Here is a 115,343-nt window from a genome sequence, read left to right as displayed (position 1 = left end):
TAGGACTCTCTCACATCCTGCGGCAAGAAATTTTTGGCACAATCAATGAGAAACAGAAAGAGTATGTCACCTGCATTAATAACAGTGGCGAACATCTCCTATCGCTGATTAACGATATTCTTGACCTTTCTAAAGTCGAAGCAGGCAAAGAGAAACTCTGCCCGATGCCAATTATCGTGCCGAATTTGTGCGAATACGTCGTTACGATTATGCGGGAACAAGCCTACGAAGGAGGGCTACAACTCACCAGTCAAATTGACCCAGAAATTGATGTTTGTGTCGCCGATGAACGACGTCTAAAGCAGATGTTATTGAATCTGCTATCGAATGCAATTAAGTTCACACCATCGGGTCAAGTTTCCCTAATTGTGCAAAAGCAGGCTGGATGCATTGCGTTTACCGTAGCGGATACGGGCATTGGTATTGCCCCTGAGAAGCTGTCATTGTTATTTGAGCCATTTCGCCAATTGGACAGCGGACTGAACCGGCAGTTTGCTGGCACTGGTTTGGGGTTGTCACTGACTCGCAGTTTAGCCCGACTTCATGGTGGAGATGTGACGGTTTCCTCAACCCTAGGAAAAGGCAGTGAGTTTACTCTATATCTGCCCGATATGAGCAATGAATCAGTCTCCATCTATCAGTTTCCAAGCGAGGGGGGCGATTCTTCTTCATTGTCTTCTGGACTTAACAATGGCGAGTTAAAAGGCGAGTTAAAAGCCGCCGCCAACCCTTTTTCTATCCCTGGCAAAGGACGAATTCTAATTGTGGAAGACGATGAAAATAGTGGGTTGCTGTTGCAAGACTATCTCCAAGTCGTAGGTCATACCGTTGAACATTTGCTTGATGGGACGGATTTCCTCCAGCGAGTGCGAAACTTCCAGCCCGATCTGATTTTGTTGGATGTAAATTTACCCGGTGGATACAGCGGGTTAGATTTACTAAAAGACTTAAAACAGCAGCCGGAACTGGAAAGACTGCCAGTGGTAATGGTGACGGTAAATACAATGGCAGAAGATCGAGACCGTTTTCTAGAGGCTGGTGCTAATGATTATCTCAGCAAGCCGATAGGCATTCCTCAGTTGGAGTTAATTTTGATGAAACATCTCTGAAGAAGGCAAAAAGTAAAAGGCAAAAGAAAGAATTTTGTTTCTAATTCGGAATTTTTAATTCTTTCAGAATTTGCCAAGCTTTGACGAGATTGCCTTGCAGAAGCGTTGCTACGCCATTCAGGGCTTGAAGTTCGGATAAGTTCGGGTTGATGGCAAGAGCTGGTTTCAAAGCTTTCTGGGCGGCGGCGGGATGCCAATCGTACAGATGGACAAAGGCGAGATAGGCATAAGCGTAGGGATTTTGGGAGTCGATCTCAACGACTCGTTCTAAGGCAGCGATCGCACCTTTGACTTGTCGCTTTAGTGCCTTTGACAAAGCCAGCGTGTATGCCCAATCCCGGTTTTGCGGTTCCTGTTGCAGTCGGTATTCCAATGCCGTTAAGGTTTGATTCAGATAGTCTTGAATCGGGTCGTACTGGTTGATGCGCCCAGTTTCTTCAAATATCGACTCTAGAGCTTCTGTCCCTTGGGGTAAGGTAGCGGCTAGAGTCCGCAACTGAGTCAGCAAATCCAGCTCAGGTGCGGGTGTGGCGGCGGCAAGGGGTTCAATCTTCAGTGTCACGGGGGGCACCTGTATCGGGTAAGTTTCACCCGTTTGCCGGTTCAGGTAAGTCGCTTCTAGGCGGTAAATTCCAGCCGATATATTTGCTGGCGGCAGCATCGCCATCTGTTCGGTGACTCGAAAACCTTTCGCAGAACGCGCAGGGAGAAGAACTTTTGGATACAATTCTCCCATGCCAATCCCGTGATCGTGCAGCCATTCAGATTTGGGATTTTCAACTTTGGGATTCTCAACTTTGGAATTTTCAACAATGCGATCGCTTATTCGCCAAGTCAGCAGCACTAACCCAGATTGCAACTGTTCCCAAGAACCAGACCACTCGTAGGTAATCGGTACGGGAATCCCTGGTGGGGCTTGGTTCGGTACACTCACCCGTTCTAGGCTGACTTGGGTACGGGGTTCTGTGAGGGGTTGTACTTGAATGGGTGGCGTTTTGCGATGATAGAGTTTCAGAACACTGTCATCGGGTAAATCCCAACTCTTTTGCAATTGGAAATCCGAACCTTGTTCTACAGTTTGGACGATGATTGCTTGCGCGTCTGGAATCGATCCTTGCTTACCACTTTTCGTGAGGAACCAGGAAAGCGATCGCGCATCTTGAGGGACAAACTTCTTTCGGGTTCCTACCTGACGCCCATACACCTGAAAATTTTCTAACGCACCGTAATAATTGAAATTGTGCTGGTTAATTTTTGCGGTTGAGGGTAATACTCCTAGTGTGGAACGCAGATAAGGTTCGGTTTGAATAATTTGGGCGATCGCTTGTTGGTGAGGCCATTTTTCTCCCAGATAAACGGGATGCTGGGCGTAGGGACTGAGGACTTGCGTGAAATTGGCAAACATCCCTCCCACGGGGAACAGGTTCAGAAACATTAGCAGCACCGCCAAACCAACCGTTCCCCAACGGATGTAATGTTTCCAGCGTCCTGTCTGGCGCGTCAAACCATAAGCCAAAAACAGCGCCACTACTGGCAAGTAAGGCAAGACATAGCGAGAATCCTTATTGATATTCAGCGAACCCAGTAAATAAGCTCCCAGCCAAAATACTGCAAGCCAAGCAATTGAATCAAAATGTAAAAATGAAAGATTAAAAGTTGAAGAATTCTCTTGTTGAGTTTTTATTTTTTTAATTGAATAAATCAGCAATCCTACAATTGGAATGAGTAACAAAGGCCAAGACAGATGGTAAGGAAGAATTTTCCAGTAGTAAGTCCAAGCGTCTAGAGTATTGAGGGCGGGATCTCCCTCTGCGATCGCTGAATCCACGGTTGCCCGTTTTCCCGCTGTCAGCATCAGCAGCCAATTGGTGCGATACCAAGGACCAAAGACCAAAACCGAAAGCAGCAACCCAGAAACCAGTTGCGCGAGGCGTCCCCATGCCCGGTGCCGAAGAATCGTCCCAAACCCCACCCACAAAATCGGCGTCAACAGAAAGAACAGCGCTGTCTGCTTTACCATCAGCGCCAGCCCCAAAGAAAGCCCAAACGCCGCCGCCCAAACCCATTCTCTTGTTCTTTGCGTCCTCTGTTCCTCTGCGGTTCGACAATTTCGCCAAACCGTCAAGCAAAAGAAACTCAACGTCACAACCGCTGTCAGCGGATAATCCAGCAGAAAATCCAGGCGATATTGATAAATCCCCGGTAACAATTGGCACAGCCCAGCCGCCCATAAACCGACTTCAATGCTAAATAGCTGGACACCCAAACCATAAACCGAACCCAAAAGCATCGCACTGAATAGCAACAGAACCAGCGTGGCTTGATCCGCCCCCGTCCCAAAGAGATGCTGGACGATAGCAGTCGCAATGTAGGTAAAAGGCGGCACTTTGGAGGTCAACAGCCAAAAACTCGTCCACCACTCCCCTGAAAACCACTGGGGTTGTTGCAAAGCCCTCCAGTAGTTCAACGATCCCGTCAAGTAATCTGCCTGATCCCAAGCTGGCACTGAGTGATCAAGCGCAAACCAAATGCGATCGCTAACTGCCCCCACCAGCCAAATGATTCCTAGAATTAGCAGACTTCTATTTTTAAACTTAGTGCTTTTATCTTTATCGGTCACAGAATCCAGATAGGTTCTTTTAACTTCTTTCTCATTTTGTATTGCATCAAATTGAGAACCGCTCTATTATTTTCTCCCAATTACCTTACCCCAATAAAAAGACAAAAGTAAAAGAAACAATTCTTTCTGTTTACTTTTGCCTTCTTACTTTTGCCTTTCTAATCTACTCCTTCAATCGGAGCAAATCCTTGGCGTTGGATATTTTCTGTCACTACGCGGGGTTCGAGGAATTGTAGCAAGTAATCTGGGCCACCTGCTTTAGAACCGACGCCAGAAAGTTTGAAACCGCCGAAGGGCTGTCTTGCTACAATTGCGCCAGTGATGCCGCGATTGATGTAGAGGTTGCCGACTTCAAATTCGGTTTCAGCTTGTTGAATGTGGGAAGGTGTACGGGAATATAGACCGCCAGTAAGGGCGAAGTTGGTATTATTACCAACTGCGATCGCTTCCTCAAAATTCTTCACCCGCATGACGGCTAGAACCGGACCAAAAATTTCTTCTTGGACAATCGTCGCCTCTGGCGGGACTTCTGAGAAAATCGTCGGCCCGATAAAATAGCCATTGTTGGGTGCGGGCATTTCCAGCGCCACTTTGGCTTCCTGACGCCCTTTCTCGATATATTCCAAAATGCGAGCGCGTGCGTTTGCATCAATCACGGGGCCAACTTGGGTGCTGGGTGCCTCCGCAGGGCCAACATTGAGCGATCGCGTTGCTTCCACCAAACGCTCTACAAAGGCATCATAGATGGGTTCTAGAACAATTACCCGAGAACACGCCGAACACTTCTGTCCGCTGTAACCAAAGGCGGACTGCACCACACCTTGCACTGCTTGGTCGAGATCGGCACTTTCATCGACGATAATCGCATTCTTGCCACCCATTTCGGCAATCACCCGCTTCAGGTGTTTTTGTCCTGGTTGTAAAATCGCCGCATCGGCGTAAATTCGACAGCCGACTTCCTGAGAACCTGTGAAAGTAATCATGTGGACATCGGGATGCTTCACCATATAAGCACCCACCGTTGAACCTTTTCCGGGTACGTATTGAAACACCCCCCGAGGAATGCCTGCTTCTACCAAAATTTCACTGAGTTTCGCAGTAATCACCGATGAAACTTCAGCGGGTTTGAGAAGCGTACAATTTCCAGCCACCAGTGACGCCACTGTCATTCCGGTGGGAATCGCCAAGGGGAAATTCCAAGGGGAAATAATCAGAGAAATTCCTCTTGGTTGGTAGTTATAGCGGTTGGTTTCCCCGGCGATGTCATAATGGTGCCCAGCATCCAACCGTTCCATTTCGTCGGCATAGTAACGGCAGAAGTCTATCGCTTCGGAAACTTCACCATCGCATTCCCGCACTGGCTTCCCAACTTCTAATACCATGCACGCGGATAATTCAGCGCGGCGTTTTTCCATCAAATCTGCGGCTTTCCGCAACACGCCAGCCCTTTCTGGCACCGGAGTCCTCCGCCAATTGGCAAATGCTGCTTTTGCGGCTTGGATCGCCTGTTCTGCCTGTTCTACGCTAATCAGCCCGATTTTGCCAACCACCTCACTGGGGTTGGAAGGGTTCACTGAATCGACGAGATCCGATGTATTTACATATTCACCGTTAATCAGAGGTAAATAGGTTTTACCCAACTGTTCGCGCATCGTTTGCAAAGCTTGTTGCGATCGCTTCCTTTCCTCAGCTTCTGCATAATCCGTATCCGCCGCATTGTGAAAAGGCAAGTTTAGAGTTGGGAGTTTTGAGTTTTGAGTTTTGAATGAATCCGAACTTTCTACAACGGGGGGCGCTAACAATTCCTCAATCGGGCGCTCTTCCAGATTTTGCCTCAAGAATGAACTATTGGCAGTATTTTCCAGCAACCGGCGAATCAAATAAGCCATTCCCGGTAGCAAATCCCCATAAGGACAATACACCCGCACTCGATAACCTTTATCGACGAGAGCTTTTGCCAGCTTATCTCCCATGCCGTACAAAACTTGCATCTCAAAGCGACGGCGGGGAATTTTCAAACTTTCCGCGATCGCCATCGCCCGTGCTTGCGATCGCACGTTATGACTGCCAATTGCCGCGTACAAATACTCGTGATTTTCCAGCAACAGCTGGGTCATCTTCTCAAAATTGGCATCGGTTGCAGTTTTATCGCTGTAAACTGGCACCGGCCAATCTTTCTGCATCGCCTTGATGGTTTCTTGATCCCAGTACGCCCCTTTTACCAAGCGCACTGTCAGGGGATAGCCACGCTGTTTCGCCCAGTCAATCAAGCCGCGCAAATCTTGTTCGCTGTCGCGCAGATAAGCTTGCAGCGTTATCCCGAGATCCGTGCGACTCCGAAACTCCTCTTCCATCAACAACTGTTTGAGGATGGAGAGCGTCAAATCTTTGTAGGCATACTGTTCCATGTCAAAGTGAACGGCAGCCCCCAACGCTTGGGCGCGACGTAATAGAAGCCGGATGCGATCGCTCACTCGCTCCTTGCTTCCCTTTGCATCCAACGGATCGAACTGCGAATAAAACGCTGTCAGCTTGACAGATACTTGAATTTGGGGGATTTCTTCTCCATCTGCTTGGTCAATTGCCGGAACCCGCGTCCACGTCTTCGCCGCCTCCGTCAGCTGCTGCATCAATTCCAAATATCTATCTAAATACGACTGCGCCTCAGTTTCCGTAATCACCGCTTCCCCCAACAGGTCGATGGTGAAAGCCATTTTCTCCTTACGCAATCGCTCAACCGTCTTAATAACCTGTTTAATACTTTCCCCAGCGATATATTTATGCGCTAAGGTTTCAACTGCTGTATTCACCGTTGTCGCTGCTACCTGACCGGGCATTGAGTCTGGAGAAGCAAAGTTGAGCATCCCTTTCAGGCTCGTCGGTAGTTCAACCGACTCATCCGCCAAGTATTCTTGCAAGTGGCGAGCAACTTCCGGTTTACTGTGCAGCGCAGGCAGACAGTCAATGAAGCGAAATAGCTGCACTCGCAAACCAGGGTTAGCCATTGCCCAAGCAAGTAATTTATCATCCCAGCGCATTTGGTCGCGCATTTGGGCAAAAAAGGAGCGATTTTCTCTCGTTGCTGCCAACAGTTGTTTGGCAATTTCTTGGGTCTTGACTTCGTAGGTGCTATCAGATATTTGTACAACCACGGCTGGCAGACTCCTAATTCAGGATAAAGGCATCAATGCTGGGAACCCTCTATCTTCTATTTTCTCGATTTCCCAAGCGATCGGCATCAACTTTACTTCCCAACAGCCGCTGTTGACTGTAGCGGATTCAACACACGACCCAGGAACAAAATGCTACCCGACTGCTTGTCCCGAATCAGGAACACAAATGGGCGATCGGCTCGAAACTCTTTGTTTGCCCCCCTAGTCATCCCAACCCCTGTAGACGCAGCTGCCTCAGTGCCCTCCTCATTTACCTCCACGAAGGCTTTGTGAATCACCTTGGAGATGAACAACCCTTTCTTGCCGGTCATCGCCGAGAAGTCAGCTTGAACGCTGAAAGCTTCGGGCATCCCCATATTTGCCAGTACCTTGCTTAGGTCAAACTCTGAAGTGAGGTTGAACTTAGGCACCCAAACTTCAACCATCTGCTCGTATTTGAGGGACGATAGCCACCGTTCCAAGTTTTTTGGCGTCAGCTGCTGCTCCATCTTCGCCAACCCATCCACTTGCTTGGGTAAGAGAATGACCATCGATAATTCCTTGGATATCTCCTCGCCTTGACCGTAGGGCAGCTCTAGCACTTTCAAGCTGCCAATATCTGCCCAGCCGTATTGCTCTGTCTTGCACATCATCGGCACGCTAACCTGCTGCGTTGGAGTGACATAAAACGGCTCATCTTTGGTTTTTTGCCGATCGAACGGGCTGAACCAGGCACCTTTAAAGTAAATGGCATTTGTCAGCACCAGCTTGGTCTTAGAAGAGATCGTCCCTGGCGCAATCAGATCTTGAATTTTGTCTTCAGTTTTTTTTGCGACCCAGTTGTTGATCGTGCGGCGAGTCTGTTCAGTCGCACCGGCAAAGTCCACCTCTTGGAGTCCCCCGCCGTAGTCGTTTTGGGTAGTTTTCAAAAAGCGATCGCTAAAGCCATAGCCCTTTTGACCCCAAAGCCGATTCGCAACTGCAATTTGATATCCCTGCTGTTCGCTGGCGTTTAGCTCAGCCATGAGCGCGGCAAAAGTCGGATGTAGGCGTTCTTGCTCTAAGGTGAAGTGGAGAACTTTCGCCATCTCGGTCGCCGTTTGTCCGCCAGCTCCAGCGTAGGTCATGGCGAGTGCCGTTGAAATGCTGTAAGGGGAGAAGAATAGGTTTCCTTCTTGTTTCCGCAGACGGTTATAGAGATCGAGGGCAAACGAGCTGTTGCCCTCCACCACCGTATCTAAAAGTGCGGAAAGTTCCTCTGTTGGTTGTTTTGGAGTGGTGGACGCGGTTTGGCTGGTTAAAATCGGCTTTGGAGTCCCATTCCCATCTGCCTTGTCTGACAACGCACGGGAATTCCTAAAATAGATACCAGGTTCACGAGCCATCGCGGAACCAACCGAAGCGATCGCCAAACCTACTAAAGCGGCGGTAAAACCCGCGATGAATTGTCTCATGCTGCTTTCATGCAAAATCACATAGCCGTGGTTTCTGAATGTAGCAGATGCCTCTGGTAAGCCCAGCCTAACCTATCTTTTATTCCAAAGAAAAGATAGCTTCAGGAGTATTAAACTCCTGAAGCAGACTGGTATCATATCGCGATCGCAATTTTGAGTGATGATATAAAACTCAAAATTTGTTTATAGCTGCTTCACTTCAGCAACCAGCTTCGCCACGACATCCCGCGCACTGCCAAATAGCATCATCGTTTTGTCTTTGTAGAAAAGCTCGTTATCCACACCGGCAAAACCCGCACTCATCCCGCGTTTAATTACAATCGTGTGTTTTGCCTTATCTACTTCCAGAATCGGCATCCCGTAAATCGGGCTAGCAGAATCGTGACGAGCCGCTGGATTCACAACATCATTCGCCCCAATCACCAGCGCCACATCCGTCTGCTCTAACTGCGGATTGATATCATCCATATCGTATAGCTGCGGATAAGGCACATTCGCTTCCGCTAGCAATACGTTCATGTGTCCTGGCATCCGTCCCGCAACTGGGTGAATGGCGTATTTCACTTCAACGCCTAGTTTTTCTAAGCCGTCAGCCAATTCGCGGACAGCGTGTTGTGCTTGAGCCACTGCCATGCCATAGCCGGGAACAATCACGACGGAACGCGCATAGCCCAACATCATCGCGCCTTCTTCGGTATCGATGCTGTGGACATTTTTATCGCCCCCTTCTGCACTACCAGTACCACCAGATGCCCCAGCTTTCCCGAAGGCACCAAACAGCACGCTGGCAAGGGAACGGTTCATCGCCTTACACATGATTTCGGTCAGGATTAAGCCTGAAGCGCCTACCAAGGCTCCGGAGATGATCAGCATATTGTTCATCACCACGAAACCAGCAGCCGCCGCAGCGACCCCAGAAAGCGAGTTCAGCAGTGAAATTACGACGGGCATATCGCCGCCGCCAATCGGAATCACGAACAGCACGCCCAGCAGTAAGGAAATCCCTACCATTGCTAGAAATACAGGTAAGTTGTCTGGGGTAATTAGCAGGAAGGCACTCGCTGCTACAAAACTTACTAATAGGAGGGCGTTGATGGGTTGTTGTAAGGGAAAAGTAATGGGAGAACCACTAATGAGTCCCTGCAATTTGGCAAAGGCCATCATACTGCCAGTGAAGGTGACGCCGCCGATAAATACGCTACTGATAATCGAGAGGTTGGCGTCGAAGGGAATTGCTTGCTGCGTGCCCAAGAGCCGCCAAAATTCTCCTACAGCGACCAGGGCAGAAGCTAAGCCTCCCAAACCGTTGAGTAGACCCACCATTTGGGGCATATCGGTCATTTCTACTTTATAGGCTGCGATCGCTCCCAACACTGAACCAATCAGCAAACCCAACAAAATCATTTCGTAGTTCAACACCTGCCTATCTAGCAGTGTTGCCACGATAGCCAGTAGCATCCCGACAGCTGCCCACTGATTGCCTGTGCGAGCTGTCGCCGGTGAACCCAGCTTCTTCAATCCCAGAATAAACAAACACGCTGCTACTAAGTAAGTCAGCTGTATCCCAGTTGGCAGAAATTCCGTCATATCACTTGTTCGTCGGTAATGGGTAATTGGTGATTGGTAATCAGAAAAGTTTTGAGTGTTCGGGTTTGCATTTTGAGTGAGAAATTTCTTCTTTTCAAAATTCAAAGCTTATCCATTACCCGCTTACCTTTTTCTTAAACATTTGCAACATCCGATCCGTCACTAAGAAACCACCTACTACGTTGATGGTTGCTAGCACTACGGCAATTAAGCCCAAAATGACGCTGAGATTTGACTCGCGCGGTCCACAGACAATCAGCGCCCCGATCACGGCAATTCCAGAAATTGCATTTGCCCCAGACATGAGGGGAGTATGGAGTGTCGGCGGCACTTTGTTAATTACTTCAAATCCGATAAAAGACGCTAATACAAATACAAACAAAGCGCCAATTAAGGTTTCTGTCATTCAGCTCAATACTCCTTCTTGATTCAGCGGTCAAGGTGGACACTGCCCACCGACAATCTTAAAATTGGATACCTAATTTGATAGCTAAGAAACCCGTTTTCTAGAGAGAAAATGGGTTTCATCCACCATTTTTCTAGGCGTTAATCTTCACCTGAGTCAAACCATCCCGGACTCGTTGATTGAGAATCTCACCGTTATTAGAGACGCAGGTACTACTAATGATGTCATCCTCAAAATTCAGCTGCAATGCACTCTCTTTAATCAGGTATTGCACCAAAGTCAAAACATTCTTGGCATACATTTGACTGGCGTGAACCGGCATAGACGCAGGTAAATTTATCGGGCCAATAATCGTGACTCCGTTGCGCTGTACATCCTTGCCAGGTTCCGTGCAGGCGCAGTTGCCGCCTTGCTCAGCTGCCAAATCGACGATGACCGCACCCGGTTTCATCTGGGCTACCATTTCCTCAGTCACCAGGATGGGCGCTTTCCTGCCCGGAACCTGAGCCGTGGTAATGACGACATCGGCTTGCTTGACGTGCTCGGTGAGGACTTCCTGGGTGCGTTGCTTCGAGGCTTCAGAAACTTCTTTCGCGTAGCCACCCGCCGCTACAGTTTCTTCATTCAGCTGCACTTCGATAAATTTCGCCCCTAGGCTTTGCACCTCTTCTTTCACGGCAGGACGAATATCAAAGGCTTCTACGATGGCACCTAGGCGTCTAGCAGTAGCGATCGCTTGCAGTCCCGCTACGCCTGCACCCATGATAAATACTTTTGCCGGTGCAATTGTCCCAGCTGCTGTCGTCAACATCGGGAAGAACTTCGGCACAGCTGCCGCCGCAATCAGTACCGCCTTGTATCCAGCCACTCCCGCCTGAGAAGACAAAGCATCCATGCTCTGCGCCCGACTGGTGCGGGGGATCAATTCCATACTGAAGGCGGTGACTCGGCGCTCGGCTAAACGCTGGATTAGGTTTGGATTTCCCAAAGGATTTAGAAACCCAATCAACACGCCCCCTTCCTTGAGCTGATGAATTTCATGCTCTTTCGGCGGATTAACTTTTAATAGAACATCCGCTTCGCGCCACAAAGCACCTGTATCCGAGACAATCGTTGCACCAGCTGCTTTATAGGCGTCATCAGAGAAAAATGCTTGCTCACCAGCACCCGCCTCTACCCACACTTCTAGACCCTGTTTTACTAACCTGCCTACAGTGTCAGGCACCAGTGCCACACGACGTTCGCCAACTTCAACTTCCTTTGCAACCGCAATTCTCATGAACTCTCCCAATCAATTCTACGAAACCCTTCTGCATCCTATCCTTTTGCATCCTAGGCGGATTTCTAAATTCCGATCCGTATCTTTAACTTTGTTTTATGAATTTAGAGTTCCACACTCACGCACGTCCTAAGACGATATCACCTAGAACCCGTTTTCAAAGCTTTAACCAATGATAAAAAGCTTTCTCTTAAACCCTCTGGTGCCTATAATCTCTGGCGTCAATTCAGATTAATTGAAGGGTTTGTTTCCGGCTGATTTTTTCAAATTTATTCAATAAATAACCAAAAAAATACATAATGATATACATTAGTACATAAAAAAATGCCGAGCAGCGCGATCGTGCCGAGCGGCAACTAGTTTAAAATCAACTGTCTTTATGAGCCGGTCTGGTTCCATTGCCCTAACCTGAGCGATCGCTCGACTCAAAAGCTCACCAAGCTTGCATCTGGGGGCACTTTCTTCTCGCTTCCCGCGTCACGGGGGAGGATTCATTGGGGCGGCTACATCCCCGCTTGAGTCAAAAATAGTAAAGTTTAGTAACGAAGCCCACTCTCTAGCCCATTCTCTACAGTTGAGATACAAGAGCCTATGTTGTCAACAAAATCCTCTAAGCGACGCCTAATTTCTGCCCTAGCGGCGACGGGTTGCGTGCTAACGGGCTTTGCCAGCCTCACCCAAGCACAGAGTCTACCGGGGTTAACCATTTTTAGCGGTGTTGAACGGCAAAATCAGCTGAGCTATCGGTTAGATTTTGGCGGTCAATCGGATGCTTGGGATCGCTACCGGCTCAAGATTCCCGCCAAAAAAATGGAATTAGGGGCAGCTCAGTTTGTCATCACTTATCCCGATTACTATAAGGGCAAGTTTGACACGAAAAACGTTGAAGTCCGTGTCAAAGGGAAAAAGCTGCCCCTCAAAGAGGTTGTCTGGGACAAAGAAAATTACAAGCTTCTGATTTATATGCAGGAGCCAGTGGCTGCTGGTAACAGCGTAGACTTAATCTTGTCTAACGTGAAAAACCCGCCTTTTGGTGGAACTTATTATTTCACGGGTGCGATTCTTACTCCCGGCGATGTACCGTTGCCCCGTTATCTCGGTACCTGGATTCTGAGTATTAATTAAGGTACAGTCCACGTCCGCTTCTGTGCAGCCAAGGGGCGCTTGTAAAAGGAGCGCAGTGTGATGCTATGCTGGAGAATCGTGACTTTTTCTATAGCGGCGATTCTAAATCTGGAGTAAAAACCGATGACTCAGCGCACTCTGGGCGGCACTAATCGTAAGCAAAAAAGAACATCTGGTTTTCGAGCACGGATGCGTACCAAAAATGGTCAGGCTGTCATCAAAGCTCGCCGAAAAAAGGGACGTTATCGCCTTTCCGTTTAGAAACACAAGAAGGATGAAGGATGAATTTATTTCGCCTTCATCTTTCTTTTAAGCCACCCAGGAGGGCGGAGTTTCTAGTGGCATTATCCAGAGCAAATCGACTCAGGCACCGGCAAGATTTTACCGCTGTGTACCAGAGCGGTCTGCGTCGCAATGCCCCTCACTTTGCTTTAAGAGCGTTGAGGCAGTCAAGCGGCGCGAAAGGCATGAAAACTGCTGAAGTGATGCCAACCCGCATCGGCATCTCCATCAGCCAAAAAGTCAGCAAGCGAGCAGTCATCCGGAACCGAATCAAGCGACGGATTCGGGCAGCGATTCGTCAGATGTTACCTCGCATTGCACCTGGCTGGCGGTTGGTCATCGTTGTGCGACCCATAGCAGTGGAGTGCGATTATGGTCAAATTTTGCGAGAATTAGAGCAGTTGTTGGCAGAAGCAGAGGTACTCAATGGGCATCAAAGAGGAAACCTTCTATGAAGGCGGTCCCCACATAGGTGATTTGATTATTAATATCCTGCTGGGATTTACAGTCATCTGTATACCTCTGACGGTAGGGGCAATTGTGAGAGCGCTTTGGTTGCGCTACCGGATTACCACTCGTCGTATCTCGGTAACCGGTGGTTGGATGGGACGCGATCGCACCGACATTATCTACTCAGAAATTGTTAATGTCGTGAAGGTTCCCCGTGGAATTGGTCTCTGGGGCGATATGGTAGTCACTCTTCGAGATGGCAGTCGCCTGGAACTCAGAGCCTTACCTCGATTCCGGGAAATTTATGACTACATCAACGAGAAAATGGCAGCCAGAACCGGCAAACCAGCGGATGGTTCCGCGAGTCGATAGAATTGCCTCAAAAGTCAAGAAATTTTAGATGCTCGAATTGAATTGTCAATTGCTTATCTAAAATTCCCCAGCGACTCTACCCTGGCTTTTGTGTGTTTTATAACCCAAAAATCACAAACATTAGATAACTTAGATTAAGATTCTCCACAAGCTACTAGCGCCCCCTCTAACTCAGAACGAATGGACTTTGGTATCGGGTTTCTCTCCAATAATGTCATGCTGCCAATCCTGGATTTCTTCTACGGGATTGTGCCTAGCTATGGTCTCGCCATCGTGGCGCTGACACTTGTAATTCGCTTTGCTCTCTATCCCCTGAGTGCTGGCTCCATTCGCAATATGCGGCGGATGAAAGTTTCCCAACCGCTGATGAAAAAGCGACAAGAAGAAATTCAGAAGCTTTACAAGGACGATCCTGCAAAACAGCAGGAGGAAATGAGCAAGCTGTTCAAAGAATTTGGCAATCCCTTAGCTGGGTGCTTCCCTGTGTTGCTGCAAATGCCGATTCTCTTTGCACTATTTGCCACCTTGCGGGGATCGCCATTCTCGGATGTGAACTACACGGTCAATTTGCAAATCTTTCCTCAAGAACAAATTGAACGGATTCAGCCGCAAGCTTTCGTGACAGCGCCACAAAACATTTACTTTTCAGATGGCGTTCATGCCCCGATTGCGGCGCTGCTGCCGGGAGGGAACCGCCTGACGGTTGGGGAAAAGGCTAAAATTGAATTTCAAACCGTGGAGGGCAAACCCCTTCGGGAACTCCTCGCCGACTATCCTGAAACTAAGCTGATTCCCCGCTGGAAGGTCACTAAAGGCGAAGAACGGGTACAGGTGAATGAAGATGGCAGCGTGGAAGCTCTTCAGCCTGGGGAAGTCACCGTTCAGGGAACAGTTCCAGGACTAGCGGCAGATAAAGGATTTCTCTTTATTGATGCGTTAGGTCGTGTGGGCGCTTTTGATGAAGACGGAACCATTCACTGGGATATTATCGGCATGGTGCTATTCTTTGGCATCAGTTTGTATCTCAACCAGGTTCTCTCCGGACAGAACGATTCCAGCGATGCAAACGCCCAGCAGGCTACGGTCAACAAAATTACCCCAATCCTCTTTTCTGGGATGTTTTTGTTCTTCCCCCTGCCAGCAGGAGTGTTGATGTACATGGTCATTGCTAACATTTTCCAAACTGCTCAGACGTTTATTTTGTCGCGCGAACCCCTACCAGAAAACCTTCAGAAAATGGTAGAAGTTCAAGAAAAAGAAACGAAAGCAAAGGAAAGAGAAGCACTTCCCTTTGAACCAGGTCGTTCTAAGAAAAAGGCTTCGAGTTAGCTATGAGCGATCGCAGAATGCAGCGGGGTCAGCAGTGGCTAGAGCAACTCCTGCAACTAGCCAAATTTCCTACCGGCGTTAAAGAAACCGCAATCCAAACGATTCCACAAAGCAGCGACTCCTCCCAAGCAGAATTAGAAACTTACTGGTTGACAATCGACGAAACCAAACTAACATCCGCACAAATTCAAGCCTTAGTAGGTTCTGAAGGTGCGACTCTCGATGCCATCCAGTACCTTGCCAATGCCATTTTGAACTTGGGTCAAGAGCGGGAGGAGCAGACGGCTTACACCATTGAACTTGATGGCTATCGCGCTCGGCGTCAAGCGGAACTCCAAGAACTTGCTGAGGATGCCGCTCAGCAAGTTCGTTCTTCTGGTCAAGAATTTGAAATAAAATCCTTGTCTTCAGCAGAGCGGCGTCAAGTTCATACTTTTTTCCAAGAGTGCGAGGATTTAGAAACCTATAGTCGGGGTCAAGAACCAGACCGGCGTCTGGTTGTACGATTAAAAAATTAAGAGTTAAAAAAGGAAAATAAGAAATAATTTTTTGTTTTTTGTTTTCCTTTTTTAATCGGGTTGGAAGGATGGCTGAAGCATTATGAAGGCGATTTATATTCCTGGGCTTCTGAAAGCGCCAGAGCGCTCAGAAGTCATTCAAATTGATGAGTTTTTACCAGAACTGGAAACTTTGACGCCCGTGCGCGGACAGATAAAAGTTTCCCATCAAGGAAATTACCTGGATGTTTCTGTGAAAGCAGAAGCAATTGTCACTCTCACTTGTCATCGTTGCTTGCAACAGTATAATCACCGTCTAGCTATCAACACATCAGAAATGATTTGGTTAGATGAAGCGGCTGAGCAACCAGACACAGGGCCTGTAGAACGAGAAACACCACTCGAAGATTTGTTGGAAATGCTGCCGCCACAGGGTCATTTTCAGCCTGATGTTTGGCTATACGAACAAATGTGTTTGGCAATTCCCCCAAGGCAGCTTTGTGACAAAGATTGTTCGGGGATTCAACCAGCAAATACTAATGGCTCGGACAGTTTATCTGACCGCCGATGGGAAGCTTTAAAAGCACTCAAAAAACAATTTCCCAAATAGTCAGCGGTCAGTGGTTAGCGTCAGCGGCAAGAAACAAACAAGTTAAGGGAACAAGCATTACCCTTCCGTATACTACCTGAACCCTAAGGTTAAGATGCTTTTTCTTGGTTTTTACAGGTAGTTGGCAACTAATCAAGCAACAATGATTGTACGGGCGGGTTAAATGGAGAGAGTTTTGGGTTGCCAAGATTTTTGTTCGCGCCCTACCAACTGACCACTGACCTGGAGACGCGACAACCGCAAGTCTTCTACCAACTGACATCCTATTAACAGCTATGAGCTTCAGTGAAGAGTTTGAACTGCTGCTACGCGCCCGATATCCATTAATTTATATTCCAACTCCCGAAGAGGAGAGAGTAGAAGTAGCGATCGCGCAGGTAGCTCAACGGTTAGGCGATCGCCCAGTCTATATCTGGGATTTTGTCGATGGCTATCAGGGCAACCCCAACGATGCCGGTTTTGGACGACGCAATCCGGTTCAAGCATTAGAATTTGTAGAAAAAGTGGCAGCATCTGCCCCAGGAATCTTTATTTTGCGGGATTTTTCCCGTTTTTTAGAAGATATATCAGTTTATCGCAAGCTGAGGAATCTGTCACGGCGTCTGAAATCCCAGCCGAAAAATATTGTCATCGTCGCGCCGCAAATTGCCATTCCAACGGACTTGAGTGAAGTCTTAACCATCCTGGAGTTTCCGTTGCCAGCGCCAGCTGAGATCAAGACAGAAGTGGAACGCTTACTCGGTGCCACAGGTAAATCCCTCACCAGCAAAATTTTGGATGAACTGGTGCGTTCCTGCCAAGGGCTATCGATGGAACGGATTCGTCGTGTCTTGGCACGGGCGATCGCGACTCACGGAGAATTGCGCCCTGAGGACGTGGAACTGGTGCTGGAAGAAAAGCGTCAAACCATTCGCCAGACGCAAATATTAGAGTTTTATTCGAGTAGCGAGAAAATTTCTGATATTGGCGGCTTAGATAACCTAAAAGACTGGCTGCTACGGCGTGGTGGTTCCTTTTCAGAACGCGCAAGGCAATATGGTCTACCTTATCCCAGAGGGTTACTTCTAGTAGGAATTCAGGGAACCGGAAAATCGCTGACGGCAAAAGCGATCGCCCATCACTGGCACTTACCTTTATTACGCTTAGATGTAGGGCGTCTTTTTGGAGGATTGGTGGGAGAATCGGAATCTCGCACCCGGCAAATGATTCAACTAGCGGAAGCTTTAGCTCCTTGCGTACTGTGGATCGATGAAATTGACAAAGCTTTCTCTGGCATTGATGGCAAAAGCGATGCCGGAACAACCAGCCGCGTCTTTGGTACCTTTATTACTTGGCTGGCAGAAAAAACTTCACCTGTATTCGTCGTGGCGACTGCTAACAATATTCAAGCTTTACCTCCGGAAATGCTTCGCAAAGGCAGATTTGATGAAATCTTTTTTGTGGGTTTGCCCGAACAAGAGGAACGTCGCGCCATTTTTGCGGTACACTTATCCAGGCTGCGGCCTCACAACTTGAGTAGTTACGATCTCGATCGGGTAGCATACGAAACCCCCGATTTTTCTGGGGCAGAAATTGAGCAAACCTTGATAGAAGCGATGCACATTGGCTTTAGCCAGAATCGAGACTTCACTACCGATGATATTTTAGAAGCCGCCAGTCAGATTGTGCCCCTAGCTCGGACTGCCCAAGAGCAAATCCAGTTTTTGCAAGATTGGGCAGCCGCCGGTAAAGCCCGTATGGCATCGAGACACAGCCCTTTGAGTAGTCGCTTTCATCAGCTGCAACAACCGGAATCACAAGCATGAGTTGGTCGGGTTTAGCAAAATTTATAATTGGTTTCTTCCTAGCGATCGTCCTCCTCGCTGTGGGTGGTGGTGCTACCGCCTATTACTTCTTAACTAAACTGTCGGCTCCTCCGCCCAAGCCGGTTTATGCAAATGATAAACCAGAGGTAAAAGCCAAAGCTTCTCCTGGCGCTGTCAAGACAACATCGGCGTCCTCCGCTCAACCCAACCCAACGCCGACGCCCAGCACTGCTCCTGCTAAAGTGCTAGAACCTGGAGCGTATACCGCTCGCGTTACCTGGCGCGAAGGTTTAAGCTTACGAGAGGCACCAACTTTGGAAGCCAACCGCGTCGGTGGGGTCGGATACAATCAGCGGATTGTAGTCATCAAAGAAAGCGATGATAAAAGATGGCAACAGATCCGTCTGGAAGAGGGCGAACAACAAGGTTGGATCAAAGCCGGTAACATTGAGCGAGTTGAGACAGAACAACAGCAATAGGCGAAATCCGACAGAAGTTTCAGTGCGGGGGATTGCAGTACAAGCATAGAGATCCCCTGTTTTTGTAACCTTGGGACGTGTTAAGAAAATTAGCTTAATTTAAATCTTAATTGCAATATTCCAGCAACTTTTCAACCTACTAAAGTCTGGTGGTAGGTTGTAAAACTGTAAGTCACAGCTATTTTTAACTTGGCTGCTGGAGCGCAACAATGTTCAATAAAAACTCTCATCAAGATTTATTAGGATCTGCCGTTATCGCGGCATTGGGTGCTGGTATCGTTACTTCTTTTGCTGTAAGTCAAGGTCAACACCCGCTCGTAGCTTTAGGCATTACTGGTGTAGCGGTGATAGTTGCCTTAATTTTTGATGCTAAGGTTTAGTTTAATCGCTGAAAACGTCTAGAGTTTCTCAAAAACAAGACCTAGAAACCATCTAGCTTAAAGTATTCTCTCTGTAGTTAGTAAACAAAAAACGTGAAAATAACGTAAAATAAGCCAAAAATAGCAGTTAAACCTTCGCTGAAAACTTCAGTGAGTGGATTAGCTGCTAAGAGTTTTGCAGGACAAGAATGGAGACGCTTGCCTATCTTTATGTAGCAGTAGCTTACGAGGAAACGACAGAGCCTCTGGCTTTTCCAGTTCTAGAAAAGTTAGAACTTTTTAAGGATCTCAATCGGCAAAAGCTTTCTAGCACCGCGACAAGCTATCTACTATCGCTGGCTCTAAATCTAGCTTTCCTCAGTTTGCTCCACAGTGCTAGCGCAATACAGATAGAGGATAGGGGTGCTGAAGTGACGGCTTTGCAAACAAACTTGATGGCAGCCAACTACTATAAGGGACCTGTCACTGGATACTACGGCAAGTTGACCGAGGCAGCGGTGAGGCGTTTCCAAGCGATCAGTGACTTAGATGCTGACGGCATCGCGGGTTCAGAGACCCTAGAAGCATTAAAGCGATATCTGGAGAGCAAAAGCAAGAAAAGTAAAAAGTCGCACAACACTCCGCAGACGAGTGCAATGAACATTGGTAAGCGCGGGTTGCGACTGGGCGATCGCGGTCGGGAAGTCACCGAAGCTCAGCAAAGGCTGAAAGCGGCTGGTTTTGATCCGGGTTCTATTGATGGAAAATTTGGCTGGAAAACAGAGCAAGCTGTGAAGCGCTTTCAAGTGGCGAGGGGTTTAAAGATTGACGGCATTATGGGTCGGGAAACCTGGTTTGCTGCCGGGTATCTTGCGACTTCAAATTCTCCTTACTCGGTGATTGTAATGGCTGAGACTACCGAAACGCTGCGCCAAGTGCGCCAGTATGTGCCGAATGCTTATCTGGATACTTCCAGTAGCGATTCTAATATTCAGGCAGGAGCATTTGCCAATGCGTCTGGGGCAGAACGCCAGTCGGAGATGTTGCGATCGCAAGGACTGAATGCACGAGTGGTATATCGTCGATAGAGAGTGCGATTTGATGCAATCAATCGGCTAGACTGGCGTTAAAATCTATGCTGTAAAAAGTAATGGAAACCCTTGCCTATCTTCATCTAGCCTTAGTCTACGAAACACCCGTACAAGAAGCCGGTGTTTCTCCGGTTGGGGAAAACCAGGAATTTCTGACCGGATTGAATTGGAAAAAACTTTCTAGCCACGCAACGATTCATTTTCTATCGATTGCCGTTGCCTTAGCGATGCTAGGAATCTCTTCTCAGGCGTTAGCACAGAGAACGCTGAAACAAGGCGATCGCGGTTCTGAGGTACGCGCATTACAACAGCAGTTACAGGCGCGAGGCTTTAGTGTGCCCGCCACTGGCAATTTTGGCTCGCAAACTAAAAATGCGGTGATTCGATTCCAGCAAGCCAATCGGCTCACACCAGATGGGATTGTGGGTCGAGGAACCAGGGCAGAATTATTTAATCAAGTTAGACCGACTATAAGCCAAAGCTTCAACAATGACCCGTTTACGCTGCCACCTCCGGACAGAACTCTTGACTCGCTTCCGGAAAACCCTACACTGTCTCCTCCCAACATCCCTACACTGAGAGCAGAAAATATCTATCCAGAAGATATCTATTCAGAAAATACCTATTCAGAAAATACCTATTCAGACATTAGGCTTGTCCAAGAACAGTTAGCACAGGCAGGATTCAACCCCGGTCGTATTGATGGAGTATTTGGTCGAAATACGGCGCAAGCTCTCAGGGAGTTCCAGGCAAGTGTAGGTTTATCCCCCAGCGGGACGATTACTTCAGAAACGCTGCGGGCACTAGACGACTATGTTGCCGGTCGTCCAAGTCAACAACTAAGCGACTACAGCAACCGGAACGACAGGAGTCGGAGAAGTCTCCAACCTGGCGATCGCGGTTCCGAGGTCGAGGATCTCCAACGGCGATTGAGCGATCAAGGCTTCAACCCTGGTCGCATTGATGGGGTTTATGGTTTTAATACCCAGCAAGCTGTCAGGCGGTTCCAGCAAGCTCGGCGTTTATACCCTGACGGCATTGCAGATGCACGAACCCTACAGGAATTAGGAATTAATTTTGCTGAGAATCGCTACGTGGTAGTCGTACCAGGGAATTACACAACATTGAATAAAGTCCTCCGCTATGTACCGAATGCGGATCTGGGGCCGAAATCGAAACGAGGTTCCTATGTAAATGCAGGGGCATTTTCCAATCGGCAGCTTGCCGAAAGCCGCTCCGAGCTACTGCGATCGCGCGGACTAGATGCACGGGTGGTATATCGCCCCTAGGCACTGGTATGGTATAGCTAGTTGATGAAATTGACCTTCTTAAACTGTCTATCAAGAGTTTGCCAGTAAAATTATGGAAACCCTTGCCTACCTGCATCTTGCCCTGGTCTACGAAGCATCTACGAACAGCGAGTTTCCTATAGTCTGGAATAGCCAAAAAATTTTTGAAGGACTGAACCGTCAAAAGCTGTCTAGTAGAGCGACTTTGTCTCTGCTATCGCTTTTTGTCTCACTAAGCCTTTTAGGAATGTCTCAAGCTTTAGCAATACTTGAGCCAGGAAACACTGGCGCGGAGGTAGCCACTCTCCAGCAGCGCTTGCAGCAGCTAGGCTATTTCAAAGCAGGTATCACAGGCAATTTTGGCCCGATTACAACGGAAGCTGTGATCCAATTCCAGAAAGCTAATGGGCTGGAACCGGATGGCATTGTGGGGCCGCGAACCGAAGCCGCCTTACAGAAGAAGCGAGGCAAGCCAATCCAGGCGCAGGCCAGCCAATCTCGGCAGGTCAGACAGGTCAGCCGCCCACGTTTCCAGTCTGTCAGGCAACGTCCTCAGCCGGTCAGCAAGGCTTCTCAGGTCAGCCAACGTCCGAGGAGTGGAGTCCTACAGGAAGGAGACAGCGGTCCGGAGGTAGTAGCCCTCCAGCAACGGTTGCAAAAACAGGGCTATTTTCAAGCAAATATCACTGGCTATTATGGCCCGATCACAAAAGCAGCCGTTAACCGATTTCAGCAAGCGGCGGGAATGCCAGTAGATGGCATTGTCGGTTCGGATACCCAGGCAGCTTTGATAGGTGTGGGAGGCGGAGAGGATCGGACTCCGCCTAAAAATATCGCTTCTAGTGGGCAGATCCTACAATTAGGCAGTAACAACCGGGAGGTGGTAGAACTCCAGCGACGGTTGCGGAAACTGGGAATTTTGCAAGGGGCCATGACTGGCTACTTTGATCAAGACACCAAAGATGCCGTAATTCAGTTTCAGAAATCGCAAGGTTTAACAGCTGATGGAATCGCTAGACCCAATACTATATTGGCTCTGAAAAATACAAGCGATCGCTTTAATACAGCTTCTAGCGGACAGATCCTACAGTTAGGCAGTAACAACCGGGAGGTGGTAGAACTCCAGCGACGGTTGCGGCAGATGGGAATTTTTCAAGGTGCCATGACTGGCTACTTCGATCAAGACACCAAAGACGCCGTGATTCAGTTTCAGAAATTGCAAGGTTTAACAGCTGATGGAATCGCTAGACCCGATACTATATTGGCTCTGGAAAATACAAGCGATCGCTTTAATGTATTGTCTTTACAAAAGCGTCTGAAAGAAAACGGCTTTTATCGCGGACCATTAAATGGGGTTTTCGAGGCGCAAACCAAAGCAGCAGTTGAAGCTGCCCAACGTGCTTATGGTCTCAGCGCTGATGACATCGTCAAGGGACGTTTTTAAACAAACATAGCAATTAGCGATTAGCTATACTACTAGCTAATCGCTATGGTGGAAGTGGTGCATCCCGCCCTAACCCTACTCGATCGCTTTTTAAATAGGTAGTAAGGCTCGCTGACAAGTCGGACAGATAGCGTGAATTGTCATCTGACAGTCAAGCAGGTGATACCCTTCTTTTCTGGCTGTTCGGGTGCCGGTTTTCAAAATCGAGTCATTTTTGAATTCAATCGTCTTGTTACACCGAACACATATCAAATGGTGATGGTGATGCGGGTAAGGTTGATTGAGTTCGTAATGCTTATGTCCTTCTGCCAGTTCAAGTTCGCGCAAAATGCCCAGCCGAGCCATCAACTTTAAGGTTCGGTAAATGGTGGATAAGCTTATGTCCTCACCTTCACTGTGCAACAACTCGTGGAGGTCTTCAGCACTAAGATGCTGACCTCTAGGAAGATGTTGAAAGACATTCAGGATCGTTTCCCGTTGGGGAGTTAAACGCCAGCCCCGTTCGTTCAGTTCAGCCTTGAGTGAGGTTGCTGTGTAGAAAGACATGTTGACCTTCTCAAGAAAGTAGCCCTATTGAGAAGAATAGCGAATTCCTAGAATATTTGCAACAATCGAAGCTTATTGAGAATAATGTCTAATAAGAAACAAGGCTAAGAGATAGGGAAAGCAATAGGAAAAAGGAAACAAGATAAGTAAAGAATTATATCTTTTACTTTTTTCTTATTTCCTTTTGACCGCTGCTGTGCGTGTCAGTTGTTAGTTGTAGGATCTAGTTTGATGCGTTGTCCCTGCTGGGTGCAGTATTTACCTCTTTTTACGACTGCTCGCCGCTCCCTAACTTTTATTCGCATTTGTCAAAAAAATCGGACTTTTATTTTTGACTTGTTTATATCCATTCACTTTACTGGCGCTACACTGGCGATGTTCTCTTTGCCGCCCTTGTTACCGGGTTCCGCACTTCCATCGCGGCGGTCTGTCGGCTCTGTTGCAGGCAAATTCGTGAAATGGTATTAGAACATTTCTCTGTTGCAAGACTATATTTGAAATCACAAAACCCCCCTTAAAAAGGGGGGTTTTGAGAAATTAGTATTGGGCAGTTGTGAAAATGAAATTACTATTTCTTAGCCCAAGGACTCCAGATAGTCGCGTACACGGTTGCGGCGCTTGGGTTGCCGCAACTTTTGTAAAGCTTTGGCTTCAATTTGACGAACTCGTTCTCTAGATAAATCCAGAGCGCGACCAATTTCTGCCAAGGAGTAAGGATGACCATCTCCTAAGCCAAACCGCATCCGAATCACATCTCGCTCGCGGCTGGTGAGATCGGCAAGCAGCTGCTGCAAATCTCGGTGTAAAGCTTCTCGCATCAACACTTCTTCGGGAGATATGCTGTCTGTTTCCAGCAAGTCGCCTAATTCTGTGTCTTTCTCCTTTCCTACTTTAATTTCTAAAGAGACAGAACGAGGCACCCGAAGTAAAACTTCCCGTACCTGCTCCGGTGTCATTTCTAACTCAACGCCGATATCCTCAATGCTTGCCGTGCGACCTTTTTCTTGAGAAATTTTGCGCTGAGCTTTCTTAATTTTGTTGAGCTTTTCGGTGATGTGAACCGGCAGGCGGATAGTACGACTTTGAGTTGCGATCGCTCTGGTAATTCCTTGACGAATCCACCAGTAAGCATAGGTGCTAAACCGATAACCCTTGGTCGGATCGAACTTCTCAACCGCCCTTTCTAGCCCAAGGGTTCCTTCCTGGACTAAATCCAACAATTCCAGTCCGCGATTTTGATACTTCTTCGCCACAGAAACCACTAGCCGCAGGTTGGCCTTGATCATGTGTTCTTTGGCGCGAATGCCAGTGGCCTGAATCCGCTCTAGCTCTTCAACTGCCAGACCCGCTACTTCTGCCCAGCGACGCTTCCCAGCAGCTAATGTGGGCTTCAGGTTGCTCAGCTCAATACCCGCTTCCGTCGCCCACCGTTCCAAAGAAGGACGGTGCCCCAACTGAGATGCTAGACGATCGTGTACTTCAATCAGATGTACATACGGCTGAATCACTGGATCTGCCTGGTTGGCAGTATCATTTCTCAGCTCCAGCAACCGCATATGACGCTGGACTTTTTGAGCTTCCGAGACTTCCTCATCTCGCCCTAGTAACCGAACCCGACCAATTTCCTGAAGATATAACCGAACCAGATCGGTAGTACGACGGCTGGCAGTTGCCCGTAGAGATGCCTCGCCGAGTCGCCCGTACTCTGCATCTAGACCTTCCATCTCAGGGCTATCGAGATCATCCACCGGGGGTCGAGCATCGTCGTTCAACACGGCAGACCCAAAGTTGTAATTTGGCAACTCGGAGTCAAATTCTGTATCTGTCTCTGCATAAAAAGGAGTGGCTGGCATAGGGATCTCTCAATTGCGTCCGGAATAGTCTTTCAATTAATCACTTCACTACTTATTGCTAGAATTCCCACCCTCCAGGACGAAACAGCTAATGCTTACCTTTCTGTTACTTTCTGTTACATCTAGCTGCATGACACTTACTGAATTCATCGATATCGATGGTTATGCAGGTAGGGACGACGTGACATTCAGAAAAACCTGTCTCTAGTAGGATTCAGATTTCTATCTTTGGGTAGTATAGGCAGCGCTCAATCTTAGAGTAGTGATTTGGGTCAAAGGCCAAGTTAATCTACATCACCAATTGAAGGATTTCCTGAAAAATCCCTAGGGTTAAGAAAGAATATTGGCTCAAAGAGTTCCCTATAGATGGTTTTAAGGGCTAAAACCTAGCTATACTCAGGTTTGCTGTCTCTTAGCATGAGTGCTTCAACTGCTGAGAGTGGGGTAACTTCCCCTTTGAGCAAGCGATAGACTTGGTAAGAAATCGGAACTGAAATTTCTTCTCGATCCGCTCGTTGAATCAGCACGGAAGCGGTGTTGACCCCTTCAGCGGTTCCTTCCAGCTCGGTTAAAACTTCGGAGAGTGTCTTACCTTGAGCCAACCTGTAACCAACCTGATAATTGCGACTGAGACTGCTGTTGCAGGTGGCGAGTAAGTCACCAAGTCCTGACAATCCATAAAACGTTTCAGGTTGTGCCCCCCAGCAGTTGCCGATGCGGATGATTTCAGTGAGACCACGGGTTAACAAAGCGGCTTTGGCATTCGTTCCCAGTTGCAAACCATCACAAGTACCGGCAGCGATCGCCATCACGTTTTTTAGCGTTCCGCCGAGTTCCACTCCCAAAGGATCAGCATTGGTATAAACCCGAAAACTGGGGGACGAAAACACCGCTTGCACCGACGAGGCAGCGGCAGCATCCCGGCTGGCTACCACCGTAGCAGCTGGCAATCCTTGTTGAATTTCTTTAGCAAGATTTGGCCCCGATAGAACGACCACTGGGCGAGTCGGAAATGCCGCCTGCCATATTTGTGAAGGGGTGCAGGTAGTGACAGGATCTAATCCTTTGGTAGCGGTGACGAAAATTGGCTTAGAAGAGACAGCCTTTTGTACATTCGCCGCAACCTCGCCGACACCTTTCATCGAGATGGCGGATAAAACAATTTCAGCATTCTCTAGAACTGCCTCTAAGCATAGGGAAGACTGACGTGACCACACACGGACGTGATGACCGTTCTGAGATGCGAGAGAGGCAAGGGTCGTACCCCAAGCGCCCGATCCAAGAATCGCTATGGTGAGTTTTGAGTTTTGACCTTTCGCTTCCCTCAAGGGAATCGTTTTGATTGAGTTAGAGGAGTTCTGGTCACTCATAACTCTTGAATCGAGGATAGCGTTCCATCAATTCCCGCACCTGTTCGGCATGATAAGAACTCCGAGTCAGGGGAGAGGAGACGATTTGCAGGAAACCCAGCGACTCGCCAAACTGTCTCCAAGCATCAAACTGAGCAGGTGTGACAAAGCCATCGACTTTCAAATGTTTTTGGGAGGGTTGGAGATATTGCCCAATCGTCAAAATATCGCAATCGACATCTCGTAAATCTTGCATTACCTGCCGGATTTCGGCGTCAGTTTCTCCCAGCCCTACCATCAAACCAGATTTTGTGTAAACCCAAGGGGCTAACTCGCGGGTTCGATGTAGTAGTTCGAGCGATCGCTGATAATTTCCTTGAGGACGCACCCGCCGGTAAAGACTGGGAACCGTTTCTGTATTGTGGTTTAGCACTTCTGGAGCTGCCTGGAGGATCGTTTCGAGTGCCTTCCAGTTGCCGCACAAGTCAGGAATCAATACCTCAATTGTCGTCTTCGGTGAGATGGCGCGAACCGCTTGAATGCAGCGCACAAACTGAGACGCACCGCCATCCGGCAAATCATCCCGGTTCACTGAGGTAATTACGACATGATTCAGTCGGAGCCGTCTAACTGCCTCCGCCAAGTTTTCTGGTTCCGTGGGATCAAGCGCTTTGGGCTTCTTCTCAAAGTCGATATCGCAATAGGGACAAGCCCGCGTGCAGGCTGGCCCCATAATTAAAAATGTCGCTGTACCGGCTTGGAAACACTCGCCAATGTTGGGGCAAGAGGCTTCCTCACAAACAGTATTCAGCCCCAAATCCCGCAGAATTTCTTTAACACTACCGACCCGCTCCCCCTGAGGCGCTTTGACGCGCAACCAATCTGGTTTAACAGCCACAACCCGCTTTTTCCACTTTCAGTCATACAGAGTTTATCGTAGCAAGCAACGGACTCAGTGAATTAATTTCTGGTGGAGTGGGTTGGTGATTTGGGATTTGGCGTGATATTGTGGATCTAGTTTGTCACTTATGACAACGGGATGTAGCGCAGCTTGGTAGCGCACCTCGTTCGGGACGAGGGGGTCGCAGGTTCAAATCCTGTCATCCCGATTTTGATTTTTTGAATGACACTTGCGATGTCATCCTGAAGTGCGTCCAATAATTCTCATTTGACGATCGACAACGTTACCCCTAGACTCCTCAACAGAGGTATCGGGAACAAGTTCATCAACGTTGTCATAATCATGAGTTGCGTCATTTAGATCCGATTCCTCAGAATAATCGGCACGTGCGGTATCGGGGCCAGCATCAGGGGTGAGAAACCCGCTGCCAGTGTTGTCAGCGCCGACAGCATCAACGTGCTTTGGTCGATTTGAAAACATTGTTTTTCCTCGGGCTATAAGGCACAAATGAGATTTCATAACTACAGATTTTTTCTGTCAGTTATGTCTCAAGTGTTGAAATTTTATTGCCGCTATACATCAGCCTGAAGGCTTAGACTCAGTTGAGAGCGATCGCACTTTGCCGATGGAGTGCGATGGGGTGCGATCGCATCTTTGCCCCGTTGTCTGTCAGCAATTTTGCTATGGCTAGATGTGATTTTTTAGGCGTAGGCAGGGACACTAAATGAGGGAAGCGATCTTACACCATCTTTAAAATAAAACTATGCAATCGCGTGTCTGATTACCTAACCTAGAAGCCTTGAAGATGTTAGCTTTGCAATTGGTTAAACCTCTGCTATAACTAAAAAAAGGAAATGCATCATGATGCAATCTCTTAAGTTTATAGATGAAAAGCTTTTTTATTCTGTTATACTACTAGCCTCGGGTTTAGGCAGTTTGCAGGAGAGACTTGCTTCTGCCTATATCGATCAATTAAGGCTAATTCAACCCAATAAGCTTTTAACAGTAATTTCAGAGGAATTGAAAAAAGAGCTTGAAGAAAAGCTCAGCAAGATCACAGAAGAGTTGATAGATGATGGTCAAATAGAAACAACTCTTAAGGTGATGAGTGATGAAAAAGCAAGAGAAATAGCTGAAGAAATTGTTTAGATGTATAAAAGTCTCGTCTTAGAGTCTGCTGCTCGTAGAGTTTGGGACACTTAATAGCCTCTCAATAGTTGTTATGGCGATTTTACCAACGCTATGGCTCCGAACTTTCTAGACTCGGTATACGAGGTACACCACCGTAGTCCTAACCTAAATGATCAGAGGCAAGTTATCGAGGCAACTTCAAGATTTAGCGTAGCGATAGATTTAGCGTAGCGATCGCTCCCCCAAGACGAAATTGCCAACCGTGCTTTATATCAGCGGTTGGCAAGGAAAGTGCTATGTGTGATGTCAATGCAAATCGCGACATTTAACAAGCAACTAAACTTTTCAAGTAGCTGCCAAATTTTGTACTTGAAACCTTATGACACTTCGCTAATAGCTACTTGTACTTTATCTTCCACCACTCTTACAGGAAAAGTAGGAACGCTTACGGTTTCGTCGTCTAAGCATTCTCCGGTCAGCAAGTTAAAATTTTGCTTGTAGATGGGGGATGCAACTTTGGGAATACCATTGCGATCGCCTAAAATTCCCCGCGATAGGACAAAGGCTTTACTAAAGGGATCGTAATTGCCTAGCGCAAATACATCAGTTTCTTGTCCCACACGGAAAATCGCCACCTGTTTATCTTCAACTAAAGCACAAACTCCAGTGTTGGGCGCGATCGCTGACAGCGGACAAATATCAACCCATGTAGAAATTGTCTGACGAATCGGTAATGCTTGAACCATTTTCTTTTCCTATTGATTAACGGATTGGTGTAGCCTAGCTTGAAAAATTCAACACATTGCAGCAAGTCAAACTAACTCAAAAACTCGCTCTTTGGTTATTTGAACCGTACTGCATAGTTCGCTTAACACAGGTTCCAAATACAGCACGGCTGCAATGTTATTTCTGCCTGATTCCTGCTGCTTACGCCTAATTTCTTCTAGGTCAACGGAATGTTTCTTGACACGAAACATTCCTATATACTTCCACCTAGCTCGATGTAGCTTGAGGAACACTGGAATAGCACCTCCTTGTTGGCAGAGTATCTCAGCTTTCTGTTTTACTTTTGGTGAATCTTCTACCAAAACTTCATCAGGAGCTTTTGAGTCCAGGGTAGGCTTAAAACATCCACACACAATCTTTCCAGCACGCTGAGGAAGATAAGTTTGGAGTTCTCCACCCAATGCAGAATGAATTTGATAGCGTGTGTATGTTTTTCCTACTTGAAATAACATCAGTTTTTTTAAACTGTAGGTAATGCACCAGAGCAACAGTCAGCTTATTCGGAAATACCAACTAAAACCTTCTCGTGGTCATAAGCTGGACGTTTTTGCCCCCGTTCCTCTACATGAACTAAACCAGGATCGGGTTGGTCAGAATTGACAAAGTGACGGAATCGCTTCACTTTTTCTGGATCTTCAATTGTGGCTTTCCACTCACACTGATAGGTATTGACAAGATGCTGCATTTCTGATTCTAATTCAGCACAAATGCCCAGAGAATCTTCAATAACTACCTGCTTCAGGTACTCGATGCCTCCTTCCAGCTTATTGAACCAAGTTGCAGTGCGTTCTAGTCGATTCGCGGTGCGAATATAGAACATCAAGAACCGATCCAAATATTTAATCAGCGTTTCCTTGTCAATATCTGTTGCTAACAAAACTGCGTGTTGTGGCTTCATTCCTCCGTTGCCACATACATATAAATTCCAGCCATTTTCAGTTGCGATAATGCCAAAGTCCTTGCTTTGAGCCTCGGCACATTCGCGGGTACAACCCGATACAGCTGATTTTAATTTGTGGGGCGATCGCAAGCCTCGATATCGCAGTTCGATCTCAATCGCCAAAGTGGTTGAATCCTGAACCCCAAAGCGGCACCAGGTGCTACCTACACAAGATTTGACCGTGCGGAGTGCCTTCCCATAAGCGTGTCCCGATTCAAATCCAGCATCTATCAGTCGCTGCCAAATTTGGGGTAATTGATCTACCCGCGCACCTAATAAATCGATCCGTTGTCCACCTGTAATTTTGGTATAAAGACCAAAATCTTTAGCAACTTCTCCCAACACAATCAGCTGATCTGGTGTTAGTTCACCACCGGGAACTCTGGGGATTACTGAATAAGTTCCATCCTTCTGAATGTTTGCCAGGTAATAATCATTGGTATCCTGCAACCCCACATGCGGCATTTCTAAAATATACTCGTTCCACGTTGAAGCGAGAATAGAAGCTACAGCAGGCTTACAAATTTCACACCCCTTCCCTTTTCCATGTTTTTGAATTAAATCTTCAAAAGTCAGGATTTTTTGAGAACGCACCAAGTGATAAAGTTCCTGACGGGAATAGGCGAAGTGTTCGCAGAGATGATTTTTTACCTCTATCCCCGCTTTCTTCATCTCAGCTTTGAGGATATCAGTTACCAGTGGCACGCAACCGCCGCAACCTGTGCCGGCTTGGGTGCATTTCTTTACACTGGCAATATCAGTGAGTTGCCCTTCTTGGATGGCACTACAAATTTGCTCTTTGCTAACATTATTGCAAGAGCAAATTTGGGCAGTATCTGGTAAACTCTCCACACCCATACCGACTGTGGCAGACTTGCCTTCGCGGGGTGGCATCAGCAAATCTTCTGGATGAGGCGGGAGGGCGATCGCATTCTGCACAAATTGCAGCAGCGTACCGTAAGCTGAAGCATCTCCTACCAGAATTCCACCTAAAAGATGGCTACCATCTTCATTTAAAACCAGTTTTTTGTAAACACCCTGGATGGTATCAGTAACGGAAATTTCTTTAGCGCCGGGAGATTTGGCAAAGGCATCCCCGAAACTGGCAACATCCACTCCCAACAGTTTGAGTTTGGTGGACATATCCGCGCCGGTAAAGCTGCTCGTCCCTGTTTTGCTCAGGATATCTGCCGCTACGCTTGCCATTGTATAGCCAGGAGCGACTAAGCCGTAGATACGATTTTGATAGAGGGCGCATTCTCCAATGGCATAAATATTTGGATCTGAAGTTTGGCAAGAATCGTTGATAACGATCCCGCCGCGATCGCCTACTGCTAATCCACATCCTCTCGCGATTTCATCGCGAGGGCGGATTCCCGCAGAAAAGACAATCATATCTGTCTCTAACTCTTCACCATCAGCAAAGGTCATTTTAGTAACCTTGCCATCAATGCTGACAATTTCCGTTGTAGATTTACTGGTATGAATTGAAACCCCAAGTTCTTCTATCTTGTTGCGAAGGATGCTGCCACCGACATCATCAATTTGTAGTGGCATTAATCTGGGTGCGAACTCAACAACATGGGTTTTTAAACCCATATTTTTGAGAGCGTTCGCACATTCCAAACCTAATAATCCACCCCCAACGACGACACCAGTTTGGCAATTTTTTGCATAGGATGACATTGCCTCAAGGTCATCTATTGTCCGGTAGACAAAATTACCTTTCGCATCATTCCCTTTAATTGGCGGTACAAAAGGATAGGAGCCTGTTGCTAGAACAATTTTGTCATAGGCGATTGTTATACCATTCGCTGATGTAACTGTTTTTTCTTCCCGGTTAATCGCAACTGCCTTATCACCGATATGAATCTCAACTCCGTTTTCTTGGTACAAACCTGGTTGAACTAATGATAAATCTGCCGCAGTTTTGCCCGAAAAGAAGCCACTCAAATTAACCCGATCGTAAGCAACACGCGGCTCTTCGCAAAATGCGATCAAGTTCCATTCCTGCGCCGCTCCCTTGGCGATCATCAGTTCTAGAAACTTGTGTCCTACCATACCGTTGCCAATAACAATAAGATTCTTTTTGCCGGTCATGCAGTTTTATAACGCCTATTTTTACAATCTTCTTAATTAGTCGTATAAAAGATTTCAAAGTAAGTTTGTAAAAATTGTTACACTAAACTGTTTGGCTATGCAGTGTGCGAATGATCCCGATTGTGTTTTTGCATGAGGAGGAAAAACTTTATACCAATGTGGGTCAACTGAGCAGCGATACTCATTTCAAATTTGTTTGTAGAACCGCGCATTCAGCATCAAACTATTGGGGCAATGCCTACACAAAGCTAAGTTAATTTTTCCCCGACTTAAGGCAAAAATTTTACCGATGTAGCTTCTAACTGAAGCAGGGTGGGCAATGCCCACCCTGCTCAACGAAAATGTGACTTAAGTTTTATTCTTCTTTTGGACCAAAAACCATTTGTAGAAGCACTGGCTGACCGTCGGCGCGGTGATATTTATCTGCCCAATCCCGAATGACCATATCCAGTTCTTGCATGGCTGCCTCAATGCGATCCGGTGGAATATCGAGTTCCTCTAGTATCCGCATCACATTTAGCTGTCGGTCTGCCCAATCTTTCATCAGTCGGAAGTAGCGGGCGGTATCCTCAATCATGATGTAGGTGCGTTCTTCGTCCTCAGCGGGTGAGTAGGAAGCACGGGTGAGGGCGTAGAAGGGCAATCCCCAAGGAGAATCAATTCGCGTCACCGTACCGGAATAGATTAAGCGCCGCTTGATGTGTTCGGCAAATGCTTCGCTTAGAGGAATGCGGCGTTCTTCTGGCAAGTCTTCCTGCGACCGACTGTGGAGAAATTCAATTAATTCTAGAAACTGAAAAGCGTTGATTAGCTGGGCATCCGGCAGATTATTCGGCAGTTTTTCCTCAAGATATCGCTTTTCGTCAGCGGTTAAGTTGGTGCTATAGATGCGCGATCGCCCCGGTTGCCACGGAAACTGCTCCATCCAAACATAGGGAAACTGAATTAAATACCGAGGTTCTTGGGAACCCAGCATCTTCAGCAGTTTCCCTTCGGTCAGCGCTTGCCGAACTTCCTCTACAATGACTTTGACTCGCTTCGGCTCAATGTGGTGCAGGTGCCCCGTCATCCGGATATTTTGACCCTGCTCCAAATAAGTCATGTAAATCGCACACTTTGCTGCCGTGGCAGCAGCATCCAGGAAGGCTCCGTGTCGGTGCCCGCCGGTTCTCATCGCACTAAAGGCCAGATAAAACATGATCTGATCCATCGCACCGGGGCTAAGGCTTTTGATCAGATCCAGGTCGTTGCTCATATCAGGGGTGATCGCATCGCAAGGGGACAAAACACTGGTTCCTTGGTGAAAATGGTGAAAAGCTTATGTTTCCACATTCGCAGTGAGTTCAATTCACTCGCTGAAACTATTGAACTCTAGGCACCCCGATAGCATGAACGTAAATAATCTCTAATTATAGAAAAGGACGGCCTAATATATAGCTTTTGTCAGGGAATAAATTCTCCGTGACAGACAAAATCAGAAAAATAGTGCCCCAAGTACAGCGGCACAAACCTGCTAGAGCTTAGTTTGCTGCCTTCAGATAGGCTTTCATCGACCTCAGGCGCAAGGTGAAAAGCGGATCGATGACTTGTTCGGATTTGGCTAGATAGAGGATAATTCTAGACGATAGAGATATATTCGGGCGAAAACGCATCTCGGCGTCCGGTTCCTTTATCCGGAGACGGTTCGTTCCCACGTTTCATCGATACAGCTAGCTCGGAAGACGTGGATGGCAGTTGCTGGGCAGAGGTGGACTCGATCCCTAAGAAATTACCTAAAGAGATTGATAGTAAGCTCAACAACATGATAGAGGTGTAAGGGCGCATAGCAGATGTCCGTGTCAGGGTTATAGTCCCTGATACGGAGTTCTTGATCGTCAACCAGGAAAAACTTCGGTTAGAGCTTAGTTGATTCCGATCGAGTTCTGCTTTTTTTTGAGGTTAGAGGTACGATGCCTAAGGCTCAAAAATGGGTGCGATCGCTCCCAGGAGCAATAATTTTTTCCACAATCAACCATTTGCCCGATTGATTGAGATACCCCCGCACAGAGAGCATCTGCCGATCGGGACAGGTTTGGAGTTCCTGGTCTACTTCTGGGCGCAAGGCGATCGCTATCCAGGTTTGCGCTTCCCCAGCAGCTGGCTCCTTTAAAGTAAAGGTGTAATCTTGCTCGGCATGGCGATTGAATACACCACAGAAGAGTGCTGAGTTTGAAGCGGATTCTTCAAGGCTTCCCCCAACCTCTTCCCCATCTCTCTGTTTTGTAAAGGGTAAGGGATTGCCTATATATTTTGAATTCTGTGGCGTCTGGGGTTCGAGGTAAGGGCAGTTGCCATCAGAGGGATAGGTGTCAGAACGATTTAAGTAATCCCGTTGCCTGTGCAGCCAGTCGGCGCGATCGCGCGGTAAATTGAACAGAGGGAAAATTGCTGCTGGCGATCGCTCATCTTGTAACAATGCTTCTTGCAGGACTCGGACAGGTAAATCTCTGGGTTGACAACTTCGCTGCACGCAAAGCGCCGCCGCCATTCCCGCCGCCTGACCAATATTCATGACGATGGGCTGTAACCGGGTGGAACCGTTGGCAATATGGGAGACGGAGATATTTTTTTCGCAAACCAGCAGTCCATCCACAGACTCTGGAATTAGACAAGTGTAGGGAAGGGTGAAAGGAGTGCCAGTCCAGCGTCCACCCCAGCGAATTGATTTTGGTTTAACAAGAAAGTTGTAGTTAGGGTAATGGTGGTCGTTGGGGTAGTTGCCGAGGGCGATCGCATTCACCTCCCCAGCCGCATCCACAGATATTGGTGCGACCCTTCCCCCCGCCACTGGCAAGATATCCTGCTCTCGCACGGTCGCGAGTCCCACAAGGCGTCTGCTCTCTCGAAAGTAAGGGTGTAGAGCGTAACCACCTCCACCGAGAGAGTTTTGAGTTTTGATTGAGTTTTGATTGAGTTTGGGAGTCAAGCGTGAGGGAAAGATTTGAGTTGCTAAGCCGTAACGCCGCCCCAGCTTAGTTTGAATAAAGCGGACAAAGCTTTGAGTGTGCCACAGACTCTCTTGAAGAAATTGATGCCACGCCGCCTCCGACTCTATCAGACGTCCCACTCCTTCCCCATAGTCATTGCCGCACAGGGGCCAGTTGATCATGAAAAGATTCCCTGGTAAACGCCCATAATTGAGAAACTTCTCCCAACCGTAGAGATCCCAGCTACCTTGGAAGGATGAAGGAGGAAGGATAAAAGATGAAGGAGGAGGGGGAATTTCCGGCGCACTTGCTTCCTCACCAAAATCTTGCATAATTGCCACCCAAGTGGGAGCCTGCACTGGGTATCGCTGAGTCAATTCATTGTGAGAAACAGGCGCACTGGGTTCTCCAAACTCCGATTGCAATTCCCATCCCCAGCGGTAGGGCACAGATGCTAGAGGCAACAAGTCTCCCAGTTCGGTGCCATCTAGGGTGATTTTGGATTGAACGGTGAAATCGGCAAATCGAACCCCAAGGATGCGATCGCCTGTTCGCAAAACCTCTAAGGGCACTTGCCCCGCAACCCAGTCTAGATTTGGCAATTTTCGTACCCAATCGGCAAATATTTGGGCACCAATCCGGGGATCGTAACTAAACAGACTCACCCAACTATTGTTTAAGCCTCCCATTTGCCGAGAACGCAATTCCCCTAAAAACTCACCCCAAAGCCCCGTCTGAAAGGCAGCAAGTTCATTACCATCCGGGGCAGCAACCCCCGCTGAGGTGAGCATTCCCCCCAGCCAGGTAAATTCACTCACCAGCATTGTCTTGGCACCTCGACGGGCAGCTTGTATCGCAGCTGCGGTTCCTCCCGTTCCGCCTCCCACAACCAAGACATCTACTTCTATTAATTCATTCATCAGCAATTCCGTTTCAGAATAGACAATCGATCGCGAACAATAGACAATTAGCTATAAACAATCGGCTATCGAAAGTATAAAGTCCATCGTTTATCGTTTAAGGAAAAGCATGAAAGCACAAGTATTCAGAGGCGTCAATCAGCTCAGTTACGAAGAAGTGCCGACGCCGGAAATTGCACCCGATGAAGTGCTGGTACAAGTAAAGGTTGTGGGATTGTGTCAGTCTGACATCAAGAAAATTCGCTATCCTCTCTACCAGCCACCGCGCATTTTTGGTCATGAAACTGCTGGAGTAATTACTTCTGTAGGAAGCGAAGTGACTGGCTGGCAGATTGGGCAACGAGTTGTGGTCATGCACCATATTCCTTGTATGCGCTGCGACTATTGCCTCAACGACAACTTCTCGATGTGCGATGTTTACAAAAACGTCACGACCACGGCTGGATTTACGCCTAGCGGCGGCGGTTTTGCAGATTATGTGAAAGTGCCCGGTCACATTGTCCGCAGTGGCGGATTAATTCCCATTCCGGATAATGTCAGCTTTGAGCAAGCGAGTTTTGTGGAGCCGACAAATTGCTGTTTAAAAGCAGTTAAAAAAGCCCAAGTTGCTCCCGGGCAAACCGTTTTGATTACAGGTGCTGGCCCAATTGGGCTAATGTTTATCATGCTGGTGAAGTATTTCGGAGCTAGAGCGATCGCGACTGACTTAATTCCTTCTCGGATCGAGAAAGCTTTGAGTGTGGGGGCAGAAGCTGCATTCGATCCCCGCGACCCAGATTTAGCAACTAAAATTAAAGAGCTTACCGGCGGTTTGGGAGTGGATACGACTTTACTTGCAGTTCCCAGTGACAAAGCTTTTTTCCAAGCCCTCGATTGTACCCGTCGGGGCGGTAAAATTTTGTTTTTTGCTGAGTTTCCTGATGAAGTAGAAATCCCGATTAATCCAAATATTCTCTACCGCCGAGAAATTGATTTAATGGGTAGCTATAGTTCTTCTTACCGGATACAAAATTTGGCAGCAGATATCGTATTCAACCAGCGAATTGATGTGGAAGCATTAATTAGCGATCGCTATCCTTTGCAAAATTTAGCTGCTGCTGTGGAACAAGCGATCGCTCCCACCCCCGAAACTTACAAAATTCTCATCTATCCCCAAACAGCCGAGTGATTTTAGTAACAGTCTGTCTTCATTTAACTCTCTTTTAGAGAGTCTTTTTTTAAAGATTTTGACAGGGCAACCAGATAGATTTATCATCTATCTGATGATAGAATTTTTTTAAAATCTTTAAAGTATGGATACTTCCTCTCCGACGCGCGGACAACTAGAAAGAACTCTATCGCAACGCATCCAAGCTTTATACCGGGATCAACTGGGGCATCAACCTAGTCAAATTACCTGTCAAATTTTTGATGAAAAAATTGCCATTATTCTAGAAAATGCCATCACGGCACCAGAACAACTTTTAGCAAATAGTGGTCAAGAAGAGCTGGCTGAGCAAGTAAGGACAGATTTAGAAAAAGCACTTGAGCCAAAACTGAAAGCGCTAATTGAGGAAGTGGTTGGCGTATCCGTGATTGACCTGCTCAGCGATGCCAAAGTAGACACAGGTCGTACTGGTACGATTGCTGTATTAGCAAACGCCCCTAAAGTTCGTAATTAATCCCCCTTCGCTGCTAAGTATCTAGCTCAGCATAGATTTATATTGATGGTTTGCCCTCAGCAGCCTTTTTCAGTTTTTAGGGTGTATCTGACCCTTATGCGATCGCGGCATCCCGTCTCTCTATAACAACTAACAAACAACCATTTTCAATTGATGACTCAATCTATAAATCTAGATTTATTTATTTAAATTAATTGAGATAGCGATCGATGAGAGCTTCTAACTCATCAATGACATAAGGCTTGCTAATGTAGTCATTGCAGCCTGCAAACAGAAGACCTTCCCGGTCTTCTGCTCTTGCCAAAGCCGTCACAGCAACAATGGGGATCTTCATCGTTTCGGGGTTCTGTTTTAGAGAACGCACAACTTCTACGCCGTGGATGTCAGGTAGAAGGATATCCAACAAAATCAGCTTTGGCTGATAATGTTGCGCCATAAATAAAGCTGCCCGACCCTCCTTTGTCGTAATAAATGAGCAGTCAAGAGCGAGCAGCACTTCGCTCATGAGTAGCAAGTTGTCTTCATTGTCTTCTACAACCAAAATGAGAGGCGATTCGATATTTGCCTGGGAGGCAGGTTTTGAGAAAGAGTGCAGATTTAAGCGTTGTTCGGGGGAACTCATCAAAATACGAAGCTATCCTCTCCAGAAGTGGACAACTGAGGGGTTGCCCAAGTTATACCCATTCACTTGATTGACGGTACACGAATGATTCCCTGTTTGCCCCTTGTTTTACAAGGGTTTAGGGATCGGCTGCGGGAAAAGTGAAACGGTATTACGAGGCATTCCCCAGGCGGCATTTTTTGGCGCTTGGAATCGATTGGCTCGTAGCTTCCCCACTAGGTTGATCTTTTAAGTTCATCTTGGCAAGAGAACACAGCAAGCTAGTGGTGATGTTGCTTGTCCCCTGATTCTATAAAAAATTAGTTAAAAAACTGCACAACTTAAACATTAATATTCATTGTTACTTTTAGCACTAGATATATACACACTTCTGTGCTAAAAATCGTTGAAAAACTAAATTTTTGAATACATTTGGCGTTTCTTGGTTAGCTGCAAAGCATCACAAATATATTGAAAACCGTTTCGGATACTTGGGGGAATCGAACCCTATCCCTACTTTGTAAGATTGGCACTCTTTACCCTCATCAGGGAATTAGCGCTTAACAACTAACATTGTCAAGATACTAAATATTGAAATTTTCCAATGTTGTGGATCTCTATCTTTAGGAGATGTCCGGAAAATTGCTCGCACTGTTACAGTCTAATAAAAAAGGTGAAAGAATTTACCTTTCCTGAGAGCGATCGCTATGCAGGACACAATCCAACCCACTCGTGGTGAATTAGAACGAACCCTGTCACAGGAAATTCGGGCTTTCTACCACGCCCAACTAAGTCACCAGCCTGGTCAGGTGACTTGCCAATTTATGGGTGACAAAATTGCGATTCTTATCGAAGATTCTATTACTCGACCCGAACAACTTCTGGCACAAAGCGGTCAGCAAAGGCTGGCACAGAGAGTTCGAGAGAATATAAACCACGTCCTACAACTGCAACTCAAACAGCTAATTGAGGAAGTGGTGAAAGTCCCAGTCATCGATCTGATGATCGACTCCGCCCTAAAAACAAGTCGTACCAGTACCGTTGCGATTTTAGCCGCAACCCCTACGACGCGCAATCCAGACTGAATTCCACCGAATCGACCTGAGACGGATTCCATCTCAGGTTGCGCCGGACAACAGCCTCTAGATCCTCCAGCAAGTAAGGCTTGCTAATATAGTCATTGCAGCCTGCCGTGAGAATGCGATCTCTGTCTTCCGCCCTTGCCAGCGCCGTGACGGCGATAACAGGAATTGTCCGGGTTTCAGGATCTTCCCTGAGTTGACGGACAATTTGAAGACCATCTAAGTCAGGCAACATAATATCCAGCAAAATCAGGTTTGGCTGTTCGGTTCGTGCCTTTTCAAAAGCACTATGACCGTCAATTGCTGTGATGATTGAGCAATTTAGCGGCTCTAAAACGTAAGCAAGCAATAATAAGTTGTCTTCATCGTCATCGACTGCCAATACCACAGGCAACTTGGCAGTAAGACACTGATTGCTACTGCTCAAAAAATTTTGACGGGTACGGTGGGAAAGTTCCAAATCATCCATCCTCTATTTCCAGCTAATTTCTAGACTGGCAGTCACCCTCACCAGAAGAGTGGACGAGGCACTCCTTAAGCGGTGGCGAAGCGCTTGCAATGGAATGGCTCGCGTGTAACCTACTAAGTTGGAGAGCCGATGCTCGATCTAGAGGAAAAGACGAGCCAAGTTAGTAGGAGCCTTATTATCATTGACATTGCTATTGTACATAAAATTTACAATAACCTAAAGAATTTGTTAAGAAAATACAATTCTTGTAAGTATGCTTAGCACTTACTAAACATAGGCTAGGGGGCAACCTAGAATAGAAATCTTCGGGAGTAGCAAGATAGCAGACTGGTAGTCGTACCACATCATCCGGAGTTAGCCCGGGATTAACCGGAGCAATAAGACGCGAGGAATTGCGTCTGGAAACTAACTTTAAGCAGATGCGACCTATAGAGTAGATGCCGTTTTAGATGCGGCTAGGAGTTCGCATTTGAAAAAAGCGCGGGTTGATGAATGGGGTGAATCAGCCTTCACGATTTGAGGGCTACCCCGATCCTAATTAGGCATTGGAGGTTGAAGCAATGGGTATAGCCACGATTAACCCAGCAACTGGGGAAACGCTTCAAACGTTTGAGGCACTAACAGATACGGAGATTGAAACGAAGCTAGCACTAGCGCAATCAAGCTTTAAACAGTATCGGCAGACACCCATGCAAAAAAGGGCAGATTGGCTGAATGCCGCTGCTGAGATTTTAGAGAGCGATCGCGAACGCTTTGGCAAAATAATGACCCTAGAAATGGGGAAAACTTTAAAATCAGCGATCGCAGAAGTGGAAAAATGCGCCCTCGTCTGTCGCTTCTACGCCGAACGCGCCCCCGAATTCCTCGCGGATGTTCCAGCCCAAACCGACGCCAGCCACAGCTTTGTGCGCTATCAGCCTTTAGGCGTCATCTTGGCAGTCATGCCTTGGAATTTCCCCTTCTGGCAAGTGTTTCGGTTTGCTGCACCGGCGCTGATGGCGGGAAACGTCGGGTTACTCAAGCACGCCTCTAACGTGCCTCAGTGTGCATTGGCTCTGGAGGAGATTTTCCACAAAGCCGGATTCCCAGAAGGTGTCTTTCAAACCTTGCTAGTGGGGGCAGATAAAGTCGCTGCAATTGTATCAGACGAGCGGGTGAAAGCCGCAACCTTAACCGGAAGCGAACCCGCCGGGATGAGCCTCGCCGCCACCGCTGGAAAACAAATTAAGAAAACCGTTCTGGAATTGGGGGGAAGCGACCCGTATATTGTCCTAGAAAGCGCCGATTTGGATGCAGCCATTGCGACAGCAGTGAGTGCCAGAATGCTGAATAACGGTCAATCTTGCATTGCTGCGAAACGGTTCATTGTCGTGGATGCGATCGCAGACCAATTTGAAAAAGGCCTGATTGAGAAGTTTGAGGCACTCAAAATCGGCGATCCGATGCATCCGGAAACCGATATAGGGCCACTGGCAACCCCATCGATTCTCAAAGATTTGGATTGGCAAGTTCAAGAAAGCGCCAAATTGGGAGCAAAAGTTCTCACAGGTGGACAGCCATTATCTGACCGTCCTGGTAACTTTTATCTGCCGACAATTTTGACAGATATCCCAGCCGGTAGCCCAGCAGAAGCGGAGGAATTTTTTGGCCCTGTGGCGCTGCTATTCCGGGTGCCAGATATCAACGCCGCGATCGCACTTGCCAATGCCTCGCCCTTTGGACTGGGTGCCAGTGCTTGGACTCAAGTAGAGGCAGAACGCGATCGCTTGATTGACGAACTCGAAGCCGGTGCCGTGTTTATTAACGGCATGGTTAAATCCGATCCGCGTCTCCCCTTTGGCGGTATCAAGCGTTCCGGATACGGACGCGAGTTAAGCAAAGAGGGAATTCACGAGTTTGTCAACATCAAAACCGTGTGGGTGAAATAAGCGGTGGTGCATTCTAACGATGAATTAAATCCCATCCCACTTGCGGGATGGGGATGTCAATACGGGCGGACAGCCGTGCGCCCGTATTGGGCTAAATAGGGGCGATTCACGCATCTGGCCCCTACACAGAAACGAACCACTACAGATGCCAAGAGCATACAGAGGGGAGTAAGAAAAATGAATACTGCTGAACTATTAGTTAAATGTCTGGAAAATGAAGGAGTCGAATACATTTTCGGGCTTCCTGGCGAAGAAAATCTAGACATATTGGAAGCCCTAAAAACCTCTTCGATTAAATTTATTACTACTCGCCACGAACAAGGTGCTGCCTTCATGGCGGATCTCTACGGACGCCTGACCGGAAAAGCCGGAGTGTGCCTCTCCACGCTGGGACCAGGTGCCACCAACCTGATGACTGGCGTTGCCGATGCGAACCTTGATGGTGCGCCACTAGTGGCAATTACCGGACAGGTGGGCACAGACCGGATGCACATCGAATCCCACCAATATCTGGATTTGGTGGCGATGTTTGAGCCAGTTACCAAATGGAATACTCAAATTGTTCGTCCCAGCAACACACCGGAAATTATCCGCAAAGCGTTTAAGATTGCTCAGAGCGAAAAACCAGGGGCAGTTCACATCGATTTGCCGGAAAACATTGCCGAAATGACAGCCACTGGCAAGCCCCTACACAAGAATTGTGGGGAAAAAACCTTTGCTGCCTTCCATAGCCTTGAACAGGCATCTGAAGCCATTTCCCAGGCAAAAAATCCTTTGATTATGGTGGGAAATGGGGCGATTCGTGCAGACGCTAGCCTTGCACTGACCGAATTTGCCACGAAGTTGAATATTCCAGTAGTGAATACCTTTATGGGCAAAGGAGTCATTCCCTACACCCATCCCCTCGCCTTGTGGTCGGTAGGATTGCAACAGCGAGACCATATCAGCTGTGCGTTTGACCAAACGGATTTGGTAATTGCAATTGGTTACGACTTGATTGAATATTCCCCGAAAAAGTGGAATCCCCTCGGAGAAATTCCGATTATCCACATTGGAGATACGCCAGCAGAAATTGATAGTAGCTATATTCCCCTAGTAGAAGTAGTGGGGGATATTTCCGACTCGCTACGGGAAATCTTAAACCGAGCTGACCGGCAAGGCAAACCCGATCCTTATGCCTTGCAATTACGGGCAGATATCCGTGCGGATTATGAAGAGTATGCCAATGACGATGGGTTTCCGATTAAGCCGCAAAAAATAATTTATGACTTGCGGCAAGTTATGGGGCCAGAAGATATTGTGATTTCAGATGTCGGGGCGCACAAAATGTGGATTGCCCGTCACTATCACTGCGATCGCCCGAATACCTGCATCATCTCCAATGGTTTTGCTGCAATGGGTATCGCCATTCCCGGTGCCTTAGCCGCCAAGTTGGTTTATCCCCAGAAGAAAGTCATTGCGGTAACGGGAGATGGCGGTTTTATGATGAATTGCCAGGAATTAGAAACTGCCCTTCGGGTCGGCACTGCCTTTGTCACCTTAATCTTTAATGATGGAGGCTATGGCTTGATTGAGTGGAAGCAACACAATCACTTTGGTGAATCTGCGTTTGTCCACTTTAGCAATCCCGATTTTGTCAAATTAGCAGAAAGTATGGGACTTAAAGGCTACCGAGTTGAATCCGCTGCGGATCTGATTCCAACCTTGGAAACTGCCCTAGAACAGGACGTTCCCTCGGTGATTGATTGTCCAGTAGATTACCGCGAAAACTTCCGCCTCACGCAAAAGGCTGGGGATTTGAGTTGCAAGATTTGGGAATAATCATGAGTCATTGGTCATTCGTCATTAGTCGGTTGTCAATGACCGATGACTAATGAACAATGACCAATGACCAATCGTGAATAACCCATGAAAATCGCTACTTGGAACGTCAATTCAGTTCGCTCTCGCTTAGAGCAGGTGGTGCAGTGGTTGCAGGATAATCCAGTCGATGTCCTGTGCCTGCAAGAAACTAAAGTGGTAGATAAGGATTTTCCGCGATCGCCCTTTGAGGAACTAGGGCTTAATCTCTACATTTCCGGTCAAAAATCTTATAACGGGGTTGCCCTTCTCAGCCGTGCGCCCCTTGAGGATGTCAGCACCGGGTTTGCCCCAATTTTGGGTAGAGAGGATTTTGACGAACAGAAGCGGGTCATTACTGGCGTTATCGATGGCGTCCGCATCGTGAATCTCTATGTGCCCAATGGCTCAGCCGTCGGTAGCGAGAAATACGAATACAAGCTGCTTTGGCTGAAAGCCCTCCGCAAGTACCTGCAAACACTGCTAGAAAAACAACCCAGTTCCCTCTGTATCTGCGGCGATTTCAATATCGCCCCCGAAGACCGAGATATTCACGATCCACTCAGTTATAAGGGTCGGATTATGGCATCCGATCTAGAGCGTCAAGCCTTGAGCAGCATTTTAGAGTTGGGTTTGGCAGATGCCTTTAGAAAATTCACAATAGAAACAGGACACTTCAGCTGGTGGGACTATCGAACTGGAGCGTTTCGACGCAACTGGGGTTGGCGGATTGACCATCACTACTTGACGCCAGACCTTTACGAACGTTCATCCAGCTGCACCATCGATCGCTCCCCCAGAAAATTGCCCAAACCCAGCGATCATACCCCCGTGATTGTAGAATTTTAAATTTTCCAGCATCAATCCAATACCCAAAATTGATTAGGAACTTAAAATCATGTTTTTAGTAACTGGAGCTACAGGCGGACTCGGACGCCGAATTGTGCGGCTGCTGCGGGAGAAGGAAATGCCGGTGCGAGCATTTGTCCGCCTGACATCCCGTTACAGCGAACTGGAACACCGAGGAGCAGAAATCTTTATTGGTGATTTGCAGCGCGATAAAGATATCGAAAAAGCTTGCCAAGGCGTTCAGTACATCATCGCTGCTCACGGCGGTGAGAGCGATGCTCAAGCGTTAGGCTACCGAGCGAATATTGAACTCATTGACCGGGCAAAAGAAGCTGGCGTCCAGCACTTTGTTTTCATTTCGGTACTGGGAGCAGATCGCGGGTACGAAGACGCACCATCCTTTAAGGCGAAGCGGGAAGTAGAAAAGTATCTCCAAGCCAGCGGACTCAATTACACTATCCTGCGTCCTTCAGGTTTTGCCTCTAACCTTTTACCCTTAGCAGAACGATTTCGGGATACTGGGATTTATCTGCTTATCGGCGATCCCAAAAGCCGGACTTCGATTGTGAGTACCGATGACTTAGCGAGGATTGCGATAGACTCCGTCAACGTTGAAGGTGCCCGGAATCAAATTTTCCCTGTGGGAGGTCCAGATATCCTCCAGCGCCAAGATATTCCTCGTATTTTCAGTCGCATCTTCAACCAAGAACCGATCGTGATTAACCCACCACTATTGGTATTTGATGGGGTACGCGGAGCGCTGGGATTGTTAAATCCTCAAGCGTCTAAAGCTTTGGGAACTCTCCGGACGTTACTGGATAATGAATTTTTCTGCACACCCCACGAAGTTGACAATTTGGAGTCAATTTTTGGAATGAAGATGGAATCTCTAGAGACTTTCTTGCGCCGTTACTTGGGTACTTGATTTTGCACCACTAGATGCAAATGTCACTGTTATTCAGACTTGTCTGGTGATTTTAAGGAATCATAAAGGCAACTGCTTGAGACTTTGACTGAGCAACGGTTTGGCTTTGACCATTTAGCTGATAGTGAATGCGAGCGATCGCGTTCTCACCCCGCCGATAAATTTTCGATTTGCATTTGAGGCGATACTCCAATACTTTACTTTCTCCTGGCTTTAGCACTACTTTAGCGGGACGTTCCAATTCTTGAGGAGTTGCATTCATAAGAACTTCCTCAGATTTCGCTGGCACTATTTCTATTTTGCTAATTTCAATCAACTGATTTTTTTTAGATGGATTGGTAAAACTCAGAGAAATATCAGCATAGCTAATTGCGGTTCTCGCTAAAATTTCGTAGGGAAGTAACTTGATTGTCATCGTCATATTCGCTCTTTGAGAATTGCTCCCAATTTGCCTTTCCCTACTTAAACTTTGTAGAGGAGAAGATCGTAGGTTAGTTTTAACGAGCGCGAAATCAAACTCAAACGGCTTGTTGGGTTTCGTTACCTCAAACACTACGGCGCTCAACGGGGGGAACCCTGCTTTTTGTATGGCTCCCCAACCTACCCTGTCTGAAAGCAACTTGGTATGAGTTCCTATCGTTATGCAAGTCACGCAGGTTAGAAAATCCACGAAAGAATTCCTCCCAGGTCGGAATATAGCAAATTTGACTCAAAAGCTCCTCAGAGGTTTCTAACTCCTATGGGGTTGTACATTATTTTGAAAGATGAGAATTAAGCTACTTTACTAAATATATGCTCAGCTAAGCTCGAAGATCCGAGTGTCGCTAAGCTTGAAGATGCTAAGTGAGCGGCACAGCCACAGCGTAACGGAAAAGATGAATTCATCAGCGAAGCGTTAGCATTTAATGAATTTGAAGGAGTATTGAATCCAGGTAGAGTATAAGATTCCGCTCCCCCATAGTTCACATTCCACCCAATATCTTTTAAAGAAGCAATCGTTAATTGACTCAATAACTCAGAGCTTTTTTCAGCAATAGGTGACATTAATTCATTGTCAAAGACATTTTCATCCCAATGACCAAACACGCCTTTTTGAACGGGAACAGCAGTTTGTAAAAATGTACCTTTTAATTCTCCATAAGCCCACCCTGCATAGGTATTAGCACTATATGTCGCATCGGAGACATTAATGAAATCGCGTCCGTAATCTGACCAAAGTGTTCCAATTCCTAGAACGTGACCAAATTCATGCACCATCGTTTCTTGTAAGAAACTTGGATTGTTGTTGTATGTATTTGCCAAGCTCGTGTTAATCGTTGAAGCTCCTGATATCGTCATTTGATTACCAAAAGCATCGGAGGCTAAGGCTTTTGGCCCTGCAAAAGCAAGAAATTCATCTTCACCAAAAGTATCCCCCGTAACATCAATGGTTAGAATTTGGGAATCGCTAAAGGTGCTGTAGGGAATAATTTTTTCCCAAACTTTTGCAGCTTCTGTAATAGCATTGAGAGCTTCTGTACTCAAACTACCCAAGCCTTGACCAAAATTGACTTTGATTGAAAAACTGAGAGGATCGCTGGTAGCAGCAGTAAAGGTAGTCGCCACAGAATAGTTAGCAGCTTGGTTGTTGTAGCTCATTACTTGCAAAAAGTAATTACCAGCACTCAGGAAACGACGGATTGATTCGTTGCTAGTCCCGCGCTCCCATTGCCAACCCAACACTTCGCCTTGATCGATAATGCTGTTGTTGTTGCTGTCTTGAATGAGTCGGACATCGGCATCACCACTCAATGCAGATAAATTAGCGGTAAAGATGCCAGATTGAGCAACATTAAAGCTATAAAAGTCATCGCGATCGCTAGCATTGACTTGTTGGTTGTTTGAGAAAACTGCTAAAGTTTGAGCTTTTGCGGTTCCTAGAGTATTACCGGCATCTAAAGGGTCTGGAATACTTGCGATTTTAGTAGTTAGAGTGTAGCCGCCAGTCGCACCCTTTTCAAAAGTTGTAGCTTGCAGAATATAATCAATTCCCTCAGCAACCGTGAAAGTTAGCTGCGAGTTCGTACCGCTGAAATCATTATTTTCTGCAACAACTGCTCCGGTTCCAGCATTCACCACTTGCAGGTAGGCATTAAAACTAGGCGAATCAAGGTTCACCTGCACCTGCTGACCGGCAACTAAATCGCCTAACACATAGCCATCGTAAAAACTGCCTTCACGAATGGGGTTGCTTGGGTCGCTATTCGCGATCGCGCCGCTAAAGCTTTGGTTTCCACTGATGGGAGACGCTGGTTTGAGGACTCCCAAATTGCTACGAAGAGTATAGTTACCAGTAGCATCTGGTTCATAAGTCGTGGCTCGAACAATGTAATCAATGCCCTGAGCGGCTGTAAAAGTTACTTGAGAGTTCAGACCCTCAAAATCATCGTTGAAGGTAACAACCGCTCCAGTAGAGGCATTTACCACTTGCAGGTAAGCGTCAAATTCTGTGGAGTTTAGTTTCACCTCCACCTGCTCTCCGGCGCTAATGCCAGTCAACAGATAGTCATCCCGAAGGCTACCGCCACGGATGGGGTTTTTCAGGTCGGTGGTGTCAATTGTACCGCCGACCTCACTGACGGTAGAAGCCGCAGCGATCGCGCTACTTTTAAATAGACTTCTTTGCTGTAGCAGATCGCCCAGCCCTCTAAATCCTGACCAGATTCCGGCTATTTTTGAATCAAACTCTAGCGGTGCAAAATTAGCGAAATCTGCACTTAAAAACTGGCGCTCATTTGAGAATTTAAATCCATTTAACATTTGCTTGCTTTCTCCACGATGGAGCATCGTAAGACTGATATATTACCAATTTTAAGTCTTCACAAAATTGTGCAACAACGGGGTAATTCCTTAAATCTAGAGACAGAACATTTTTAAGAATGCTAAGATCGCAAGCGCAATAAATAAAGTTATATTAATTGACTAAACAGTGGTTTTTAAATTATCTGAACGCAACAACTAGCACTTTCTCTCAAGCCATGAATGCAAAAATTGAAGTTGCGCCAATTGCCGATGGTGAGGTAATCGAAATTATTGAATATCTGAGGATTTGCCGCGATATGTCGATGCCAAGCGTCTCTAAGGTCTTGCTCACCACATTCACGGTTTTAAATGCACCCAACAATTCAAAAAAGTATCTTATATATAACTCGATCAAAATCTCTCTAGGGGGAGAAGGACAATAGTTTTTCGCGTAAATTTACTTACAATTACAATAACTTACGCCAAAATTCTTAATTTTCGACAATCCATTGCCGGATTCAGTCGATAGAATCGCAGCTAGAGTGTCTCTCTGCCCGCTCAAAGCCTTTGAGTCAAAATTTTATGCGATCGCCCTTAGCGTCAACACCTGCTCAAGCTCGTCAAACAAGACAGCAGCTAGCGAATCCAGAGGATTCACTCTCCTATGAATTAGGGAAAGCAGTGCAAGAGCTGCCGCCACTGTACACGCGGTTATTGGCAGCAAGCATTAGCTTACTGGTATTTGGGGCGATCGCTTGGGCACACTACAGCCAAGTGGATGAAGTCGCGATCGCTCCCGGCGAACTGATTGCCTCAACGCAAGTGCGACCCCTGCGATCGCTAGGAGGAGGCACAATCAAAGCCGTAAAAGTCAAAGAAGGCGATCGCGTTCAAAAAGGCGACGTTCTGATCGAACGCGACCCCGATCTGCCGCAAGCAGAAGTTGACCGCCTCGCTAAATCTACCCAGCTGATTCGGGAAGATTTAGGGCGTCTGGAAGCAGAACGAACTGGAGCTGCAACTGCCGGAACCGCTTTGCAAGACCAGCTTTTAACCGCTCGGCTACAAGATTTTGAAGCAAAAAGAGCCGCTGCGATCGCTGAAGCGAATCGCCAAATTGCGGTCATCAATGAAGCTAAAGTTCGCCTTACCCGTCTGCAAGAAAACCTCGCCAACGCCAAAACCAACCGAGTCAACGCCGAAAGCAATCTCGCCAACAGCAAAAGCCTTCTCAACAAAGCGAACAACAGCCTCGCTTTAGCCGAAAAAAGAGAAAAGGCTCTTACCACTCTCCTAATTCCCGGTGCTGTCCCTCGACTCGATTACGTTGATGCACAAGAGAGAGTCGTGAGGGCGCAAGCTGAAGTTACCACAGCCCAAGATAATATTACGAATGTTCAAAACAAAGTCACGGAAGCTCAGGACAAAATAACTTCTCTAGAAAAAGATATCGCTGCTCAAGTGCAAGCGATTCGCCAAGCTGAACAAGCGTATCAATCTGTTCGCAATCAGGCAGACCAATTAAAGTCTGTGCGTCAAAGTGAAATTCTAAGTGAGTTTAACCAGCGCCAAGAAGAACTAACCACTGTTGCTGGTCAGTTGGAGGTAGCGAAAAAGCAGCGAGAAGTAGAAACCATCGAGTCTCCGGTTACAGGGACAGTCTACAGTGTCAAAGCAACCAAAGGGTCGGTGCAGGCGGGAGAGGAGTTGTTATCGATTCTTCCCGAATCCGAAGAATTGTTGGTAGAAGTGAAAGTCGTCAACCGCGATATTGGCTTTATCCGTAAAGGAATGAAGGCAAAAGTCAAAATGGCTACTTTCCCGTTTCAGGAATTTGGCACAGTTGAGGGTGAAGTGGTGCAAGTGAGTCCGAATGCGATCGCCGATCGAGAATTAGGCTTAATTTTCCCCACCCGAATTAAACTTAAACAGCATTCAATTCAGGTGCAAAATCAAAAAGTCGCTTTTACTCCAGGTATGGCGGCAACTGGAGAAATTATTACGCGCAAAAAATCAGTTCTCACTTTCTTAATTGAGCCGGTGACTCGCCGCTTTAGCGAAGCCTTTTCGGTAAGGTCTTAGCTTGGCTTCCGCTATTTGCACCAACAACAGGCAGTGATGAATAAAAAGCTGGTATCTAAGAGTTAATAACAGAAATTAATCGTTATGGGCATAAAAATCCAATTGAGAGTGCTAACGAGCGGGGACACTATCCAATTTCACTTCTAGGAGTAGAGTTGGGAATTTGGCAGGGTGAATATCAAAATGCTACGCTGCCCTGGTTGCGCTGGTGGGATCGAGAAGGAAATCTCTTGTTGACGGGTTACGAACGCGCCGAGCAAGAGCGCCAACGCGCCGAGCGATTAGCAGCACAGTTACGGGCGCTTGGAGTTGAACCGGAAGCTTAAAAACGGACGGAGATACCTATCTAAAAGCCGTGAACACCGATCCTAGGAGTGTAGCCAGTCTACTTACAATGACTGATAGGGACAGCCATAAGTGGGATGAACTGCAAATTTCTGTATGTTATGGGTGTCTCTAGGGTTTATTAATTGAGTAACTCCTTATGCAACCAACCAACCCCAACCAATTTACAGAAAAAGCCTGGGAAGCCATCACTCGCACCCCAGATATTGTTAAATCTGCCCAGCATCAACAAATCGAAAGCGAACACTTGATGAAATCACTGCTGGAGCAAGAAGGACTCGTCAGCAGTATTCTGAACAAAGCGGGTGTAAATGTGTCGCGAGTCAGAGAACGCACCGAAGATTTCATCAAGCGTCAGCCAAAAACTTCCGGCAGTAGCACTTCAGTTTATGTCGGACGTAGCTTGGATTCTCTGCTAGATCGGGCTGAAGCATTTCGCAAAGAGTATGGAGACGACTTCATCTCCATCGAACACATGATGCTGGCTTATCCCAAAGACGATCGCTTTGGTAAGGCTTTGTTTCAAGAATTTAAGCTGGACGAAAACAAGCTAAGAACTATCATCGCCCAAGTTCGCGGGAGCCAAAAAGTGACTGATCAAAATCCAGAAGGCAAGTACGAATCCTTAGAAAAATACGGGCGCGACTTAACAGAATTCGCTCGCCAAGGGAAGTTAGATCCGGTAATTGGGCGCGATGATGAGATTCGCCGCACGATTCAGATTCTGTCTCGTCGCACCAAGAATAACCCAGTGCTAATTGGGGAACCGGGGGTAGGGAAAACTGCGATCGCTGAAGGTTTGGCACAGCGAATTGTCAGCGGGGACGTCCCGGAGTCGTTGCGCGATCGCAAACTGATTGCTCTCGATATGGGTGCGTTGATTGCGGGTGCCAAATATCGGGGTGAATTTGAAGAACGCTTGAAAGCGGTTCTTAAGGAAGTCACCGATTCTCAGGGCAGCATTATCATGTTCATTGATGAGATCCACACCGTTGTCGGTGCGGGTGCAACTCAAGGCGCGATGGATGCAGGTAACTTGCTCAAGCCGATGCTGGCGCGGGGTGAATTGCGCTGTATTGGTGCCACAACCCTGGATGAATATCGCAAATACATCGAAAAAGATGCGGCGCTAGAACGTCGTTTCCAACAAGTTTATATCGATCAGCCCAGCGTCGAAGATACAGTTTCGATTCTGCGGGGGTTGAAAGATCGCTACGAAACGCACCACAACGTGAAAATTTCTGACAGTGCGTTAGTAGCAGCAGCGACGCTCTCTACAAGATATATTAGCGATCGCTTCCTCCCAGATAAAGCGATTGACTTAGTAGATGAAGCGGCGGCGCGATTGAAGATGGAAAGTACCTCTAAGCCAGAGGAACTCGACGAAATCGACCGCAAGATCCTCCAGTTGGAAATGGAACGGCTATCGCTGCAAAAAGAAAGCGATCCGGCTTCTAGAGAACGGTTACAAAGACTGGAAAAAGAACTTGCCGATCTCAAAGAAGATCAACGGACGCTCAATGCACAGTGGCAAGCTGAAAAAGATGTTCTCGAACGCCGCAAAACCCTGAAAGAAGAAATCGATCGGGTGAATGTGGAAATTCAACAAGCGGAACGAGAATACGACCTTAACCGAGCGGCTGAGCTGAAATTCGGCAAGTTGACCGAGTTGCAACATCAGCTAGAAGAGACAGAAGCCCAACTCGTTCAAACTCAGCATAGTGGTAAGTCACTTTTACGGGAAGAAGTCACCGAGTCCGACATTGCTGAAATCATTTCCAAGTGGACGGGTATCCCCATCAGCAAACTGGTTGAATCGGAGAAAGAAAAACTTCTGCAATTAGAAGATGAACTGCACAAGCGCGTGATTGGGCAAGCCGAAGCGGTGACAGCAGTTGCCGATGCCATCCAGCGGGCGCGTGCTGGTTTAGCCGATCCGAATCGCCCAACGGCTAGTTTCATTTTCCTCGGTCCCACGGGCGTCGGGAAGACAGAACTCGCAAAAGCCTTGGCAGCTTACCTGTTCGATACAGAAGAAGCCTTGGTACGGATCGATATGTCCGAGTATATGGAGAAGCACAGCGTCTCTCGCTTAATTGGTGCGCCTCCCGGCTATGTCGGTTATGACGAAGGCGGACAGCTGACAGAATCCATCCGGCGTCGTCCCTACGCGGTGTTGCTGTTCGACGAAATCGAAAAGGCACACCCGGATGTGTTCAACATCATGCTGCAAATTCTTGATGATGGTCGCGTCACCGATTCTCACGGTCACACCGTAGACTTCAAGAACACGATTATTATCATGACCAGCAATATCGGATCGCAGTTTATCCTAGATGTTGCTAGCGATGAATCCCGTTACGAAGAAATGCGGAGTCGGGTGATGGATGCGATGCGGACGAGTTTCCGTCCGGAGTTCCTGAACCGGATCGACGAGATTATCATCTTCCACGGCTTGAACAAGCAGGAATTGCGGCAGATTGTGCAGTTGCAAGTCAAGCGGCTCGAATCACGGTTGAGCGATCGCAAGATGTCTCTGAAACTTTCCGATGCTTCCCTTTACTTCTTAGCGGAAGTCGGATATGACCCCGTTTATGGAGCGCGTCCGCTCAAGCGTGCGATTCAGCGGGAACTGGAAACGCAAATCGCTAAAGGGATTTTGCGAGGTGAATTCAACGACGGCGACACCATCTTTGTCGATGTGGAAAATGAGCGCCTTTCCTTCAAGCGTCTCCCTGCTGATTTACTAGCCACTCAGTCCAGCTAATTGACGCTTAGTTAACCCTTTCCCAACAAGGGAAGGGGCACTCGGTAGGGGAATGGCAGTGCCATTCCCCTACAAAACGTGAATTTTGCCTTTTATTGAATCCACAATCCTAAGGAACCTCACCCCCAACCCCTCTCCGTAAACCGAGAGGGGCGAATATTGAACCCCTGCCCGTTCGCCGAAAGGGCAGGGGTGGGGTGAAACTTTACTACATCTCATAGAGAACTGCTGTAGATAATTCCCCCAATATGAGCTAGCTCAAAGACTTACTTGAACCTTCCTGTCAAAGTGAAGATATCACCACACAGGAGGGTCAAGGAAATGACCAACGCTACCCTCGACTTCCAAACCGCCACCGGACATCAAGTTCTAGCCGCAGCCGGCAAGAAAATGTTGCGACCCGGCGGACGAATTGCGACAGAGCAATTGTTTGAGTGGGCAGACTTCCAAGCAGGTGAGACAGTTCTGGAATTAGCTTCTAGTTTTGGCTACAGCGCGATCGCTCTAGCTCAACGCTACGGCGTGCGGGTGGTCGGCGTAGAGAAAAACCCCGAAAGTGTAGCCCGTGCCCGTTCCAACATCGAGGCGGCGGGGTTAACAGGTCAGGTGGAAATCATTGAGGGCGATGTCTTCCACCTGGATGCTATCTCCGAACAGTTTGATTATGTTTTGGCAGAAGCGATTCTAACCATGCAATCTGTACCAGGGAAAGCCAAGATTTTGGCTGGGGTGCGCGATCGCTTGAAGCCAGGAGGCAAATTTCTTTGCCACGAATTACTCGCCCGTAACCAGGAAGCAGAGATTCATCAAGCTTTAGCACAGGTAATTCGGGTCAATTCTACCCCGTTATCCCAGGCAAATTGGCTGGCTGCTTGTGAAGCTGCCGGACTGCAAGTACAACAGCATCAAACCGGGTCAATGGGTTTGTTGAATCTGCATCGGGTACTTCAAGACGAAGGCGTTATGGATACCCTCCGGATTCTGTGGAATGTTCTGACGCGCCCAGCGCTGCGGAAACGAGTTTTGGCAATGCGCCGTGTCTTCCAGCAATATCAACAGGATTTGGGTTACATCGTCCTACGTGCAAAACGCGCCTAAAAAAGTGAATCAATCATGACTAATACACTGATACCTCATCCATCTTTAGCGATTCAATTGTCAGAAAAGATTGAGTATCCCCAGCAGGGAGTCCTCAGCAAAGTTTTGCTTAAAGATTCCTGCTGTCAATACACGCTGTTGTGTCTAGCCGCAGGTACAAATATTTCGGAACACTCCTCGCCTCGAAATGCAACCGTCCACGTCATTGAAGGGCGAGGGCTATTAACTTTGCAAAGGCAAGAAATAGCACTTGAACCGGGTGGTTTTATCTTCATGCCTGCCAATGCTCCCCACGCTTTGAAAGCCGAAGAAAATCTAGCTTTTCTGCTGACGCTTTCGGAAAATCCCCAACAAAAATAAGTGGCGACTAACTGAGGTAGCTCATAGTCCCACCATCTTCAAACTGCAATACTAATACTCAGTCACCAAGAAATTAACCATGCTGAATACTTTTACTCAACACCTCAACCTATCGACTTCTGAAGTAGAAACGCTACTCTCATTCAGCTTGCAGGATTTGCTCAACTCGCCTGCAATTCAGCAGAAACTAGATAGTTTAAATATCGCGTTGCTGCAACAAACTTTGCCTATAGCAAAGACCGTTTTGGAAGACAAGCTACCGCCTTTTTATGATTGGCTCAAAAACGAGTTAAAGGTGCAGCGCGTCCCAGATGGCCCCGATCATACGACTCAATGGGTGGTTAATTTCCTAAAGCGTCAGGAAAGCCTGATGCGCTTAGTTGAGCTGCATCGTCCCGTTCCCCGTCTCGCTCTAGAACGCTCAACTCCTCGCCTGGTAGGATTATTTGAGGCTGTAGAGGATGCCCAAGTGCGTCAGGAATGGCAAACAGCGATCGCTGCTTTGTGTCTCGTACTTGCAGTTGATGCCCGCGATCGCGATCGCCAAGTCGTTGCCTAATTTTGTTGAGGGTGGCTGCACTGCGGTCGCCCTCCGTTAAACTGCGCTCTTATCTCCAGGAGGCTGCGATCTTGAAGAACAAAATACACAATTAACAACAAGGCTAGCTGAGTTGCCGATCTTCAGAAACGCTAAGAGCGATCGCGCTTCTCCTGTTCAGGAATGCTCAACGCGATCACCTTACCTTATGGAATTGGTAAACCTAAAAATTGCAAAGCTGACTTCACCACAGTCACTACTGCTTCACCTATCAGACCATTAACAGCAGCATCACCTAGATACTGACCCCACTTCTCTAGCTTGCTCTTGACGGCTGGATCATTATTGGCTTTGATTGCTAAATCACTAGCGACTTTCTGTTGAGCAGCTTCTGGGCTATATCCCTGAGTTCGTTGTTGCTTCAGGAGTTCTTGAATCTCTGCCTCTGCCTCAGCTAATATTTGCTTTTGTTCAAAAGTATAGTTGTAATTGTTTTGAATGCTTTCCTGGTTGCCTTTAACATCACCAGCCGTATTACCAATAGAGTTTTGATTCCCAGAACTGCCTAAATTACCTTGATTAGCAATACTGCCTGGAGAACCAGAGATATAGAAAGTATTGTTAATCTTAGAATTTTCTTTCTCAGCCATTATTTTAAAAACTTCTTGTAAATTTGTGTTTTCTTTACGCATCAATTTTATCTGTTCATTATAGCAATTTATCACGCTATCTTTATCATTTAGCCGTTCTCGCAGATACTTTCGATATTGTTCATCTTTGTTTTTGAGTGCAAGTTGATACTTCTGCTTGAAAAAGTTCTCAATTTCTGCCTTGTCTAGCTCAGGAGGAACACTAACACGAATAATGAAAGCACCATCATTCTTGTCCTCAATAGCTTGAATGGATAAAACCTTATCACCCGCTTCAACCTGTAATTGCTGAAACGAAACAAGGAATGCTTGCCAATCAATACCGTGACGGAATATCAGGTCAACAGTTACTCTAGCCTTTTGGAATAATTTTGTGAACTCTCCAGGCTTAAAGTTTCCGCTATGGGGGCGGCGTTCTTGCTGGTCATATCGTAAATAAACGTAGTCGCAAATTACGTCATCAAAGTTAGTGCGGTCATCAGTGTTTAAAGCTTCAATACAAGCTCCAGTTAATATAGCTCTCTTAAAATTTGCAGCTAAGCCATGACTATAAGCTAAAAATGCTTCGCTCAGGTTAGCCCCCTCAAGATTAGTCGCAATAAGATGTGTCTTACAAATTTGGGCTTGGTAGAGATTAGCTTCTCTAAGGTCTGCGCTACTTAAATCAGTTTGATTAAGAAATGCTCCTCTAAGGTCTGCCCTATAAAGGCAAGCTAGAGTAAGATTGGCTTCATGAAGAGATGCTCTACGGAGGTCAGCTCCAGTTAAATCAATTCCAAGAAGGTAACTATTTTGTAAAAAAGACCAAGTAAGTAAGGTTCCCCTAAGTGACGAACCACCAAAAGAAGAATACCAAAGACATGTTTTGCTGAGGTCAAATCCATCTAAATTAATATCACTGAAGCTAACATAGCCAAGGTCGGGGCTTACATTAGGGTTCTCTTTCCTCCAGCGATTCCAAACTTCTGCTCCCTGCTTAAGTATCTCAAGATGCTCCTCATTCGCCATTTAGTCTGAACCCATCAGCTTCATTATTACCCCACTCTAACTTAGCGCTTCATTTAGTCACTCGCCGCGATCGCATCTTCCGTCCTCTGCAACGATAAGCGCGATCGCTCTCACCGTTCATTCAAAGGTGGAGCTTTTTTGATAGGAGCTGAGTGCGTATAAACTGAGTTTAACAAAGAGCGATCGCTTCTCACATCGCGTCAAAATTTAAGACTGATTGCTCAATGTTTTGTATAAATTTTTCCAGTTCTTCAGTAATGCCAAAGAGCTTATCCGCACGGATGAAAATTTCCCAGGCGCGAACGCACATGAAGCCGATACCAATCACTGCAAGAGGAATAGCAGCGTAACCAAGTAGAGCCGCAATTGGTGGAAAAATCATACAGATGACCATCAAAATAGCTGTAACTACACCACCAGCTAATCCAGCTTTTGCTGTTGCAACTGCAACGTTACGAATTAGCTCATCTTGCGTAATTTTTCCTTCAGCAAAGGACAGTGAATTTTCTAAAGTTGAGAAGACAAGCTCAATCACCGCTGCTACCAAAGCACCTTGAACAACGGCTCCAATTATTTGCTCTAAACTTGCTTTAAAAGCTGCATCGCCAAGGACTTTACGTGCTGCTGCAAGTTCTTCAGGAGTCATATCAACTCCACCACGAGATCGGTTGATTCGGAAGTTCTCGAAGATGCCGTTTGAAGCTTCTTTTCCTCCACCGTTAACGTGTGCTTTTATATGGCTCCAATCCTTATCACTGCAAAACTCGCGAATCGCCTCATATCCTTGAGCGCGAATTTGTGCTGGAATCGTCTCATACACCTTGGCAGCTTCTTGAACATTACGAATGCCTTCGCGTACCCCAGCTCGGTGAAATTTCAGTTGTAAGTTGTGAGGTAAGTTCTCAAATTTAATATTATGAGCAACTTTGAATGCCTCTTGTGCAGCAATTGTTGCAGCGCCAGTAACGGCGCTAGAAGTTTGTTGAGCCTCAATAATTAAATTACTCGCAGCTTCTTGGGTTGTTGAGATCGCCTCTGATACTGCATTTTGAGTATTTGAAACAATCTCTGATGCTGTTTTTTGAAACGTAGAAGCTATGGAAGTGACTGAGTTGAAAACCTCTTGAATTGCACTATCTGTAGCCTCTTGGGTTGTTGAGATTGCCTCTGATACTGCACCTTGAGTATTTGAAACAATCTCTGAGGCTGTTTCTTGGAACCTAGAACTTACAGCTTCTATTTCCTGGATATTAATTTTAAACATTTATTCGCTAAGTAAAAAACTCAAGACAATTAATATGTATAACCAGTATCTATACAATGCAGCTTAAATGAAAGAGGCGCGAACGCCTCTTTCATTCCCTGGAAATACTGGGCAATTTCACTCTAGCCTTGTAACATCCAACACGAGTTAACTATATTGAAAGCTACTATTTGTGAAACCGTCAAGGACGGCAAATCAAACTTCATTAAAACTTCTAAAATATTCAATTATGTACGGAAATTATCCGCCTAAGTAAAATTTCCGTGAAGCAAAGCTATCCCGCAGGGAATCGCCCATCTTCTCTTGTGCAAGGATAAGCGCGATCGCTATTTATCCATGTCTGCAATGCATGGAAGCGATCGCGCTTATATCGCTCTTATACCCACCAGGATAGGGCGAACAGACTTAGCACTCCAAGCTGATGTCGCAACAAGGAAAACACAGCCGCTTGCAAGGTAAGCTTTGCACTGCGATCGCGTATCCTGAGAATCTGCCCAAATTAATTTGTCGCCACCTTTGTTACGGTGCTACCTATTTTTCCTGGGTGAAGCGATCGCAACAGTAGGGACAGCAAATCCCTTGCTGATAATCAGGCGAAGTTTGATCCGCTTCGGAGATAGGATGACCGCAACGAGGGCACATTTCATGCGTTCCTATCTCCAAACCCTCGCGTACAGCAACCCGTTGATCGAAGACAAAGCATTCCCCTTGCCAGAGACTGTCTTCTGGGGGAACTTCCTCTAAATACTTGAGAATGCCGCCTTTGAGGTGATAAACCTCTTGGAACCCTTGAGCCATCATAAACGATGTCGCTTTTTCGCAGCGAATCCCGCCAGTGCAGAATAAAGCGACCTTTTTATGTTTGCTGGGGTCGAGGTTATTGCGAACATAGGTGGGAAACTGCCGGAATGAGGCGGTTTTGGGATTTTGCGCTCGTTTGAAGGTGCCAATCGTTACCTCATAATCGTTGCGGGTGTCAATAATCGTCACCTCTGGATCGGAAATCAGTTCATTCCACGCTTGTGGACTGACATAAGTGCCGACGCGATCGCTCGGATCGATTTCCGGCAATCCCAAGGTGACAATTTCTTTCTTCAACCGCACCTTCATCCGGTCAAACGGCGGAGAATCGGCATAAGACTCTTTATGCTCCAAGTCAACTAGGCGCGGATCGGAGCGTAAAAATGATAAAACTGAGTCGATTGCTTCACGAGAACCCGCGATCGTCCCGTTAATACCTTCTGCTGCCAGCAGAATTGTCCCTCTAATACCCTGTCTTTTGCAGTGCGACAATAAGGGGTCTTGCTTATCGGCAAAATCTGGCAACTTGACAAATTTATAGAAAGCTACAACAACTTGGGTCATTTCCCCACTCAACAGCAATGAGTAAAAATGTTTTACGCTGGTTCATCACCTAACCTAACAGAGTAAGCTTCTGTGATGATATGCATCTAAATATTTCTTCCTCTACCCCCTTCCCTAATGGAAGCAGATGAGCTAATATAACAAAAGTGTCTGAAGTTCCGACTTCAAGTTTGGGGGTTTAGCTCAGTTGGTAGAGCGCCTGCTTTGCAAGCAGGATGTCAGCGGTTCGAGTCCGCTAACCTCCATTTATTTTGTCAATTAACACATTATTTGTCGTCGTTAACAGATTAATGTCGTCATTAACAGATTAATGTCGCTCAACGTCGTTTTTAACAAATTCGTGTCCTTAAATTAGTGCCGACAACCGTTAACAAATTAATGTCGTCGAGCGAATTTAATTACAAAGCAGGCGCTCCTTTCAACCCTCCCTTAAATTAGTGACACTATCTACAACTATTATTATTGAAATTGCTGACGCAGCTCTATAACATTTCAACCCAGCCCAAGGCGGGAGGGTTGATGAAACACCCGATGGACGGCGATGTCGTCTTGCAACGCGGCTTTCAACCCACCCAAGGCGGGAAGGCTGATAAAACTTGCGATCGCTTACTCCACTTGCGAGGTAAGGGGTAACTTTCAACCCATCCAAGGCGGGAAGGCTGATGAAACACTAAGTTAGCCCTGTTGGACGGGCTTAAACTCTTACTTTCAACCCACCCAAGGCGGGAAGGCTGATGAAACTTTGTTATGGAAGTCTTGAGACTGACGATGCAGGCGTTCTTTCAACCCACCCAAGGCGGGAAGGCTGATGAAACTCGACTCTTGCCAAGGCGGGAAGGCTGATGAAACTCGACTCTTGTTTCTCCCCACGTTGGTTTACTGGCACTTTCAACCCACCCAAAGCGGGAAGGCTGATGAAACAAGTAACGTCTTTAACTCATCTGAGGGAGTATTGAAGAGTTTACTGGCACTTTCAACCCACCCAAGGCGGGAAGGCTGATGAAACACGGTCTTTCGGCTTCTAGTATCAATGTTGCATCGTCTTTCAACTCACCCAAGGCGGGAAGGCTGATGAAACCGATCGCAGCACGAATCAGAAGGAAGGCTATCGGTAACTTTCAACTCACCCAAGGCGGGAAGGCTGATGAAACCGCAAGATTACTGCCAAGCCAGACGGCACAATTATCAACTTTCAACTCACCCAAGGCGGGAAGGCTGATGAAACGTTCATCAAGAAGAGTTGAAACCTGTTCCGGGTCTACTTTCAACTCACCCAAGGCGGGAAGGCTGATGAAACCGCGCCCGCTGAAACCCTTGCCCACACAAGCTGACAAATACATTTTTGTCGGCTGATTTTAAATTACTCATTTCAGCTCTTTCCCAAGGAGAAAGTTGACTGATATGAAAGTCTAAAACCAAGACTGGACAGGAGTTTTGACCGTTTGACGGCATTGCCAGGATTTTGACCCCACTTTGACCCGTCAAAAAAAATTTGGGAGGGTTCCCCCGACGAAGGGGGTGATTCAGTAGCCGCCACTGCGGAAATCCGCACCCTTGTTGCCAAAGGCTATTGCAATTAAGCATTACTTCTTATTGCTGGGAGCGCACCTATCCTGTCTATAGACAAATCTCTACATACAGCAGCATCAGAAGCGGGCAGCTACCAGGGTCAGAAAGCAAGACTGTAGTCAAACTAACCCAGATTGTTCACAGTACAGCGGCTCTTAAGAGCATGAACTGCTCTTAAGAGCATGAACTGCGGCGCTATTGTTTTTGTATTATATTGTCAAGGTTCAATATTTGCCTAGAGCGCCTCATTAATGCGACATTGGTAGGCAGCGATCGCTAAATCCCGCGCTTTTTCTTGTGGGCTACCCTGAAGTGGTTGTTGACCGACTTCAACAGCAATACCAGCCTTAGCCACTTGTGATTGAATGCTGCCAATCAATCGACCGTAGCTCCAACTGTGGACGCTGACACGATACTGTTTGGCATATTCCTTTTGACCTTCCTTGTAACCGGGAACTTTTTGCTCGGCTCTGGCTTGAATTTCGCTTTGTACTATTTCCCTGATATCGCCGAGTTTAGGAAGAACTATACTGCCAGCTCTGTGAGTTTTTGCGATCGCTACAATCGAATCTGCCAGCAATCTGTCCAGATACTGCCCCAACTCGGATTCACTAAACGAGTTTGGTGAGTCCCGTTTTTGAGCTTTATGACGTTCGTGGGAGTTACGTTGCTGTTGGTGTCGCTGGCGGTTGATGAGCTTGTAGTTGTCGCCGAGTAACTGTTTAGCACTGCGATATACCAACACTTTGTTCTTGTCAGCGTCTACCACGGCAACAGTTGCTGGCTTGTCCCGACCAAAACTGACACCAACAAGGATAGACGGTTTACCCTGATAAAGAGGTTTACTAGGACGAGGAAAGGGATTGTTAATTCGAGCTAGCATTGATTGCTTACGAGTTAAATCAGCTTGTTGTTCCTCGTTGAGGTCGTCCTTCTCTTTTGTATTGGATACGCTTTTTTCAGCACGAGCGGCTTTTTCGCCTGCAACTTGTTGAGTTCCTTCGAGCGTCCACAGACGGGTGTCAACTGAACAGTAAAGAATCAGACGATGTACGTTCCACGGCTCTCCTTTGCCTGTCCGTTCCTGCCAATAAATTCGTCCACTTCTGAGAGTAAATAAACTGCTTGAGTATTGGTCTTTACTATTACGTTGAATTTCTTGATCTTGGACAAAGCGTTGGAACCAGTGGAGATGACGAGAATCGCAGTATACCTCAAAGGTAAGCTTACTTAAACCATTGAAGCGAACAAAAATGCGCTGTTTGTCGTTTTTAGACAAAATTATATCTTCGGTGCTTTCATAAGCTACAGGAAATGGCATAGAGCTTGATTTTCTTAAGAGGCTAGATTGCCATGCTTTAGCTTCATCTTCATTTTTAGGAACGTTACTGGTAGCCATTTCTAATGCTTCTAACCATTTTTTACCTGTCAAATCTCGACCTTTGGGTATCCGATTTTTCATCTGTTCTTTAAGGCGTTCAATTTCTACTTCCTTTGCGCGACGCCTTTGGGCAAATTTTTCTGGGTCTTCCTCAACTTCTTTAAGCTCACAGTTATTTTTTAGGAGATAGGCAAGGGCGCAGCGCTCAAGAGGGTTTTGCGTCTTGTCGTAAGCCTCAAATAAGACGTTGAACGGTTTGGAGCGGGAAAAGTTAGCTTTTCCTTTTTTAGTCTTATTACTCTTTTTCTTGTTAATTGGTTGAGATTTATTTTGAAGCGATTCGGTTGTCACAAACTTAATAATTTCGGCAGCTTTGCTACGAATCTCATCTAAACTACAATTACTCTCTTGTTCCAGCTCTACGTCACTTTTGAGCATCTTTAGCCAGCGCTCTTTGCCTTCTAGTTTGTGCTTCTGTCGCTGCTGGAGCGCCAGCCAAGACTTGTATATGTAATCTACTAGAGAAATCGCTGAGGTATAAAAACGACCGGATTGACCTGCAAAGCGTTCTTCAGTTTTAAGAAAATTACAAAGTTCTTTGATAAATCCAGCAGGTAGTTTACCTTTTTCTACCCATTTCTCAAAGTCAACATGTTTGGGAATCTGTGACAATAATTCGTTAATAAGCGGCGTGTTTTTATCAGCCATCAGTTCCCATAGTAAGCGAAAGTTTTCTTCATCAGTGACTAAGCGACATTGAATAGTGATAAAGCTCATAAAACTAAGCAAGGCGGCTCTATATAAAGAGAGAACAATACAGATATTCTACCTAATGAAGAAATATAGCGGTTCAAGGTCATGTAAGGTACATCCTCAAAACTGGAAAGCTTGATAATCGGGGATTTTTGCGTACCTCACCCATGTAGTAACCGCTATAAAATTTTTCAGTTAAGTTTCACGCTTAACAATATGAATGGAATCCTCAATTGAGGTGAGCGCGCTCCTAATTTCATCCTTCAATGTCAAAGCTTCTGTCTTTATCCCATCAGCATGAGTGCGTAAATGTGTTAAATGAGTGTTGATGTTAGTAATGGAATCCATAGCTGTTTGAATCCGCATAAGCTGAGCTTCTATTGCCCGACAGTCAAGCTTAGACAAATTGGATTGTTGAGCCGCTAATTGTTGCCGAACAATTAAAAATTGAATGCCTATAGTAAGTAGATCGTGTGTAGTCGCTACCCACAGACCGTATTCACATTCCCCAATTGCCCAATTACCTATTTCTTGCGCCAGACCGTTAAGAGAACAACTGAGGAAAATTGCAGCATTTGCTTTATGCTTAGCCATTGCTTTATTTAATTGATCGGCAATCTGCTTGCGTCCCCAAGGTCTTGATTCTCGGTTTCGCGCCTCAATGATGATTGATAGTTTTGTTGCTGCTACCGAAGTAGGAGCAAGTTTGATGAGAATATCGCCTGGTTGATTTTGTTTGGCGACATAATGAACTTCAGCTCCGCTAAATTTTGACCAAGCCTGGGCTTCCACTAAAACGGTTTCTTCATAGCTGGTGCCTTTGGCAACGGTTTGTTGAAGAATTGATTGAGCTACCTCTTTTTCTCGGATTTCTTGACCCAACTTATCTACTTCATCGGCAAGTGGTTTAATAGCTTCTAGGACAACGGTTTTAACTGTTTTAGCTAAAGTTCCATTTTCGGCTGTGACATTTTTTAAGGCATTGGTAAATATTCCAGGCACTGAGTTAGATAGATTAGGATTTAACAAATTCTGAATCTTATTCAACGCAGCACCAAGCACTGAAGAATTTTTTGAGGGATCAATATCCTGAGCAAGTAAAGTTCTTACCGCATCTACTTGGGTTGTCAGGACAGCTTTAGTTAAATTAATTTCAGCTTTAATTGGAGCTAATACTTGACCATTATCTGCACCAATTTGACTGACTAACTTTTTCTCAAGGGTCTCAGGTATTGCTGCAACCGCTTTATTAAATTCGGTTAATAGTGTCTCCATCTGCCGTTTAACAAATTCAATCTCAGTACGATTTTGGACTCTTTGTAAGCAAAACAACCCCATTTCAAAGGCTCTCAGGCAAGTCTGTTCGTATTCAGCAGGCGGAATTTGTTGTAGATAATGTACAGCATCAGGCAGAACAATTTCTAGATCGTGGATTTTTATCTGGTTATTCAAAACTGAAATTTTTTCTGAGTATTTAGTAATACTCAAATCAGAAATGGAGTTTTTTCCATTTTTCGTTGCTGTCATCGGTCTATACTCCTAGATTTAGTTTCACTTGCCTGTAAGCAGCATAAATTTCCATTAGTAATCGAAACAAGAGGTTTTGAGGCGAGTTGGTAGCGAGTCACGATCGCTTACTCCGAGGGGAAGTCCGGTGGTAGGAGGATGATTCCAGTTACAACCAGTTGTTTGAATTGGTTAAGCAGGTCTGCTTGCCGTAAGATCCGAGTAACGTATTTAGGGCGGCGCTGAAAGTTTGTTCCCCAGTCTTTGACCGTCTTGGGACTGGCACCTGTAATTTCTGCGATCGCATTAATACAAACTTTCCGATAGTTCAGACCCGATTCTTGAGCGACCCAACGGCGGCAATATTCCATCGGTTCCAGGGGCAACTGGCGGATGGTATCAATCCGATTTCCATTCCAAGAGGAACTCCTCCCTATCTGCATTCTTAGGCGCGGTAAGTGAATTACTGCTTACTGAATCCAAATTAGGGAATCTCTAGTCATAAAACAAGAGTTTTAGTCACGAATCACGACTAAATTATTCTTGAGGATAATCAGCAGGTAGGATTATTTTTCTGATTTGGTTGAGCATATCTGCCATGCGTAGGATATGCAGGACGTACTGGGGTCGCCTCTCGAAGTTCTGTCCCCAATTGCCGATAGTCCTAGAACTCAGCGCCGTTGCTTCAGCTAGAGCAGTAATGCAGGCTTTTCTATACCCCCGCTCATCTGAGGACATCTCAACCCATCGTCTGCAATATTCCAAAGGCTCCAAGGGCAAGTTACTGAGTGCGTCGATCCTATATTCAGTTGTCTGGCGATTGCTGTCTATTACCCGGCGCGATGTAAACCGCATTTTAACTCACGAATCATGACTATGTATTTAACGGATATCATGAGTTGAGGCGCGATCGCTTGATCGCGAGATGAATTAGCTGGGTGGAGTCTGTTTGATGGTCGGAAAGTTTCAGCGGAACGGATTAATGAGCGATAGCAAATCGCCCCTCGGATGCAGAACTCCAAAAACTCGCCCAACGGTTAGTTAAACCGGATGGTGAAGCGTGGGAGGAGGGGGAACTGGTGGATATTCGACTGGCTGAGGATTTGAAGCGGAGACAGCGGCAGAAGCGATCGCGTTGACTGACTCAACCAAGATGAGCCGATGAACGGTCAAGCACGGAAGGGCGTTGTCCCAGTTCATGATAGGTGTCTCGAATGCTGCTGCCATCTTCTCCCGTATGAAGGTGAACGCTTATCCCTTAAAGGGACTAGACCAGCGCGGCAGAACTACCCCCCAGTGAAATTCTCTCCCCATCATTAGCACTGGAGCTGCTAGGAAACTTCCGCCGCGCTGGTCTAGTCAATACCAAAGAAAATTTTCTTATTACTCTGATAGTTTGATACCGTCAGAGCGGGCATTTCTTGTGCTTAAAAAAGGAGAATTTCCTTATTGTGATTATTGATTCTTATAAGCAAAAGTATTATTTTTTTTTAATTGAAAGCGAAAAACTTGATATTATTACGACTGACAAATCAGCAAAATTAAAGATATTTTTGATGTTGCTACTTTAGGTTAAATCTTTAAACATTTTGGTTAATATTGAACTCTAAATTATACATAAATTAAACTCAGTTATGATAGAATAAAATTGTATATTTATTTCGTGCTTGCTTACATAATCAATCAAAATAAAAATATGAACTTTACTTCAAAAAATGAGGAGAATTGCGAACCTCAGGCTATTACAGAGAATAAATTTATGGTTTCTGCGGAGAACATTGTAAATTTCCCTTCCTTGAAATCTGGCGGCTTATCTCTCAGAAAAAAAACTAAGGGTTCTGAATCTGACATGGTAGATGAATATGTGAAATCACAAATATTGGCAACTGAACCATTACAGGCAAAAATTGTTTTTTTGGAGCCTCACGTCGATTCAAGTTTTCCTGACATTATTATTGTTTATTTTGCACCTGAGATTGCAAAGAGATGGTCGCCTAAAAGAGCAAGTCTAAATAAGTTTGACTTGCGAATCCTTCATTACATCGTTTCTCAGAAGACAGTTGATCGCTCACAACTGAAAGTAGTTTTTCCAAATAATTTCTCGAACTCGTTGCAACGCTTGATTGACGCGGAACTGATTGATTACAAGGAAGGACTGTGGGAAGCCAAACCTTTGGAGGAAATCTTCGCGATTGGGCGATTGATTGCAATCGAGGCAAAAATGAAGAATTGGCAGGAAGGGATTCAGCAAGCCTTTCACAATACTTGGTTCGCGTCAGAGTCCTACTTGCTGCTACCAGACGTACCCAATACAAGCGACCTTACGCAACAGGCAACAAGCTTCGGCGTAGGGCTTTTGGCTGCTTCTTGTTCACCAGTCCAATCCCAGCTTCCAGCTAAAGTAGGACAGCTCCCAAAATCCTATGCTTCCTGGCTTTTCAATGAGTGGACTTGGCAAGCCCTAAGTACATATGTACTAAAATAAAGGGCAAAATTTTGGTTTAAACAATACAAATTACTCATTATTGGCAAAATAGCTACACTTGAAAAGAGAAAATTATCGAGCTTGCGATAACAAGGGGAGACTTAAGCTGGAGGCAATTCGGTGTCAGATGGAATGTCTCATACCTGCTTTAAGTAAATTCCTCGCTATCAGAGTAAAATTGGCTTACACACCAATATGGCGATCGATCTTACGTGGCTACAACAGCAATTTCCTGAGATTTTGTCCCTCCGCCCGCTGAGTAAGGGTGGACAAAAAGAAGTTTTTTCAGGCGCTCATGCTAGTGATGGAGCAGTGGTACTCAAGATTTACCACCCACAGACCGACCTTAAGCGGGTTGTTCGTGACATTCAGGCTGTACAGAGTATTAGTTCGCCAAGAGTTCCAAAAATTTTTGATGTTGGTATTAAAAACTCCCCAATAGGGGATGTGGTTTGGGTACGCGAGGAACTAATTACTGGTCAGGAGCTGCGTCAAATTTTGCAAAAGCGAGGAAGCCTTGACCTTCATCAAGTTTTAAAATTGGGGAGGCAGATACTTGAAGTGCTGGCGGGCGCTGAAAAAGTTCGCATCGTGCATCGAGACGTAAAGCCAGCGAACATTATAGTTGATTGCTCTGGTGATGCATGGCTTTTAGATTTCGGTCTAGTAAGGCATTTAGATTTGACTTCTCTAACTGCGACCTCAGAACGTTTCGGACCTTGTACACCTGGCTATGCTCCCCCCGAACAGTTTAGAAATCGAAAATCTGAGATTGATGCTCGTGCAGATTTGTTTGCACTGGGCGTGACGCTATACGAGTGTTCAGAGGGTGTCAATCCCTTCGTTGATCAGGCACGCGATATACTTGAGATTCTTCGTAGAGTCGAATCGCATCCTTTGCCTGCAATCTCTAGGACGGTGGACAAAAAGGGTGAATTTCCTCACTTAGTTACTGCCATGACGCGCCAACGACCAGATCACCGTTTGTCGTCCATTCAAGAGGCTCTTACCTGGATGCAAGAGATTTGTGGAGAGGAAGGAATCAGCTAGATGGATCTCTACCTTCAGTTGGGATGGGGAATGATGTCCCATTGCGAAGATTTGCTTGCGCGATGGGGTGGTGGAACTGTTATTCTCAGTCCTCGTGACCTGGAGCCTAAACAGCTACCAACCTTCGCAAGAAGGGTACAGAGGCTAAATGGGCAGGTATTACTAGATCCTCAAGTTTATTTACCACACGCTAATCATTCACGGCTGCAATCTCATGTCTATTGGGATAAGGAATACAATACTTTAGCTTTCTGGTTAGGGCAAGGAATTAAACAGCAGTTGACAAAACTGCTGGCATTAAATCGACAGTTGAGTTGTAGTTCATTCATTTTGCCAGGATTATATGCCAGTGCCATTGATGATGACTGGTTGGAGTATCAGAGTGCTACAATTGCGTCTGCTCAAGCACTAGAAAACAATCCGTTTGAATTGGTTGCTACGGTTGTACTAAGTGCTGATGTAATCAGACACCCTGATCAAATCCACGATTTACTTGAGTCTGCAAAGAATTGGGATATCAACACTATCTATCTGATATGTGAACCGCCCAACGGTCAGTATTTAGTTGATAACTCTGCATGGCTAGCAAATGTGGTTGACCTAATCGCAGGATTACGATTGGGTGGCAAAAAGGTGTTTATTGGCTACTGTAGCCATCAAATGCTGCTTGCAGGTTGTACTTCTGCAAATGCAATTGCTTCCGGTACATGGTTGAATGTACGCTCCTTCACAACTGGCAAGTTTGACGAGCAAGAATCTGAGGAATCAAGACGCACCACTTGGTATTACTGCCCACAAGCTCTATCAGAATTCAAGATTTCCACTCTGGATTTGGCAGCAATGCGAGGAATGTTGACACAAGTGCAGCCGCTACCAGACTTGGAAAATCAGGAAGCGAGGATTCTTTTCAGTGGATCTCAGCCTACCTCCACTGGATTTAGAGAACGAGAATCTTTCCGTCACTACTTGCAGGCTTTGAGAACCCAGGTTCTTGCAGCTAGACAAGGTTCATTTGACGATTCAGTACAATTTCATAGGGATTTGCTAGATTCGGCTGAACAGCTCCTGACAACACTTCATGCAGCCGGTATTCGCGATAAAGGGAGAGATTTTGAACAGGTGATTGATACCAATCGTGCAGCGCTGAGTTATCTCGAAGACTATCGTGGAGCCATTCTCCGTCGCCAGTGGAATAAACTTGGCTAATGTCGTGTCACGATGCTTCGGATACGGGGACATCGGGTATTGATACAGGCGGAGTAGCTTTTGACTCGCATCGCACCCTTACCTCAACTCATTAGATCCACCTAAACTCCATACAGTTCCGGAAACGTGGGAAGAAGATATGGGACTGCCTTGAGCTGATGGTACTACTCCAACACGGGCAACTCTAGCTGGATTGGCTCTGAGTCTTGCTGTTTCGCCTTCCTGCCGCGTCGCCCACCTTTTTTGCCTGTGGATTTCTTAGCGGCTTTGGCTTCGGCTTCTCGTTTTGCCCGTTCTGCGCGAATTCGCTCTAACAAGACGGATGCTGGCTCATCGTTGGGGTCTTGGGGAACCAGCTCACCCCGGAAGGCTTTGGCGAGGATCGATTGGGTAAGTTGCTCAACGTAGGCTCTGGCTTTTTGGTAGCGTTGTTCGATTTGGTCGGCAAGTTTGAAGAGGGTTTCAATTCGGTTAACAATTTCTTGTTGTTCGGCTATGGGAGCTAAGGGGATAGGCAATTGCTCAGTTATCGCTTTTCCCAATGTTGGTACGCCAGTATTTGAATTCATCTCTCTTAATAGCCATTCAACCGCTTTATCTTGGCGAAGATACCAAAGTATTGAATCTGAACAGATTCCTTCAAAGCACTTGATGATAAAAATTGTATGACTAAATGTATATTTAGGAAGCTTGGGAGGGCGACGTGCTAAACCTAATTTTCCTTTTCTGGCAAAGATAATATCATTGGGTGAAAATTCGCATATTCTATTTTGAAACTGGTAAACTTCTTCTGAAACTAAGGGAGATAATTCTGTCTGCCAATCGTTCAGCCCTCGGAATTCACGAGTTGAAAGAAGCGGTACAGTTCCATCCTCATAGCTTGGATAGCGATGACTGGGATTAGGGTCTTTGACAACTGCTATTGATTGAAGATTCGTCCAATGCCAGCTATTAGGTATTTCTGGTAAATTTTCAACGTTAACAGGTTCAGGCTCTTTATATCTGGATTTCCATTTGTCATCCTTTGGTATTTTGCCGTTAGCTGATATTGTCTCTAATTCTGATTCTTCCCAACGGCGGCGGCGTTCTATGTGAATCCGCTTTAAAAGTTCTGAAGCAGGTTCTACATCGGGATTATTTTCTCGCCCATCAGCGGTGAGGCGACCGGAACAAGCAGCAGCCAAGACAGATTGACGGAAACGCTTGAGGATGAGGGGAATTTTGTCTAGCCGTTCTTTGCAGGAATCAACTTTAGCCAGCAGCTTTTCCAGCTTGGCTACAATGCGGCGTTGTTCGTTGACGGGAGGTATAGGAACTTGGTGCGACTCAAAAACTGGTTTAGTCACATGAACCATTCCAGTTCCATGAGTTTTTTCATAAAGCTCACTAATAGCCATTTTAGCTACGTAATAAAGAAAAGTTTTAGTAACAACTCCTTCATTTGGTTCAACTTTAAATATGTGTTGGTTCAGCCATGCCTCACCACGGTTCCAGATAAATACACCTAATGACGCTGACCATGAAATTAAAAGATCGCCATCTTTGATTAGATATTTTCCCTCGTGTTCTACATCACTATAATTAAAACTTGTACTGGAGTTATTAAGATTTTGAATCCGAACAATAGGAATACCCTTATCCTTCCATTCACTTGGTTTAAATGCACGACCATTAATATAGTTTGCTAAATCGCCTAATTGAGCTATTGTCCATCCTTTGGATAATTCACTCATAATTCATCCTCCCCGTTTACCTCAATTAACTGGAGGATATCTTTCAAGTCATCCACCACTGCTTCCAACTCAGTAATCGCCTCACTCGCTAAATCTTGCGGCTCTGGTAAACTATCAGCATCTTCTAAACTTTCATCTTTCAGCCAAGTAATATCAAGTTTATAATCGCGTTGCTGAATTTCACTAATACTGAAACATCTAAACCGCCCCTCAATACCTAAATCTTTTCTGGGACTATTTCCATCAGGCTCATTCCCATAGCACTGCTCAAACTCGGCAAAATGCTGAGACGTTAGAGGACGTTCCTTTTTAGTGATACCAGGTACATTAGAACGGGCATCAAAAATCCAGACATTTTCCGTAGGCAAACCCTTCTGGAAAAACACCACATTTGCTTTTACCCCTTGCGAATAAGGAGTAAATGTACCTCTAGGTAACCTCAAAACCGTGTGGACATTGCAATCCTGCATCACGATTTTGAACACTTCCCCCGCCTTATCCTCAAATAAGCAATTATCCGGCAACACCATCGCCGCCCTCCCCCCAGGCTTGAGGATAGTCATAACGTGCTGGACAAAGTTCAACTGCTTGTTACTCGTCTCAATTGTGAAATCATCCCGATCCGGTGCCTGGTTTGCTCCCTTCGTGCCAAACGGGGGATTAGTCAGAATGCAGTCATAGCGATCGCCCGAATCAGCCTCATAAATCGCATCCCCCAAATAAATCTTGGGTTCCAGTCCTTGCAAAAATAGATTCATCAGTGCCAGTCTGCGAGGACGCGGGACTAAATCCTCACCATAATAGGTTTGGGTTTTAATCCGCTTAATGTCCTTGCGGTCAAATACCCCGCCAGTGATGTCCAACAACCACTGATAGGCACACACCAAGAATCCACCTGTCCCGCAAGCTGGATCGCAAATCTTGAAATGAGGCGACACTAATGGATTAGGCTTCATCACCCGGACAATCGATTTAATCAGCACTCTAGGCGTGAAGTATTGCCCTGCTCCCTTCTTACCTTCACTGGCAGCTTTTTCCAATAACCCCTCAAACGCCGCCGCCTTGACATCGACATCCAGAGAAGTCCACTCCTGCTCGTCAATCATCGCGATTACCCGTTTGAGATTGACGGGATTATTGAAACGAGGCATGGACTGAGCGAAAATATCGCCTAAAATTCCAGGTGCTTCCCGTAGTTGGCGGAGTACATCCTGATAATGATCGGTTAAATCATTGCCAGAGCGCTTCTTTAAACTCTCCCACTCACACCCCTCTGGAACATCGATACCCTTCTCATCCGCCATCTTGAGGAATAGCAGATAAGTCAGTTGCTCGATATAGTCGCCATAATCAATCCCGTCATGGCGCAGGGTATTACAGAACCCCCAGAGTTTGTTTACAACGTCCATCCTGCTTTTTCTCTAATAAAGTTTTCTGATTAGGAATCTTAAGTTAAGATGTAGCTCCAGTAGGAGAGCTGGAATTCTCATCATACATATCAACAAAAGTAGAAATAGCTCCGTATCCTAATTTTTCTAAAGCCAAAGCAGCTTTAAGTGGAACGTCTCCTTGAGATTCATTTTCCTTGTTGCTTTTAAGAGCTTTAAATAAAGCATTGGCTATGTCTTGATTTTCTAAACCCATATCTCCTAAAATAGTGGCAGCCGCAGCACGCACAGTCTTATTGGAATGACTTTCAAGTACATTAATTACTTCTGCAACTGCCTTCAATCCTATTTTTTTAAGGCAAGTTTGGACATTTGGGATAAATTTGCTATTTTCTAGCAGCCTTAGCAAGACAGGTAATACGGTTTCAATATTTATACCCCTTTTCGCTAAAGTTGTAGCTGCATAGTAACGCACAGACTCATCACTATCATTCAACGCTTTTATCAATGTTTCGATCTGTTCATTTGTAATTTCATCTTGAGGAGAAGGCGGTGGAAGCATTGTACCTTGACGCTTCATAAATTCGTTGAACTTATAGTCAAAATCGATACAATACTCAACTAATGCATAGGTAAAATCTAAAATATCTTGAACATCTTCTTTAATAAATTTCGTGTCTGTATGTACTGCTTGATTACCAAAAATCCTCAAAACTGTAGCCCAATGATATAACTTTTTATCTATTACTTCATCATTTTTCATCTTCTCAATTTTTTGCATTAACGAAAAATTTTCTATCGACACAAAATAAGTACACAACAGCTCTATTGTCTTCCTGCACATAACTACACTTGCTGACAATAAATCTGCTTTAAAACAAACTACAGCTTCTCTATATGTGTCTCTAATGCCCTGCGCTTCCGGAGAAGAATCGGCAAATTCCTTAGGTAATGGGTATAAAAAATTTGTTATAGTGACCGCCTTATCTGAATTTGAAAATATCTCCTTATACTTATGATTTTGAATTATGTTAAATTCTTCGCAATTAGGACATAGCAGAATACGAATAGTCAATTCTTCAAAATCATAAACTATATTCATTTTCCTACTAGATTTGCCCTCAGAGATAATCTTCATTAAAGTTTTGTTTCCACAATGTCCACAAAGGATTGTATCAGTAGTTAACTTAGAATTTTGCTTACTCATTTTATGATTCCTACTGTTGTGTCCTAATATAAGTTTTGGTTAGCTTCTAAGCCGCGATCGCAGCATTAATCTCATTTACTAATACATCCAGTTGACCTTGAAAGACCTTTTTAGCCTTCCCCTTGCCGCCTTTGTTGGCAAAAATCGGAAAATCCTCAAAATCATCTATCTCAACCGTGAGATTCTGCACCAGATGCTCTCGGATATAACCTAGCCACTTCAACTGCTCTTCATTAAAAGACTTGCCAGCCATCACCACTTGCATTGCTCTGTCTACTCGCTCCGCCGCTGTATAAATTGGCTCCTCAGCACGGGCAGCACGTTTCACCATCGAGATGATGTCAGCCAGAGTCTTATTATGTACCAACTGATGTGCCCTCTGAAGCTCCTGCTCTCGAAACTGGTTTCGCACCAACTTCTCCCGGAGTTCGTTGAGTGCCTCAGTTTTCCAGTCTCTAGGGCGTTCTAGTAAAATTGCGATCGCTTCTATCTGCTCAGGATTTTCCTGCACAAAACGGCAGAAGCTGTCTAGATAGTCCTCTGGTTTTTGCCCCCTAATTATCACCTCAGAGGAGACATCATCCTCCTGCTCATCAGCGATAAAAAAACTCTGTTTAGCTCTAGGGTAGTTTTCCAACAAATCTTGGAAGCCCTTATCTTGCAGCAAGTTGAGCGTATTCGTAAACTCTCGCTCCATCCTTTGTGTCAATTCACTTGCAAACCTGCCCATATCCCCATCCGGGATATAATCAGCAAACTGCCGTCGTGCCTCATCACTCATTCCCCGGTCAATCCGTCGCAAACGCTTAACCAGAGATTTAACGTTGTAATCTCGGTCAACATTTTGGTAAATCTTATTAATGACCTGCCCAACTGGTACTGGGTCTTTACGGGGTGGCTCTATCTTTAAATCAGTCGTGTTGGCAAAGTATTCAATCAGAGTCCCTCCGAAGCAATCAAAGATTTTAAAGTGAGTTTTCTTAATCTCATCACACAGGCGAGTGCCCCTACCTAGCATCTGCACCCAGAGAATCCGAGATTTCACCGGACGCATAAACACAATAAATTCCAGACTGGGGATGTCTACTCCCGTACTGAGCATATCGACAGTGACCGCCACCTTGGGTTGAGGACGATTGCGAAACTCCCGAATCTTTTGCAGCGGTCGGTCTACACTGGGACTACCCGTGATTTTCTGAACAAAATCATCCCCCCGCCCAAACACTTCTTTACAGATGCCAACAATCTGGTCGGCATGGGATATGTGGGGCAAATCATTGACCGCAAAAATCAGGATTCTGGGAAAACGCCCCGTTTCCTGCTCGTGTTTATAGGCATACTCGGCAATATCTTTAATGATTTTGCGGTTGCTATCGGGTACAGTAATTTTGCGCTCAACATCGGTCGTAGAAAACTCCCGCTCATCTTCTAACTCGTCGTAAATCTCCTGCCCTGTCTCTGTATCAATGACCCTAACCTGTTCCCCTTCCCGCAGAAAGGCTCCATTCATCCGAATCTCTGAATAGATGTAAATCGGTTCATAGTCAACCAACCAGCCCTGTGCGATCGCCTCTTCAGTGGTGTAACGGTAGACTACCTCTTTAAACAAGGACAGGGTATGCACTGCCGGAGTTGCCGTCAGTCCAATCTTGATGGCATCAAAGTAGTCGAGAGTACTGCGCCAAGCACTTGTCTCTTTGGCGGTATATCCCCGGTGGCACTCATCGGCAATGATTAAATCAAAAGCGTGGATGGGAATATCCAGTTTTTCCGCATCGCTTTCATCATCAATATCACCATCTTCGGAAGCATCAACACTCGCTTCACCAAACAAGTTGATAGTCATCCGTTGGATAGTGGAAACATAAACAAAGGTATGAATAGCTTGGGGCGCTGTTAGATAGGAACTTGGCAACACTTGAGGGTCAAACGGTTCATCATCACTAAAGTCCTCCCGACGAAACCGCTGGCTATAGACCTCGTATTCTTGATTAAACTTATTCCCCCTCACTGTATTGAACGAGGCAAACGTCCTCACCGCCTGCGCTGCCAAAGCTCTCCGGTCAACCAGGAACAGAATCCGCTTGGCTACCTTAGCTTCCAGCAACCGATAAATCTGGGCAACCGTGAGAAAGGTTTTCCCGGTTCCCGTCGCCATTGCCACTAGCATGGCGCGTTTACCTTTGACGAGGGCATCTTCAGTGGCAGCGATCGCATTTTCCTGGTAGGGGCGAAGCCTCTCAATTAGATTGATCGGAGTATTCTGCAACCGAGTGTAGCTGGCAGCTTGGTCATGCTCAAACAGTTCCGTTAAGGCATCCGCCGTGTGAAGATTCGCAATCTTACGGAAGATATTCTGTTCGCCTCTGACATCCAGGAAATAAATAATTTCTCCATTCGTAGAGTAGAGAAAAGGAACTCGGTAGCCTCGCCAATTCCCAGTCCCATCAAACGCTGTCCGCGAGTACCGTTTTGCCTGTTCCAGAACATTTTGTGCGCCGACTGACACTTTTTTGGCTTCAATAACCCCCAAAAATCGCCCTTTCACAAACAGGGCATAATCAGCAGGTCCACTGGCTGTAGGGTATTCCTCAACCGCATGGCATTGAAGTGCGGAAGTATCCAACCCATGTCGATACTTGATAATCTCCCACTGGGGATTGAGCGACCTAAGCTTGGTGTTAATCCTCTGCTGCCTGGTCTTCCACTCAGGTTCTTTGCTCATTTGTGCCTACATCTGTAAAGCTGGAAGTTAAAAGCGATCGTGCTACTACTCCCTTAGTGTTCCCACCAACCAAGTCGTAAATCACTTCTAACTACTTTGGCATTACAGTTGATTTTCGGCAGGAGATATGCATACCTACTCTCAAGCAAAGTCTGCTCTACGGGACTTCTGTCGTTTCGCCATCTTTGCGAAAGGCAAAAAACAATGCGGACATTCACCGTGTACCCACAACGCCGGAACCGGGAACGGTGTTTCACAGTTGATGCATTTTGCTAACAAACGCAACTGATGGCGATCGCACCCCCATCGCTCCTTAAACTGCCACTCAAGCCGATGATAGGGGTTCTCCCCATAACAAGCTGCACATAAACGAATCGGTTTAGGCTGCATTACCACACCCTGCGAGGGCAGCATTTGATACAGCCGTTCAATCTCCACCCCCACTATAGAGGCTAAAGCCTCTAACTCTTGCTTTGTAGGAAAGGGATTCAAGTAAAACTTTTCCCATCGCCCGACAACCCAACCAATTCCTGCCAGTTTACCTAATTCCCCAGGAGTCAAATAATTATCCCGGCGAAAGCGCCCTAAAAAATGGCTGATACTTTCGCCTTCTAAAGGTTCTAATTGGAAAAACCAAGGTTTATCCTCAACTGTTTCCACTACTCAAATCGCTCCAGCACTTCATGCAATGTAGCTTTATCAATAGATTTCAACCCTTTCTTTAAAGATAAAATTGCTGCTTTTCTGATTACTTTATCTAGTAAACCAAGTTTACCTACTGTTTTTGCATACAAAGGCTTTAAAGTTTCTTCTCTGTTAAGATTCGATGGCACTGGTAAGTCAGCAATCTCCCGTTCCCATATTTCTACGATCTTGGGGAATTTCTTTTCCGAAATGACATCAAAACGGTAACACTCTATGAAGCGATCGTGAATATACTCATTTCGCTTGATTAAATTATCTAGTCCATCCGTACCTACAAGAATAATCGAAATCTTTAACAGATCGTAAATACGGGCAATTTCGCTGAACGTATTCAGCTTAAGGAAATTGGCTTCATCAATAATAATCATCTCCACCTGAGATTCTTTCAGAACCCGTTGAACCCTTTTTCTAAGTTCGGTTACTTTCCCCGTAGTTGCACCATACTTAAGAAGTTCAAGAATTAATCCTAATAATTCTCCTACGGAACAATCTCCAGGAGCTTGCAAATACAAAACGGGTACAATATCTCGCCTACCTGGTTTTTTCTGTGGCTTATTTAGCAACCTGTAAACATCGCAAGTAATAGACTTACCTGCTCGCGGAGGAGCCACAATTCGCCCTGGCTGTTTCGATAGGCGCTGCATATCCAACCATTCATGGATCTGTTGCATATGTTCCAGTTCTACAACGATTGGAGTAATTAATCGCTTAATTAATGGTTGCAATTCCTCAGCAATTGGCTCATCACCCCATAACTTTTGCACCCATTTCTGCAAATTAGTATCTGTCATTATCAGTATTGTCTTTTTTTTAAATCTTAAACAACAGGAATCTCGTTAAAATAAATTTTGATATTTGTGGCCAAGGAATACCCAAGGGTTTAAAACTATTCATCGTAATCTCTACTGAGTTGGTCGAGGTTAAAGACTCTAGGACGTTGCGGTTGAGTTTCAGGCTGTGTTTCGGAAGATTCCACCGCTTCTAATTGAATGTTTTTAGGTGACTCGTAAATAGGATGCACCTGAGCTTGTTCTGATTTTTTGCGTTCCGGTCGGCTTTTTTTCTTTTGCTTGATGAAAACATCCCGCTCACGGACTTCTGCCAAGATAGATTTATTATTAATGTCTTTCCCTGCCTTACGCAGTTTACGACTAGCCGCTTTATTATCTTCAAAAGAAAGTTGCTCCGTTTCTAAATCTAGAGCATGGGCAGCGGCTAGAAATACATCTTTCCCCCTCTCCGAACGGTATACCCAAACGGTGGTGATATCTCTAGGGTCAAATCGGAGGATTACAGTTTCGCCAGCGTAGACTGGCAGGCTATCACCCCGATACATGATATTTTCAAAGCTTAAATACCCACCTTTATAGATACTGCGACGAGTTTTTTTCATCAGGCAGATATCTAATTCCCGCTCCTTAATTACAGGTGGCAAAGGAGGCAATCCTGCATCCCACCGTTCAAAACGAGTCTGATCTTTTGTTCTGGCATCAATGCGCTGATTGTAGTTATCAACGATGTAGCGCACCAATAGCAGATGTATTTCCCGTAGCGTTACGCAAGCTTCTTCCTCAGCTTTCTCTGAGCGTTCTTGCACGTTTGAGCCTAAATATCCGTAGAACCCGGCTAGAAAATCAGTATTAATTGTCCCAAATCCCCGTTCTTCTATACCCCCTTCAGAAGGGCGATCGCGCAAATGGCACTCAAAGCCAAGTTCAAAAGCAATTTGCTTCAAATGCTCCGAACGAAAATCCTTGCCACCATCAGTGAACAAGTTTTCTGGAATGCCATAAGTTCCCCACTCACAATGAAGATTAAATTCAGAACTATAGTGCTTGGGTAAAATTGCATGCCGCAAAGCTAAGGCAACAACTTGAGAACTCGGTGCATCGAAACCTAAATGAATGCCCATGATGCAGCGAGAATAACTGTCGGTGATTTTGCTTAGCCAAGGACGAGCCAAAGGTTCACCATATTGGTCCACCAACATGATGTCTAATTTTGTATGATCGCACTGCCAGACATGATTGCTATGCCGCACGTCCAGAGTTTGCCCATCGCGGGTCTTATGGGATACTCTTGAACCTCGCCACCCAATATTTCGTATCTTCTGTTTCTGTTCTTGTCGCTCAATTATAGGATTAAGAACCCTATACACACTCATGTGGCTAGGGTATTTCTCCAAACCCAGCTGCTCCGCTCTAGCTTGTACCCTAATTGCCACCTGAGCCGGAGTCATCTTTTTACTACCTTTATTCCCCTCCTTAAAGGTTTTAATAATGAAATCTTGCCAGTCAGGATCAATTCGGTAATTGCCTTTATCGGAGCGCTCGGTGTCAGTAATTGCCGATAAACCTTCTTGCTGATACTTCTTAACGAGTCGCTGTACTGTCCGAACCGTTTTTCCCAGTTTGTCCGCTGCTTCCTTCAGTTTTTGCCCATAGGTTTTGCGATCGCATGGTGCAATCAGGCTTTGAATCACTTCCATCCTGAACTTTGCTTCGTCTGACAGTTCAGTTGCGATCGCAATTTCTTCTGTTACTTCTTTCTGTTGGATTTCTTCTCGGTCATTGTCCTCGTCAGAAAGAAAAGATTCAACACCAGGATCTATCAGTGGCATTTCTTCCATAGTTGGGCTTCTATGTCAAGGCGTGAATTAGTAGTGGTGTAGCATCGCTGAGTTTAAGAGCGACGAGAGCTAGGTATCAGCTATTCTGGTTCTCGTCCTACAGAGGTCAAGAAGTGAATAGACCTAATACACAGCGCGATTTAGTACATTTGTATTAATCACTTAATTAATATAATACTTGTTTATTTCCAAAAAGCGACACTTTATTTGTTAAGGAATGTAGAAAATTTGGAAAAGGTAAATTTCAAAGAAGCGACATCTAAATTGTTAATTATTTAAATAACGACAAATAAATTGTTAAAATTGATTTTGGAGGAAAACACATTAAAAATGGCTAAAGCCTTTGAAGGGTAAAGGTTTTAGCCATGATAAATTCGGCGACAATAATTTGTTAAGACGACAAATAATGTGTTAATCGACATATTTTGTCAATTAACACATTATTTGTCGTCGTTAACAGATTAATGTCGTTTAACGACGTTGTAAACCAATTCGTGTCATTTAATTAATTCTGACAACGATGAACGCAGTCTTAGGACAGGTTGTTGGTTTTCGTCGCCGCAGTGATGCGGAATTAAGCGATCGCGAAGTGAAGTACCTTGATATACCACCATTCTCTCTAAATTCTTCGTTCCGCGCTTCCAGAGTATCGGTTAATACAAGCAAGCCTCAATTGAGTCAAGAGAGTTACTCTCCGAGTTGAACAATCACCCTTGTTATCATGCCACCTAAAAAAGAAAATAATGGATGTGGATGTGCGAGTATTCCATTTTCATTAATCATCGTTTTGTTTGGGGTTGGTTATTGGGGTTTTAGGCAGCTAGATCGTCTAGATATCAGCCAATTTTTGCCTAATAATCAACAAAATAATCAACAACCAACAACTCCTATTTTGACCCCTGCGCCTAGCCAGGGTGTAACGGTTGTCAAATCGCCCCTTCCACAAGCAATTCCGACTGGCACACCAACAACAAAGCCACAAGTTATACCATTACCTGTTACAAATTCGCCCCTTCCGCAAGCGACTCCGGCTGGCACACCAACAACCAAACCACAAGTTTCAGCATTACCCGTAACCCCCAAAAATTCACCATCACCTCAAAATCCTTGGGAGAAGAAGAAAATAAGGGGAATTTATTTAAGTCGATATCAAGTAACTAATAATGCTAACGAAAGAACGATTCGCGAACGAGTTCGTTATTACCGCTCTCAAGGAATCAATACAATTATTCATGGAGTGTGGGGGAATGGTTGCACGATGTATAACAGTGAGGTGATGCAGCAAACCCTCGGATATAAAAGTTGTCCTAACCAATTTCAAGATCGATGGTTAGATTGGCTGATTGATGAGGCGCACAAGCAGGGAATGCAAGTTCACGCCTATTTTGAGAAAGGCATTAAAATTGACAAAAATAGCCCAATTTTTGACTTGGCAATTTCTAAACGATGGATTGTGCCTGGGGTAGATAAAACCTACGCTGGCATCGATCACTACTTACTGGATGTGGAACTCCCAGAAGTTGCTAATTTCTTCAAAAAGATATCAGTAGAATTTGTCAAAAAGTATCCCAATATCGATGCGGTTCAGTGGGATGATTACCTTGGTTATCATGCTGAATTACCCGGAAAAGTCGATCGCACCGCCCATTTGACTAATTTTGTGCGGCAAATGAGAGCTGATCTGAAGAAAGCTAACCCCACGGTTAGTTTCGATCTTTGCCATCATAATCCTTATTGGGGTAAACGTTATTTTGCGGCTGATTGGCAGAATTGGAATGTCGATCGAGTTTTCATTCAAATTTATAACGATGCTAACTTCAACCAAGAGCTAGATTATGCCGAAAAGTATGAGGGAGTAGCTATCTCAGACAAGCAGATGTATCGCTTAAAAGAACTGGTTAACAACCCTAAAATTAAGAGTATTTTAGTGTTTCCATCCTCTGGAAAACCAGAAGAGACTGCTGCTCTTCTCAAAAATGCTATTTCAGTCACTAAGTAGGGCAATGATTTCCGCAGTTTGCCTCTAACTTCTTGACGATACATGATTGAATAATTTAAGCTTTCTCAGCAGCCCCAAAACGGAAAACTGAGAGAATGTTTACCTAACGCCTGCTTCCAATGGTTCTGTAACTGTGAAAAGTAACGTAAGAAGCAGGTGCGAGCGCCCTTCTTTCTGCCCAAGGATGATTGCGGATCTTCAATAATTTTAGGCCTAGAAGGACGCGATCGCATCTTTCTATAAATGTTTCAAAACGTGTGGGCAGAAGCCCACCATACAACAAAACTAGCTATTTCTTCCAGGGGAGTTTAGTCCCCATTTCAGTCAGCGCCGAGAAGATGAGATAGAAGACGAGTACGCCAACACCGGCAAGAAAAAGAACGATATCGTTGTCCATTCTGATAGCAGGGTAAATAGTAAGTACCAGAATCAATAATCGCAAAAAAGGTAACTCTAATAACTGCTTTAAGCTTTTCTTTTCACGGATAAAGTGTCCCGGTGTCACATTCATTCGGTTAACCCCATAAACTAAGGATAGCCATGCAAAGCTATACCAGTCATGCCAGAAGCTCAACTACCGAATATCGATCTCACACAAGAAAAAGTTTGGAAGCAGCTTGTCCTCAACGCACCTTTACTCTCAAGTAACACTTCTGCTTGGTCAGGTATTCACTTCGCGTATCATCGGCAGTCTGCTCACGAACTTCCGGAATGTTGCTTTGCCCAGCATATTATCACTATCTGTGTTGGGCAATTCGAGATAAGGCTAAAAAGAAATGGACACTGGCAAAGTGAGTACTATACAGAAGATGATGTTGGCATTTTTCCGGCAAATCAATCAGATTTAATCGCTAAATGCGATCGCAAAGCTGAGTTTATTAATCTTTATCTTGAACCAGCAACATTTGCTCGTGTTGCGTATGAATCAGTGGATGCAGATCGAGTAGAGATAGTGCCGCAATTCAAAGTACACGATCCGCTGATTCAGCAAATTGGTTTATCACTGAAAACTGAACTTGAATCAGGTGGAGTAGATAGTCGTCTGTACGCTGAGTCTATGGCAACTGCTCTCTCGGCTCATTTGCTACAGCGATACTCTGTCAAGAGATCGCTCATGTCAGACTACACCGGAGGATTACCTCTTCACAAGTTAAGAGAAGCGATCGCTTACATCAACGACTATTTAGATCAAGACTTGATGTTGGCTGAAATTGCCGCCACCGTTCAGATGAGTCCACATTACTTTGCCAGCTTGTTCAAACAATCTACCGGATTTGCACCGCATCAATATGTAACCAAATGTCGGATTGAGAAAGCTAAATTGCTGCTAGCTAGGCAAGAGTTGACAATTGCAGAAATACTTCAGCAAGTAGGTTTTAAGAGTCAGAGCCACTTTACCAGAGTTTTTCGTCAATATACTACAACTACGCCAAAAGCCTATAGGGACGCTCTCTAAGATTTTTGGAAGATTAGAACATTTTCAGAAGAATAGGCAAGACAGCAATATCAAGCGATCGCTAAACTGAACAGCCATAAGCAAATAACTCGCTTTACATGGCAGCAGTGGAGTTTGTGATATGACAGGAATCAAGAAGAAACCCGATCTGAGCGATCCAAAACTGCGGGCAAAGCTAGCTCAAGGGATGGGGCATAACTACTATGGAGAACCAGCTTGGCCTAACGATCTGCTTTATATTTTTCCAGTAGTGATTTTAGGAACCATTGCATTGTGTGTAGGGCTGGCAGTTCTCGATCCAGCGATGGTAGGAGAACCGGCAAATCCTTTTGCGACTCCTCAAGAGATTTTGCCAGAGTGGTATCTCTACCCAACGTTTCAAATATTTCGCGTTGTTCCTAACAAACTATTGGGAGTTGTACTCAATGCTTCGATTCCCTTGGGCTTAATCGTAATTCCTTTCATCGAAAACGTTAACAAGTTCCAAAACCCATTCCGTCGCCCAGTTGCCACAGTTGTTTTCTTAGTGGGTACCTTAGTTACACTCTGGCTAGGAATTGGTGCTACTTTACCGATTGACAAATCCCTGACTTTGGGTTTGTTCTAAAGGTGCTGAAGCGTGGCAGTTATTTCAAAGCGATCGCCTCCAGCACCGAAATCTAGCAGAGAAAACGCGATCGCTTATTGTTCTAAACTTCCAAAGACTGGTATCTGTAAAAAACTGAGCGATGAGACTGGGTACTGAATTTCAGACTTTTAGAAGATTCAATCACTATCAGAGGATAGAGGCTACGGAGTCTTTGCCTTTTATAAAGTAGGTTTCAGTCTAAAGTTTAAAAGTCACCAAAATCTATGGCAGCACCAGGCAAAGAAGGTTCCAGCACCGACCCAATGAGTGAAGCGATCGCTACAGCAATTCAGTTTGCTAAATTGGCTTCTGATACATTGCAGTCAACTGCTGAAAACGTTAATAGCACGACTACTGCTGTAGGAGAAACGGTTGGATCTGCGGCTGTGCGCTTCGTGGAGCAGGGAACGGAAAACGTAGGCAAAATCGTCACCCCAATCGCTGAAAATCCAGTCGTGAAGTTTGCTGCCAAGGTTCCAGGCATCAATTGGTTAACGACTGCATTGGGTCAAGTTGATGCCCAAAAAGCTCAGAATGAGGTAAACAAGCTCCGACAAGAATATCCTCTAGAAAGCTCTGAGCAGCTTGCTCACCGAATTATTGTGGACACCTCCCTGAAAGGCGGGGGAGTTGGATTACTCACTAACTTCGTGCCTCCGATAGCGCTCACTCTGTTTGCAGTCGATGTGGCAGCGGTTACAGCGCTTCAAGCAGAGATGATCTACCGCATTGCGGCTGCATACGGTTTTCCGTTAGAAGATCCAACTCGACGAGGCGAAGTTCTAGCCATTTTCGGTTTGTCTGTTGGCGGTTCTGGAGTCCTGAAAGTTGGACTAGGCTTTATCGAACTCTTGCCTGTAATCGGTGCTGTGGTTGGAGCGTCGAATAACGCTGCATTGCTTTACTCGCTGGGATCTGTCGCCTGTCGATTCTACGAAGCGAAAAGAAAGTTCAAAGCTCAAGCTGAGGGAAATGGTGTTGGGAGTATTGCTAGCTAGTTCCTAAAAGCGCTTGTTCAGTAAAGAAGAAAAGGTTTCATGACTCTCTTGGTTGGGCGATCGCAAAATAGCTACCAACTCTAGATTGGGCAAACTTCACCCTTACTTATTCGTTACTCGTTAATCATGCCAGAAGCGATCGCTGCTAATTTCTGTGCATCATGCACCGTAATTTTTCCACCGCGACTGTAAGCCATAACTGGCTTCAAACTTTTAAATAGTCGCACGCACTCCTCATAGGTAATACCAATACTGCGAGCCATTTGATAATAAGAAAGCTTCTCCTTCAAACACTGACCTTCTGCCACTGGAGACATACCATATCGAGTTGCAGAATACTGAATCAATCTAGCTAAGCGCACAATTGCCCGCTCAGAAACCAATCCATGCACCGTTTCATGGAGTTGTTGCAGCCTAGAATTGAAAACCATCAGCATTCGTAAGGCAATTTCCGGGGTTTGCTGAATCGCTTCTAGCAGCGCATCTCGTTTTACGGTCAGAATCTGAGAATCACACTCAGCAGTCACGGTTGCTGGAGCAATTCCATCACCCAATAAGGCGGGAGCCGCAAAGATTTCCCCTGGTGGCAAAGTACGGAGAATGGTTTCCTTGCCGGTTATTGCCGTTTTAACGACTTGTAAGGAGCCGCTCAGGAGAGCATATAGCTTTGCAGGAAGGCGATCGCCTTCCTGCATGACAATCTCTGTTTGGCTGTAGTTCTGCACTTGCGTGTGGGGTTGTAAACGCTCTAATTCTGGCAAAGTTAAATCTACAAAAACCAAAATCCGAGAAAGTTGTTCGACCGTTGCCTGCATTTTTTCTGGGCTTTAAGAAGACGATAAGACGACAAGAAAATCATGGGAGCATTCCCACCCAATGTATACGCCATGTATACGCCCACACCCTTCAGGGCGGGGCTGGCGCGTCCAAAGGCTGCTGGGAGCCTGAAGAATTTTAGCCTGCCCAGAGCAGGCTTCGTTTATGTAGCCCCACGCTTCAGAGCCAGGTTGCCCAGTTTTACCCAATTTTTCTCTAGCTATGAAAGCGGGTTAAAAAAGTCTTTGCCTTGACAAGCTGTAGTCATAATGAGTACGCTTAGTAGAAGTTCATCATTCGGATCGCTTGTAGTCAAGGAGTGAAATTCATGTTTCCTAATCGAGAAGGACAAAAAGTTCCCAACGTCACCTTCCGTACTCGCCGTGACAACGAGTGGGTGAATGTGACGACTAACGACTTATTTGCTGGGAAGACAGTGGTTGTTTTCTCGCTACCGGGTGCTTTTACTCCGACGTGTTCATCAACCCATCTCCCTGGCTACAACGAGTTGGCTAAGGTCTTTCATGAAAATGGCGTTGATGACATTCTCTGTATTTCCGTCAATGATGCCTTTGTGATGAATGAATGGGCTAAATCCCAAGAAGCAGAGAATCTAACTCTGCTTCCCGATGGGAATGGTGAATTCACCGAAGGCATGGGAATGCTGGTTGATAAAGCTGAGTTAGGGTTTGGGAAGCGGTCGTGGCGTTATTCCATGCTGGTGAAGGATCGCACGATTGAAAAGATGTTTATTGAGCCAGTTGTGGAGGGAGACCCCTTTGAGGTGTCTGATGCCCAGACAATGCTCAACTATATCAATCCTGAGGCAGCAAAGCCTCAGATCGTTTCCCTGTTCACAAAAGTAGGTTGTCCTTTCTGCTCTCGTGCAAAGGTGATGCTGAAGGAGCAGGGGTTGGATTACGAAGAAATTGTCTTAGGCAAAGAAATTACTACTCGTTCTTTACGGGCTGTCACAGGCGGAACAACGGTTCCCCAAGTATTTATTGATGGCAAGTTGATTGGGGGTTCTGAGAAGCTAGAAGCTTACCTCAGTGCTAGATAGAAGAAGGCAAAAAACAGCCAGTCACCTCAAGTAAGCGATTCTGTCCTTAACTGAGTCCTTAACTGAGGAAAGAGCGATCGCTTCTAGATTTTGTCCTAGGCGCGATCGCTCTCGCATTTATGTTGGTTAGCGATCGCTTCGGGAAGAGTAACGTGATGTGAATGCGAGGGTTTACCTACAGCAAAACCCCTGAAAGCTAACGATAACTTGTTAGAGTAAACAATAAGGGGTTAGGAAATTAGGATATGGATACACAATTCCAACACCGGATGTTACCTCAAGCGACCCATGACGAGTTAGCACGCCAAAACTTTGTCAATAGCTTAAAAGGCTACCTGACCAGTCAGATTACCCCAGGAAATAAAGCAATTTACGAGAAGCGGCTTAAACCGCAGTTTGAGCAGGAGCATCAGCGATCGCCTCAAGATCGGCATGAAGTTCGCCGTCTGATGCAGCACGAACCCTATTACCGAATGTGGGGTGCATTGCGGCGTACCACTCAAGAAATGATGTGGGATTCAGTCAATACTAGCGTCGATCGGCAGCTTGCCGATTTGATTGAGCAGGCGCAGGACAAGGTTACCCCTTTGGGTTCTTTAACCTTAAATGCAGATTTAAAAATACCCGCCTATCACACCGCAGTCGATATTCACTGTATGCCGGGTGGATACCACAGCGAATATACCGAAAACGACATCGCAGCAGGGGCTGTCTACGATCGCGGTGTTTACGTTTATGTAATGGGTCGTCTAGGGCCAATGAATGACGACTTAGGGCAGTCTGTGGTTCGCAATTACCTACAGCCGCAGCATCCCAACTTCCGTCCTCGAAAAATTCTCGACATCGGATGTTCCGTCGGTCACAGCACGCTTCCTTACGTGGATGCTTACCCAGAAGCTGAAGTTTATGCGATTGATGTAGCGGCACCGATGCTGCGGTACGCTCATGCAAGAGCGGAGGCTTTGGGTAAGCGAGTACACTTCTCGCAGCAGAATGGTGAGTCTACAGATTTCCCCGATGAGTCGTTCGATCTGATCGTCTCCCATATTTTGTTGCACGAAGCATCGCCACCAGCGATCGCGAATATTCTGCGCGAATGCTATCGACTATTAGCACCGGGTGGACTGATGGTTCATGTGGAAGCTCCCCTTTATCAAAACATGGAACCCTACAGCGCCTTCATGTTTGATTGGGAAACGCAAAATAACAACGAACCTTGGTGGAGTGCCATGCGCGATCTAGACTTGGTAGCGCTGACTAGCCAAGCTGGTTTTGAAGCAGATAAAATTACCCCAACTGTTGCTGCTACAGGTGGCTGGAAAGGCACATCCCAAGGAGGCGGTTTTGGCAGTCGGGGCAATTGGTTTCTCTTGGTTGCCAGTAAATAAGTCACCAGTGATTAGCGATCGGTCATCAGTGATGAGTGAGTAACGACTGACTAAAGACTCGTCATGAGACTTCTGGTAAAAATCATTAGATGGTTGATTTGATTGGGTAAAAAAGAAGGAAAAAATAGTTAATTTAACCTTTCCCCGACTTCTATAAAAAGTCTATTTCCAGCATTTTTTACCCATTTGTCAAAAACGACGAAATACAAATAAAGTTATTCAAGAGAATTTGTAGTAATGGCAAAAAAAGCTAGGGGAAAAAAACCTATTTATTTTGAAAATCCCGAAAGCGACAAGTTACTGGCAATGGTTTTGGCGCTAACTGGGGAAGTCTCTGTCCTACACGAACGTCTCGATACAGTTGAACGGTTGGCTCAAACAAAAGGTCTGATTTCGATTGAAGAAATTGAGAATTACCAGCCAAGTGAGCAGGTAGAACAAGAGAGAGAACAGTGGCGACAAGCCTATCTCGATCGAATTCTACGGGTTGTCAAAGAGCAACTGGATACATTAACTGAATAAGCAGAATATAAAAGTCACAAATCCTAAATTTATAGATTGAGATTGAGCAGATTTAAACTTGTTCCAGGTATCTTGATGATGAAACGTTGGTTGAACTGGGTTGTATTTGGCACTAGCCTACTGGTGACGCTGCCGCTAGGAGCGATCGCTTCTGCTCAAAGTGTCATTAACAAAGCCACTTGCACCTACAATGGCAAGCCACTTTACGGCAAAATAAAAATTGTTGAAAGCTTGCCAGATATCAAGGTAAAAATTGTCTCATCCTCCCCGGATTTAATCGTCGAACCTGTCACCGCTTTTCCCCAACGGTGCGGTCAGTGGCAATTTGTTGAATCTTTCCCCGATCTCAAGGTGCAGATTGTCGAGAATTTTCCCGATATCCAGATTCAGTTTGTCAATAGCTTTCCTGGTGTTCGGTAAGAAACTAACGCGACGTGCAACTTTCTGTATTTCTGCCTCCCTTGCCAGGGGAGGTTAAGAAAAAGTCGCACACCGCGTAAACTAAGAATTCAAAATTGAGGCTTTTTAATTTTTAATTGTTCCCTAGCCTGGATATTGTGCTTGCCAGCGACGTTGGGGACCCATGTCTAGATGCAGCATATAGGGCACATACATATAGGTCGCTAAACCGCCTTCCCACCAATCCAGCATCTTTGCGAGCTGTCGCCCGGTGTAGCCCTCCACCCTGAAATCAACAGCCCCGCCCGTCATCGGCTGATTTTTGGACGCGCCATGAACCTTAGCCCCAAAGGGTTTGTGATGATACCAACTGGTGATCAGGAAAGGCTTACCAATCTGGTCTCTGGCAACTTGTAGCTGCTTGGCAAGAGCGATAATATTCTCCACGACTTCTAGATTTTCGGGGAGATGGCGATCGCCATTAGGAATCGCGTCTGCCCACGTCAAGTCACCACCCGCAATGATCGGATCGTTCAGATGAATTTCTGACGAAGACGAATAGGTTGCCAAAGCCAACGGTTGACTACTTTTGAGTGTCAGTTTCTCCATCGCTTCCGGGGCAAGATCGGGGCTAGGGCCATTTAATAAAGCTTGGTGAAACTTCTCTAACTGCTCTGGGTGATTATCTTTGAACCATTGCTCAAGCTCATCAATCGCATGATTTTGATGCTCTAAATTCTGATAAAACTTAAAGGCATTTGTTAGTTTGAACTCCATCTCGGTCGATCCCTCCAGCGGGCAATTCCCTAAATACCAGCCTACCGCGCAACCTGTACCACTATTCTCTTGTTTCCCATCTGTAGGTCAGGGAAAACCCGCTCTGGAAGATTATAGAGACTTTTATAAAACTGGCATCTGCTCTTGTAGAACAGCTGCCTCCTCCTTAAGAGGTAACTTTTCTCGGGGTTGCGGGGATGGATGAGCGCCAAAACTGGTTAAAACACTTTCCAAAGTTGGCAGGCATTGAGTGACCTTTTTCGCCCGAATGATCCCGTCCCAAACTGGCTCCAACTTCTTCCACGCCCCAGCATAGACCAAATGCCGCATCCGGTCAGACCAACGATCCTTAGCCCAAGCACCTTGGAAAATATTACTCCAACGATAAAAATCTCGATACGCTTGCCAGTAGCCTGCCTCTAGCACCTCCGGTGTCATCTTAGTTGGCTTGTAGACAACATGACGAGTATCGTATAAATCCCAGTTGGAATGAGTAATTCGTCCCTGCGCTGCCATGCGTTTGTACAAAGCAGTATCGGGATAAGGCGTCAAAATGTGAAACGTGGCAGTTTCCAATCCCTGTTGCACCGCCCATTCTACCGTGCGCGCAAACACGGTTTCATCATCGTCATCCATGCCAAAAACGAAGCTAGCATTCACCATCACGCCCAAATCCCGCAAACGGCGAATCGCAGCGCTGTAATCTCGATTGAGATTTTGATATTTATGCTGTTCTTTGAGATTCGTCGGGTTAAGGGTTTCAAAGCCAACAAACAAGCTGCGTAAGCCACATTCAACTGCTTTTTCCAACAATCCCGGCTGCAAGATAGATTGTACCGTTGCGGCTGCTTGCCACACGCGCCCCATCCCCTTCATCCCCTCAAACAACGCGGCGGCGAATTCAGCGTTGCCAAACAGATGATCGTCGAGAAAATAAAGATGATGCCCTGGTAGCCGCTCAATCTCAGCCAGTGCATCGTCTACAGGTTGCGTGTAGAAAGATTTGCCGCCTTTAAAGAAAGCTTCTTTGTAGCAAAAATCGCAGGTGTGAGGACAACCCCGCGAAACGACAATGGAGTTCGGAATTAAGTACAGATGGCGCTTAATTAAATCGCGGCGAATGGGAGGAACGCCGAGGAGCGATCGCAGTTTCGACTGATACACTTTACCAGGATGACCTGCCCGGAAATCCTGGAGAAATTCAGGCCAGGTATCTTCACCAGGACCTAGGAAAATTGTATCCGCATGAGTCGCAGCTTCTTCTGGAAGGGAGGTAACGTGCAATCCACCCAGACAAATGTATGCGCCTTTTTTACGGTAGTGGTCGGCTAATTCGTAAGCTCGGTAAGCTGAGGTGATATAAACCTGAATCACCACCAAATCTGGCTCATCATCTAAATCCAGTCGCTCAACGTGTTCGTCTTGCAGGATAATTTCATCATCTTCGCTGAAAAAACTGGCAATCGTCGCTAATCCCAGTGGCGGAAACAGTGAATATTTAATCGGTCGCCAATGGGGGCTGAGTGCTTCAGTCAAAGCCGGTAAAATCATCTTGACCTTCATTCAGAAAGCTCCTGCGACGATTGGATTGGGTTTCTGGGCACCGATTCTAACCGGCAATGTGCTTAACAGTCGCTTACGATGACGATAGTCAGGTTAATTCTTCATATCTATGACAATTACTCAATTATTCAACGGCGCGAATCTGTTTGTTCTGCCTTTCTGGGCGCTAATGATTTTTCTACCCAACTGGGGCGTGACGAAACGGGTGATGGAATCTTATCTCCCCTTCGTAGCTTTAGCAGCTTTATACGTGTATTGGTTTTTTACATCCATTACACCGGAATCTGCTCAAGCAATGTCCAATCCTCAGCTCGCTGATATTGCTCAATTCTTTGCAGACGAGAAAGCTGCTGCGATTGGGTGGGTTCATTTTCTGGTAATGGATTTATTCGTCGGTCGCTATATCTACTGGGAAGGACAGCGTACTGGTGTCTGGACAATCCACTCGCTGGTGTTGTGCTTATTTGCAGGGCCAATGGGACTGTTGTCTCATATTTTGACAAAGTGGGTGACAAATAAATTTTTCTTTCCAACTGGAACCGATTCCGTAGCTGCCTCGACTCCAACTTCACAGGCGTAAGAGAATTTTGGATTTTGGATTACAATCTAGCGGTGTAAAAAGGTTAGTTTTAACATTTGCACGAGTCGTAAATTGTCAATCTAAAATTCGCAATCAATTCATTATCAAATAGAGAGAATAGATGTATGCGTACCCTAGCGGTTGACATTGGCGGCAGTGGCATCAAGGTGATAGTCTTAGACGAAGCTGGAGAGCCACAGACCGAACGTAGTCGAGTAGAGACTCCAGCTCCAGCCAAACCGGAGCCTGTGATTGATGCGATCGCAAGTCTTGCTGCTGGAGCCGGTGAATTTGACCGCGTATCAGTAGGTTTTCCAGGTGTTGTGCGCGACGGGGTGACGAAAACGGCGGTTAATCTAACTCCAGAGTGGATTGGATTCGATCTGGCAACCGTGCTGAGCGATCGCTTGGGCAAGCCGGTGCGGGTGGCAAATGATGCCGATATTCAGGGAATGGGGGCAATTTCCGGCAAGGGTGTTGAGTTGGTCATTACCCTTGGCACCGGCTTTGGTTCCGCCTTGTTTGTAGACGGGAAACTGGTACCCAATCTGGAACTGGGTCATCATCCGTTTCGCAAAGGGGAAACCTACGAAGAGCAGATGGGGCGTGCTGCTTTGGATAAAGTCGGTAAGGAAAAATGGAATAATCGTCTAGAAAAAGCGCTCGCATCTCTTCAACATTTGTTTAATTACGATTCTCTTTATATCGGCGGCGGCGAAGCGAAAAAAATCGCGTTTGAGTTACCGTCAAACACGAAAATCGTGCCCAATGTGACAGGTTTATTGGGTGGAATTGCTTTATGGCGGGATTAGAATGAATTAGAAATGTAAAATTAAAAAAGAGTCTTTTTGCATTTAATTTTACATTTTTAGTTTTTAATTGGAGATCGCTATGGTACAAGCTCCTGCACCCATTTCTGAGGTTAAAACCCCAGGCTATACGACTGAATTGAGCGAACTCGCGATCGACCTGATTCGGAAAGCCGGGTGCGAGTACGGAGATTTTCGATTCTGCACCTACCGAACTCAGAATCTTTATGCACGCGATCGCTCTTTGAGCAATTTGTCAGACAATGTCAATTCTGGTTTTGGGGTGCGGGTGCTGCTAGATGGCGCTTGGGGTTTCGCTGCCAGCCATAACAAAACTCCGGCAGAAGTTGCCAGAATTGTTGCCTTAGCGGTAGACATCGCCAAAGCCAGTCGCCTTTCCCAACTAACGCGGGTGCAGTTAGTTCCTGTTGAAGCGCACCGGGATACTTACATCACTCCGATCCAGATTGACCCCTTTACGGTGCCAATTGCTGAAAAGGCAGAACTGCTGCTGAATGTGAACGAGCAGTTGTTGAATTATGGCGATCGCGGCATCAAAAAAGCCTATTCTTACCTCAGCTTCAGCCGCGAAGACAAAACCTTCGCTTCTACAGAAGGCTCTCTCATTTACCAAACAATCTACCGTAGCTATCCGGGATTTGGCTGTACAGCGATCGCCAATGGCGATGCTCAAAGCCGCAGCTACGAACGCCCACCCTTGAACATCGGTTATGAGCATATCGATCAGTCAGATATCCTTAGCCAAGTCGAGCGGGTTGCCGAAGAAGCGATTGAGAAAGTTCACGCGCCTGTTGGCCCTTCTGGGATTCGTTCTGCATTAATTCTCAAGCCGACTAACTTGTTTTTGACCATTCACGAATCAGTCGGACATCCTACAGAACTCGATCGCGTGTACGGCTACGAATCCAACTTTGCAGGCACTAGCTTTGCGACGACTGATAAATTGGGCAAACTGCAATATGCCGCACCTTGGGTGAATTTTAAATGCGATCGCACTCAGCCGGGAGGACGCAGTACCGCAGGCTACGACGATGAAGGAGTTGCCTCACAAGATTGGTACGTTGTTAAGGATGGTACTTTAGTAGACTATCTAACAGACCGCGAAACTGCCCATCGACTCGGACGCCCCAGCAGTAACGGTTGCGCCTATGCTGATAGTTGGTCAAGCGTGCCGATGGTTCGCATTCCTAATTTAGGGCTAGAACCAGGACCAGAGGGAGGCAGCCACACCGCTACTTTAGCCGAGATGATTGCTAACACCGAAGACGGGATTTTAATTGACGGAATTGGCAGTTTCTCCATCGATCAACAGCGTCGCAATTTCCAATTCGGCGGCGATGCCTTCTGGAAAGTCGAGAAAGGCAAAGTGGTAGGAATGCTCAAAAATGTCACCTACCATTCCATGACGACTGATTTTTGGAATAGTATTGACGCCATTGGCCCAGCTTCAGAATGGATGCAGTGCGGTGCCAACAACTGCGGCAAAGGCGAACCGATCCAAATTGCCCAAATGACTCACGCCTGCGTACCCGTGCGAGTGCGAAATATTCAGATTGGTAGTTCCTCGTGATTTGAAATGGAGATGCGATCGCATCCCTATCATCTTCAATTTCTAAGGCGATCGCTATCTTCCTACAGAAAAAGTAGATTATTTTTTCTAATTTTAGATAATTTAACAGCAAAATTCCCGAAAACTCTGCCAATAATTTAAGAATTTTCCTCTGAATGAATCGGTGCTAGCGATCTTTCAGAACGAGCTATATTATTAATTTCTGGAATAGCAGATAAAACTGCTGAGATAAATTTTTGAAATAAACGCTTAAATTCCTCTGGTGCGATCGCATCCAGCATCCAATGATGAACTGCCACCAGCAGATCGCTATCGCCGACAACTGCGATCGCAAAACTCAGGCTAGAAACTTGTTCGGCATAAAATTGCCTGTGCAACAAAGCGTCTAAAAATTCTCGGCTTAGTTGACCCTGAATCGCTGCTAAAGGTGATAATAAAGTAAAATATTCACCCGTTTTTGCCATTCTTATTTCTATCTGCAACTGTCCTCCCGACAACTTAACGATTGAAGGAGGCAAGGGGAGCGAAATAGTGCAGCCACCCGATTCATCTAAAATTAATTTAGATGAATTATCTGGTTTACTTATTGCTGCTAAACCAGCATTTACATCGTCTTTCAGCAAAATTTTGACCTGAATAAAATATAGTTTTCCCTACTATTTACAGCAGAAAAAGCAAATTCAAATCATTAAGTAGAAACGCGATCGCTAATCGAACGAACCTACCTACCCCTACGCCTTCTAGAGTTATTACCCATTTGCTCTAATTCTGCTAACCTTTCGGGATCAATATTAGATAAAGCTTGGTTAGCTTGCTTGTCTTGGATATCTTCCCGTCCGTTTAAGTCTTCAGCAATTTTATCGCTAACAGCGGGAACATAATTCCCGACAAAACCATGTCCCTTAGTTTTACCCACGCTATGAACTGTTGATTTAGCGTGTCCTCCCGTACCAATAGCAGAGTCTATCCTGCTACCAATGTGGCTATAAGTCCCGACGGCAAAACTAACTGGGTCAAATCCACCCACATATAGGTCGGTTTTTAATATTGAAGACGGATGCTGTACAGCATTTCCGGCAAAAATTAATTGGATATAAGTATTCATATCCTCCTTAGCGCGATCGCTAGCCATCCTCTTAGCTGCTTCCTCTCGCGCCGCCGCCGCTAATATTTCTGGGTCTATACCTAGTCCCATATCATTTTCTTGATAAAACAAAGCAAAATCTTGATAGATTTTGTCAACTGCGGGGTCTTGTCTTGTTAATAATAGATATTCTTGTTTCAAAACTTCGTGTACATTTCTAACTGCATTGTCAGTTTTAATCGTTCCTCGGCTGTGAGCAGAAACAGTAACCCGTGTTTTGCGGCGCACTGCATCAAGCATGATTTCTTCCTGTTTCTCTGTTGCTTCGTCGTCAACTTGGACTTTTCCTTTGAGGCAGTCAATCAGATCGGCTACCACACCACCCCGTTGAGCACTATAGGTGTAAAGAACATCTATGGCATTCTGTCCTAATGCGGCATCGTCTTGAGCATCTAGCGCTTCGTTGACTGATTCTTGCAATGCTGCGGCGCTTAAAAGTCCCGATTTTGGCGCTACTTGCATACCATTGATATGAGTGACAGAGGGGTACCAATCTCCTAGAGAGACGGGTTGTGGATAGGGTGCTACGCGAGGTGCTTTGCCGTTAAAACCAGTCACCAAACCCATTGCGAAATAAACGACTTTCCCATTTCCTAATTGCGTGCGCTTAACCTCCTCAATTATCCGATTTGGCGATCGCCCTGACACTCGATATTGCTTGCTGTCAAAATCACTAAAATTGCTGCCTTTGCCAACACTTTGTTTCTCAGCAGAAAAAGCTCCACTTCGGCTTCTTCCTTCCGCTGGAGCCTGCTGGTCATTATCTTGAAGTTTCAGGCTAATTTCTGTCTGCTGTTCTATAACTTGGTCGCGCAAGCTAATAACGCCCGATCTTCTAGGATGCAGATCTGAGAATTTATCTAGACAGCGATCGATTGCCTCTAATAACTCACCCAGCAGAATGCTATCTGCACCTGCCTGTTGTACTTTCTTCAGTGCTTCATCAACTTTTTTTAGTTCGGATGGACGACGGGAGAAGGAAACCGAAGTTGCTGCTTGAAACGCTTTCACTCCCATAATTTCTTTTGCTTGAATGAGTGGCAGTTCCCCAGTCTGCGTATCATTCAATCTCATGATTTGAGAGCCAGGGGACAATTCAGATGATTTCTGTATTTGCCGCTGTACCTGACCCCCATTCTGCTGCACCACATGAGTTAACTCGTGCGCCAACAATTCTTGTCCCCCGCGGCTCCCTGGATTGTATTCCCCCTGCCGAAAAAAGATATCTTGACCCGTAGTGAAAGCTTTAGCTTGAATTGATTGATTGAGCTGGTGAGATTGGGCATCAGTATGGATTTTGACACTGCTGAAGTCTGCGCCAAATGCCTTTTCCATTGGTTCTCGGATGCTTTCCGAGAGGGATTGTCCGCTACCTTTGGCTTGTTGGATGGATGTTTCCAGATCCGCTGTTGCAGCCATTCCATCCGCTCCAGACTGACGCTGCACTATTGGCTTCATCTGGAGTTCGTCTTCTTCATCGAGTTGGGGCGTATCTTGCCGCTGGATGCTGCCTTCTGGTTTCTGCTGGAGTTTTTCCTCCTCATCCATCTGGGGCATTTCGTCTCGCTGGACAGTTTCACCGGAAGCTGACTGTTTAGGCGCAGGTGCGTTATTAATCTGACTCACGACTTGAGCCGCTACTCGATCTGCCTCTTGTTCGTACCGATCCCCTGGTTCTCCAATCGTCAGTTTTGCCTGAATTGGTTGGGGTGTTGATATTTGGCGGGGAGCAAATAGGTTGGGGATTTCCAATAAGTTAATGCCTTGGCGTTGCGTACTTTCTCTTTTCTGCTGCCAAAAGGCATCCATCTTTGCCTGTAATACCGTTAGTCGTTCCTGTCCCTCTGGCGTTATGCTGCCTAGTTTCGCCTGTATTTCTAGCCCGGTCGCCTCAAACTTATGCTGGTCAAATGCTTGATTTTCTATTTCCTGCTGGGTAGGAGGCAGCTGCGAATCAGGTTTTGGTTGGCTTGCAAAAGAGCGCGACTGAATGCTGTGGCTGTTTTTCTGGTTAGAAGCGGGATTCCAAGAAGAAGATTTTCGTATTCTTTCGTAGGTCATCTCTCGCCTCTATTCCAGAATTGCAAAATAATATTTCTTTCTTGTCAATACTATCTTTAGTACCTTGTTTTAGCATAAATGTAATATTTTGTAACTAGAATAAAGCAAGCTGGGATAACCTATTGGGATGTAAAGATAGAAAACTCACGGACATCAGAACGACTGACTGTTGCAGCGTTGCTGAATTTACGAATAATCTGGCACTCTGGAATAGAGGTTTTAATTATTTTGTTGATTGGCATTTGAAAAGCCTCGCACCCGAAATCAAAACGCGATCGCATCGCTTCATCCCAGACTCAACCATCCACAAATCTCAGAATTATCGTGACTCTAGCAACAGCACCCAGTTTAATCAGTAAAGATCGGGCGATCTCTCTATTAGAAGAAGTTATTAAACAGTCGGAAGCAGAGGAGGTATTTGTCAGTCTCAGCACTGGTGAAGAATCCCTCAGCCGCTTCTCGGAAAATCAAATTAGCCAAAATATTACTAGCACTCAGTTTAAGCTCACCATCACCAGTTACTTCGGACGCAAGAGTGCCTCTAGTTCTACGACAGATTTAGATTCAGATGCGATCGCATCTGCCATCAAACGCTCGGAAGAACTTGCCCGTTTCGCCCCAGAAGATCCGGAGTGGGTGCCACTGCTAGAACCTCAAGTTTACGAAGAGCGAACCCCAGCCTTCGATGAGGCAACGGCAACCCTTTCACCGCTAGCACGGGGCGAAATTATCCAGCGTGTCTGCGCCATGAGTGCGAAGGCGGGAGTGGATGGTTCGGGAACGTTGAGTACAGAGACGAACTTATATGCGATCGCGAATTCGCGGGGACTACGCGCTTGCAATCAAACTACAGAGGCAGATTTCAGCTTTACCGCACGCATTGGGGATGGTTCCTCCTGGTGTAATCGCTCCGCTTGGGCGCTAGAACAGTTGCCAATTGAGGAATTAACCCAGCAGCTAATTGAGCGGGCAATCAAGTCGCGCCAACCCCGCGAAGTCCATCCTGGCGTGTATCCAGTTGTCTTTGATGGAGCCGCTTTCGCCGCTTTGCTCCCTTGGATCGTCTGGAATTTGGATGCACGCGCAGCAGATGAAGGGCGGTCGTTTATGTCTCGCACTGATGAGTCAGGCAAACCCGCTGGCAACCGTTTGGGCGAAGCAATGTTTAGCCCCATCGTGCAAGTACAGCGAAATGCCGCTCATCCTCTGTTGCAGTTAGGCACTTTCTTTGGCGATGGATTAAGCAATGACTACAAAGAAGTCATTCAGGACGGTATCCCTCAAACGCTTTCCTATAGCCGCTACTGGGCGGCACAGCAGGGCAAAAAGCCGACAGGCGCGATGTATCCAATTGTGATGACTGGCTCAGATCGAAGTCTAGCTGACCTAATCGCCCAGACAGAGCGAGGAATTTTGGTGAGTCGGGCTTGGTACGTGCGCTATGTGAATCCTCGGTCATTAGTCGTAACGGGAATGAGTCGTGATGGCACCTTCTGGATCGAGAATGGTCAAATTGCTTACCCGATTAAAAACTTGCGCTTTAACCAGAGTTTGCCTGAAATGCTGCGGGATGTGGATGCTCTGAGTACAGTCCAACGCTACGGCAGCAGTGTTGTGCCTGGGGTACGAGTGAGGGCGTTTAATTTTAGCAGCGTGACTGACAGCGTTTGATTTATAAGGGTTCTGGGCAGCAGTTAGAAGCCAAAAAAAGCAGCGAGAGGAATAACGCGCGATCGCAAAGTATATCGCGCCGATGATTCGGTTCCTTGTGTTTGTCAGCTAAATGTCCGCTAAACCATCAATATCAACCGTTTCTAGTTAATATTGAAATTCGCAGACATTCTATCAAAGCCGAGTTTCAATTTGACCTTGTCCCACCTCAATTTTTATGACCCCGAACAGCGCCCCTGGCCCAATTCCCGTCTCGATTGTGCCAGTATCATTGGGCATACTACTCCCACTAGCACCCGCCTGTGGTTCCGGGCGTCTTCTCCTGGAGATTACTGGCTAGTATTTTCTCGCCATCGAATTCCTACCAATGGCACTCCGGAGATAATCAACGACGAAAAAGGGCATTGGTTGCGATTAACCTCTCCAAGTACTTCCCAAGAAATTTATAGCGTTACTCTTGTCCCACTCCAACTTAATCAAGAGCATGACTTAACAGGTGTAGTAGACCTAAAAAATCTCCAACCCGATACTCGCTATTATTACGCTCTATTTCACTTGGATAGAGAAAAACCCTGGGAACTGGGCAACGAACAAAACCTGTCATTTCAAACCTTTCCAGAACATCCCACAGAGGTGAATTTTGGGATGTTCAGTTGCCATATGCCTTACGACGAGCATCAGCTCCTCAATTTGGAAATGTGGGATAAATTTAAGCAAGAATTATTGGATACAAATGCAAATTTTTTGATAGGTACTGGCGACCAAGTATATGTGGATGGAGAAGGAAATAAACAATTAAATATCTGGAGCTGGTTGAAGAAGAACAAAAAACAAAACCCTTCTAAAATCGATATGATTTCCTGGTATCGAGATATCTATCGGGGTTATTGGGGCATCCCCCAGGTGCAACAACTTTTTCAAACTTTTTCCACCTATATGATATGGGATGACCATGAAATTATGGATGGCTGGGGTTCTTATACACCCAATGAATTAGCCGCACAGCTAGATACTTCATGGCAGTTGCGAAATACTCAAGAACATTTGCGGCTAGCAAATGAAATGTTTGAGGCTGCTAAGCAAGTTTATCAAGAATACGAACATTCTCATAATCCTCCTACAGATACCAGTATTGATCAATTTGACTATCAGTTCAATTGTGGATTCTGTAGTTTTTATGTATTAGATATGAGGGGACATCATGATTATAACCGGCAAGAGCTGCGTCTTTTAGGTGCCGAGCAGTGGAAACGTTTTGACGGTTGGCTAAATTCCCAATATGATTCTGAATCCCGCGTTTTATTTATTGTGTCGCCAGTTCCAGTCGTTCATTTTAAGAGCTTTGCTGTTAATAATTTAGACATCCCCTATTGGAAGTACACTGATGATTTACGAGATCATTGGGATCATAAATCTAATTGGGCAGAACGAGATCAACTATTAAATAAGGTTTTTGAGGTTTCCCAAAAAACCAAGAAACCTATTGTATTTTTGAGCGGAGATGTACACATGGGAGCTGCTTTCAAGTTATCCCACGAGCAATCTCCATCGGCTAAAGTGTTTCAGCTTACTTCTAGCGGTATCGCCTATGCATCTTTAAGTAAATTTGCTATGAACATATTACAAAAGATAGTCATTGATGAAAATTTTATTGAAAGTAATGAAACTAAAATTCCCTACAAAATAGAAAAAATATATGTATGTACTAAAAATAATTTTAGCTTGCTTCATGTAAAACAACTTGCCGATGGAGAGTTATCTATTATTTTTGATTTGTTTAGTATTGACTACGATAATAAAACTTTTGATAGAGAAAGAATCGAGTTAAACAAGGTTTCATAGAAGTAGCGACTTGTTTAAATTAACGCCGTGGTTTAGCGTTCCCAAAACATTCTGGAGACGCTAAAAGACTGTTGTTGAGACACAATGATAAAAATAATTAAAGGAAAAGAAGGTTAGCTTTATCTGAAAAGGATTGGTTTTCGATATCATTACATCAACGACATTTTCCATCAGATAGATATGTTTGAAGAATTATTTACAACCCCTACCGAGACTAATCTTGACTTAGCGATCGCTCGTCGTCCCCGGAAGGGAGTCATTATTGGTGCAGGTCAGGTAGGAATGGCTTGCGCTTACTCAATCCTGATTCAAAACACCTTGGATGAAATGGTGATTGTTGATGTTAATCGAGAAAAGCTAGAAGGGGAAGTCATGGATTTAGTCCACGGGCTACCCTTTGTCGAACCCAGCCTAGTACGAGCAGGAACCCTAGAAGAGGGGGAAAATGCGGATATTGTAATTGTTACAGCAGGAGCAAAACAAAAGCCTGGAGAAAATCGGTTAAGTTTGGTGCAGCGCAACATCGAAATCTTTAAAAATTTGATTCCAGAAATCGTGAGATGTTCTCCAGGAGCGATTCTCTTAATTGTCTCGAATCCAGTAGATATCATGACCTATGTTTCCTGGAAGCTTTCTGGGTTGCCGAGTTCTAGTGTGATTGGTTCGGGCACGGTGTTAGATACAGCTCGTTTTCGCTATCTGTTAGCCCAAAAGTTACAAGTTGACCCGCGTAGTTTGCACGCATACATTATTGGGGAACATGGAGACAGTGAAGTTCCCGTTTGGAGCAAAGCCAATATTGCGGGAATGAATTTATTAGATGTTCATGACAATAATGATTTAACGAAAACTGCACAAATTGACGAGATTTTTCAACAGGTCAAGAACGCCGCCTATGAGATTATCCAACGCAAAGGAGCAACTTGCTACGCGATTGGTTTAGGGGTTACTCAGATTGTGCAAGCAATTTTACGCAATCAAAACCGAGTTTTGACTGTTAGTAGTTTGATAAATGGTCTTCACGGAATTAATGATGTTTGTCTGAGTTTGCCTGCGGTGGTAAATCGTGAGGGTGTTACCAGGGTTCTGAATTTCTCTTTGACCCCTACGGAGTCAGAACAATTGCAACGATCTAGTCAAATCCTGCGCCAAACGATTCAGCAAGTCAACCTTTAATCTCTCAGCTACCAGTTTAAGAGGATATTTGAAAAGTAGTATAGCCATCTTAAATCGAATGGCACTGACATAAGAGCCTTGAGATAAATCTCTCACCTTAAAGCTTTCAACGTGTTTTCACAGGTTGAAAGCTTTTGTTCTGGCAGTATTTTAGTCAGTTTTAACTGACCTTAGCTCTTAGCCCAAACTTTAGTTTAGGGTTTTAGTTCAGGGCTTAAGTCAGCGCTATTCATCTTAAATCATTCATGAAATCTTCCATCTCTTTTCTTTCGCTTCCTTAGCGCTATGCAGTGCGAAGGCGCGAGCTGAGCGCCATACAGGCCCACTACGAGATCGCCAACGCGATTAATTCTGACAACCCTTGAGGATTGCTCGATGAGCCTTTCGTAGGGGCGGCTACCGCATAAGTCGCCCAAATGCAGAAAAGGCGGTACCGACTGGATGGTGCCATAACCGACTTCTCAGACATCCTCTGGGTGGGTAGAGTCACTTGAGAGAGCAAATGTGTTGAATGCAATGTGTTTAGGGAACTGCATTGCGTCTCCACTGGTTGAAGAGCGGCACTGCTATGGCTTAGTAAGTATATTTACTTAGCCGTTTGTTCGTGATGAGCAATTTTCCCTCCAACAACTTGCTAAAACTACCTCAACCCTAGATGAAACTTTCTGGGTGCATATTCCATCTTTGGGATCAACTGAAGTATACACAAAGAAAGATGGGCATTTTGTCAAATTATTGTTATCTTTCGTAATAACAGGGAAATGGTTAGACGGTTCAGCGATGTTCAGCCCTTACCCTGTGAGTGCTTCAGCGATTGATAAACATACACTCTCTCTAAAGTCGGAGCTTACCATGAACCAACCTATCGAACTGTCTCTCGAACAACAATTCAGCATCCGTTCCTTTGAAAGCCAAGTGGAGAATATGAGCCGCGAACAAGCTCAGCACTTCTTGGTCAAACTCTATGAACAAATGGTGATGCGCGAAGCTACATACAAGCATCTTCTGAAGCACCAATGGGGCTTAGAGCCAAATCCTCAGGAATAGAGTATCCGTGTCGCAGTGGGCGACCTCCGTCTCTTGCTTTGTTCCTCAGGGGAAAGAAGCTGGGGGTGCTGGGGCGTCAACTTCAGTTTCAAGAACGTTGAGTTTTAGGAAATTGCTTACGGTTGGAAGCGTTGTCTATTTAAATATCCGAAGGACAAAGATAATATCTTGTAGTAAGGAAGCGTGTTTAAGTAGATGAACGTAGACCAAGATTTCTCGGTTGGCGTGTCAAGCTTGCTGAATTGGTACCGATTTTTCAGAGTTTTGACATGAAGTTGAATAGTTTATGACAAGTTTGGCAGTACTGGCATAAGCGAAATTGGTTTTTTGAGTTTAGGTTTTCGTACTACAAAAATTTTCATACTACAAAAATAAATGCGACAGCTTGATCGCTGTGCAGACATGAGCGAAAGCGAGAACCGCTAGCGAATAGACGCTTTGCAGGCACTCCTGCGGGCATAGGCGACGCGATCGCAATCAAGTGTAAAATTAAAAATAATCAAGCGCGAGTCTATTGGACTCTCCATGAACTCCTGACTCTCTTGCCCTAACTCAGCACCCAGACTAGCCTGAGATATCCGAAGAATAATCTCCGGTCTGAACAGATTCCAGCTTCATCAAAATCTTGGGCTTTAGCTTCTCAAACTCTTGCTTGAGCAGACTTTTACTCATTTGGGGCTGAGCCACTGAGGGTAAGGTTTGGCTTGTATTTGCCCACTCTTGCAACATTTGGCGTTGGACAGGGGCAATTGTGGAAATCATTACATTCGCGCACCGATGCGGTTCTTCTAAAGCAAAGAACAAAATCCGGTAAATCCCGTTTTCTCCCAGTTGTCGCACAATATCCTGACCCATAGAAGTTTTTAGATCCAGGTAGCAACTGAGCCAGCGAGGGCCTTGTTCGCGGTTGTGCAGGGCGGTAATCCACAGCAGCATAGGATGAGGAGACATCAAAAACAGAAACTGATTGTAGCGAGTGCTGATCAGGCGATTCTGAATTTCCGGTTTGTGAAGCATGACCCACAGGGTAGGTAAAACTTCGCGGCTAGTGCGAAGTAGATGGGGAAATACAATCTCTGCAATTGGTTTGTTTTTAGGCCAGGAAGTTAAGCGGCAGACTTCATCGGCTGTCGGGGCGTTCTTAGGTTTGGGATCGGCTACGACGGGCAGTTTAGATAAAACTTCTCCAATCCGCTGACCTAATTGCCGACCTTGACCAAAACGTTGCTCCAATGGCTCTAATGCTTGCAACACTTGAGCCGCATTTTGGGGGCGATCGCTAGGGACTTTTGCCAAACAGCTCATCACTAAGCTTTCTAGAGATTTTGGCAATTTTAGATCGGGATTAACCGAATCAAAAGTTCTTGGGGGGATAAAGTGATGAGCTTTATACCAGCCGCCAAACGAGTGAGTCTCTGCCATTAAGGGCATCTCAGCCGTCAACATCTCAAACATCATTACGCCCAGACTATAAATGTCAGAGCGTTTATCTAGTTCTCTGCCCTCCATTTGTTCTGGAGAACAATAAGCTAAAGTGCCCATAAACGAGTTAGTCTGAGCGATGTCGGACTGAAGCAGCTTGGCGATGCCAAAATCCAGAATCTTGACTAACTCACCTAAAGTCGTATCTTGAACGACTGTAATATTACTAGGCTTTATATCCCGATGAATAATCGGACAGACTTCACCATCTATGAGGATGCCCTGGTGAGCGCATTGTAGCCCTAAACAAATTTGGCGAGTGATATTCAAAAATCGGGGCAAGGACAGGGGCCGGTCTTTGAGAACCTCGCTCAGGCTCTCCCCTTGGAGAAATTCCATGACGTAGAACGGGATTTCGTTCTCGTCCACGCCATAATCCCTGACTCGGACAATGTGAATACTTTTTTCTCCCAAAACAGCGCAGATGGTTGCTTCTCGCTCAAAGCGATCGCGCATTTTTTGGTTTAGTAGCGTCTGAGAGAGGAACTTAACCGCGACGGTGACACCTCCCAGTAACATATCCCTGGCTTGATACACTCGACCCATTGCGCCTTTGCCTACCAACCCTAAGAGTTGATAGCGATTGGCGAGTAAGCGATCGGTGTTGGGGTCTGTCATCATAATTTGGCTCCTAAAATCGGGAGCATTTGTAATATTTACCTATAGGGAACTATTAACTTTATCTCAAAGGATGAAGTCTTATGTCTTCAGGATGGAGTTTTAAGCCTTCAAGCGAAAACAGATATTGAGTTCCACGCAAGAAACCGGAAAGACCAGTAAACGTTCTTTCCTACTTCATACCTCTTACTTTATATTTCCCAAATTCCACTTCATATTTCACACTTTATACTTCTTACTGACCATCTAGAGCCTGAAGCTGAATTTCTAGAGCGATCAAGAATATGATTGTGGCTGACGCTCCATCGTTGCTTCCATCGTGCTAGTCAAATAATGACCCGCCATGATGCCACTAGAAAGGTAGTAGGTATTCTCATTGAGACGGTGCAAGGTATCGAAACCAGTGCGCCGCTGGCGATCGCCTAATACCCAGTAACGCTGAACGATCGAATCTGGCGTAACCCAGCCCTCGCCCTCAACACGACCTAAAAGATTGTGCTGTAGTACATAGGTATATTGGCGTTCCCCAGCATCAAATCGCCCACGATACTGTAAAGAAATTTCCTCGCGGGCGCTGCCTGGAAAGCTCAGCTTTGTCACCATTGTGAACCAGTTTTCTCGACCCCAGGCCACTAATGTTCTGCCACTCACGGTGATTGGCATCTCGTGACGCTCCAGCCAATTTCCTTGGAGCGTCCATCGTCCTGCCTCCATTAAAAAGGTGTGACCCACGGTTGTCACCTTGCTGCCTGCTTGAAACGCCGCCTTTAAACGATTCTTCCCTTCCAGGATGAATATTCAAGGCGACAAGTAAGTTTAGTATAACCGGAGTCTTGGGACGTAAAGTGGAATACGCTTGTGCGGCTTTATCCCAAAATCAAACTAAGGAATCTTTTATAATTCTAGTCCCTCGATCCCCAGGACAGTTTATCAATGTTATCTGTGATATCGAAAGATTTTCAGGTGAAATCCGGCCTTATATTCCGGCTCTTCTACTCCTAGACACCTCTGCACCTCGGTTCTTCGGTTCCGGAAGTATCGCGGGAACGAAAGATTGAGACTTTGAAGAGTCTGCTATCTTCAAAGCAGAATGAGTCCAAGCATCATTGGACAAAGGCCCTTCGGATACTTTAAATTCAAATGGATGAGGGGGGTCTTGAACAAGCGACAGGGAACCCCGATCGTGCGCTTTCACCAAGCTGACGACCCAAGGTAGAAAGTCTAAGATTTCCTCTGGTAGTACAGTTAACTCGAAGTACCAACCCTGATTAAGTCCTCGACATTCTCTTCCCCATTGTGCCGTTGTAACTCTACCAGCGCTCTTATTAATCGCCACTCGTAGAAGAAATGGGCGTTGAGGAATTAACTTGTCTGGTGCAGTGTATGCGTAAATACTTATATAGTTCACTTGGCTCCGATTGTCTATCCAAGATGCAATCGGAAAATTACTACTATAGGAACTTCCAGTAACTCTCACTGGCACATTCATAGCAGTAGCAAAGAGAGAATAAAACTCACGCCTTAGGTCAGCGATAATACGTATTGCTTCTGGGGTCATGCTTGCTAAAATTTGTAGAGAAAAATACAAGAAATGGCTCTATTTCAAAACTTGTGATGGTGATGCCTTTAAATTTTGCTTTAAAGCCTCACCAGCTTTTGAAATAGAGCCTAAGCAAAGATCGCTTGATAGCAAGCTGTTAAACGCTCTTGAGGCTGCGTTGTGCTGAAGAATGTTACAGATGAAGTTATTAATCTGTCTTAAACTCGATTTTCGGACGGTAAGACTTAATAACGGAAACGCTTCTTACGCCTTCTCGCGATCGCTTTGCGCTTGCGTTTTTCCAAAGGAGTCTCAAAGTGACGTTGCCGTCTTATATCTGGAAAAATCCCTGCTTTAGAGACTTGACGCTTAAATCGGCGCAGGGCTGACTCAATGCCTTCATTTTCGCCTACAACTACTTGGGTCATCCGGTGTCCTCCTAAACTATTTGATTAATTGCATTAGTAGCGTCGATAGCCGCCACCGCCACCGCCGCCGCCGCCACCGCCTCTATTGTTGCCGCCCCAGCCACCACCAGGACGACCTCCGCCTCCTTTATCCTCACGAGGCTTAGCTTTGTTCACTTTTAGCTCTCGTCCCATCCACTCAGCGCCGTTGAGAGCTTCAATGGCGGCAGTTTCTTCAGTTTCTGTATCCATTTCCACAAAAGCAAAACCACGCATCCGACCTGTCTCGCGATCGGTTGGCAACTGAACCCGCTTAACGGTTCCATACTCAGCAAAAACATTGCTGAGGTCGTCTTGCGTAACTTCGTAGGATAGGTTGCCTACATAGATTGACATGGAATGTCTCCAGAATCAAAAAAGTGGTGTAGAGAGTTAGATCCGGAGAAACTGCCTGTCAGTAGAAATAACAAACACTACAGCCGAATATAAGTCTATGTTTAAGGATTTTAACACACCATTTAGTCCCTGACTCTGAAGCCGATCGTAGATGCCATGTTGTGCTGACCAGTCAAAACAATTCTATTTTGGCTGCTGCGATACCAGTAAAGGGGCGGCTTGTAGCAACGTCTGGGTGTAGGGGTGCTGGGGATTCGTAAAAATCTCGTGGGTTGAGCCGAGTTCGACAATACGACCGGCATTCATAACTGCAATGCGATCGCACAAAAATCTTGCCACAGAGAGGTCGTGAGTAATAAACAAATACGTTAAATCGAATTCCCGCTTTAACTCTAACATCAACTCCAGTACTTGTGTCTGGACGCTAGCATCTAGCATACTCACTGGTTCATCGCAGATTAGCAGTTTGGGTCGAGTAATCAAAGCACGAGCGATCGCAACCCGTTGCTGCTGTCCCCCCGACAAATCCGAGGGATACCGCTGATAATACTCGCTTGTAGGCGTTAAACCTACTCGCTCTAGCATCTGCATTACCTGCACTTTCGCCTCATCGGGGCTAGCTAGTTTGTGGATAAACAGGGGATCGGCAATACTTTCACCGACTGTCATCAGCGGATTGAGACAAGCATGGGGATCTTGAAACACCATTTGCATTTGCCGTCGCGATGCCCTCACGGCTTTAGTAGACATCTGAGCTAAATCCTGTCCCAGAAACTCAACGCTTCCTTTCGTTGGTCGAATTAACTGCAAGATCGTCCGGGACAAGGTACTCTTCCCGCATCCGGATTCTCCCACTAAGCCTAAAATTTCCCCTGGATAAAGTTCCAAGTTGATATCATCTACCGCTTTAATAACGGGGACATTTTTGGAAAGAAACTGTCCGATGAAATTGCTCTCTAAGGTGTAGTACTGCTGCAAATTTTTGATTCGCAAGAGGGGGGTTGGTAATGAATGATTGCTCTTCGGCTCCTCAACTTCCGTGTCATATTTCCTGATGTGAAAAGCCGCGTCCAAAAGCGATCGCGTATATTCGTGTTGCGGTTGCCGAAAGATAGACTGGGGTGAGCCAGTTTCCACCATTTTCCCGGCATACATCACCGCAATGCGATCGCAATACTCTCCCACCATTGCCAAATCGTGAGAAATCAGCAACAGTGCCATCTCCCGTTCCCGGCACAGTCGCGTCAATTCTTGTAAAATCTGGGCTGCTACGGTCACGTCTAAACTGGTCGTAGGTTCATCTGCCACAATTAGCTTTGGGTTGAGAAGCAAAGCCAGCGCGATCGCGACTCGTTGCCGCATTCCTCCACTAAACTCGTGAGGATACTGCGACCATCGACTTGCCGGGATCTTCACCGCATCCAAGGTTTCGAGTACCTTTTCTTTCATCTGCTGCCGTGACAGATGAGGTTGATGACTCTGAAGCGTTTCCAGACAGTGCTTCCCAATCGTCATCAGGGGATCGAGGCGCGTCATCGGATCTTGAAACACCAGCGCCACCGCTTCCCCCCGAAACCGCCGTAACTGTGCCGGAGTCAGATCGAACACGGAATTCCCAGCAAACGTCACCCGCCCCTCAACGCGAGATGAAGCTGGTAACAAGCGCATCGCCGCCCTTCCCAGAGTTGATTTACCGCAGCCCGATTCTCCCACTAATCCCAGTTTCTCTCCAGGTTCTAAAGTGAAAGAGACATCATCCACTGCCCAAGAAGGCATAGCAGTAGATCGACGGCTGGGATAAGCAACCCGCAGATTTTCTACACAAAACAGGCTCTCAGTCATTCGGTAACGGGGAATAAGGAATGGGTGATGAACAATTAGTAATCCAACAAGGTCGCAATTTCCGCTATTTTGTGACGCCTACTTGCCGCATCAGATAGGCGACACCAAAATCTCCATTCGGATGTTTTGCTAACTGTTCCGCCAGCTCAAACACGCGCGCTGCCAATTCGGGACCGAGTTTTTCCATTGTGGCTTCACGTTCTTTCTCGGATTGTTGCTGTTTTTCCACTTTGATCTGCCATTCACTGGAAAACAGCTGCTCAATCGTCGTGTGCAACCCTAATTGAGATAGTACCTCCCACTCCCCGCGATCGCACCAAATCCCATTACAATTCAGGCAACGCTCTACATAAAACGGCGTTTTCAGCCTTACCTTAGCGCGAGATAGATAACGACCGCACTCCGGACACAGTGCTGCTTTGGTATCAAAGGGAGACTGCACAAAATCCACATTTAGGATTTGAGCGATAGATTCTGGATCTGCAGGCGTCAGTTCCGGCTGCTGTGCTTGCCACGCTTCGTATTCCCCAGAGGGAATCCAGGTTCCCTTGCAATCGGTGCAGTGTTTTACCGCTAAATTTCCCGCTAGGGTGCCATCGAGTAGGGATACACTCTTACATTTTGGACAGTTCACCAGTTTTTCTTCCTCTCCCATCTGAATTTTTTATTAATTTACTCTGTTTTTTCGGACATCTTGCACTTGCACCGGACAGGGACTTCTACGATCCCTTGCTGTCAAAGCGGGCGGGTTTATCAAGACAATCTGCGAGATACCAGAGAAAGCTGGTGAAATCCGCCCCTATATTTCTCCCTGGCTTTCCCGATCTCCGTCTGCTTGCAGGAGGGCTTGACAGTAGCCAATTAGGGTTGATAAGCGATCGCTTATCGCCGCTTGTCGAGGATTAGCGGTTGCCGAACGGCGAGACGCCTGCAAAAATGTCATATCCATCTCTAAAAGTCGCAGCGCCCGATAGATTTCCGTCTGGAAAGACCTCCACCGAGGCTCAATCTCTGGGTCTAATTCATCACCCGTCAAACTGGTAATTTGCTGTGCAAATACTTGTTTAACGTATTGAAATTTTTCACCGATCCCTTCTTGTTCTTGATTAGCGGCTGTCATTGTATGCAGCAGCTGTTCTAGAGCTGTCAAAAGTTCCTGATAACGTTGTTGGTAAGACTGAGGCAACATTGGCACGTTGTTCCGCTAGAATCAATGTAAAGAATTTTGTCTATTCAACAAGGCAATTGCTAAGCACTAGCTAACTGGTGTAGGCTTGCAATCTTCAAGCAAGCTTTAGGTAAGGGCAAGAGCGATACGTCGCACCGGAAGCGCGACGCGCAGTAAGCGTAGGCATTAGCCAAGCGGTATCTTGGTGGATCGCTCTATTTCTGACAATATTCTTACCCTCGACCCTTGACAATTGAAAATCCAAAATTCAGCGAAACTAGGGACTCTTCAATGCAGACCCTAGGAGATGCCCTTTTAGCCTCTAGACAAAATCATTTTCCACGTCAGCACAACTCCTCGCTATTTTTACTCTTTATGCTCGACCTGCTCAACACTATGAACTCACAAGCTCCAACTTCTACAATTAGTTGTGTCATTCCTGACTGGCTACAGGAATGTTTGATTGCGCGTCATGAGGACAATCAAACCACCAAACAGCCCACAACGCCCGAAGGGGGAAGTGTCAAAGTTTTCCCAACGCCTGCGGAAGCCGATTTAATCTGTCGCGCCTTTGAATTTGCTTACCAGTTACACGAAGGTCAGACTCGTAAATCCGGGGAAGCTTACATCTGTCATCCGGTTGCCGTTGCTGGTCTTTTACGAGACCTAGGCGGCGGCGCTGCCATGATTGCGGCTGGCTTTCTGCACGATGTGGTAGAAGATACGCCCGTCACCCTCGACGAAATCGAACAGCGGTTTGGCTCAGAAGTGCGGCTGCTGGTAGACGGTGTCACCAAACTTTCTAAATTTTCAGAAACCTTTTCCAGCAAGACCGAACGCCAAGCTGAAAACTTCCGCCGAATGTTTCTGGCAATGGCTCAAGATATCCGGGTAATTGTGGTGAAGCTAGCCGACCGGCTGCATAATATGCGAACGTTAGAACACCTGCCTGATGCTAAACGGCGGCGAATTGCTCAGGAAACGAGAGAAATCTTCGCACCGCTGGCAAATCGCTTGGGGATCGGACGATTTAAGTGGGAACTGGAAGATTTAACGTTTAAGTATCTCGAACCCGAAGCCTACCGGCAAATACAAGAGTTGGTGGCAGAAAAACGGGCAGACAGAGAGATTCGATTGGCGAACGTCAAAGAAATTCTGCGGCAGGGACTCGCCTCATCTAGTATTACGTGTCTAGACATCAGCGGGCGTCCCAAGCATTTGTATGGGATTTACCAGAAGATGCAGCGACAGCAGAAGGAATTTCACGAAATCTACGACTTGGCAGCAATTCGGGTGATTGTTCAGACAAATGAAGAATGCTACCGCGCCTTAGCTGTCGTTCACGATGCCTTCCGACCGATCCCCGGTCGATTTAAAGACTACATTGGTTTACCGAAGCCCAATCGCTATCAGTCCCTGCATACGGTAGTTCTCGGAATTACGGGTCGTCCTTTAGAAGTGCAAATTCGGACTTTGGAAATGCATCACATTGCCGAGTACGGGATTGCAGCTCATTGGAAATATAAGGAAACGGGGAGTTCCAGCCGTACCCAAATGACCGCAACCGATGAGAAGTTTACCTGGCTGCGGCAGCTCTTGGAATGGCAAAGCGATCTCAAGGATGCTCAGGAATACCTGGAAAACGTCAAAGACAACTTATTTGACGATGATGTTTATGTGTTTACACCCCAAGGGGATGTGGTACCTCTTACTGGGGGTAGCACTCCCGTCGATTTCGCTTACCGGATTCATACAGAAGTGGGGAATCACTGTGCGGGAGCGCGGGTCAACGGACGGATGGTGACGTTAGACACGCTGCTGAGGAATGGTGACATTGTTGAAATTATCACTCAGAAAAATAGCCGTCCCAGTTTAGATTGGCTGAATTTTGTGGCGACAACCGGGGCGAAGAACCGAATTCGCCAATGGTACAAGCGATCGCATCGGGATGAAAATATTACTCGCGGTCGAGAACTCTTAGAAAAAGAATTGGGCAAAAGTGGCTTTGAATCTCTGCTGAAGTCAACCCCCATGCAGTCGGTCGCTGAACGATGTAATTACCACAGCGTCGATGATTTATTGGCTGCTCTCGGTTATGGGGAAGTCACTCTCAACCTGGTAGTCAATCGCATTCGAGAAGCCGTGAAAGCAACTCAAACGATTGCGACTGCCCCCGACCCAATAAAAGATTTTGCAGCGGCTGTTGCACTTCCAACCTCGAAAAGCCCCATCCCAGCTCCCAGCACCAAAACGCCTATCGCTGGTGTGGAAGGGTTACTGTATCATCGTGCTGGATGTTGCGGGCCGCTCCCTGGTGAAGCGATTATTGGTGCAGTCACACGCGATCGCGGAATTTCCATTCACCGCCAAGGGTGCAATAATGTGGCGAATGTCCTAGGCGATCGCTTAGTGCCCGTTAGCTGGAACCCCACTGACTCAAGCGGACGTCCTCAAACCTATCAAGTTAGCATTCAAATTGAAGTGCTTGACCGCGTCGGAGTCTTTAACGATATCCTGTCCCGTTTAAGCGATGACAATATTAATGTGCGGGGTGCAGGCGTGAAAACATCCGACGGGCGACCGGCAATCATCGACCTATGCATTGATATCCGCGATCTCCAACAACTGGAGCGGTGTTTCACCCAAATTCGCCAAATCAGCGACGTTCTCAATTTACGTCGCTTCGGTCAAGGATGTGAATAGAGATACTGCGGTGATTCGTCATTCGCCACTGGTAATAGACTCATACAGTGGGCGAATGACAACGACTCTCCGCTGATCACAACGGACTAATGACTAATGACTAATGACATAAAACGCTCTGCCTGTCTCATCTTTAATCCAGTTGCCGGTCAAAGCGATCCCGATCAAGATTTGGCAAAAATCCGGGCACTTTTAGAGCCGGAAATTGACCTAGATATTTATCTGACAACGCCAGAAATTGACGCTGCTCAACTGGCAAGAGAAGCAGTGGAACGTGGTGCCAGTACCATCATTGCCTCTGGTGGTGACGGAACCCTCTCAGCCGCCGCCGATGCCTTGGTGGGGACGAACATTCCCATGGGCGTGATTTCAAGAGGAACCGCAAATGCCCTGGCGTCTGCTTTAGGGCTACCGGATACGATAGAGGCCGCCTGCGAGACAATTTTGGGGGGTATAACGCGGGTCGTGGATGCCGCCTACTGCAACGGCAAACCGATGATATTACTCGCGGGGATTGGTTTTGAGGCAGAAGCCGTCGAACGGGCGGACAGAGAGACGAAGAACCGCTTGGGGATGATGGCATACATCCTGGCAGGAATTCAACAGTTGCGGCAGTTCAACACGTTTGAGGTTGAGATTGAGACGGAAGACAAAATCGTGAAACTAACCGCTGCTGCTGTAACAATTGCCAATGCTGCACCCCCCACATCCATTTTGGCTCAAGGTCCGGCGGGCATTCTTTTTGATGATGGGTTGCTCGATTTAACCGTCGTGGCACCGAGTAATGTTGCCGGAGCGATCGCGGCCTCCTATCATTTACTTCAAACTGCCTTAAGCGGCAGTGCCACAGAACGAGATGACATCGGCTATCTGCGAGCCAGACGGATTCAGGTACGAACCAATCCACTGCAAAAAGTTGTCGTAGATGGGGAAATTATTGGCACCACTCCGATTGATGTCGAGTGCATTCCTGGCGGCCTAACGCTCTTAGTCCCCCTTCTCGAAGAATTGCCAGTTACAGAAAAACTTGAAGGTTTACCCAGTGTAATCATTGAATCCAAGCAGGACTTAATTCCGCCTGAAGAGGTTGATTAGTCTGTCACTCGTCACGATAGCGGTTCTCGCTTTGTTGCAATATATCCTCGTAACCTCACCCTAAAGCCCTCATCGAAAAGCAGTGAAGGGTTTGGGGTGGGGTTAAACTCTTAAGAGCGTTGAGGAGCATGGATTTGAGGGACGAAACTCATCATTAACAAGAGGTTGATGTTAACGAAAAGCGCTCTACCTATCCTCCAAATCATTAACTTTGTCTGTTAGGGCAGTCGTAACCAACCAAGGACTCGTAACTAAGCGCTAAAAACGACTCATACTAAGTTGCGTTCAAAGAGCTAATTTTTAAATGAGGAAAATAGGTCATCGAACGCAGACGTTCTGGGTCTGACACTAGGTCTACAATTCCTTTACAAAGTTCATCTAC

At 46.0% G+C, this 115,343-nt stretch carries 105 protein-coding genes, 2 tRNA genes and 1 pseudogene (1 of these 108 running past the window's edge); 56 read left to right on the top strand and 52 right to left on the bottom strand.

The window, feature by feature from the left end; genetic code table 11:
* Positions 1-1,109, top strand: partial view of a response regulator gene (locus NDA03_RS06420; RefSeq protein WP_348237612.1) — the end only. 1,996 nt of this gene lie to the left of the window's left edge; the window shows 1,109 of its 3,105 coding nt (coding positions 1,997-3,105); its start codon lies beyond the left edge, outside the window; its stop codon occupies positions 1,107-1,109.
* A 40-nt stretch (positions 1,110-1,149) separates the two neighbouring features.
* On the opposite strand, the gene NDA03_RS06415 is transcribed toward NDA03_RS06420, so the two are convergent.
* From NDA03_RS06415 to NDA03_RS06390, 6 genes are all read right to left on the bottom strand, one after another.
* Positions 1,150-3,729, bottom strand: a complete 2,580-nt coding sequence (locus NDA03_RS06415) for a glycosyltransferase family 39 protein (RefSeq protein ID WP_348237611.1) — start codon at positions 3,727-3,729, stop codon at positions 1,150-1,152.
* Positions 3,730-3,887: 158 nt separating this feature from the next.
* The gene (gene pruA, locus NDA03_RS06410) at positions 3,888-6,881 is read right to left on the bottom strand and encodes an L-glutamate gamma-semialdehyde dehydrogenase (RefSeq protein ID WP_348237610.1); all 2,994 of its coding nucleotides are present in this window, start codon (positions 6,879-6,881) and stop codon (positions 3,888-3,890) included.
* A gap of 92 nt (positions 6,882-6,973) precedes the next feature.
* The gene (locus NDA03_RS06405) at positions 6,974-8,335 is read right to left on the bottom strand and encodes a serpin family protein (protein ID WP_190412732.1); all 1,362 of its coding nucleotides are present in this window, start codon (positions 8,333-8,335) and stop codon (positions 6,974-6,976) included.
* Positions 8,336-8,518: 183 nt separating this feature from the next.
* Positions 8,519-9,922, bottom strand: a complete 1,404-nt coding sequence (locus NDA03_RS06400; protein ID WP_190412731.1) for an NAD(P)(+) transhydrogenase (Re/Si-specific) subunit beta — start codon at positions 9,920-9,922, stop codon at positions 8,519-8,521.
* Between the two features lie 115 nt (positions 9,923-10,037).
* Positions 10,038-10,328: an NAD(P) transhydrogenase subunit alpha gene (locus NDA03_RS06395; RefSeq protein WP_190412730.1), complete on the bottom strand. Its 291-nt coding sequence runs from the start codon at positions 10,326-10,328 to the stop codon at positions 10,038-10,040.
* 133 nt (positions 10,329-10,461) lie between these two features.
* Positions 10,462-11,607 (bottom strand): Re/Si-specific NAD(P)(+) transhydrogenase subunit alpha, encoded by a 1,146-nt coding sequence (locus tag NDA03_RS06390; protein ID WP_348237609.1) that lies wholly within the window; start codon positions 11,605-11,607, stop codon positions 10,462-10,464.
* A gap of 591 nt (positions 11,608-12,198) precedes the next feature.
* On the opposite strand from NDA03_RS06390, the gene NDA03_RS06385 reads away from it, so the two are divergent.
* From NDA03_RS06385 to NDA03_RS06325, 13 genes are all read left to right on the top strand, one after another.
* Positions 12,199-12,732 carry a DUF2808 domain-containing protein gene (locus NDA03_RS06385; protein WP_190536249.1) on the top strand — a complete coding sequence of 178 codons (534 nt, stop codon included), beginning with the start codon at positions 12,199-12,201 and terminating at the stop codon, positions 12,730-12,732.
* Between the two features lie 123 nt (positions 12,733-12,855).
* Positions 12,856-12,993 (top strand): 50S ribosomal protein L34, encoded by a 138-nt coding sequence (rpmH, locus tag NDA03_RS06380; RefSeq protein ID WP_190412727.1) that lies wholly within the window; start codon positions 12,856-12,858, stop codon positions 12,991-12,993.
* Between the two features lie 77 nt (positions 12,994-13,070).
* Positions 13,071-13,469 carry a ribonuclease P protein component gene (rnpA, locus tag NDA03_RS06375; protein ID WP_190412726.1) on the top strand — a complete coding sequence of 133 codons (399 nt, stop codon included), beginning with the start codon at positions 13,071-13,073 and terminating at the stop codon, positions 13,467-13,469.
* A complete protein-coding gene (locus tag NDA03_RS06370) occupies positions 13,441-13,836 on the top strand; it encodes a PH domain-containing protein (RefSeq protein WP_190412725.1) in 396 nt (131 codons plus the stop codon). Before rnpA ends, NDA03_RS06370 begins: the two co-directional genes overlap by 29 nt.
* Before the next feature lie 180 nt (positions 13,837-14,016).
* The gene (gene yidC, locus NDA03_RS06365; RefSeq protein WP_190412724.1) at positions 14,017-15,165 is read left to right on the top strand and encodes a membrane protein insertase YidC; all 1,149 of its coding nucleotides are present in this window, start codon (positions 14,017-14,019) and stop codon (positions 15,163-15,165) included.
* Between the two features lie 2 nt (positions 15,166-15,167).
* Positions 15,168-15,683, top strand: coding sequence for a R3H domain-containing nucleic acid-binding protein (locus NDA03_RS06360; protein WP_190536250.1), 516 nt, complete (start codon positions 15,168-15,170; stop codon positions 15,681-15,683).
* A gap of 82 nt (positions 15,684-15,765) precedes the next feature.
* Positions 15,766-16,272, top strand: coding sequence for a YceD family protein (locus tag NDA03_RS06355; protein ID WP_190412722.1), 507 nt, complete (start codon positions 15,766-15,768; stop codon positions 16,270-16,272).
* Positions 16,273-16,547: 275 nt separating this feature from the next.
* Entirely contained in the window at positions 16,548-18,077 is a 1,530-nt protein-coding gene (locus NDA03_RS06350) for an AAA family ATPase (protein ID WP_190412721.1), read from the top strand.
* Positions 18,074-18,556 (top strand): SH3 domain-containing protein, encoded by a 483-nt coding sequence (locus tag NDA03_RS06345; RefSeq protein ID WP_190412720.1) that lies wholly within the window; start codon positions 18,074-18,076, stop codon positions 18,554-18,556. Before NDA03_RS06350 ends, NDA03_RS06345 begins: the two co-directional genes overlap by 4 nt.
* 209 nt (positions 18,557-18,765) lie before the next feature.
* Positions 18,766-18,936 (top strand): hypothetical protein, encoded by a 171-nt coding sequence (locus NDA03_RS06340; RefSeq protein WP_190412719.1) that lies wholly within the window; start codon positions 18,766-18,768, stop codon positions 18,934-18,936.
* Positions 18,937-19,124: 188 nt separating this feature from the next.
* Entirely contained in the window at positions 19,125-20,003 is an 879-nt protein-coding gene (locus tag NDA03_RS06335; protein ID WP_348237608.1) for a peptidoglycan-binding protein, read from the top strand.
* 62 nt (positions 20,004-20,065) lie between these two features.
* The gene (locus tag NDA03_RS06330) at positions 20,066-21,295 is read left to right on the top strand and encodes a peptidoglycan-binding protein (RefSeq protein WP_190412717.1); all 1,230 of its coding nucleotides are present in this window, start codon (positions 20,066-20,068) and stop codon (positions 21,293-21,295) included.
* A 73-nt stretch (positions 21,296-21,368) separates the two neighbouring features.
* Positions 21,369-22,739, top strand: coding sequence for a peptidoglycan-binding protein (locus tag NDA03_RS06325; RefSeq protein ID WP_348237607.1), 1,371 nt, complete (start codon positions 21,369-21,371; stop codon positions 22,737-22,739).
* Between the two features lie 90 nt (positions 22,740-22,829).
* Here NDA03_RS06325 and NDA03_RS06320 read toward each other — a convergent pair whose 3' ends face one another.
* From NDA03_RS06320 to lipA, 4 genes are all read right to left on the bottom strand, one after another.
* Positions 22,830-23,285: a transcriptional repressor gene (locus NDA03_RS06320; RefSeq protein ID WP_190412715.1), complete on the bottom strand. Its 456-nt coding sequence runs from the start codon at positions 23,283-23,285 to the stop codon at positions 22,830-22,832.
* A gap of 575 nt (positions 23,286-23,860) precedes the next feature.
* Complete coding sequence (gene sigC, locus NDA03_RS06315) at positions 23,861-25,138, bottom strand: RNA polymerase sigma factor SigC (protein WP_190527923.1); 1,278 nt, start codon at positions 25,136-25,138, stop codon at positions 23,861-23,863.
* A gap of 386 nt (positions 25,139-25,524) precedes the next feature.
* Positions 25,525-26,508 carry an NAD(P)H-dependent glycerol-3-phosphate dehydrogenase gene (locus NDA03_RS06310; protein WP_190412713.1) on the bottom strand — a complete coding sequence of 328 codons (984 nt, stop codon included), beginning with the start codon at positions 26,506-26,508 and terminating at the stop codon, positions 25,525-25,527.
* A complete protein-coding gene (lipA, locus tag NDA03_RS06305) occupies positions 26,501-27,385 on the bottom strand; it encodes a lipoyl synthase (RefSeq protein WP_348237606.1) in 885 nt (294 codons plus the stop codon). The genes NDA03_RS06310 and lipA overlap by 8 nt, the downstream gene beginning before the upstream one ends.
* A gap of 137 nt (positions 27,386-27,522) precedes the next feature.
* On the opposite strand from lipA, the gene NDA03_RS06300 reads away from it, so the two are divergent.
* Positions 27,523-27,596: transfer RNA gene (locus NDA03_RS06300), tRNA-Pro, on the top strand.
* 29 nt (positions 27,597-27,625) lie between these two features.
* On the opposite strand, the gene NDA03_RS06295 is transcribed toward NDA03_RS06300, so the two are convergent.
* Together NDA03_RS06295 and NDA03_RS06290 are read right to left on the bottom strand one after the other, a co-directional pair.
* A complete protein-coding gene (locus NDA03_RS06295; RefSeq protein WP_190527928.1) occupies positions 27,626-27,868 on the bottom strand; it encodes a hypothetical protein in 243 nt (80 codons plus the stop codon).
* A 118-nt stretch (positions 27,869-27,986) separates the two neighbouring features.
* Positions 27,987-28,109 carry a hypothetical protein gene (locus NDA03_RS06290; RefSeq protein ID WP_348237605.1) on the bottom strand — a complete coding sequence of 41 codons (123 nt, stop codon included), beginning with the start codon at positions 28,107-28,109 and terminating at the stop codon, positions 27,987-27,989.
* A gap of 140 nt (positions 28,110-28,249) precedes the next feature.
* Here NDA03_RS06290 and NDA03_RS06285 point away from each other — a divergent pair, with 140 nt between their 5' ends.
* A complete protein-coding gene (locus NDA03_RS06285) occupies positions 28,250-28,537 on the top strand; it encodes a hypothetical protein (RefSeq protein ID WP_348237604.1) in 288 nt (95 codons plus the stop codon).
* A 359-nt stretch (positions 28,538-28,896) separates the two neighbouring features.
* Here the strand turns inward: NDA03_RS06285 and nirD are convergent, their stop codons facing one another.
* The 6 genes from nirD to NDA03_RS06255 all read right to left on the bottom strand — a co-directional run bounded on the left by nirD (position 28,897) and on the right by NDA03_RS06255 (position 36,234).
* The gene (gene nirD, locus NDA03_RS06280) at positions 28,897-29,265 is read right to left on the bottom strand and encodes a nitrite reductase small subunit NirD (RefSeq protein ID WP_348237603.1); all 369 of its coding nucleotides are present in this window, start codon (positions 29,263-29,265) and stop codon (positions 28,897-28,899) included.
* Positions 29,266-29,331: 66 nt separating this feature from the next.
* On the bottom strand, positions 29,332-29,757 hold the full coding sequence (locus NDA03_RS06275) for a hypothetical protein (protein WP_190412708.1): 426 nt from the start codon (positions 29,755-29,757) through the stop codon (positions 29,332-29,334).
* A 44-nt stretch (positions 29,758-29,801) separates the two neighbouring features.
* The gene (nirB, locus tag NDA03_RS06270) at positions 29,802-32,345 is read right to left on the bottom strand and encodes a nitrite reductase large subunit NirB (protein WP_348237602.1); all 2,544 of its coding nucleotides are present in this window, start codon (positions 32,343-32,345) and stop codon (positions 29,802-29,804) included.
* Positions 32,346-32,700: 355 nt separating this feature from the next.
* Positions 32,701-33,600 (bottom strand): heterocyst differentiation master regulator HetR, encoded by a 900-nt coding sequence (gene hetR, locus NDA03_RS06265; RefSeq protein ID WP_190412890.1) that lies wholly within the window; start codon positions 33,598-33,600, stop codon positions 32,701-32,703.
* 362 nt (positions 33,601-33,962) lie between these two features.
* Positions 33,963-34,169: a hypothetical protein gene (locus NDA03_RS06260; RefSeq protein WP_348237601.1), complete on the bottom strand. Its 207-nt coding sequence runs from the start codon at positions 34,167-34,169 to the stop codon at positions 33,963-33,965.
* Positions 34,170-34,305: 136 nt separating this feature from the next.
* A complete protein-coding gene (locus tag NDA03_RS06255; RefSeq protein ID WP_348237681.1) occupies positions 34,306-36,234 on the bottom strand; it encodes an FAD-dependent oxidoreductase in 1,929 nt (642 codons plus the stop codon).
* Positions 36,235-36,340: 106 nt separating this feature from the next.
* Here NDA03_RS06255 and NDA03_RS06250 point away from each other — a divergent pair, with 106 nt between their 5' ends.
* Together NDA03_RS06250 and NDA03_RS06245 are read left to right on the top strand one after the other, a co-directional pair.
* Positions 36,341-37,399, top strand: a complete 1,059-nt coding sequence (locus NDA03_RS06250) for a zinc-dependent dehydrogenase (RefSeq protein WP_348237600.1) — start codon at positions 36,341-36,343, stop codon at positions 37,397-37,399.
* Between the two features lie 124 nt (positions 37,400-37,523).
* Positions 37,524-37,892, top strand: coding sequence for a DUF2294 domain-containing protein (locus tag NDA03_RS06245; RefSeq protein WP_190412703.1), 369 nt, complete (start codon positions 37,524-37,526; stop codon positions 37,890-37,892).
* A gap of 190 nt (positions 37,893-38,082) precedes the next feature.
* On the opposite strand, the gene NDA03_RS06240 is transcribed toward NDA03_RS06245, so the two are convergent.
* Entirely contained in the window at positions 38,083-38,514 is a 432-nt protein-coding gene (locus tag NDA03_RS06240) for a response regulator (RefSeq protein WP_190412702.1), read from the bottom strand.
* Between the two features lie 686 nt (positions 38,515-39,200).
* On the opposite strand from NDA03_RS06240, the gene NDA03_RS06235 reads away from it, so the two are divergent.
* Positions 39,201-39,578 carry a DUF2294 domain-containing protein gene (locus NDA03_RS06235; protein WP_190439629.1) on the top strand — a complete coding sequence of 126 codons (378 nt, stop codon included), beginning with the start codon at positions 39,201-39,203 and terminating at the stop codon, positions 39,576-39,578.
* Here the strand turns inward: NDA03_RS06235 and NDA03_RS06230 are convergent.
* The gene (locus NDA03_RS06230; RefSeq protein ID WP_190412700.1) at positions 39,556-40,044 is read right to left on the bottom strand and encodes a response regulator; all 489 of its coding nucleotides are present in this window, start codon (positions 40,042-40,044) and stop codon (positions 39,556-39,558) included. The genes NDA03_RS06235 and NDA03_RS06230 overlap by 23 nt on opposite strands.
* Positions 40,045-40,604: 560 nt before the next feature.
* On the opposite strand from NDA03_RS06230, the gene NDA03_RS06225 reads away from it, so the two are divergent.
* From NDA03_RS06225 to NDA03_RS06210, 4 genes are all read left to right on the top strand, one after another.
* The gene (locus NDA03_RS06225; protein ID WP_348237599.1) at positions 40,605-41,972 is read left to right on the top strand and encodes an NAD-dependent succinate-semialdehyde dehydrogenase; all 1,368 of its coding nucleotides are present in this window, start codon (positions 40,605-40,607) and stop codon (positions 41,970-41,972) included.
* Positions 41,973-42,149: 177 nt separating this feature from the next.
* Positions 42,150-43,793 (top strand): acetolactate synthase large subunit, encoded by a 1,644-nt coding sequence (locus tag NDA03_RS06220; protein ID WP_348237598.1) that lies wholly within the window; start codon positions 42,150-42,152, stop codon positions 43,791-43,793.
* Between the two features lie 87 nt (positions 43,794-43,880).
* The gene (gene xth / locus NDA03_RS06215) at positions 43,881-44,660 is read left to right on the top strand and encodes an exodeoxyribonuclease III (RefSeq protein WP_348237597.1); all 780 of its coding nucleotides are present in this window, start codon (positions 43,881-43,883) and stop codon (positions 44,658-44,660) included.
* 49 nt (positions 44,661-44,709) lie between these two features.
* Positions 44,710-45,585, top strand: a complete 876-nt coding sequence (locus NDA03_RS06210; RefSeq protein ID WP_190412696.1) for an SDR family oxidoreductase — start codon at positions 44,710-44,712, stop codon at positions 45,583-45,585.
* Between the two features lie 52 nt (positions 45,586-45,637).
* On the opposite strand, the gene NDA03_RS06205 is transcribed toward NDA03_RS06210, so the two are convergent.
* Positions 45,638-46,000 carry a hypothetical protein gene (locus NDA03_RS06205; RefSeq protein WP_190412695.1) on the bottom strand — a complete coding sequence of 121 codons (363 nt, stop codon included), beginning with the start codon at positions 45,998-46,000 and terminating at the stop codon, positions 45,638-45,640.
* Between the two features lie 356 nt (positions 46,001-46,356).
* Positions 46,357-48,384: a pre-peptidase C-terminal domain-containing protein gene (locus tag NDA03_RS06200; protein WP_190412694.1), complete on the bottom strand. Its 2,028-nt coding sequence runs from the start codon at positions 48,382-48,384 to the stop codon at positions 46,357-46,359.
* A gap of 158 nt (positions 48,385-48,542) precedes the next feature.
* On the opposite strand from NDA03_RS06200, the gene NDA03_RS06195 reads away from it, so the two are divergent.
* The 7 genes and pseudogenes from NDA03_RS06195 (at position 48,543) to NDA03_RS06165 (ending at position 55,577) form a co-directional block, all read left to right on the top strand.
* Positions 48,543-48,809, top strand: a complete 267-nt coding sequence (locus NDA03_RS06195) for a hypothetical protein (protein ID WP_348237596.1) — start codon at positions 48,543-48,545, stop codon at positions 48,807-48,809.
* A 139-nt stretch (positions 48,810-48,948) separates the two neighbouring features.
* Positions 48,949-50,448: an HlyD family efflux transporter periplasmic adaptor subunit gene (locus tag NDA03_RS06190; RefSeq protein WP_348237680.1), complete on the top strand. Its 1,500-nt coding sequence runs from the start codon at positions 48,949-48,951 to the stop codon at positions 50,446-50,448.
* Between the two features lie 110 nt (positions 50,449-50,558).
* Positions 50,559-50,774: pseudogene (locus NDA03_RS06185) on the top strand (Uma2 family endonuclease); the annotation flags it as partial.
* A 158-nt stretch (positions 50,775-50,932) separates the two neighbouring features.
* Positions 50,933-53,560 carry an ATP-dependent chaperone ClpB gene (clpB, locus tag NDA03_RS06180; protein WP_190527959.1) on the top strand — a complete coding sequence of 876 codons (2,628 nt, stop codon included), beginning with the start codon at positions 50,933-50,935 and terminating at the stop codon, positions 53,558-53,560.
* A 321-nt stretch (positions 53,561-53,881) separates the two neighbouring features.
* The gene (locus tag NDA03_RS06175; RefSeq protein WP_190527961.1) at positions 53,882-54,658 is read left to right on the top strand and encodes a class I SAM-dependent methyltransferase; all 777 of its coding nucleotides are present in this window, start codon (positions 53,882-53,884) and stop codon (positions 54,656-54,658) included.
* A gap of 15 nt (positions 54,659-54,673) precedes the next feature.
* Complete coding sequence (locus tag NDA03_RS06170) at positions 54,674-55,018, top strand: cupin domain-containing protein (RefSeq protein WP_190412689.1); 345 nt, start codon at positions 54,674-54,676, stop codon at positions 55,016-55,018.
* Between the two features lie 79 nt (positions 55,019-55,097).
* Entirely contained in the window at positions 55,098-55,577 is a 480-nt protein-coding gene (locus NDA03_RS06165; RefSeq protein ID WP_348237595.1) for a hypothetical protein, read from the top strand.
* A gap of 185 nt (positions 55,578-55,762) precedes the next feature.
* On the opposite strand, the gene NDA03_RS06160 is transcribed toward NDA03_RS06165, so the two are convergent.
* From NDA03_RS06160 to NDA03_RS06150, 3 genes are all read right to left on the bottom strand, one after another.
* Complete coding sequence (locus NDA03_RS06160; protein WP_348237593.1) at positions 55,763-57,214, bottom strand: pentapeptide repeat-containing protein; 1,452 nt, start codon at positions 57,212-57,214, stop codon at positions 55,763-55,765.
* 190 nt (positions 57,215-57,404) lie between these two features.
* Positions 57,405-58,478 carry a hypothetical protein gene (locus NDA03_RS06155; RefSeq protein WP_348237592.1) on the bottom strand — a complete coding sequence of 358 codons (1,074 nt, stop codon included), beginning with the start codon at positions 58,476-58,478 and terminating at the stop codon, positions 57,405-57,407.
* A 531-nt stretch (positions 58,479-59,009) separates the two neighbouring features.
* Positions 59,010-59,843 (bottom strand): rhodanese-related sulfurtransferase, encoded by an 834-nt coding sequence (locus NDA03_RS06150; RefSeq protein ID WP_190428144.1) that lies wholly within the window; start codon positions 59,841-59,843, stop codon positions 59,010-59,012.
* Between the two features lie 172 nt (positions 59,844-60,015).
* Between NDA03_RS06150 and NDA03_RS06145 the strand changes: the two genes are divergently transcribed.
* From NDA03_RS06145 to NDA03_RS06130, 4 genes are all read left to right on the top strand, one after another.
* Positions 60,016-60,088, top strand: a tRNA-Ala gene (locus NDA03_RS06145).
* Between the two features lie 217 nt (positions 60,089-60,305).
* Positions 60,306-60,476, top strand: a complete 171-nt coding sequence (locus NDA03_RS06140; RefSeq protein ID WP_348237590.1) for a hypothetical protein — start codon at positions 60,306-60,308, stop codon at positions 60,474-60,476.
* Between the two features lie 175 nt (positions 60,477-60,651).
* Positions 60,652-60,843, top strand: a complete 192-nt coding sequence (locus NDA03_RS06135) for a hypothetical protein (protein WP_348237589.1) — start codon at positions 60,652-60,654, stop codon at positions 60,841-60,843.
* On the top strand, positions 60,843-61,196 hold the full coding sequence (locus NDA03_RS06130) for a hypothetical protein (protein ID WP_348237588.1): 354 nt from the start codon (positions 60,843-60,845) through the stop codon (positions 61,194-61,196). The genes NDA03_RS06135 and NDA03_RS06130 overlap by 1 nt, the downstream gene beginning before the upstream one ends.
* 451 nt (positions 61,197-61,647) lie before the next feature.
* On the opposite strand, the gene cas12k is transcribed toward NDA03_RS06130, so the two are convergent.
* From cas12k to NDA03_RS06105, 5 genes are all read right to left on the bottom strand, one after another.
* Entirely contained in the window at positions 61,648-63,570 is a 1,923-nt protein-coding gene (gene cas12k / locus NDA03_RS06125; RefSeq protein WP_348237587.1) for a type V CRISPR-associated protein Cas12k, read from the bottom strand.
* Positions 63,571-63,741: 171 nt separating this feature from the next.
* Positions 63,742-65,073: a hypothetical protein gene (locus tag NDA03_RS06120; RefSeq protein ID WP_348237586.1), complete on the bottom strand. Its 1,332-nt coding sequence runs from the start codon at positions 65,071-65,073 to the stop codon at positions 63,742-63,744.
* Between the two features lie 107 nt (positions 65,074-65,180).
* The gene (locus NDA03_RS06115; protein ID WP_348237585.1) at positions 65,181-65,495 is read right to left on the bottom strand and encodes a hypothetical protein; all 315 of its coding nucleotides are present in this window, start codon (positions 65,493-65,495) and stop codon (positions 65,181-65,183) included.
* 94 nt (positions 65,496-65,589) lie between these two features.
* The gene (locus NDA03_RS06110) at positions 65,590-65,907 is read right to left on the bottom strand and encodes a hypothetical protein (protein ID WP_348237584.1); all 318 of its coding nucleotides are present in this window, start codon (positions 65,905-65,907) and stop codon (positions 65,590-65,592) included.
* A 186-nt stretch (positions 65,908-66,093) separates the two neighbouring features.
* The gene (locus NDA03_RS06105) at positions 66,094-66,279 is read right to left on the bottom strand and encodes a hypothetical protein (RefSeq protein ID WP_348237583.1); all 186 of its coding nucleotides are present in this window, start codon (positions 66,277-66,279) and stop codon (positions 66,094-66,096) included.
* Between the two features lie 469 nt (positions 66,280-66,748).
* Between NDA03_RS06105 and NDA03_RS06100 the strand changes: the two genes are divergently transcribed.
* From NDA03_RS06100 to NDA03_RS06090, 3 genes are all read left to right on the top strand, one after another.
* Complete coding sequence (locus tag NDA03_RS06100; RefSeq protein WP_348237581.1) at positions 66,749-67,537, top strand: hypothetical protein; 789 nt, start codon at positions 66,749-66,751, stop codon at positions 67,535-67,537.
* Positions 67,538-67,732: 195 nt separating this feature from the next.
* A complete protein-coding gene (locus NDA03_RS06095; RefSeq protein WP_348237580.1) occupies positions 67,733-68,587 on the top strand; it encodes a serine/threonine-protein kinase in 855 nt (284 codons plus the stop codon).
* A complete protein-coding gene (locus tag NDA03_RS06090; protein WP_348237579.1) occupies positions 68,588-69,793 on the top strand; it encodes a hypothetical protein in 1,206 nt (401 codons plus the stop codon).
* Positions 69,794-69,957: 164 nt separating this feature from the next.
* Here NDA03_RS06090 and NDA03_RS06085 read toward each other — a convergent pair whose 3' ends face one another.
* The 7 genes from NDA03_RS06085 to NDA03_RS06055 all read right to left on the bottom strand — a co-directional run bounded on the left by NDA03_RS06085 (position 69,958) and on the right by NDA03_RS06055 (position 80,180).
* A complete protein-coding gene (locus tag NDA03_RS06085; protein ID WP_348237578.1) occupies positions 69,958-71,526 on the bottom strand; it encodes a restriction endonuclease subunit S in 1,569 nt (522 codons plus the stop codon).
* Positions 71,523-72,935 carry a class I SAM-dependent DNA methyltransferase gene (locus tag NDA03_RS06080; protein ID WP_348237577.1) on the bottom strand — a complete coding sequence of 471 codons (1,413 nt, stop codon included), beginning with the start codon at positions 72,933-72,935 and terminating at the stop codon, positions 71,523-71,525. Before NDA03_RS06080 ends, NDA03_RS06085 begins: the two co-directional genes overlap by 4 nt.
* 43 nt (positions 72,936-72,978) lie before the next feature.
* A complete protein-coding gene (locus NDA03_RS06075; protein WP_348237576.1) occupies positions 72,979-74,121 on the bottom strand; it encodes a DUF4145 domain-containing protein in 1,143 nt (380 codons plus the stop codon).
* 46 nt (positions 74,122-74,167) lie between these two features.
* Positions 74,168-76,846 (bottom strand): type I restriction-modification enzyme R subunit C-terminal domain-containing protein, encoded by a 2,679-nt coding sequence (locus NDA03_RS06070; RefSeq protein ID WP_348237575.1) that lies wholly within the window; start codon positions 76,844-76,846, stop codon positions 74,168-74,170.
* Between the two features lie 141 nt (positions 76,847-76,987).
* Positions 76,988-77,506, bottom strand: coding sequence for a TniQ family protein (locus NDA03_RS06065; protein WP_348237574.1), 519 nt, complete (start codon positions 77,504-77,506; stop codon positions 76,988-76,990).
* Positions 77,506-78,342 carry a TniB family NTP-binding protein gene (locus NDA03_RS06060; protein WP_348237573.1) on the bottom strand — a complete coding sequence of 279 codons (837 nt, stop codon included), beginning with the start codon at positions 78,340-78,342 and terminating at the stop codon, positions 77,506-77,508. The genes NDA03_RS06065 and NDA03_RS06060 overlap by 1 nt, the downstream gene beginning before the upstream one ends.
* Before the next feature lie 95 nt (positions 78,343-78,437).
* Positions 78,438-80,180, bottom strand: coding sequence for a Mu transposase C-terminal domain-containing protein (locus NDA03_RS06055; protein WP_348237572.1), 1,743 nt, complete (start codon positions 80,178-80,180; stop codon positions 78,438-78,440).
* A gap of 520 nt (positions 80,181-80,700) precedes the next feature.
* On the opposite strand from NDA03_RS06055, the gene NDA03_RS06050 reads away from it, so the two are divergent.
* Both NDA03_RS06050 and NDA03_RS06045 read left to right on the top strand, forming a co-directional pair.
* Positions 80,701-80,883 (top strand): hypothetical protein, encoded by a 183-nt coding sequence (locus NDA03_RS06050; RefSeq protein WP_190428142.1) that lies wholly within the window; start codon positions 80,701-80,703, stop codon positions 80,881-80,883.
* 18 nt (positions 80,884-80,901) lie between these two features.
* Positions 80,902-82,179 (top strand): family 10 glycosylhydrolase, encoded by a 1,278-nt coding sequence (locus NDA03_RS06045; RefSeq protein WP_348237570.1) that lies wholly within the window; start codon positions 80,902-80,904, stop codon positions 82,177-82,179.
* A gap of 289 nt (positions 82,180-82,468) precedes the next feature.
* Here NDA03_RS06045 and NDA03_RS06040 read toward each other — a convergent pair whose 3' ends face one another.
* Positions 82,469-82,690, bottom strand: coding sequence for a hypothetical protein (locus NDA03_RS06040; protein ID WP_190412909.1), 222 nt, complete (start codon positions 82,688-82,690; stop codon positions 82,469-82,471).
* 48 nt (positions 82,691-82,738) lie between these two features.
* Between NDA03_RS06040 and NDA03_RS06035 the strand changes: the two genes are divergently transcribed.
* The 3 genes from NDA03_RS06035 to NDA03_RS06025 all read left to right on the top strand — a co-directional run bounded on the left by NDA03_RS06035 (position 82,739) and on the right by NDA03_RS06025 (position 85,261).
* Positions 82,739-83,635: an AraC family transcriptional regulator gene (locus NDA03_RS06035; RefSeq protein ID WP_190536272.1), complete on the top strand. Its 897-nt coding sequence runs from the start codon at positions 82,739-82,741 to the stop codon at positions 83,633-83,635.
* A gap of 121 nt (positions 83,636-83,756) precedes the next feature.
* A complete protein-coding gene (petD, locus tag NDA03_RS06030) occupies positions 83,757-84,242 on the top strand; it encodes a cytochrome b6-f complex subunit IV (RefSeq protein ID WP_190429071.1) in 486 nt (161 codons plus the stop codon).
* Between the two features lie 245 nt (positions 84,243-84,487).
* On the top strand, positions 84,488-85,261 hold the full coding sequence (locus NDA03_RS06025; RefSeq protein WP_348237569.1) for an EcsC family protein: 774 nt from the start codon (positions 84,488-84,490) through the stop codon (positions 85,259-85,261).
* A 113-nt stretch (positions 85,262-85,374) separates the two neighbouring features.
* Here the strand turns inward: NDA03_RS06025 and NDA03_RS06020 are convergent, their stop codons facing one another.
* Positions 85,375-86,076: a Crp/Fnr family transcriptional regulator gene (locus NDA03_RS06020; protein ID WP_348237568.1), complete on the bottom strand. Its 702-nt coding sequence runs from the start codon at positions 86,074-86,076 to the stop codon at positions 85,375-85,377.
* Between the two features lie 329 nt (positions 86,077-86,405).
* On the opposite strand from NDA03_RS06020, the gene NDA03_RS06015 reads away from it, so the two are divergent.
* The 4 genes from NDA03_RS06015 to NDA03_RS06000 all read left to right on the top strand — a co-directional run bounded on the left by NDA03_RS06015 (position 86,406) and on the right by NDA03_RS06000 (position 89,470).
* A complete protein-coding gene (locus NDA03_RS06015) occupies positions 86,406-87,140 on the top strand; it encodes a glutathione peroxidase (RefSeq protein WP_348237567.1) in 735 nt (244 codons plus the stop codon).
* Positions 87,141-87,385: 245 nt separating this feature from the next.
* The gene (locus tag NDA03_RS06010) at positions 87,386-88,528 is read left to right on the top strand and encodes a class I SAM-dependent methyltransferase (protein ID WP_190985996.1); all 1,143 of its coding nucleotides are present in this window, start codon (positions 87,386-87,388) and stop codon (positions 88,526-88,528) included.
* A gap of 237 nt (positions 88,529-88,765) precedes the next feature.
* Positions 88,766-89,050 (top strand): hypothetical protein, encoded by a 285-nt coding sequence (locus tag NDA03_RS06005; protein ID WP_348237566.1) that lies wholly within the window; start codon positions 88,766-88,768, stop codon positions 89,048-89,050.
* A gap of 78 nt (positions 89,051-89,128) precedes the next feature.
* On the top strand, positions 89,129-89,470 hold the full coding sequence (locus tag NDA03_RS06000; RefSeq protein ID WP_190412888.1) for a hypothetical protein: 342 nt from the start codon (positions 89,129-89,131) through the stop codon (positions 89,468-89,470).
* Between the two features lie 123 nt (positions 89,471-89,593).
* Here NDA03_RS06000 and NDA03_RS05995 read toward each other — a convergent pair whose 3' ends face one another.
* Positions 89,594-90,226 (bottom strand): D-Ala-D-Ala carboxypeptidase family metallohydrolase, encoded by a 633-nt coding sequence (locus NDA03_RS05995; RefSeq protein WP_190536276.1) that lies wholly within the window; start codon positions 90,224-90,226, stop codon positions 89,594-89,596.
* A 123-nt stretch (positions 90,227-90,349) separates the two neighbouring features.
* The gene (locus tag NDA03_RS05990; protein ID WP_190412674.1) at positions 90,350-91,789 is read right to left on the bottom strand and encodes a radical SAM protein; all 1,440 of its coding nucleotides are present in this window, start codon (positions 91,787-91,789) and stop codon (positions 90,350-90,352) included.
* Between the two features lie 109 nt (positions 91,790-91,898).
* Here NDA03_RS05990 and NDA03_RS05985 point away from each other — a divergent pair, with 109 nt between their 5' ends.
* The 3 genes from NDA03_RS05985 to NDA03_RS05975 all read left to right on the top strand — a co-directional run bounded on the left by NDA03_RS05985 (position 91,899) and on the right by NDA03_RS05975 (position 94,769).
* The gene (locus NDA03_RS05985) at positions 91,899-92,369 is read left to right on the top strand and encodes an ABA4-like family protein (protein ID WP_190412673.1); all 471 of its coding nucleotides are present in this window, start codon (positions 91,899-91,901) and stop codon (positions 92,367-92,369) included.
* 125 nt (positions 92,370-92,494) lie between these two features.
* The gene (locus tag NDA03_RS05980) at positions 92,495-93,181 is read left to right on the top strand and encodes an ROK family protein (protein ID WP_190528509.1); all 687 of its coding nucleotides are present in this window, start codon (positions 92,495-92,497) and stop codon (positions 93,179-93,181) included.
* A 79-nt stretch (positions 93,182-93,260) separates the two neighbouring features.
* Complete coding sequence (locus NDA03_RS05975) at positions 93,261-94,769, top strand: TldD/PmbA family protein (RefSeq protein ID WP_348237565.1); 1,509 nt, start codon at positions 93,261-93,263, stop codon at positions 94,767-94,769.
* Positions 94,770-94,906: 137 nt separating this feature from the next.
* On the opposite strand, the gene NDA03_RS05970 is transcribed toward NDA03_RS05975, so the two are convergent.
* Entirely contained in the window at positions 94,907-95,392 is a 486-nt protein-coding gene (locus NDA03_RS05970) for a hypothetical protein (RefSeq protein ID WP_348237563.1), read from the bottom strand.
* Between the two features lie 98 nt (positions 95,393-95,490).
* A complete protein-coding gene (locus tag NDA03_RS05965; RefSeq protein ID WP_348237562.1) occupies positions 95,491-97,974 on the bottom strand; it encodes a DUF4157 domain-containing protein in 2,484 nt (827 codons plus the stop codon).
* Between the two features lie 324 nt (positions 97,975-98,298).
* Between NDA03_RS05965 and NDA03_RS05960 the strand changes: the two genes are divergently transcribed.
* The 4 genes from NDA03_RS05960 to NDA03_RS05945 all read left to right on the top strand — a co-directional run bounded on the left by NDA03_RS05960 (position 98,299) and on the right by NDA03_RS05945 (position 102,663).
* Complete coding sequence (locus NDA03_RS05960) at positions 98,299-99,645, top strand: TldD/PmbA family protein (protein ID WP_348237561.1); 1,347 nt, start codon at positions 98,299-98,301, stop codon at positions 99,643-99,645.
* 217 nt (positions 99,646-99,862) lie between these two features.
* Positions 99,863-99,985 carry a hypothetical protein gene (locus NDA03_RS05955; protein ID WP_348237560.1) on the top strand — a complete coding sequence of 41 codons (123 nt, stop codon included), beginning with the start codon at positions 99,863-99,865 and terminating at the stop codon, positions 99,983-99,985.
* A gap of 68 nt (positions 99,986-100,053) precedes the next feature.
* Positions 100,054-101,487: an alkaline phosphatase D family protein gene (locus tag NDA03_RS05950; protein ID WP_348237559.1), complete on the top strand. Its 1,434-nt coding sequence runs from the start codon at positions 100,054-100,056 to the stop codon at positions 101,485-101,487.
* A 180-nt stretch (positions 101,488-101,667) separates the two neighbouring features.
* The gene (locus NDA03_RS05945) at positions 101,668-102,663 is read left to right on the top strand and encodes an L-lactate dehydrogenase (protein WP_348237558.1); all 996 of its coding nucleotides are present in this window, start codon (positions 101,668-101,670) and stop codon (positions 102,661-102,663) included.
* 325 nt (positions 102,664-102,988) lie between these two features.
* Here NDA03_RS05945 and NDA03_RS05940 read toward each other — a convergent pair whose 3' ends face one another.
* Positions 102,989-103,114 (bottom strand): hypothetical protein, encoded by a 126-nt coding sequence (locus tag NDA03_RS05940; RefSeq protein ID WP_277878396.1) that lies wholly within the window; start codon positions 103,112-103,114, stop codon positions 102,989-102,991.
* Between the two features lie 401 nt (positions 103,115-103,515).
* Here NDA03_RS05940 and NDA03_RS05935 point away from each other — a divergent pair, with 401 nt between their 5' ends.
* Entirely contained in the window at positions 103,516-103,710 is a 195-nt protein-coding gene (locus NDA03_RS05935; RefSeq protein WP_190412666.1) for an NblA/ycf18 family protein, read from the top strand.
* A 564-nt stretch (positions 103,711-104,274) separates the two neighbouring features.
* On the opposite strand, the gene NDA03_RS05930 is transcribed toward NDA03_RS05935, so the two are convergent.
* The 8 genes from NDA03_RS05930 to patD all read right to left on the bottom strand — a co-directional run bounded on the left by NDA03_RS05930 (position 104,275) and on the right by patD (position 111,184).
* Positions 104,275-105,813: a serine/threonine-protein kinase gene (locus tag NDA03_RS05930; RefSeq protein WP_190412665.1), complete on the bottom strand. Its 1,539-nt coding sequence runs from the start codon at positions 105,811-105,813 to the stop codon at positions 104,275-104,277.
* A 273-nt stretch (positions 105,814-106,086) separates the two neighbouring features.
* Positions 106,087-106,542 carry a hypothetical protein gene (locus tag NDA03_RS05925; RefSeq protein ID WP_190412887.1) on the bottom strand — a complete coding sequence of 152 codons (456 nt, stop codon included), beginning with the start codon at positions 106,540-106,542 and terminating at the stop codon, positions 106,087-106,089.
* 244 nt (positions 106,543-106,786) lie between these two features.
* Positions 106,787-107,368, bottom strand: a complete 582-nt coding sequence (locus NDA03_RS05920; protein WP_199300607.1) for a hypothetical protein — start codon at positions 107,366-107,368, stop codon at positions 106,787-106,789.
* Positions 107,369-107,595: 227 nt separating this feature from the next.
* Positions 107,596-107,778, bottom strand: a complete 183-nt coding sequence (gene rpsU / locus NDA03_RS05915) for a 30S ribosomal protein S21 (protein WP_190412664.1) — start codon at positions 107,776-107,778, stop codon at positions 107,596-107,598.
* 33 nt (positions 107,779-107,811) lie between these two features.
* Complete coding sequence (locus tag NDA03_RS05910) at positions 107,812-108,153, bottom strand: RNA-binding protein (RefSeq protein ID WP_190536285.1); 342 nt, start codon at positions 108,151-108,153, stop codon at positions 107,812-107,814.
* A 183-nt stretch (positions 108,154-108,336) separates the two neighbouring features.
* The gene (locus tag NDA03_RS05905) at positions 108,337-109,995 is read right to left on the bottom strand and encodes an ABC transporter ATP-binding protein (protein WP_190430483.1); all 1,659 of its coding nucleotides are present in this window, start codon (positions 109,993-109,995) and stop codon (positions 108,337-108,339) included.
* A gap of 64 nt (positions 109,996-110,059) precedes the next feature.
* Positions 110,060-110,629, bottom strand: coding sequence for a zf-TFIIB domain-containing protein (locus NDA03_RS05900; protein WP_190430482.1), 570 nt, complete (start codon positions 110,627-110,629; stop codon positions 110,060-110,062).
* Between the two features lie 165 nt (positions 110,630-110,794).
* Positions 110,795-111,184 (bottom strand): heterocyst frequency control protein PatD, encoded by a 390-nt coding sequence (gene patD / locus NDA03_RS05895; protein WP_348237556.1) that lies wholly within the window; start codon positions 111,182-111,184, stop codon positions 110,795-110,797.
* Between the two features lie 375 nt (positions 111,185-111,559).
* Here patD and NDA03_RS05890 point away from each other — a divergent pair, with 375 nt between their 5' ends.
* Positions 111,560-113,866, top strand: coding sequence for a bifunctional (p)ppGpp synthetase/guanosine-3',5'-bis(diphosphate) 3'-pyrophosphohydrolase (locus NDA03_RS05890; protein ID WP_348237679.1), 2,307 nt, complete (start codon positions 111,560-111,562; stop codon positions 113,864-113,866).
* A 108-nt stretch (positions 113,867-113,974) separates the two neighbouring features.
* The gene (locus NDA03_RS05885; RefSeq protein WP_190412886.1) at positions 113,975-114,961 is read left to right on the top strand and encodes a YegS/Rv2252/BmrU family lipid kinase; all 987 of its coding nucleotides are present in this window, start codon (positions 113,975-113,977) and stop codon (positions 114,959-114,961) included.
* The last annotated feature ends 382 nt before the right edge of the window (positions 114,962-115,343 follow it).

Source organism: Trichocoleus sp. Lan, assembly GCF_039961855.1.
Classification (GTDB): Bacteria; Cyanobacteriota; Cyanobacteriia; order Cyanobacteriales; family FACHB-T130; genus FACHB-T130.
The sequence above is the reverse complement of the archived record's forward strand: the minus strand, read 5'-3'. Positions and strand labels throughout refer to the sequence as shown.

Excerpts from the sequence above, each read along its gene's own strand:
- NDA03_RS06045 (WP_348237570.1), top strand. The coding sequence starts at position 80,902 with ATGCCACCTAAAAAAGAAAATAATGGATGTGGATGTGCGAGTATTCCA.
- NDA03_RS06000 (WP_190412888.1), top strand. The coding sequence starts at position 89,129 with ATGAAACGTTGGTTGAACTGGGTTGTATTTGGCACTAGCCTACTGGTG.
- NDA03_RS06130 (WP_348237588.1), top strand. The coding sequence starts at position 60,843 with ATGAAACACGGTCTTTCGGCTTCTAGTATCAATGTTGCATCGTCTTTC.
- rpmH (WP_190412727.1), top strand. The coding sequence starts at position 12,856 with ATGACTCAGCGCACTCTGGGCGGCACTAATCGTAAGCAAAAAAGAACA.
- NDA03_RS06135 (WP_348237589.1), top strand. The coding sequence starts at position 60,652 with ATGAAACTCGACTCTTGCCAAGGCGGGAAGGCTGATGAAACTCGACTC.
- NDA03_RS06335 (WP_348237608.1), top strand. The coding sequence starts at position 19,125 with ATGGAGACGCTTGCCTATCTTTATGTAGCAGTAGCTTACGAGGAAACG.
- NDA03_RS06345 (WP_190412720.1), top strand. The coding sequence starts at position 18,074 with ATGAGTTGGTCGGGTTTAGCAAAATTTATAATTGGTTTCTTCCTAGCG.
- nirB (WP_348237602.1), bottom strand. The coding sequence starts at position 32,345 with ATGACCGGCAAAAAGAATCTTATTGTTATTGGCAACGGTATGGTAGGA.
- NDA03_RS06235 (WP_190439629.1), top strand. The coding sequence starts at position 39,201 with ATGCAGGACACAATCCAACCCACTCGTGGTGAATTAGAACGAACCCTG.
- NDA03_RS06225 (WP_348237599.1), top strand. The coding sequence starts at position 40,605 with ATGGGTATAGCCACGATTAACCCAGCAACTGGGGAAACGCTTCAAACG.
- clpB (WP_190527959.1), top strand. The coding sequence starts at position 50,933 with ATGCAACCAACCAACCCCAACCAATTTACAGAAAAAGCCTGGGAAGCC.
- NDA03_RS05975 (WP_348237565.1), top strand. The coding sequence starts at position 93,261 with ATGGTACAAGCTCCTGCACCCATTTCTGAGGTTAAAACCCCAGGCTAT.
- NDA03_RS06035 (WP_190536272.1), top strand. The coding sequence starts at position 82,739 with ATGCCAGAAGCTCAACTACCGAATATCGATCTCACACAAGAAAAAGTT.
- NDA03_RS06275 (WP_190412708.1), bottom strand. The coding sequence starts at position 29,757 with ATGTTATTTCAAGTAGGAAAAACATACACACGCTATCAAATTCATTCT.
- NDA03_RS06090 (WP_348237579.1), top strand. The coding sequence starts at position 68,588 with ATGGATCTCTACCTTCAGTTGGGATGGGGAATGATGTCCCATTGCGAA.
- NDA03_RS06015 (WP_348237567.1), top strand. The coding sequence starts at position 86,406 with ATGTTTCCTAATCGAGAAGGACAAAAAGTTCCCAACGTCACCTTCCGT.
- NDA03_RS06320 (WP_190412715.1), bottom strand. The coding sequence starts at position 23,285 with ATGTCTTTCTACACAGCAACCTCACTCAAGGCTGAACTGAACGAACGG.
- NDA03_RS06250 (WP_348237600.1), top strand. The coding sequence starts at position 36,341 with ATGAAAGCACAAGTATTCAGAGGCGTCAATCAGCTCAGTTACGAAGAA.
- NDA03_RS06210 (WP_190412696.1), top strand. The coding sequence starts at position 44,710 with ATGTTTTTAGTAACTGGAGCTACAGGCGGACTCGGACGCCGAATTGTG.
- NDA03_RS05905 (WP_190430483.1), bottom strand. The coding sequence starts at position 109,995 with ATGACTGAGAGCCTGTTTTGTGTAGAAAATCTGCGGGTTGCTTATCCC.
- NDA03_RS06325 (WP_348237607.1), top strand. The coding sequence starts at position 21,369 with ATGGAAACCCTTGCCTACCTGCATCTTGCCCTGGTCTACGAAGCATCT.
- xth (WP_348237597.1), top strand. The coding sequence starts at position 43,881 with ATGAAAATCGCTACTTGGAACGTCAATTCAGTTCGCTCTCGCTTAGAG.
- NDA03_RS06100 (WP_348237581.1), top strand. The coding sequence starts at position 66,749 with ATGAACTTTACTTCAAAAAATGAGGAGAATTGCGAACCTCAGGCTATT.
- NDA03_RS05940 (WP_277878396.1), bottom strand. The coding sequence starts at position 103,114 with ATGGCACCATCCAGTCGGTACCGCCTTTTCTGCATTTGGGCGACTTAT.
- NDA03_RS06340 (WP_190412719.1), top strand. The coding sequence starts at position 18,766 with ATGTTCAATAAAAACTCTCATCAAGATTTATTAGGATCTGCCGTTATC.
- NDA03_RS06245 (WP_190412703.1), top strand. The coding sequence starts at position 37,524 with ATGGATACTTCCTCTCCGACGCGCGGACAACTAGAAAGAACTCTATCG.
- nirD (WP_348237603.1), bottom strand. The coding sequence starts at position 29,265 with ATGGTTCAAGCATTACCGATTCGTCAGACAATTTCTACATGGGTTGAT.
- cas12k (WP_348237587.1), bottom strand. The coding sequence starts at position 63,570 with ATGAGCTTTATCACTATTCAATGTCGCTTAGTCACTGATGAAGAAAAC.
- NDA03_RS06220 (WP_348237598.1), top strand. The coding sequence starts at position 42,150 with ATGAATACTGCTGAACTATTAGTTAAATGTCTGGAAAATGAAGGAGTC.
- petD (WP_190429071.1), top strand. The coding sequence starts at position 83,757 with ATGACAGGAATCAAGAAGAAACCCGATCTGAGCGATCCAAAACTGCGG.
- NDA03_RS06115 (WP_348237585.1), bottom strand. The coding sequence starts at position 65,495 with ATGCAGATAGGGAGGAGTTCCTCTTGGAATGGAAATCGGATTGATACC.
- NDA03_RS06295 (WP_190527928.1), bottom strand. The coding sequence starts at position 27,868 with ATGTTTTCAAATCGACCAAAGCACGTTGATGCTGTCGGCGCTGACAAC.
- NDA03_RS06160 (WP_348237593.1), bottom strand. The coding sequence starts at position 57,214 with ATGGCGAATGAGGAGCATCTTGAGATACTTAAGCAGGGAGCAGAAGTT.
- NDA03_RS05965 (WP_348237562.1), bottom strand. The coding sequence starts at position 97,974 with ATGACCTACGAAAGAATACGAAAATCTTCTTCTTGGAATCCCGCTTCT.
- NDA03_RS06150 (WP_190428144.1), bottom strand. The coding sequence starts at position 59,843 with ATGACCCAAGTTGTTGTAGCTTTCTATAAATTTGTCAAGTTGCCAGAT.
- NDA03_RS06240 (WP_190412702.1), bottom strand. The coding sequence starts at position 38,514 with ATGAGTTCCCCCGAACAACGCTTAAATCTGCACTCTTTCTCAAAACCT.
- NDA03_RS06230 (WP_190412700.1), bottom strand. The coding sequence starts at position 40,044 with ATGGATGATTTGGAACTTTCCCACCGTACCCGTCAAAATTTTTTGAGC.
- NDA03_RS06260 (WP_348237601.1), bottom strand. The coding sequence starts at position 34,169 with ATGCGCCCTTACACCTCTATCATGTTGTTGAGCTTACTATCAATCTCT.
- patD (WP_348237556.1), bottom strand. The coding sequence starts at position 111,184 with ATGTTGCCTCAGTCTTACCAACAACGTTATCAGGAACTTTTGACAGCT.
- NDA03_RS06050 (WP_190428142.1), top strand. The coding sequence starts at position 80,701 with ATGAACGCAGTCTTAGGACAGGTTGTTGGTTTTCGTCGCCGCAGTGAT.
- NDA03_RS06070 (WP_348237575.1), bottom strand. The coding sequence starts at position 76,846 with ATGAGCAAAGAACCTGAGTGGAAGACCAGGCAGCAGAGGATTAACACC.
- NDA03_RS06085 (WP_348237578.1), bottom strand. The coding sequence starts at position 71,526 with ATGAGTGAATTATCCAAAGGATGGACAATAGCTCAATTAGGCGATTTA.
- NDA03_RS06020 (WP_348237568.1), bottom strand. The coding sequence starts at position 86,076 with ATGCAGGCAACGGTCGAACAACTTTCTCGGATTTTGGTTTTTGTAGAT.
- NDA03_RS06190 (WP_348237680.1), top strand. The coding sequence starts at position 48,949 with ATGCGATCGCCCTTAGCGTCAACACCTGCTCAAGCTCGTCAAACAAGA.
- NDA03_RS06385 (WP_190536249.1), top strand. The coding sequence starts at position 12,199 with ATGTTGTCAACAAAATCCTCTAAGCGACGCCTAATTTCTGCCCTAGCG.
- NDA03_RS06010 (WP_190985996.1), top strand. The coding sequence starts at position 87,386 with ATGGATACACAATTCCAACACCGGATGTTACCTCAAGCGACCCATGAC.
- hetR (WP_190412890.1), bottom strand. The coding sequence starts at position 33,600 with ATGAGCAACGACCTGGATCTGATCAAAAGCCTTAGCCCCGGTGCGATG.
- NDA03_RS06005 (WP_348237566.1), top strand. The coding sequence starts at position 88,766 with ATGGCAAAAAAAGCTAGGGGAAAAAAACCTATTTATTTTGAAAATCCC.
- NDA03_RS05910 (WP_190536285.1), bottom strand. The coding sequence starts at position 108,153 with ATGTCAATCTATGTAGGCAACCTATCCTACGAAGTTACGCAAGACGAC.
- NDA03_RS06040 (WP_190412909.1), bottom strand. The coding sequence starts at position 82,690 with ATGAATGTGACACCGGGACACTTTATCCGTGAAAAGAAAAGCTTAAAG.
- NDA03_RS06285 (WP_348237604.1), top strand. The coding sequence starts at position 28,250 with ATGATGCAATCTCTTAAGTTTATAGATGAAAAGCTTTTTTATTCTGTT.
- NDA03_RS06025 (WP_348237569.1), top strand. The coding sequence starts at position 84,488 with ATGGCAGCACCAGGCAAAGAAGGTTCCAGCACCGACCCAATGAGTGAA.
- NDA03_RS06095 (WP_348237580.1), top strand. The coding sequence starts at position 67,733 with ATGGCGATCGATCTTACGTGGCTACAACAGCAATTTCCTGAGATTTTG.
- NDA03_RS06370 (WP_190412725.1), top strand. The coding sequence starts at position 13,441 with ATGGGCATCAAAGAGGAAACCTTCTATGAAGGCGGTCCCCACATAGGT.
- NDA03_RS06350 (WP_190412721.1), top strand. The coding sequence starts at position 16,548 with ATGAGCTTCAGTGAAGAGTTTGAACTGCTGCTACGCGCCCGATATCCA.
- NDA03_RS06155 (WP_348237592.1), bottom strand. The coding sequence starts at position 58,478 with ATGTTTAAAATTAATATCCAGGAAATAGAAGCTGTAAGTTCTAGGTTC.
- NDA03_RS06310 (WP_190412713.1), bottom strand. The coding sequence starts at position 26,508 with ATGAGTGACCAGAACTCCTCTAACTCAATCAAAACGATTCCCTTGAGG.
- NDA03_RS05920 (WP_199300607.1), bottom strand. The coding sequence starts at position 107,368 with ATGACCCCAGAAGCAATACGTATTATCGCTGACCTAAGGCGTGAGTTT.
- NDA03_RS06120 (WP_348237586.1), bottom strand. The coding sequence starts at position 65,073 with ATGACAGCAACGAAAAATGGAAAAAACTCCATTTCTGATTTGAGTATT.
- yidC (WP_190412724.1), top strand. The coding sequence starts at position 14,017 with ATGGACTTTGGTATCGGGTTTCTCTCCAATAATGTCATGCTGCCAATC.
- NDA03_RS05985 (WP_190412673.1), top strand. The coding sequence starts at position 91,899 with ATGACAATTACTCAATTATTCAACGGCGCGAATCTGTTTGTTCTGCCT.
- NDA03_RS05955 (WP_348237560.1), top strand. The coding sequence starts at position 99,863 with ATGACCCCGAACAGCGCCCCTGGCCCAATTCCCGTCTCGATTGTGCCA.
- sigC (WP_190527923.1), bottom strand. The coding sequence starts at position 25,138 with ATGCCAGCCACTCCTTTTTATGCAGAGACAGATACAGAATTTGACTCC.
- NDA03_RS06330 (WP_190412717.1), top strand. The coding sequence starts at position 20,066 with ATGGAAACCCTTGCCTATCTTCATCTAGCCTTAGTCTACGAAACACCC.
- NDA03_RS06390 (WP_348237609.1), bottom strand. The coding sequence starts at position 11,607 with ATGAGAATTGCGGTTGCAAAGGAAGTTGAAGTTGGCGAACGTCGTGTG.
- NDA03_RS05980 (WP_190528509.1), top strand. The coding sequence starts at position 92,495 with ATGCGTACCCTAGCGGTTGACATTGGCGGCAGTGGCATCAAGGTGATA.
- NDA03_RS06175 (WP_190527961.1), top strand. The coding sequence starts at position 53,882 with ATGACCAACGCTACCCTCGACTTCCAAACCGCCACCGGACATCAAGTT.
- NDA03_RS06200 (WP_190412694.1), bottom strand. The coding sequence starts at position 48,384 with ATGTTAAATGGATTTAAATTCTCAAATGAGCGCCAGTTTTTAAGTGCA.
- NDA03_RS06395 (WP_190412730.1), bottom strand. The coding sequence starts at position 10,328 with ATGACAGAAACCTTAATTGGCGCTTTGTTTGTATTTGTATTAGCGTCT.
- NDA03_RS06170 (WP_190412689.1), top strand. The coding sequence starts at position 54,674 with ATGACTAATACACTGATACCTCATCCATCTTTAGCGATTCAATTGTCA.
- NDA03_RS06400 (WP_190412731.1), bottom strand. The coding sequence starts at position 9,922 with ATGACGGAATTTCTGCCAACTGGGATACAGCTGACTTACTTAGTAGCA.
- NDA03_RS06105 (WP_348237583.1), bottom strand. The coding sequence starts at position 66,279 with ATGGCAGCAGCATTCGAGACACCTATCATGAACTGGGACAACGCCCTT.
- NDA03_RS06360 (WP_190536250.1), top strand. The coding sequence starts at position 15,168 with ATGAGCGATCGCAGAATGCAGCGGGGTCAGCAGTGGCTAGAGCAACTC.
- NDA03_RS05990 (WP_190412674.1), bottom strand. The coding sequence starts at position 91,789 with ATGAAGGTCAAGATGATTTTACCGGCTTTGACTGAAGCACTCAGCCCC.
- NDA03_RS05890 (WP_348237679.1), top strand. The coding sequence starts at position 111,560 with ATGAACTCACAAGCTCCAACTTCTACAATTAGTTGTGTCATTCCTGAC.
- NDA03_RS06080 (WP_348237577.1), bottom strand. The coding sequence starts at position 72,935 with ATGGACGTTGTAAACAAACTCTGGGGGTTCTGTAATACCCTGCGCCAT.
- NDA03_RS06110 (WP_348237584.1), bottom strand. The coding sequence starts at position 65,907 with ATGCGGTTTACATCGCGCCGGGTAATAGACAGCAATCGCCAGACAACT.
- NDA03_RS06055 (WP_348237572.1), bottom strand. The coding sequence starts at position 80,180 with ATGGAAGAAATGCCACTGATAGATCCTGGTGTTGAATCTTTTCTTTCT.
- rpsU (WP_190412664.1), bottom strand. The coding sequence starts at position 107,778 with ATGACCCAAGTAGTTGTAGGCGAAAATGAAGGCATTGAGTCAGCCCTG.
- NDA03_RS06060 (WP_348237573.1), bottom strand. The coding sequence starts at position 78,342 with ATGACAGATACTAATTTGCAGAAATGGGTGCAAAAGTTATGGGGTGAT.
- NDA03_RS05945 (WP_348237558.1), top strand. The coding sequence starts at position 101,668 with ATGTTTGAAGAATTATTTACAACCCCTACCGAGACTAATCTTGACTTA.
- NDA03_RS06165 (WP_348237595.1), top strand. The coding sequence starts at position 55,098 with ATGCTGAATACTTTTACTCAACACCTCAACCTATCGACTTCTGAAGTA.
- NDA03_RS05935 (WP_190412666.1), top strand. The coding sequence starts at position 103,516 with ATGAACCAACCTATCGAACTGTCTCTCGAACAACAATTCAGCATCCGT.
- NDA03_RS06405 (WP_190412732.1), bottom strand. The coding sequence starts at position 8,335 with ATGAGACAATTCATCGCGGGTTTTACCGCCGCTTTAGTAGGTTTGGCG.
- NDA03_RS05930 (WP_190412665.1), bottom strand. The coding sequence starts at position 105,813 with ATGATGACAGACCCCAACACCGATCGCTTACTCGCCAATCGCTATCAA.
- NDA03_RS06205 (WP_190412695.1), bottom strand. The coding sequence starts at position 46,000 with ATGACAATCAAGTTACTTCCCTACGAAATTTTAGCGAGAACCGCAATT.
- NDA03_RS05995 (WP_190536276.1), bottom strand. The coding sequence starts at position 90,226 with ATGGAGTTCAAACTAACAAATGCCTTTAAGTTTTATCAGAATTTAGAG.
- NDA03_RS06355 (WP_190412722.1), top strand. The coding sequence starts at position 15,766 with ATGAAGGCGATTTATATTCCTGGGCTTCTGAAAGCGCCAGAGCGCTCA.
- NDA03_RS06075 (WP_348237576.1), bottom strand. The coding sequence starts at position 74,121 with ATGAGTAAGCAAAATTCTAAGTTAACTACTGATACAATCCTTTGTGGA.